Source organism: Staphylococcus pseudintermedius, from assembly GCF_001792775.2.
Lineage (GTDB): Bacteria > Bacillota > Bacilli > Staphylococcales > Staphylococcaceae > Staphylococcus > Staphylococcus pseudintermedius.
The window spans coordinates 57,672-173,014 of sequence record NZ_MLGE02000005.1 but is presented as its reverse complement, the minus strand read 5'-3'; the positions used below and the strand labels follow the sequence as shown (position 1 = coordinate 173,014).

Sequence of the window (115,343 nt, the reverse complement as noted above, 5' to 3'; positions counted from 1 at the left end):
AATTATTCACGAAGAACTGGCTTTACGTGAGCGATTAAATGAACACAATCATACCGAGACATTAGATAGAATATATCGTTCTTTGGGTATATTGAAGTATAGTCGTTTAATTTCGGTGGAAGAAGCGTCCCACCGTTTAAGTGATATTAAGTTGGGCGTCGATTTAGGCATTTTAGATATGGAAGATTTTCGATTTAATGAATTAATGGTCGCGATACAGTCACCATTTTTGATAGATGAGACAGATGAACAATCTATTGAAGCAAAACGAGCAGAGATTTTAAGAACATATATATAAATAGGAGGTTGGCATATGTTATTTGGAAGATTAACAGAACGTGCGCAACGTGTACTCGCGCATGCACAAGAAGAAGCAATTCGTTTAAACCATTCGAATATTGGGACGGAACATTTATTACTCGGGTTAATGAAAGAACCTGAAGGCATTGCTGCAAAAGTATTAGAAAGCTTTGACATTACAGAAGATAAAGTGATCGAAGAGGTTGAAAAACTCATTGGCCATGGTCAAGAGCAAATGGGTGCTTTACACTATACACCACGTGCCAAAAAAGTAATCGAACTTTCTATGGACGAAGCACGTAAGTTACAACACAACTTCGTCGGTACTGAACACATCTTGTTAGGTTTAATCCGCGAAAATGAAGGTGTTGCCGCACGTGTATTTGCAAACCTAGACCTCAATATTACAAAAGCACGTGCACAAGTGGTGAAAGCGTTAGGTAGCCCAGAAATGTCTAATAAAAATGCACAATCTGCAAAATCAAATAACACACCGACATTAGATGGCCTAGCGCGTGATTTAACAGTGATTGCTAGAGATGGTACTTTAGATCCAGTTGTAGGTCGTAATTCAGAAATTACACGTGTGATTGAAGTGTTGAGTCGTCGCACAAAAAATAATCCTGTGTTGATTGGTGAACCTGGTGTTGGTAAAACAGCGATTGCTGAAGGTTTGGCGCAAGCAATTGTCAACAACGAAGTACCAGAAACGTTGAAAGGTAAACGTGTCATGTCATTAGATATGGGGACTGTTGTGGCTGGTACAAAATATCGTGGTGAATTTGAAGAACGTTTGAAAAAAGTTATGGAAGAAATTCATCATGCGGGCAATGTGATTCTGTTCATTGACGAAATGCATACGCTCATTGGTGCAGGTGGTGCAGAAGGTGCGATTGATGCGTCTAATATTTTAAAACCAGCGCTTGCACGTGGTGAATTACAATGTATCGGTGCGACAACTTTAGATGAATACCGTAAGCATATTGAAAAAGATGCTGCACTTGAGCGTCGTTTCCAACCTGTTCAAGTCAATGAACCAAGCGTGGCAGATACAATTGCAATCTTAAAAGGTTTACGAGATCGTTACGAAGCGCACCATAGAATTAATATTTCAGATGAAGCGGTGGAAGCGGCAGCAAAATTAAGTGATCGATACGTACAAGACCGTTTCTTACCAGATAAAGCGATTGACTTGATTGATGAAGCTAGTTCAAAAGTGCGCTTGAAAAGCCATACAACACCAACGAACTTAAAAGAAATTGAACAACAAATCGAGCAAGTGAAAAAAGAAAAAGATGCAGCAGTGCACGCACAAGAATTCGAAAATGCTGCAAACTTACGTGACAAACAAACAAAACTTGAAAAACAATATGAAGAAGCAAAAAACGAATGGCAAAATCATCAAGGGGGCCAACATACAACACTAGTTGCTGAAGATATTGCTGAAGTGATCGCAGGTTGGACAGGTATCCCATTAACACGCTTGAATGAAACGGAGTCAGAACGTTTACTGAATTTAGAAGACACATTGCATGAGCGAGTAATCGGACAAAATGATGCGGTAATCGCTATTTCTAAAGCAGTACGCCGTGCGCGTGCAGGCTTGAAAGATCCGAAACGTCCAATCGGAAGCTTCATCTTCTTAGGGCCAACAGGTGTCGGTAAAACCGAACTTGCACGTGCATTAGCTGAAGCGATGTTTGGTGAAGAAGATGCGATGATTCGTGTTGATATGAGTGAGTTCATGGAGAAACATGCGGTGAGTCGTCTTGTTGGGGCGCCTCCTGGATATGTTGGTCACGATGATGGCGGTCAATTGACTGAAAAAGTACGTCGCAAACCTTATTCTGTTATCTTGTTTGATGAGATTGAAAAAGCACACCCAGATGTCTTTAACATTCTTTTACAAGTATTAGATGATGGGCATTTGACTGATACAAAAGGCCGTCGTGTGGATTTTAGAAATACAGTGATTATTATGACATCCAATGTCGGCGCGCAAGAACTTCAAGACCAACGTTTTGCAGGTTTCGGTGGTAGTTCAGAAGGTCAAGACTATGAAACAATTCGCAAAACGATGATGAAAGAACTGAAAAGTGCATTCCGTCCTGAGTTCTTGAACCGTGTGGATGACACGATTGTTTTCCATAAATTAAATAAAGACGAATTGAAAGAAATCGTTACAATGATGGTCGGCAAATTGACGAGTCGTCTTTCTGAACAAAACATTAATGTACGTGTGACAGAAGCGGCGAAAGACAAGATTGCTGAAGAAGGCTACGACCCAGAGTATGGTGCACGTCCATTGATTCGTGCGATCCAAAAAACGGTTGAAGATAACTTGAGTGAATTGATTTTAGAAGGTAAAGAGTTAGAAGGTAAAAATGTGACTGTAGACTATGATGGAGAAACATTCCAATATGATATTCATGAACGTGAAACGAATGAAGATAAGGAAGTCACAGAATCATAAGTTACTCGATTAAAGCAGTGAAGGCATTCTCTTTTTTGAGATGTCTCCGCTGCTTTTTTTGTGTGAAATTTGCAATGTTGCAAAGTCGACTGTGTTCTTAATAAGAGTCAGTTGATGATGTTTGGCGTGAGGTGTGAATTAATCGAAACCTTATTGATTTTTAACAGATAAAAGTAATATTAATAAAAGGAATAAAATCAATATCTAATGCTTTCTTTACGTTGAACAGTCGAGAGATGTCTTTTTTCTAAACAAAGTAAATTACTTATTACACAATTCTTAATTAATGATTAATATTCTAATATAAGGGTTATAATACATTGCCTTTAGAATGGAGTGGTAGTATTATAAAAATGTAAAGATAATGAAACGAGGCGTTATAATATGTTTTTTAAAGAGAATAAAAAACTATTTATTGTTTTAGGCGCTTTGATTATTGGATTGTTATACAGTTTCCTTTTTGTTTTTTAAAATTTGAAAAGGGGTGGTTACAATGTTAGCCAACGAATTACAAATCAAAAAATTGAACACTGAAGACTTTTTATCAAGCGAACAAATGAACTGGACAATAACACTTTGTTGTTGCCCTTGCTGCTGTTGTTGTTAAAGTATATGTTTTAAAGGAATTGAAGTTAACCATAGCTTCAATTCCTTTTTTGAAAATGAGAGGAGAGCACATCATGAAAACAAACATCGATTACGTTTTTAAAGATAAAAGTATATACATAAAAAGTGACGAGCAGATTTTTGAATTAAGTGGTATCTCTCAAGAGTCTTTTATTAAAATATGGAATGAAATCCAAGAAGGTCATTTGCATTGTGAGGAACAAGATGTGGTGAAGAAAAAAATAATTGAATTCCTCAAAACAATTCATGCATTTGAAGATGTCGCCAATACAGCATCCTTTTTGCAGATGATTGGATTAAAAATGGAGCATAAAGCGTTTGAAAATCATGTCATAGGTATATGTGGAGACGATGATTTAGTCGAACTGTATATTCGAAAATCACCTTCTCAAAATGTAGTGAATTTAAATGAAGAAGTAACGGATGATTATGATATCGGATTAATCATACTGAGAAAATTTAATAGAAAAAGAATTACAAAATGTAATGAAATGATGTTTAACAATGGCGTACCATATAATAGTGTCATTTTTGATAATGTTTCTTTCGAGGTCACTTATACGATACCCAAAGAAACGAGTTGTTTGAATTGTAAGCGGTTACGAGAAACTGAAAATAATGTATATGGCGAAGTTTTTTCGCTATTCAATGATTCATCTCACGAAAGTAAAGAATACGTACCAGAAGAAATCATTCAACTGGCATTGAGTTTTGCGGCAGTACAAATGTTAAAAGAAGCAATGCAAATGAATGACTTGAGTGTTGAAAATGAACTGATCCAAACAGTGTACGCTTATTCTTTATTAAATGAAGGATGGCGCACGCACAATTTATTCAAACACCCCAACTGTGAATTGTGCTTCCCAGAATCAGTGAATACACAAGTTTTTGAGGTGAGATTATGACAGTGAAATTAAAGGCCCAAAACTTTGTGGACGAAAAATACGGTATTATTAAAAATATATATGATTTGCCGACATATTATGGACTACCTAAAGTTTATGTGAAAATGGCCTTTGGGGGTCAGTATAATACTGCAGGATTTAATGCGAGTGGTGCCGGTATTACAGAAGCACAGGCTGTAAATTCGGCTGTAGGAGAGTACATCGAACGCTATTCTTGTTTGCATCCTCATCGTGTCATGAAAGTAAGTAAAGGGGTAGTAAAAATCAATCCACAAAAAATCAATGCGTCTGCAAGTGCGAACCTTGATGATTACCAGTGGATTCATGGTTATGACTTGATTCAAAAAAGAACCGTCGCACTCCCTGTAGATGCAGTGTATCTCACTTATAGAAGTAATAAGAAGCAAAGTTGGATGACGACAGCAACTGGCGCTGCGTGTGGACCGAATCTCAAAGCATGTTTTTGGAAAGGTATTGCAGAAATATTTGAAAGAGATGCTTTCCAGTATATTTGGAGAAGACAAATTGCTTGTGAGCAAATTCGTATCAATGATAACAGAGAATTAAGAAGTTATTTTAATCGTTATATCAAATCTGAAAATATTCAATTTAAGTTATATAAAATGGATATGGATTGGGATGTGCCCGCTGTTTTTGGAGTGGCTATTCTTCCCAACAAAGGGTGTGTTGTCGCCGCGAGTGTGAGACCTACATGGATTGAGGCGTGTAAAAAAACTTTACTAGAATTAGCACAAAGTATTGTTGGGTATGCGGCAATTATTTTTAAAGTTGATGAAAATATTGAGGTTCATAGTTATGATGAAGTGAAAGAATATCAGGACCATTCTCTTTTATATTTCAATGATCGTATGTCGCAACATTTGTCGTTTCTTGATGGCCATCAGCACATTTTTCGGATTCCTGAAAACGAGATACAACCAGATGACGATGAGGCGGTAGCTTTATTTATAGAAAAAATAAAGTCTATTGATAAGCAGGTGTATTTTGTAGATGTGACTTCTGAAGAGATAAAACATACGGATTGGAAAGTAGGGAAAACGATTATCCCTGGAATGCTTGATATAGAGCCACATTTTATTAAACATCTAGAAAGTAGCCGCCTTAATGAAGTCGATAGGAATCTAATTAAAATGAAGAAAAGGCAGCCTAATGAGTTAAAAAATAGTCAACCGATTGTCCCACATCCTTTCCCATAACATTTTAAAGGAGTATGCCATGGAACATTTCAAATCTATAATGATCAGTAATGATTATGCGACTCGATTAAGTTCAAAATGTGTATTGAGTCAAACATATCATCAAAATACAAAGCATAGCAAAAGATATTTAATGAGCAATATGTATCAATCTAGAGTTTTATTAAATAGTCCGAATTTTCTTAAAGCGACACAAAGTCCGGAACGCTATTTTCCAACACAACAACATTTCAAATTGAATGCACATTCATCTGGTTTGCTAACAGAATACCTAGATAAGAGAAGATCTCAAGTTCATAGTCCGGATAAAGATGCTTTTATCGATTTAAATGTCCTTTCAGATTTGTTTTGGGCAGCTTATGGAAAGAATAGTCAAAATAAACGGGTTGTCCCTTCAGCGGGCGCTTTATATCCGTTAGAAATATATGGCATTGTTTTTAATGATTACGAAAATTTTAAAAAAGGACTCTACCATTACAATCCTTCGACGCATACTCTCAGTCTGTTAGACAATGGCGCGCATGTTTTTGATATCTCCCAATATATTATGAGATATCAAAACATGGAACATCCTTCTATTATATTTTTTATTACAGCTGTTTTTTCAAGGGCTACTTTTAAGTATGACGACAGGGCATACAGATATATTTTGCTAGAAGCAGGCGCTGTGGCTCAAAATATTTCACTTATGGCAACCCATTACAATTTAGTGAGTACCTCTATAGGGGGGACTGACGACTTTAAAGTAGAAGAAATGTTAAAAATTGATGGTAATCATGAAAGTATCGTTGACTGTGTATTTATAACTAAAGATAGAGAGGCGGTTTTATGATGAAGGAAATGATATATTTTAAAAGAGAAACGCCATTACAAGAAATTTCATTATTCCTTAGACCCTATGAAAAAATGAACAGTGACTTTGCGCATGTACTCGAGCACATTTTAACGGCAAGAGTAAAGGATGACGGTTTTCATATTTTAGGTGCACATGCGACAGAAGATTACATCAAAATCACTTTGAAAGATGACTTTGATATTGAGCTTTTTAAACCCGCTCCATATTTATATGAATTTAATCAGCAAGAATTCAACAGAGCTTTGAGTGAAATTAAACAAGAGCGTGCACTTGAAAACAAGGAAATCAAAAATATTATGAACAAGATGAGAGGTCTGAAACAAGATGCAATAGTGAATCAAGATTTAGAATATTATAACGGACTACTTCAAAACACGCTGGATACTTTCTCGTTCATCTTCATCAATAATGACATATGTAATGAAGTGGCTCATCATGTTTTTTTTAAAGATGAAGTGATAGAAAAGGTGACACAACCGATGACAGCGAAAAGTGGAACGCTATCACACAACAAAGTCGAGTTTTTCTTCAAGTATATTAATATCTCAGTTCATTCTATCCAAGAAGCATCAACTATTTTTTACATTCAAAAATTAATCGGATTCATCAATAAGAAAATGGCGAACTTAAGAAGCGAAGGGATATATTATAGTATTGCATTTCCTATGTACAGTAGAAAGCAGATTGAATTGTTTCTACTTATTTCCTTTACAGAAGACGTGAAACGGGATTTTAATTTAGACATTGAAAAAATGTTAGATGCATACGATATTCATGAATCAATAGATATCAATAACGGAGAACAGGCTTATACGTATAAAGAAAATCTTTCAGTGATTTATCTTTCCCCTAAATTTTTAATGAATTCTATCCCTCCAGTTAATGAAGAAGCTATTCGGATTACGCAACAAATGATTCAAAAGATAATCCGTTAAGGAGTTTGAATAATATGGGCAATATATTTGAAATTAATGATGTGAGTAAAACTTTTGGTAAAAACAAAGTGCTGGATGCTGTTGACTTGTCGGTCAATCAAGGTGAAATTGTAGGTCTTTTAGGGTTGAATGGCCAGGGAAAATCCACACTGATTAAAATAGTGCTAGGTCTACTCAAACAAAATTCAGGTAAGGTGATAAAAAATATCGATTTCAAACAACAATGTGGTGTTGTGTTACAAGAAGTGGCAATGCCTGAAAAAATGAAAGTGAAAGAATGGTTAGAGCTTTTAAAAAGTTACTCAGAGCATCAACAAGATACAGATGACATACTAAAAGAAGTCGATTTAGTGAAGGAAAAAAATCAATATTGCACGCGCTTATCAGGGGGACAAAAAAGAAGACTACAATATGCAGCAGCTCTAGTGAATTGCCCTCAGTTTTTAGTGCTTGATGAACCAACGACAGGCATGGACGTTGCTTCTAAAGAGTTATTTTGGGAACACGTTCGCTCGAAAGTCGAAGAAGAAAAGATGAGTGTGTTGTTGATTAGTCACGATTTAGAAGAAATAGCCGCCTTCGCTACAAGAATCGTGATTCTCCATAAAGGTAAAATAGTGTTGAATGAGCAGGTAGAAGTTTTATTCAATACCTTTGACCATAAAGGTGACAAGTTGAAGAAAATTTTTAAGGAGAAAGTTTTATATGAAAAAGGCTAAATCATTTCTATACTTAACTCAACTCAATACGCGAAGAATATTTAGGGATTTTAAGTATGTTTTATTAATTATCGCATTGCCAATGTTTTTCTATGTTATATATTCTGAGATTTTTCCACAAAATGCAGCAGTCAATGGTATCAGTTGGAAGGAATACTCACTCATTTCTCTGATCTGCTTTGGTATAATGGGAAACGCGATTAATTTACTTGGAACAAAGGTAGCAAATGAAAAAAATGATAACTGGTATGCATATCTTAAAGTGTCTGTCATTAATCCGAATGCCTATATGATGAGTTACTTATTCTCATACTTTCTTATATCTTTCATCTTTTCCGTCGCAATGATTTTGTTAGGTTATTTTTATAATGACATTCATATCGCCTTCTATAAACTGGTAGAAATCGTGATATTGTTGAATGTTTTCAGTTTTGCATTTTTATTTTTAGCTTTAATCATTGGCCAACTCGGTTCAGCCGCGCAGCCGATAGGTACCATTGTTTATTTGCTTTTGTCTTTTTTAGGGGGGCTATGGATTCCTATCGATGCGATGCCGAAACATATGCAAGCTTTTGCTGAGATATTACCTTCATATCGATACGGGCATATTGGATGGAGCATTTTAAGTGAAGGGTGTATCCATATTGAGGACGTTTTATATTTAATAGGTTATGCGATACTTTTCTTCATCATCTTTTTAGTGCTATCGAAGGTGAATGGCAAAAATAAATAAACTATTTTATTCAATGGCACAAGTCATGCGATTGACTGCAATGGACCTACGCTGTATTTAAAATAGAAACAAAAAAGGGACGGTTACAAATGGGGTATAGCCTTTGCTATGTCAGTTGTAATCGTCTTTTGTCTTTGTCTTTAGTGCGTCAAGTGCGTTGTAGTTTATTTTACTGATGATAGAGCTGGTTATTTGAGCTTTCTATTTCCTGTTTTGTGTTGTACAGGCTACATTTTTAAGTATTTGCTGTATATTATTTATAATTGGATAGTGTGTTTCGATGAGAACGGATATTTAAAGCGTTTAAATGATAAAGGGCAACATTTGTCAGAAACATTTTTCAAGTATAAAATAGATATGTTATATGACGAGATGGAGGTGTCTGAGTGGCAAAAACAAAAACAATTTTTGAATGTACGGCCTGTGGTTATCAATCGCCTAAATGGATGGGGAAATGTCCAAATTGTGGTGCTTGGAATTCAATGGAGGAATCTTTTGAACAAAAAACTGCGAGTCCTAAACACGGTGTACGGGCGCAAAAAACAAGTTCAGCAAAAATACAAAAGCTCGATGACATTAAACAAGAGCTTGCGCCACGTATCCAAACGAATAGTGGTGAATTAAACCGTGTGCTCGGTGGCGGTATTGTAGAAGGGTCACTCGTGCTGATTGGTGGCGATCCAGGAATAGGGAAGTCCACATTGTTACTTCAAATGTGCGCGGCTTTATCTAAAGAGAAAAGGGTGCTCTATATTACTGGTGAGGAATCACTCAATCAAACTAAAATTAGAGCGGATCGTTTGGATGAAGATGCGAGTCAACTTAACGTGTTTGCGGAAACGGACTTAATGGTTATTCATGAAGCGGTGAAAAAGGTCGAACCTGATTTAATTGTAGTGGACTCTATTCAGACGATCTACCATCCCGAAATCAGTTCGGCGCCTGGCTCTGTATCTCAAGTTCGTGAAAGTACACAAAGCTTGATGCACATCGCAAAACAAATGAATGTTGCGACGTTTATTGTAGGCCATGTGACGAAAGAAGGCCAAATCGCGGGGCCGCGTTTACTTGAACATATGGTGGATACGGTGCTTTATTTTGAAGGTGATGAACATCATGCGTATCGTATTTTAAGAGCGGTGAAAAACCGTTTTGGCTCTACGAATGAAATGGGTATTTTTGAAATGAAACAGTCAGGTTTAAAAAGCGTGCTTAACCCGTCAGAAATGTTTTTAGAAGAACGGACGACCAATGTTGCAGGTTCGACAATTGTCGCAACGATGGAAGGGACACGACCATTGTTAATTGAAGTACAAGCGCTTGTCACACCGACGACGTTCAATAATCCGAGACGTATGGCGACAGGTATTGACCATAATCGCCTCAGTTTGTTAATGGCGGTGTTAGAGAAAAAAGAAGGTTATTTATTACAACAACAAGACGCTTACATTAAGGTGGCTGGGGGCGTCAAACTCTCTGAACCTGCTGTCGACTTAGGTATCGTCATTGCGACAGCTTCTAGTTTTAAAGACCAAGCAGTAGACGGCCTCGATTGTTATATTGGCGAGGTTGGATTGACTGGTGAGGTCCGCCGTGTTTCGCGCATTGAGCAACGTGTGCAAGAAGCAGCAAAATTGGGCTTTAAACGTGTGATTATCCCTAAAAACAATATTGGCGGATGGCACTTCCCAGAAGGTATTGAAGTGATTGGCGTGACTTCTGTCAATGAAGCATTGAAATACGCATTAAAAAATTAGAAAGGAGGGATGATAGAGGTGGATTTTATTAAATTATTAGTGATTGTGTCTTATATTATTATTGGTAGTGTGTTAGGCATACTCTTAATCCCTGCTGTCATGATTGATTTTAATGTCAGTCATCCTCCAATGATGGAGAATAGTTATGTGACGTCGATCATGGGTGTTGCTATCATGTTTTTATTGTTTGGTTGGTTTATCCCCCGTATTGCGTATGCGATGAAAGATTTAGAGCAATTTGTGTTGGGGTATAGTGCTATTGAAATTATCTTCGCAACGATTGGTTTGTTTATGGGGCTACTCATATCTGTCATGATTTCCTTTATTCTTGAGTTTATTGGGACGGATTTGATTAACCGTATCGTCCCTATCCTACTTACATTAAGTTTAAGTTATCTCGGTTTTCAATTTGGTCTGAAAAAACGTGATGAAATGCTGTTGTTTTTACCAGAAAATATGGCGCGTTCGATGGCGATTAATGCCCGCAATGCTGTGCCGAAAATTATTGATACGAGTGCGATTATTGATGGCCGTATTTTAAAAATTATGGAAGCGGGATTTATTGATGGCGAAATTCTCATTCCTCAAGGTGTCATTAATGAGTTGCAAGTCGTCGCGGATGCGAATGATAGTATTAAGCGTGATAAAGGGCGCCGTGGTTTAGAAATTTTAAGTGCGATTCATCTGTCGAAACACCCGACACGTATTATTCACCCGCAACGTACACACCAAGACATTGACGACTTAATTGTAAGGTTAGCGCAACATTATCGCGCGCACGTGATTACAACGGATTATAACTTGAACAAAGTATGCAGCATCCAAGGAATCAAAGTGTTAAATGTCAATGACCTATCTGATGCGATTCGACCTGAGGTGCATCAAGGCGATCGTTTTGACTTGATGATTACAAAAGTTGGGAAAGAGCCTGGCCAAGGTGTCGGTTATTTAGATGACGGCACAATGGTGGTCGTGGATGATGCAAAGCAATACGTGAATGAAACCATTACACTTGAAGTAATCAGTATGTTACAAACTGCATCAGGGCGAATTATTTTTGCGAAGAAGGTGGAAGCATAAATGTCAAATTATCACGTCATTATACCAGCAGCAGGCAAAGGCAGTCGTATGGGACGTCCGTATAATAAACTGTTCATTGAAGTTGCGGGGCGCCGTGTGTTAGAGCATACGCTTTCCGTTTTTCAATCCGATGTACAGTGTGAAGGCATTCATTTGGCGATACACGAGAGAGATCGGGATCAACTTGAGGTATTAACAGGACCATTTTCAAAAGTAAAAAGTTTAGTCGTTGGCGGTGAGACACGTCAAGATAGTATTCATCAAGTGCTGCAAAACGTTGAGTTCACGAATGATGACATTGTCCTTGTGCATGATGGGGCACGCCCGTTTGTCACGCATGACACGATTCATGAGGTAACGGCTGCCATTCGAACATATGGGGCGGCGATTGTCGGTGTGAAGGCAAAAGATACGATTAAACGCGTGTCCGACCAATTTGTGACGGAAACATTGGATCGTGCGACTTTATGGCAAGTGCAGACGCCTCAAGGTGCGACATTTGAACTGCTTGCTTCAGCCTATGACCATGCAAAAACGCAACAAATGATGGGGACGGACGACGCCTCGTTAATTGAAGCTTACGGTCAACGCATTTATATGGTTGAAGGGGATTATGATAATATTAAATTAACGACTGAAGAAGATTTAACATATGCAGAAGCAATTTTAGAAAAAAGGAGTCGACATCATCATGTTTAGAGTTGGATTAGGATACGATGTGCACGCATTTGATGCGACACGCCCTTTAATTATTGGCGGGATTGAAGTGCCACATACGCATGGTTTGAAAGGGCATAGTGATGCAGATGTCTTGTTACATGCGATTACAGATGCGATGTTAGGGGCATGTGCATTAGGTGATATAGGTAAGCTATTTCCAGATACGGATCCACAATTTAAAGATGCAGATTCGAAAAAATTATTAACAGAAGCGTACGCAGAAGTTCAAAAAGAAGGTTATGTCATTAATAATATTGATGCAACGATTATTGCGGAAAAACCGAAATTCCGACCTTATATCGATGAGATGCGCGCAATCATTGCAGGTCTTTTTGCTGTCGATATTAAGCGTGTGAATGTGAAAGCGACGACGAGCGAAAAGTTAGGTTTTACAGGGCGTCAAGAAGGGATTGCCGCTCAAGCGATTGTGTCATTAACGGCAACAACTTAACCTAAGCTGTGATATGCATAAATGGGGATGACATGCTATAATATAACAATTGAACAATGAAACAGGAGTGAACGAAATGAGTAACCGAGTGAGAGTAAGATATGCACCAAGTCCAACAGGCTATTTGCATATTGGGAACGCACGTACGGCATTATTTAACTATTTATTCGCGAAACATTACGATGGTGATTTTGTCATTCGTATTGAAGATACAGATTCTAAACGTAACTTAGCGGACGGTGAATCATCACAGTTCGATAATTTGAAGTGGCTAGGTTTGGATTGGGACGAATCTGTAGACAAAGATAAAGGCTATGGACCTTATCGCCAATCAGAACGTGGTGAAATTTACCAACCTTTAGTCGAGCAGTTATTAGCAGAAGATAAAGCGTATAAATGTTATATGACTGAAGAAGAATTAGAGGCAGAACGTCAAGAACAAATCGCACGTGGTGAAATGCCGCGTTACGGTGGGAAACATGCACACTTGACTGAAGAAGAACGTCAGCAGTTTGAAGCAGAAGGACGCAAGCCAGCAATCCGTTTCCGTGTGCCGCAAAATAAAACATATACGTTTGATGATATGGTGAAAGGGCCTGTCACATTTGAATCTGACAACTTCGGCGACTGGGTCATCGTGAAAAAAGACGGTGTACCAACATATAACTTTGCAGTAGCCGTGGACGATCACTACATGGAAATTTCTGACGTCATTCGTGGTGACGACCACATTTCTAACACACCTAAACAATTAATGATTTACGAAACATTTGGTTGGGAACCACCACGCTTTGCGCATATGACTTTAATCGTTAATGAACAACGTAAAAAATTAAGTAAACGTGACGGTCAAATTTTACAATTTATTGAGCAATATCGCGATTTAGGCTATTTACCAGAAGCGTTATTTAACTTTATCGCATTGTTAGGGTGGTCTCCAGAAGGTGAAGAAGAGATTTTCTCTAAAGACGAATTCATCAAAATCTTCACTGAAAAGCGTTTATCAAAATCACCAGCATTTTTCGATAAACAAAAATTAGAGTGGATTAACAACCAATATATGAAAGAAAAAGATGCGGAAACAGTATTTGAAATGACATTGCCGCATATGATCAAAGCAGGCTTATTACCAGAGTCACCATCAGAAGCGGAGTTAGATTGGGGTCGCAAGTTAGTTGCGCTTTATCAAGAACAAATGAGCTATGCGGGTGAAATTGTACCGTTATCTGAGTTGTTCTTCCGCGATGAAAAAGAGTTGGACGAAGCATCGCAAGAAGTATTGAACGGTGAACAAGTGCCACAATTGATGACAGCATTATACGGTAAGTTAGAAGCTTTAGAAAACTTTGAAGCGGCTGAGATTAAAAAAATCATCAAAGAAGTCCAAAAAGAAACAGGCATTAAAGGAAAGCAATTATTTATGCCAATCCGTGTTGCAGTAACAGGCCAAATGCATGGACCTGAATTACCGAACACAATGGAAGTATTAGGACAAGATAAAGTGCTTCGTCGTATTCAAAGTTTATTATAAAAAAGGGTATGTTCGATTTTCGTACTTGATATCACTTTGAAAATCGACTACTATTAAAGTGGATTTGAATAGAATAAAGGACAAGTAAGCAAACAGCGTGTGAATCAGAGAGTGTACGGTTGGTGAGAGTGCACCACAAAATTTGTTGAATGCACCTTTAGGATGAGAATTGAATAACCAATTGAGTGAGTATATGGATGCAAAGTTTAAGCTTTGAACATGTACTAATTAAGAGTGGAACCGTGCACATATCGCACCTCTGACATATGACATGTTAGAGGTGCTTTTTTCAATTCTGATCACACTTTTTAAGGAGGACAATGAAGCCAAGGAGTGGGTTGTCCGTGAAAGTCGTTTTTCAGTTAGTTTACAAGAATAAGTATTGTCATGCTGTTTGAAGGAGGGGTTAAAGTGTTCCGACGTATGATGGATGATGTCAAAATGGTATTTGAACAAGATCCAGCAGCACGCTCAACGATAGAAGTGATTACAACTTATGCGGGTTTACATGCGGTTTGGAGTCATTTGATTGCACACCGCTTATATCAAAAGAAACGTTATGTACTTGCAAGAGCGATTTCTCAAGCTTCACGATTTTTTACAGGTATTGAAATTCATCCAGGTGCTAAAATTGGGCGCCGTTTATTTATTGACCATGGTATGGGGGTGGTCATCGGCGAAACATGTACTATTGGTGACAATGTGACGATATATCAAGGTGTGACGTTAGGTGGAACTGGTAAAGAAAAAGGGAAGCGTCATCCCGACATTGGTGATAACGTCCTTATCGCAGCAGGTTCTAAAGTGTTAGGTAATATTAAGGTGCATTCAAATGTTAATATCGGTGCTAATTCGGTCGTGCTTCAAGATGTTCCAAGTTATTCTACGGTGGTAGGTATTCCAGGACGTATTGTGAAGCAAGATGGTAGACGTATCGGTAAGACATTCGATCATCTTAACTTGCCAGATCCAATTTATGAGCAACTCAAACAACTAGAACGACAACTTGAACAAACTAAAAATGGAGAGATTAAAGATGATTACATTATATAATACATTAACACGTCAAAAAGAAGTGTTTCAGCCTATCGAACCAGGAAAAGTGAAAATGTATGTGTGTGGCCCAACTGTGTACAATTACATCCATATTGGGAACGCACGTCCAGCGATTAACTATGACGTGGTCCGTCGTTATTTTGAATATAAAGGTTATGAAGTGAATTACGTCTCAAACTTTACTGACGTTGATGATAAATTGATTAAACGTTCACAAGAGTTGGGCGAAACAGTTCCAGAGATTGCGGAACGTTACATTCAAGCCTTTTATGAAGATACAGAGGCCCTGAATGTTAAAAAAGCGACGTCGAATCCGCGCGTGATGGATCATATGGATGACATTATTAAATTTATTAAAAAGTTAGTTGATGAAGGTTATGCATATGAAAGTGGTGGCGACGTTTATTTCAGAACGCGTCAATTTGAAGATTATGGTAAGTTGAGCCATCAGTCGATTGATGATCTGAAAGTCGGTGCACGTATCGAGCAAGGCGAAAACAAAGAAGATGCACTCGACTTCACACTATGGAAAAAAGCGAAACCAGGTGAAATTAGTTGGGAGAGTCCATTCGGTGAAGGCCGTCCGGGGTGGCATATTGAATGTTCAGTAATGGCCTTTGAAAAGCTCGGCCCTACGATTGATATTCATGCTGGGGGAAGCGATTTGCAATTCCCACATCACGAAAACGAGATTGCACAGTCAGAAGCGCATAACCATGAGACGTTTGCGAACTACTGGATGCACAACGGTTTTATTAATATTGATAATGAAAAAATGAGTAAGTCTTTAGGAAACTTCATTTTAGTCCATGACATTATTAAAGAAGTGGACCCAGATGTATTACGCTTTTTCATGATTAGTGTTCATTATCGAAGTCCAATCAACTACAATTTAGAACTTGTTGAAGCAGCGAGAAGTGGTTTGGAACGTATTCGCAATAGTTATCAAGCATTGACGGAACGTGAAACTGTGGCGACGGACTTAACAAATGACGCAACGATGTTAACACAAATTGATGCGATTTTGACGCAGTTTGAGACAGTGATGGACGATGACTTCAACACAGCAAATGCGATTACAGCTTGGTACGATTTAGTGAAGCTCGCGAATAAATATTTATTAGAAGACAATACTTCAACACAAGTGATTCAACGTTTTAAAGAAGTGTTCGCGATCTTTAGTGATGTGCTAGGTGTGCCGTTAACTTCAAACCATGTAGAAGGGTTACTCGACGAAGAGATTGAACGGCTGATTGAAGAACGTAACGCTGCACGTCAAGCAAAAGATTATGCACGTGCTGACGAAATACGTGATCAATTGAAAGCCCAAAACATCATTTTAGAAGATACGCCACAAGGTGTGAGATATAAACGTGGATAAGCCGACAAATGCCAAACTACTCAACCCACTGTCGCTCGCTTATGTCGGGGATGCGGTGCTTGATCAATATGTCCGTACGTATATTATTTTAAAGCTTCAAAGTAAACCGAATCGTCTGCATCAAGAGGCTAAACGATTTGTATCAGCTAAAAGCCAGGCAGTGACGCTAGAACATTTAATCGCGCAAGATTGGTTCAATGAAGAGGAACTTGCGGTTGTGAAGCGTGGACGAAATGCGAAAAGTTATACGAAAGCGAAGAACACAGATGTCCAGACCTATCGAAAAAGTTCTGGTTTAGAAGCGATCATTGGCTTTTTATATTTAGAGCATCAAGAAGAACGATTAGAAGCATTGTTAAAAGTGATTGTTGAAAATGTTGAAGAAAGGCGTTGAAATCCATGGACTCGGAAATTATTGTGGGGCGTCATGCAGTGAGAGAAGCAGTCATATCAGGACATACGATTAATAAAATCTTAATTCAAGAAGGGATTAAGAAGCAACAAATTGAAGAAATTTTAAAAGTTGCGAAATCATCAAAACTCGTTGTCCAAACGGTCCCAAAATCAAAATTAGATCAACTTGCGAATGCACCCCATCAAGGTGTTGCGGCATTCGTTGCACCATATGAATATGCAGACTTGAATCAATTTTTAGCAGAACAAGCGCAAAAAGAAGGCTTGTCCACCGTGTTGATTTTAGATGGGTTAGAAGATCCACACAACTTAGGTTCTATTTTACGAACGGCTGATGCGACAGGTGTGGATGGGATTATTATTCCTAAACGTCGTTCGGTTAGCTTGACGCAAACAGTAGCGAAAGCGTCAACAGGTGCAATTCAGCATGTGCCTGTGATTCGTGTGACAAACTTGTCGCAAACGATGGATGTGTTGAAAGACAAAGGGTATTGGATTGCAGGTGCAGAAGCGAGCAATGCGACAGATTATCGTCAAATGCAAGCCGATATGCCTTTAGCGATTGTCATCGGCAGTGAAGGTCAAGGGATGAGTCGTCGTGTGAAAGAGAAATGTGACTTTTACATTAAAATTCCAATGGTTGGCCATGTGAACAGTTTAAATGCATCGGTCGCAGCGAGTTTGATGATGTATGAAGTGTTTCGTAAACGTCAACCTATCGGCGGTGACAAGTAAATGATGAAGGACTATTACGTAATCATAGATGGTTATAACATGATTGGTCAGTCCCAAAAATTGAGTCGTGTCGCTAAAGAAAGTTTAGAAGAAGCGAGAGAACAATTGCTCATCGAAATTTCCAACTATAGTGCAGTGACAAAAGGTAAAATTGTGTGTGTGTTTGATGCTTATGATCGTGGCACACCACAGTCTGAATATGAGTATCACGGGGTGCATGTCGTATTTACAAAAGAGCACGAAACAGCAGATAGTTTTATCGAACGCTATGTCTATAATATTTATAATAAGCATACGACCCATATTACGGTAGTGACGAGTGATATGAGTGAACAACATGCCATTTTTGGAACAGGTGCTTATCGTTTATCCTCAAGAGAAATGTGGCGCCATTTAAAAGAGAACAAAGAGAGTGTGACCAAATCGATGGACGAATTTGGTGAAATGAAGCCGCGTACACGTATTCAGCTATCAGAAGAGTTGTTATCTGAATTTGAAAAAATAAGACGGGGCAAGTCTCGAGATTAATCGTTTTGCAAGTTGTAGAGAGACACCTTTGACAGATATGATAAGACATCATTGGTCGAAGGTGAGGAAAAGTTTCATGGCACAAATCCCTAATCCAAACGATATTGTTTCAGAAACCATACAACGTGCGCAACAGCAACAACCCGAAGCAATTGAAAAGTTGGTTCACCATATTGAGCGTATCGCGCGAAAAAGTTTTGGTGATTTTAGTGTAGCCCAAGCAGATTGTGATGATTTAGTACAAGACGTTGTTCTCGCAATTTATCAAAAAATACAAAGCGAGCAGTTTTATTTTGGTGTTCCATTCGAACATTACATTAAGCGGACCATTTATCGGCGTAAACTTGACTATCGACGCAAAAAACTGACCCATCAGCGCATTTTTGAAGATTACGTCGATGGCTATGCAATCAGTTATCGAACACAGTTGGCCGAGCAGCAACGCCATAGTCACGAATATCTTCATTATATTCAAGACACGTTACAACAGTTACTTCAACAGTTGAGTGCATTTGAAATGCGCGTGCTAGATTACCTTATTGCAGAATGGCGACCTGCAGAAATTGCACGTGAACTGAATGTTTCAGATAAGAAAGTTTATAATGCGCTGTATCGAATTCGTCAAAAATTGAAAAGTCTCCTCACATAAGAAAGTGGTTTGACAATTGAATGTAAACTTATGTATAGTAAACTGGTATTATAGAAGCAAGGTGAGAAATGTTGAAAAAAGTGCCGTTAAATTGTGAGAAATGTGGCAACCGAAACTATCACGTACCGAAATCACCGAACGTGACGGAGCGATTAATACTGAAAAAGTTTTGTGTGAAATGTAATACGCATACACTTCATAAAGAATCCAAATAATTGGAGGGGAATTGATTATGCCGAAAAAAGAAAGTTTCTTCCAAGGCGTTAAATCCGAAATGGAAAAAACAAGTTGGCCAACAGGGCCCGAGCTTGTTAAGTATACAACAATTGTAGTTATGACTGTATTGTTCTTCTTGTTGTTTTTCTGGGGTTTAGATATCGGAATTGGTCAGTTAATTGAAATGATAAAATAGGAACGAGGAGTTGTCAGCATGTCTGAAGAGCTAGGTGCAAAACGTTGGTATGCAGTACATACCTACTCTGGTTACGAAAACAAAGTTAAAAAGAATTTAGAAAAACGTGTCGAATCAATGAATATGACAGAGCAAATCTTTAGAGTCGTCATTCCAGAAGAGGAAGAAACACAAGTTAAAGATGGTAAAGCGAAAAAACAAATGAAGAAAACATTTCCGGGTTATGTTTTAGTTGAACTTGTGATGACTGACGAATCTTGGTACGTCGTTAGAAATACACCTGGTGTGACAGGTTTCGTAGGATCAGCAGGTGCAGGGTCAAAACCGAATCCATTGTTACCAGATGAAGTCCGTTTCATCCTGAAACAAATGGGAATGAACGAAAAATCTATCGATGTTGAAGTTGAGTTAGGTGAACAAGTGCGCATTACGTCTGGACCGTTCGCAAGTCAAGTCGGTGAAATACACGAAATTGAAGCGGACAAGTTTAAATTGACGGTTCTCGTAGACATGTTCGGAAGAGAGACGCCTGTAGAAGTTGAATTCGATCAAATCGAAAAACTTTAATTGTAGTATAATATGTTACAAAAAATGTGTTGTATTAAGTTAACGCAAATGTTATAATAACGAGGTCGCGCATTCATAGCGCTACATTTCGTCACGAAATGTTAAGAGTGGGAGGGCAAAAATGAGCCCTGTGACCACATCACGATATCAAGGAGGTGCACATCGTGGCTAAAAAAGTAGAAAAAGTAGTTAAGTTACAAATTCCAGCAGGTAAAGCAAACCCAGCACCACCAGTTGGTCCTGCATTAGGTCAAGCCGGTGTGAACATTATGGCTTTCACAAAGGAATTTAACGCACGTACACAAGAACAAGTGGGTTTAATTATTCCAGTTGAAATTTATGTATATGAAGACCGTTCATTTACATTCATTACAAAAACACCACCTGCAGCAGTTTTACTTAAAAAAGCAGCAGGTATTGAAAAAGGTTCTGGTGAACCAAACAAAAACAAAGTTGCAACTGTAACTAAAGATCAAGTACGTGAAATTGCTAACACTAAAATGCCTGACTTAAACGCTGCTGACGAAGAAGCAGCTATGCGTATCGTTGAAGGTACTGCACGTAGTATGGGTATTGTTGTTGAGTAATAATCAACATATTGACAATTAACAAAATGATACGATAAATTTTCGAAAACGAACGCAGGTAGGCCTATGATTAATGACATATTTCATCATTCTGTGCGTATTGACGCAAAGGGCTATCTGCGCTCAACTTGCTATTAAGGCAAGTTAACGTGGGAGGACATTCCGATAAAACCACTAAAGGAGGACAAAAAATGGCTAAAAAAGGTAAAAAGTATCAAGAAGCTTTAAATAAAGTTGATCGCCAAGCACTTTACACTGTAGAAGAAGCAATTCGTTTAGCTCAAGAAACGTCTATCGCTAACTTCGATGCATCAGTAGAAGTTGCATTCCGTTTAGGTATCGATACACGTAAAAACGATCAACAAATCCGTGGTGCAGTAGTATTACCACACGGAACTGGTAAATCACAACGTGTATTAGTATTCGCTAAAGGTGATAAAATTGCTGAAGCAGAAGCAGCAGGTGCTGACTATGTAGGCGATGCTGAATACGTAAACAAAATCCAACAAGGTTGGTTCGACTTTGATGTTGTTGTTGCAACACCAGACATGATGGGTGAAGTTGGTAAATTAGGTCGTGTATTAGGACCTAAAGGTTTAATGCCAAACCCTAAAACTGGTACAGTAACAATGGACGTTAAAAAAGCTGTTGAAGAAATCAAAGCTGGTAAAGTTGAATACCGTGCTGAAAAAGCAGGTATCGTTCACGCTTCTATCGGTAAAGTTTCATTTGAAACTGAAAAATTAGTTGAAAACTTCAAAACTTTACAAGATGTGTTAACAAAAGCAAAACCATCTTCAGCTAAAGGTACTTACTTCAAATCTGTTGCAGTGACAACTACAATGGGTCCTGGTATCAAAGTAGATACTGCAACTTTCAAACTATAATTCAATGCGCACTTAATGATTGACACTTAGTTTAATCATTAAGTGCATCATAAAATATAAAAAAGGTTGACGAATGACGCGAAAACCTTTATATTAAATTCTGTTGAATATTTTACCTAAGACAGTAGGAGTTCATAAAGAACTTAAAACAACATCCTACCGAGGCTAAAATGGACTTGAACGTTAACGCATTCAAGCACTTTTTGCCGTGGGTAAAAAGTGTTTTTTTAATTTAAGTGTCCACTTAATTATAAAAGCACCCAAAACTTATCTATGGAGGTGTCAAAATGTCTGGAATCATTGAAGCGAAAAAACAACAAGTTGATGTGATTGCTGATCAACTTAAAGGTTCTGTTTCTACAGTAGTTGTTGACTACCGTGGTTTAACAGTAGCAGAAGTAACAGAATTACGTAAGCAATTACGTGAAGCAAATGTTCAGTACAAAGTGTACAAAAACACAATGTTACGTCGTGCAGCTGAAAAAGCTGGTATTGAAGGCTTAGACGAGTTCTTAACTGGTCCTACAGCAGTCGCATTCACAACTGAAGATGTGGTTGCACCAGCTAAAGTTATCGCTGGATTCGCTAAAGAACACGAAGCTTTAGAAATCAAATCAGGTATCATGGAAGGTAGTGTCATCACTGCTGACGAAGTGAAAACTGTTGGTTCATTACCATCACACGAAGGTCTTGTATCTATGCTTCTTTCTGTATTACAAGCACCAATGCGCAACTTCGCTTATGCGGTTAAAGCTGTTGGAGAAAGCAAAGAAGAGAACGCAGAATAATTAATCAATTAAAAAATTAATCAATTGGAGGAAAATAAACATGGCTAATCAAGAGCAAATCATTGAAGCAATTAAAGAAATGTCAGTTTTAGAATTAAACGACTTAGTAAAAGCAATTGAAGAAGAATTTGGTGTAACTGCAGCAGCACCAGTTGCAGTAGCAGGTGCAGCAGGCGGAGACGCAGCAGCAGAAAAAACTGAATTCGACGTTGAATTAACTTCAGCTGGATCATCAAAAATCAAAGTTGTTAAAGCAGTTAAAGAAGCAACTGGTTTAGGCTTAAAAGACGCTAAAGAATTAGTTGACGGTGCTCCAAGCATCATCAAAGAAGCTATGCCTAAAGAAGAAGCTGAAAAACTTAAAGCTCAATTAGAAGAAGTTGGCGCTTCAGTAGAATTAAAATAATTCATTGATAAGTGAAAAACCCGCTATTACGTAATAGCGGGTTTTTGAATATTAAACAATAAAGAGGTGCAACGCCTATGAGTCATTACTATGATGCACATCCCGATGCAGCAACAGACGAAAAAGAAATTACATACGCATATCAACAACATCAACTCCATCTCACTACAGATGCAGGCGTTTTTTCTCGAGATCAAGTCGACTTTGGCTCTGATCTGCTCGTTCATACATTTTTGAATGCACATCCTCCAGGTCAAAAGAAGACGATAGTGGATGTAGGGTGTGGTTATGGACCTATCGGATTAATGCTCGCTAAAGTCGCGCCACACGATCATATTACCATGTTAGACGTCAATCATCGTGCATTAGGTTTGGCAGAGAAAAATGCACAGCGCAACCAACTATCGAATGTGACAATCCAAGAAAGTGATGGCTTATCACAGGTTGCTAACGAGACACAGCATTATGTTGTCACAAACCCGCCTATTCGTGCAGGGAAGAAAGTGGTCCATCAAATTTTCGTTGATGCGCATCGTGTTCTTGAAGCAAATGGTGAATTGTACGTCGTGATTCAAAAGAAACAAGGCATGCCATCCGCGAAGAAAAAAATGGAAGTTGTTTTTGGCAATGTCGAATCAATTAAAAATAGTAAGGGCTATCATATTTTAAAAAGCGTTAAATCTTGATTTTAATGCTTGTTTATGGTATAGTCGTAAGATGAAATAATTATGTTCAATAAGTGTGTACTTTTACGGTTAAAGTTTCATTGTAACATTTCAAAATAAGACTTATAGAATAGAAAATGGTGTCATCGTTTTATGTGCTACCGTTTTCTTTTTGTCTTGTTACATGATGAGGGCTGAAAAGTGTTCGCACAATTTTTGAGGGGTGAATCTGTTTGGCAGGTCAATTTGTCCAATATGGAAGACATCGTAAACGTAGAAACTACGCAAGAATTTCGGAAGTTTTAGAGTTACCAAACTTAATTGAAATTCAAACGAAATCGTATGATTGGTTCTTAAAAGAAGGTTTATTAGAAATGTTCCGTGATATTTCTCCTATTGAAGACTTCACGGGTAATCTTTCATTAGAATTTGTTGATTATAGATTAGGTGAACCGAAGTATGATTTAGAAGAATCAAAAAACCGTGATGCTACTTATGCGGCGCCATTACGTGTGAAAGTTCGTTTAATCATTAAAGAAACAGGCGAAGTGAAAGATCAAGAAGTATTTATGGGTGATTTCCCATTGATGACAGAAACGGGTACTTTTGTGATTAACGGGGCAGAACGTGTTATCGTATCACAATTAGTTCGTTCACCATCTGTATACTTCAATGAAAAGTTAGATAAAAATGGACGCGTGAATTATGATGCGACAGTGATTCCTAACCGTGGTGCTTGGTTGGAATACGAAACAGATGCAAAAGATGTCGTTTATGTGCGTATCGACAGAACGAGAAAGTTACCATTAACAGTATTATTACGTGCGTTAGGTTATTCAACAGACCAAGAAATCATTGAATTAATTGGGGATAACGAATATTTACGTAATACATTAGAAAAAGATAGCACAGAAAATACAGAACAAGCGTTACTTGAAATTTATGAACGTTTACGTCCGGGTGAACCACCAACTGTAGAAAACGCAAAAAGCTTATTATATTCACGTTTCTTTGACCCTAAACGTTATGATTTAGCAAGCGTTGGACGTTATAAAGCAAACAAAAAATTACATTTAAAACACCGCCTATTCAATCAAAAATTAGCTGAACCTATCGTTAATACAGAAACAGGTGAAATTGTTGCCGAAGAGGGCACTGTTTTAGATCGTCGTAAATTAGATGAAATTATGGACGTTCTTGAAACAAACGCGAATGCACAAGTCTATGAGCTTCCAAATAGTATCATTGATGAGCCTGTAGAAATTCAGTCTATTAAAGTTTATGTACCAAATGATGATGAAGAACGTACAACAACAGTTATCGGTAATGCATTCCCAGATTCAGAAGTGAAATGTATTACACCGGCTGATATTGTGGCATCTATGTCATACTTCTTCAACTTATTACATGGTATTGGTTACACAGACGATATCGACCACCTTGGTAACCGTCGTCTACGTTCAGTAGGTGAGTTGTTACAAAACCAATTCCGTATCGGTTTATCAAGAATGGAACGTGTGGTACGTGAAAGAATGTCAATCCAAGATACAGATTCTATCACACCGCAACAATTAATTAATATTCGCCCAGTAATTGCGTCAATTAAAGAGTTCTTTGGTAGCTCTCAATTATCTCAATTCATGGACCAAGCGAACCCACTTGCTGAGTTGACACACAAACGTCGTCTATCAGCATTAGGACCTGGTGGTTTGACGCGTGAACGTGCACAAATGGAAGTACGTGACGTCCACTACTCTCACTATGGTCGTATGTGTCCAATCGAAACACCTGAGGGTCCAAACATTGGTTTAATCAACTCGTTATCAAGTTATGCACGTGTGAACGAATTTGGCTTTATCGAAACACCATATCGTAAAGTCGATATCGAAACAAACACGATCACTGACCAAATCGACTACTTAACTGCTGATGAAGAAGACAGTTACGTTGTCGCACAAGCGAACTCACGTCTTGATGAAAACGGTCGCTTTATTGATGATGAAATTGTGTGTCGCTTCCGTGGTAACAACACAACAATGGCTAAAGAAAAAATGGACTACATGGACGTATCACCGAAGCAAGTTGTATCTGCTGCGACAGCGTGTATCCCATTCTTAGAAAACGATGACTCTAACCGTGCGTTAATGGGTGCGAACATGCAACGTCAAGCGGTACCATTGTTAAACCCTGAATCTCCATTTGTAGGAACAGGTATGGAACACGTTGCTGCACGTGACTCAGGCGCTGCTGTGATTTCTAAATATCGCGGTCGTGTTGAACATGTGCAATCAAGCGAAATTTTAGTACGTCGTTTAGTTGAAGAAAACGGTCAAGAAGTCGATGGTACGTTAGATCGTTATCCATTAGCGAAATTCAAACGTTCAAACTCTGGTACATGTTATAACCAACGTCCAATCATTGCAAAAGGTGACATTGTAGAAAAAGGTGAAATCCTTGCTGATGGTCCTTCAATGGAACTTGGTGAAATGGCATTAGGTCGTAACGTTGTCGTTGGTTTCATGACTTGGGACGGTTACAACTACGAGGATGCCGTTATCATGAGCGAACGTTTAGTTAAAGACGATGTGTATACGTCTATTCATATTGAAGAGTATGAATCTGAAGCACGTGACACTAAACTTGGACCTGAAGAAATTACGCGTGATATTCCAAACGTATCTGAAAATGCACTGAAAAACTTAGATGATCGAGGTATCGTTTACGTTGGTGCAGAAGTTAAAGACGGCGACATTTTAGTAGGTAAAGTAACGCCTAAAGGTGTAACGGAATTAACTGCTGAAGAACGTTTATTACATGCCATCTTTGGTGAAAAAGCACGTGAAGTTCGTGATACATCATTACGTGTACCTCATGGCGCTGGCGGTATTGTACTTGATGTTAAAGTGTTCAATCGTGAAGAAGGCGATGATTCACTTTCACCAGGTGTCAACCAGCTCGTACGTGTGTACATTGTTCAAAAACGTAAAATTCATGTAGGGGACAAAATGTGTGGTCGTCACGGTAACAAAGGTGTCATCTCTAAAATTGTTCCTGAAGAAGACATGCCGTACTTACCAGACGGTCGTCCAATCGATATCATGTTGAACCCACTCGGTGTACCATCTCGTATGAACATCGGACAAGTTTTAGAGCTTCACTTAGGTATGGCGGCTAAAAACTTAGGAATCCATGTTGCATCACCAGTATTCGATGGTGCGAACGATGATGACGTATGGTCTACAATTGAAGAAGCAGGTATGGCACGTGATGGTAAAACTGTTCTTTACGATGGACGTACAGGTGAACCATTCGACAACCGTATCTCTGTAGGTGTGATGTACATGTTGAAACTTGCACACATGGTTGATGACAAGCTTCACGCACGTTCTACAGGACCTTACTCACTTGTTACACAACAACCGCTTGGTGGTAAAGCACAATTCGGTGGACAAAGATTTGGTGAGATGGAGGTATGGGCACTTGAAGCATACGGTGCGGCATACACATTACAAGAAATTCTCACATACAAATCAGACGACACAGTAGGCCGTGTGAAAACTTACGAAGCTATCGTTAAAGGTGAAAACATCTCAAGACCAAGTGTTCCAGAATCATTCCGTGTATTGATGAAAGAATTACAAAGTTTAGGTCTTGACGTTAAAGTGATGGACGAACAAGATAACGAAATTGAAATGCGTGACTTAGACGATGATGATATTCCAGATCGCAAAGTCAACATGCAACCGTCAAGTGTTCCAGAATCACAAAAAGAATTTAACGAACAATGATGAATTGTAGATAGATTAAGCGGAATAGAAACGCTTGATGAAGCTTGCGTTTGTATTCAAATATCACACTTTGAATGCAACAAGTGTGATGTGCGATTAATCGTTTCGGCAATGTGCTCGGAATCCAACGAGAGGGGTTGGGTTTCGATGCATGCCCGATACTGCAACATTTTTAAGATAAATTGTAAATCAATCAACTAGCACAGTTAATTTAAACTAAAGGAGGTAGGCTCCTTGATTGATGTAAATAAATTCCATTACATGAAAATAGGACTCGCTTCACCTGAAAAAATTCGTTCTTGGTCATATGGTGAGGTCAAAAAGCCAGAAACAATTAACTACCGTACGTTAAAACCAGAAAAAGATGGTCTTTTCTGTGAAAGAATTTTCGGACCAACAAAAGACTGGGAATGTAGTTGTGGGAAATATAAACGTGTACGCTATAAAGGTATGATTTGTGACCGTTGTGGTGTTGAAGTTACAAAATCAAAAGTACGTCGTGAACGTATGGGACACATTGAGTTAGCAGCACCTGTGTCTCACATTTGGTACTTCAAAGGGATTCCAAGCCGTATGGGTCTCTTATTAGACATGTCACCACGTGCATTAGAAGAAGTGATTTACTTTGCTTCATACGTTGTGGTTGATCCAGGCCCAACAGGTTTAGAGAAGAAAACATTACTTTCAGAAGCAGAATTCCGTGATTACTATGACAAATTCCCTGGTCAATTTACTGCCAAAATGGGTGCAGAAGGGATTAAAGACTTATTAGAAGAAATCAACTTAGATGAAGAGTTGAAAATGCTTCGTGATGAGTTAGAATCTGCGACTGGTCAACGTTTAACACGTGCCATTAAACGTTTAGAAGTTGTGGAATCATTCCGTAACTCTGGCAACAACCCAGCGTGGATGATTTTAGATGTACTACCAATTATTCCACCTGAGATCCGTCCAATGGTACAACTTGATGGTGGCCGTTTTGCGACAAGTGACTTAAATGATTTATATCGTCGTGTCATCAACCGTAACAACCGTTTAAAACGTTTATTAGATTTGGGTGCGCCTGGCATCATCGTACAAAACGAAAAACGTATGTTACAAGAAGCTGTTGACGCATTAATCGATAACGGTCGTCGTGGTCGTCCAGTAACAGGTCCAGGTAACCGTCCGCTTAAATCACTTTCACACATGTTGAAAGGTAAACAAGGTCGTTTCCGTCAAAACTTACTTGGTAAACGTGTAGACTATTCTGGTCGTTCAGTTATCGCGGTAGGACCAAACTTGAAAATGTATCAATGTGGTCTACCAAAAGAAATGGCATTAGAATTGTTCAAGCCGTTTGTCATGAAAGAACTTGTACAACGTGAAATTGCGACAAACATCAAAAACGCGAAAAGTAAAATTGAGCGTACAGAAGATGAAGTTTGGGATGTATTAGAAGATGTGATTATCGAACACCCAGTATTACTTAACCGTGCACCAACATTACACAGATTGGGTATCCAAGCGTTCGAGCCGACTTTAGTTGAAGGCCGTGCGATCCGATTACACCCACTTGTAACTACAGCTTATAACGCCGACTTTGATGGTGACCAAATGGCGGTTCACGTACCTTTATCAAAAGAAGCACAAGCTGAAGCACGTATGTTAATGCTTGCCGCTCAAAACATCTTGAACCCTAAAGATGGTAAACCAGTTGTGACACCGTCTCAGGACATGGTTTTAGGTAACTATTACTTAACATTAGAGCGTAAAGATGCAGTCAATACGGGTATGATGTTCAATGATACAAATGAAGTGATTAAAGCTTATGCGAATGGGCACGTTCACTTGCATACGCGTATCGGTGTTCAAGCGTCATCATTCAACAACCCAACATTTACCGAAGAGCAAAATCGCAAAATCTTAACAACTTCTGTAGGTAAAGTGATCTTTAACGAAATTATTCCAGATTCATTTGCATACATTAACGAACCAACAGCGACGAACTTAGAAAAGAGTACACCTGATAAATATTTCGTTGATGCATCTGAACTTGGAGAAGGTGGCTTAGCTGAATACTTTGAAAACACTGAACTCGTGCCACCATTCAACAAAAAATTCTTAGGAAACATTATCGCAGAAGTGTTCAATCGCTTCAGCATTACAGATACGTCTATGATGCTTGACTTAATGAAAGACTTAGGTTTCAAATATTCTTCAAAAGCAGGTATTACAGTTGGTGTAGCTGACATCGTGGTATTACCTGATAAACAAGAGATTTTAGACGAGTCTGAGAAATTAGTTGAACGCGTCCAAAAACAATTTAACCGTGGTTTATTAACAGAAGAAGAACGTTACAATGCGGTTATTGAAATTTGGACAAATGCGAAAGATAGAATCCAAGCGAAATTGATGAAGTCTCTTGATAAGACGAACCCAATCTTCATGATGAGTGACTCTGGTGCCCGTGGTAACGCCTCTAACTTTACGCAACTTGCTGGTATGCGTGGTTTAATGGCCGCGCCATCAGGTAAAATTATCGAACTTCCAATCACATCATCATTCCGTGAAGGTTTAACGGTGTTAGAGTACTTTATCTCTACTCACGGTGCGCGTAAAGGTCTTGCCGATACAGCACTTAAGACTGCCGACTCAGGTTACTTAACACGTCGTCTCGTTGACGTTGCTCAAGACGTTATCGTACGTGAAGAAGACTGTGGTACGGATCGTGGTTTACTCGTTTCAGATATCAAAGAAGGTACAGAAATGATCGAACCATTTATCGAACGTATTGAAGGTCGTTATTCTAAAGAAACAGTACGTCATCCAGAGACAGACGAAATCATCATTCGTCCGGATGAATTGATTACACCTGAAATTGCGAAAGAGATTACGGATGCAGGTATTGAAGAAATGTACATCCGCTCTGCATTTACATGTAACACACGTCACGGTGTATGTGAAAAATGTTACGGTAAAAACTTAGCAACTGGTGAAAAAGTAGAAGTCGGTGAAGCAGTCGGAACTATCGCTGCACAATCAATCGGTGAACCAGGTACACAGTTAACAATGCGTACGTTCCATACAGGTGGGGTAGCCGGAAGCGATATCACGCAAGGTTTACCTCGTATCCAAGAGATTTTCGAAGCACGTAACCCTAAAGGTCAAGCAGTGATTACTGAAATTGAAGGTGTCATTGATAACATCACAGTAGGTAAAGACAGACAACAAGAAATCGTTGTTAAAGGTGCTAACGAAACACGTTCTTACCTTGCATCAGGAACATCACGTCTGAAAGTCGAAATCGGTCAATCAGTTGCACGTGGTGAAGTCTTAACGGAAGGTTCAATCGAGCCGAAAAACTTCCTGTCTATCGCTGGTTTAACAGCAACAGAAGAGTACTTACTTAAAGAGGTACAAAAAGTTTACCGTATGCAAGGTGTAGAAATCGACGACAAACACGTTGAGGTTATGGTACGTCAAATGTTACGTAAAGTGCGTATCATTGAAGCTGGTGACACGAAATTATTACCAGGTTCACTTGTTGACATCCACAACTTCACAGATGCAAACCGTGAAGCGTTTAAAGAGCGTAAACGTCCAGCAACTGCCAAACCAGTATTGCTTGGTATTACAAAAGCGTCTCTTGAAACAGAAAGCTTCTTATCTGCAGCATCATTCCAAGAAACAACACGTGTCTTAACTGACGCAGCGATTAAAGGTAAACGTGATGATCTTCTCGGTCTTAAAGAGAACGTTATTATCGGTAAGCTAATCCCTGCAGGTACAGGTATGAAACGTTACAGTAAAGTTGATATTGAAAAGGATGAAGTGACACAGCCAGGTCTTGAAAATCAAGTGACTGTGGAATAACTTTTCATTTCCAGTGAGTTGAACAGAAGTCATCAATATCGGTGACTTCTTGTTCGAACTGACTGTGAAAATCTTCAACAAAATCACAGAATATTTTCGAATAACTGTTGACGAACGATTTGCTAAAATGATAATATAGTAAAGGTTGATGCAAGCAGTACTTTGGAGGATATGTAAATGTCTAATGAAAAAGTCACACGCTTTGACAAACAAGCCTACGTGGTTGGTCTTAAGGAGACGTTAAAAGCGCTTCGTAATCAACGCGTAAACAAACTGATTATCGGCGAAGATGTGAATGTGCATTTGCTCGCGCGCGTGTTAAGCTTTGCCAATCAAAATATGATACCTATCGAATTCTTCTCAAGTCGACAAGCACTTGGAGAATATGTTGGTATAAATGTAAAGGCGACAGTCGTTGCTTTGCTCAAGTGAGATTAGTAAGTATGATGCTTACTAAATTTTATTTAACCCAAAAATGAACCACCTGGATGTGTGGGATTAAGAAATGAAGAGAGGAGGAAACTTGAATGCCTACTATTAACCAATTAGTACGTAAACCAAGACAAAGCAAAACTAAAAAATCTGATTCACCAGCTTTAAATAGAGGTTTTAACAGTCAAAAGAAACAATTCACTAAATTGAATTCTCCACAAAAACGTGGCGTATGTACACGTGTGGGTACAATGACTCCTAAAAAACCAAACTCAGCGTTACGTAAATATGCGCGTGTGCGTTTATCAAACAACATCGAAATCAACGCATACATCCCTGGTATCGGACACAACTTACAAGAACACAGTGTTGTACTTGTACGTGGTGGACGTGTAAAAGACTTACCTGGTGTGCGTTACCATATCGTTCGTGGTGCATTAGATACGTCAGGTGTTGACGGTCGTATGCAAAGCCGTTCATTATACGGTACTAAAAAACCTAAAAAATAAGATTAAAAGATTGTAAAAATCTCATTTAATCATGATGAAAGAAATCAAATATACTATAATAGGAAGGGAGGACTTGTATTATGCCTCGTAAAGGATCAGTACCTAAAAGAGATGTGTTACCAGATCCAATTCACAACTCTAAGTTAGTAACAAAATTAATCAACAAGATTATGTTAGATGGTAAGCGTGGAACTGCTCAACGTATTCTTTACTCAGCATTCGACTTAGTTCAAGAACGTTCTGGTCGTGATGCAATGGAAGTTTTCGATGAAGCAATCAACAATATTATGCCAGTACTTGAAGTTAAAGCTCGCCGTGTAGGTGGTTCAAACTACCAAGTACCTGTAGAAGTTCGTCCAGAGCGTCGTACTACTTTAGGTTTACGTTGGTTAGTAAACTATGCGCGTCTTCGTGGTGAAAAAACTATGGAAGAGCGTTTAGCTAACGAAATCTTAGACGCAGCTAACAACACTGGTGGTGCAGTTAAGAAACGTGAGGACACTCACAAAATGGCTGAAGCGAACAAAGCATTCGCTCACTACCGCTGGTAAGATATTTGCGAATTCCCTGAGCAATTTCTGTATAGTGCCATCAACCTGCTTTTTAGCCGTTGATTGAACAGTTCTATACATGCTTAGGGTAAAGCTATATCTAATCATATAATCCTATATTCTGGAAGGAGAAAGAATACCCATGGGAAGAGATTTTTCTTTAAAGAACACTCGTAATATCGGTATCATGGCGCACATCGATGCTGGTAAAACGACGACGACTGAACGTATTCTTTATTACACTGGACGTATCCACAAAATTGGTGAAACACATGAGGGTGCTTCACAAATGGACTGGATGGAACAAGAGCAAGACCGTGGTATTACGATCACTTCAGCGGCTACAACTGCTGAATGGAAAAATCACCGTGTAAACATCATCGACACACCTGGGCACGTAGACTTCACTGTAGAAGTTGAACGTTCATTGCGTGTACTTGATGGTGCGGTAACAGTTCTTGACGCGCAATCAGGTGTAGAACCTCAAACTGAAACAGTTTGGCGTCAAGCAACAACTTACGGTGTACCTCGTATCGTATTTGTAAACAAAATGGACAAAATCGGTGCTAACTTCGATTACGCTGTAAGCACTTTACATGACCGTTTACAAGCCAATGCTGCACCAATTCAATTACCAATCGGTGCTGAAGATGAATTCTCAGCTATCATTGACTTAGTAACAATGAAATGTTTCAAATACACGAACGATTTAGGAACTGAAATTGAAGAAACTGAAATTCCTGAAGACTATCGTGAGCGCGCTGAAGAAGCACGTGAAGCATTGATTGAAGCTGTTGCTGAAACAAATGAAAGCTTAATGGAAAAAATCTTTGAAGAACAAGAAATCACTGTTGATGAGCTTAAAGACGCAATCCGTCAAGCAACAACAGATGTTGAGTTCTACCCAGTACTTTGTGGTACAGCATTCAAAAACAAAGGTGTTCAATTAATGTTAGACGCAGTAATTGACTACCTTCCATCACCTTTAGACGTTAAACCAATCGTTGGTCATCGTGCGGATGATCCTGATGAAGAAGTTATCGCTAAAGCGGACGACGATGCAGAATTCGCTGCATTAGCATTTAAGGTTATGACTGACCCTTACGTTGGTAAATTAACTTTCTTCCGTGTTTACTCTGGTACTTTAACTTCAGGTTCATACGTTAAAAACTCAACTAAAGGTAAACGTGAACGTGTAGGTCGTATTTTACAAATGCACGCCAACTCACGTGAAGAAATCAGCACTGTATATTCTGGTGATATCGCAGCAGCTGTAGGTCTTAAAGACACTGGTACAGGTGATACACTTTGTGGAGAGAAAAATGACATCATCCTTGAGTCAATGGAATTCCCAGAGCCAGTTATTCACTTATCAGTTGAACCTAAATCAAAAGCAGACCAAGATAAAATGACTCAAGCGCTTGTGAAACTTCAAGAAGAAGACCCTACTTTCAAAGCGCACACAGATGAAGAAACTGGTCAAGTTATCATTGGTGGTATGGGTGAACTTCACCTTGACATCATTGTTGACCGTATGAAGAAAGAATTTAATGTAGAAGCAAACGTGGGTGCACCAATGGTATCTTACCGTGAAACATTCAAATCTTCTGCAGCCGTTCAAGGTAAATTCTCTCGTCAATCTGGTGGTCGTGGTCAATATGGTGACGTTCACATTGAATTCACACCAAATGAAACAGGCGCAGGTTTCGAATTCGAAAACGCTATCGTTGGTGGTGTTGTTCCTCGTGAATACATCCCATCAGTTGAACAAGGTCTTAAAGACGCAATGGAAAATGGTGTATTAGCTGGTTATCCATTAATCGATGTTAAAGCTAAATTATTTGATGGTTCATACCATGATGTCGATTCATCTGAAATGGCCTTCAAAATTGCTGCATCTTTAGCACTTAAAGAAGCTGCTAAAAAATGTGATCCAGTTATCTTAGAACCGATGATGAAAGTCACTATCGAAATGCCTGAAGAATACATGGGTGACATCATGGGTGACGTTACTGCTCGTCGTGGACGTGTAGATGGTATGGAACCACGTGGTAACGCACAAGTTGTTAACGCTTATGTACCACTTTCAGAAATGTTCGGTTACGCAACTTCATTACGTTCTAACACGCAAGGTCGCGGTACTTACACTATGTACTTCGATCACTATGCAGAAGTACCTAAATCAATTTCTGAAGAGATCATTAAAAAGAACAAAGGTGAATAATTCATCATCTTAGTTTGACACGTCGCCCTTGAGGGTAACTCAAATAGCGACTGGTTTTTAAATTGATTTTTTCCAAGAAATGATTTATAAAGGAAATAACATTATCTATCTCATGTTGGTGAGTAACTTTCATGAGAGATATTAAAATAATAATTCTTAATCAAAGAGGAGAGATTTCATAATGGCAAAAGAAAAATTCGATCGCTCAAAAGAACATGCCAATATTGGTACTATCGGTCACGTTGACCATGGTAAAACAACTTTAACAGCTGCAATCGCAACTGTATTAGCAAAACATGGTGACTCAGTTGCACAATCATACGACATGATTGACAACGCTCCAGAAGAAAAAGAACGTGGTATCACAATCAATACTTCACACATCGAGTACCAAACTGACAAACGTCACTATGCACACGTTGACTGCCCAGGACACGCTGACTATGTTAAAAACATGATCACTGGTGCTGCACAAATGGACGGTGGTATCTTAGTAGTATCTGCTGCTGATGGTCCAATGCCACAAACTCGTGAGCACATTCTTTTATCACGTAACGTTGGTGTACCAGCATTAGTTGTATTCTTAAACAAAGTTGACATGGTAGACGACGAAGAATTATTAGAATTAGTAGAAATGGAAGTACGTGACTTATTATCTGAATACGACTTCCCAGGTGATGACGTACCTGTAATCGCTGGTTCAGCATTAAAAGCTTTAGAAGGCGATGCACAATACGAAGAAAAAATCTTAGAATTAATGGAAGCTGTAGACACTTACATTCCAACTCCAGACCGTGACTCAGACAAACCATTCATGATGCCTGTTGAGGACGTATTCTCAATCACAGGTCGTGGTACAGTTGCTACTGGTCGTGTTGAACGTGGTCAAATCAAAGTTGGTGACGAAGTAGAAATCATCGGTTTAACTGAAGAATCTTCTAAAACAACTGTTACTGGTGTAGAAATGTTCCGTAAGTTATTAGACTACGCTGAAGCTGGTGACAACATTGGTGCTTTATTACGTGGTGTTGCACGTGAAGACATCAACCGTGGTCAAGTATTAGCTGCTCCTGGTTCAATCACACCACACACAAAATTTAAAGCGGAAGTTTACGTATTATCAAAAGACGAAGGTGGTCGTCATACACCATTCTTCTCTAACTACCGCCCACAATTCTATTTCCGTACTACTGACGTAACTGGTGTTGTAAACTTACCAGAAGGTACTGAAATGGTAATGCCTGGCGATAACGTTGAAATGGAAGTTGAATTAATTTCTCCAATCGCTATCGAAGACGGTACTCGTTTCTCAATTCGTGAAGGTGGACGTACTGTAGGATCAGGCGTTGTAACTAACATCGAACAATAATCTATCACAAATATAGATAAAAAAGAGTTGGCCTCGGCCAGCTCTTTTTTTATAGCCTGTAAAGTTGAAAAGGGGGATATTTGCGTCCATTTTTAGACACTGCTTTAAAACTTTACTCAACTTCTCTAATTTCTTCATTAATATCCTCATAATCAATTTCAGCCTCTGTGAAAGAACGATAATTGACTGGAAAATGTTGTGTCAGCGTCTCAAAATCTTGAATTTCGACGTTAGCTGCTTCAATGTGAAAATCTAATACATGTCCACCGAATGTTCGTGCATCATCGGCAAAGTGAATATGAAAGCCACCAGCGCCAATGCCATGAAACAGTTCGGGTGTATAAAAGCCAATGAGTGTGCCTGAAATATTGGATCGTGTATACTCGGGTTGTTGCTGAGCGGATTCAATTAAGCGACGGTATGGAGGGGTCTGTCCCGGTATCATTCTCACATGCATATGTTGAAATGTTCCAGTGATTTTGACTGCTGAAAAGGCATTTTGACTACGCATTTTGGTGCGGACCTGTGATAATGCATGTTGTGCGGATTGATTGGTCGTTTTAAACGTATGATGTGCTCGGAATCGTGTGATCGTCGCGAAAGGCGTCAGTTCTTCTCCAGTGAGTTGCGTGAATTCGTTTTGCGCATTGGCGTGAAATGCTTGGCCGTCTATAAAAATGACTTCACCATCCGATCCAGCTAACGTGCCTAAACCCGCATCACCTTGTTTGAGGATGTCTTGAATTGTTGCAGTGCCTTCTAATAATCCTGCCATGAGTGTACCCAGTGTCCCATGTTGATAGAGTATATCTCCCATCGTAACATTCCTTTCAGTGTGAAATTTTATAGAGAAAAGGAAACGGAGCCGGGACATCAAGTTTTCCCAGCCCCATTTCAACGAATTATAGATTGATTATTTATTAATGATTTTAAAACTGTTGGAAAATGAGTGCGAATGGGATACAAAATTGATACTATGGCTTTCTTGATTTGATAAACTTGGGCTCAGTTTCGCTGTATTTGATATCAAACTGCCCAGTACACTAAGACTCCTGAGGGAATGCGTGCAAACTGCTGACAGTTATCTCTTCTCTTTAATAGTGGTTACTGTTTATCGCAGTAGCTGTATGACTTCTCAATGTCTACACTTTTAAGAAGTCGAATCAGCCATGCGGAGGCAGTGCGACGAAATATTTGATGTAAATGAGATTTCTGTACTGCTCCCAAAATCCAATAACACCTCAACCCATATAACAGTTTAATCAAGCGTTAGTGCGTTGAAGGACCAACCCCTCGGAACGCGAAGCCGTGAAGGCAATCAAAAATATAAATCATAGAGAGAGGGAAAGTTAAACGAAATGATTGCAGCAATAGCATCAAAACTTTTTGTATCCTATCTTCGTCATGTTCTTTTCAGTTCATCTTTGAATATCCCTTCAAGTTCTAAAATCTTCATAAATGTGCTCACGGCGTATTTCATCGCATCTTCGTCAATATCAAAATGCGGACTGTGATGTGGCCAATCCGTGCCTTTTTGAGCGCTACCACAACCAGTTAAGAAAAATGCGCCAGGTCTTGCTTTTAAATAAAATGAAAAGTCTTCACCAACCATCATTAAATCGGACTCTTGGTATCGGAAGTTCAACGCATGAGCAGCATTTTTAACGATTTCTGCTGATGCTTCGTGGTTGTAAACAGGTAAATAGCCTTTAATGTAGTCAAATGTATAAGTGATGTCGTTAGCGAGCGCGAGTCCTTGGAGTAACAAATCCATCTTGTGATAAATATGGGCTTGGACATCTGTTTCGAAAGTGCGCACGGTGCCACGACAAGTCGCTGTATCAGGAATCACATTATCTGCTTCACCGGCTTCAATTTTACCGAAAGAAATTACGGCTTGTTTGACAGGATCTAATGTACGAGAAACGATTTTTTGTGCGCTTAAAATAAACTCTGCAAGGATGACAATCGGATCAATCGTTTCGTGTGGTTTAGCCCCGTGACCGCCTTTACCGTGAATAGTGATGTTAAATTCGTCAGGTTGTGCCATCATCGGACCTGGTCGTGTGTGAATCGTCCCAGTCGGATAACCGCTCCATAAATGATTGCCATATATTTTATCGACACCCATCAAGGCGTTATCTGCAATCATTTCTTGCGCACCGCCAGGCATCACTTCTTCACCATATTGAAAAATTAAGACGACTGTTCCTTTTAATTGAGTTTGATGCGCATGTAGTAATTCAGCGACGGTCAATAAAATCGTCGTATGGCCGTCATGACCACACGCATGCATGACACCTGGAACTTGAGAACGATAAGGCACCTCTTTTAAATCTTCAATCGGGAGTGCATCAAAATCCGCACGTAATGCAATTGTTGAACCTGATTCATCCCCTGTGATTCGTGCAATAATACCGTTGCGTCCTACTTTTTCCTCAATTTCAAAATTTAATTGTTGAAGTCGTTGCAAAATATAGGCATGTGTTTTTGTTTCTTGAAATGACAATTCAGGATTTTGATGCAGATAGCGCCGTGTTTGAACCATCTCCTGTTCTTTGTCATAAGCCAATTGGAACCAATCCGTCACGCTTGTTCTCTCCTTCAATTTGATTATGGCATTTATTATACACCTGCTTTTAAGTTTGTTCAAAATGCGTTATGATTAAGGAGATTTAAAAGTGAAAGGGGAAATTCAGGTGGTACAACAATTAAACGACTTTCTTGATGAAAATTTGAATCATTTAAAAGAAAATGGACTGTATAATGAAATTGATACAGTTGAAGGTGCAAATGGGCCAGAAATTCAAATTAACGGCAAGAAATATATCAATTTGTCATCAAACAACTATTTAGGCTTAGCGACAAATGAAGATTTAAAAACTGCTGCTAAAAACGCGATTGATTCACATGGTGTCGGTGCTGGTGCGGTACGTTCAATCAACGGGACATTAGACTTACATGATGAGTTAGAATCAACGTTAGCGGAGTTCAAAGGGACAGAAGCAGCTGTCGCATATCAATCAGGCTTTAACTGTAACATGGCAGCTATTTCAGCCGTGATGAATAAAAATGATGCGATCTTATCTGATGAATTGAACCATGCATCAATTATTGATGGGTGTCGTTTATCAAAAGCGAAAATTATTCGTGTGAACCATTCAGATATGGATGATTTACGTCAAAAAGCGAAAGAAGCTGTTGAATCGGGACAATACAACAAAGTGATGTACATTACTGACGGTGTCTTCAGTATGGACGGCGACGTTGCAAAATTACCTGAAATCGTCGAAATTTGTGAACAATATGGCATTATGGTGTATGTAGACGATGCACACGGTTCAGGTGTGATGGGTAAAGGTGCAGGAACGGTGAAACATTTTGGCTTGCAAGATAAAGTCGACTTCCAAATCGGTACATTATCAAAAGCGATTGGTGTTGTTGGCGGTTATGTTGCGGGTTCACAAAAATTGATTGATTGGTTAAAAGCGCAATCACGTCCATTCTTATTCTCAACTTCATTAGCGCCTGGAGATACAAAGGCGATTACTGAAGCAGTTAAAAAGTTAATGGCTTCAACAGAATTGCATGACCGTTTATGGGAAAATGCGAATTACTTAAAAGAGGGCTTATCACGCCTAGGCTTTGATACAGGTCAATCTGAAACACCGATTACACCTGTGATTATTGGGGATGAAAAGAAAACACAACAATTCAGTAAACGTTTGATGGAAGAAGGCATTTACGTGAAATCGATTGTGATCCCAACAGTTCCGCGTGGTACGGGTCGTGTACGTAACATGCCAACTGCTGCACATACAACAGAAATGTTAGATCAAGCATTAGAAGTGTATGCGCGTGTCGGTAAAGAACTCGGCATTATCGAATAGCATAAGTAAGTAGAGGGAGTGCATCTGAGGGTGGGCTGCCTCTTTTTATTTTTATTTGAAGTTTTACGGGTTCTACTGTATTTTAATGTATATGATACGTGTACAAGAAAGCGCTTAAGTGATATAATCTGAGTGTATATGACATGGAATGATTGTACATAGAATACATATGTCCACATGAGAGAAACAGATTGGAGATGGAAGATGATGAAAAGAATTATGATTACCGGTGCGTTAGGGCAAATTGGAACGGAATTGGTTGCGAGATGTCGTGAAATCTACGGCAATGAAAATGTGTTAGCGACAGATATTCGTGAACCGGAAGCGAATTCTATTGTGGCAGCGGGACCATTTGAAATTCTTGATGTCACAGATGCAGACAAAATGGTTCAATTAGTGGAATCATTTAAACCAGACACGTTGATGCACATGGCGGCATTGTTATCAGCGACGTGTGAGCAAAACCCGTTACTCGCATGGAACTTAAACATGGGTGGTTTAGTGAACGCATTAGAAGCAGCACGTGAATACAACTTACAATTTTTTACACCAAGTTCAATCGGTGCGTTTGGACCAGACACACCTAAGAAAAATACAGCACAAGTGACCATTCAACGTCCAAATACAATGTACGGCGTCAACAAAGTATCAGGAGAATTGTTATGTGACTATTACTTTACTAAGTTTGGTGTGGATACTCGTAGCGTGCGATTCCCAGGGCTCATTTCATACGTTAAAGAGCCGGGTGGTGGCACGACGGATTATGCGGTTGATATTTATTTCCAAGCCGTGAGAGAAGGTAAATATACGAGCTATATTCAAAAAGACACGTATATGGATATGATGTTTATGGATGATGCGATTGATGCGATTATTCAATTAATGGAAGCAGATGGTGGCAAACTCATCCATCGCAATGCCTATAACTTGAGTGCGATGAGTCTTGAACCTGAAATGATTAAGGAAGCGATTCAAGCACATATTCCAGACTTTAAATTAACGTATGATGTTGATCCAGTCCGTCAAGATATCGCGGAAAGTTGGCCAGATAGTATCGATACGAGTTGTGCACGTGGCGAATGGGGCTTTAATCCACAGTATGACTTGGAGAAAATGACAGTCCGTATGCTTGAAGGTATTCGTGAAAAAGAAAGTCATAAAGCATAAACGAAGAGACGTAGATAAAGAATAAGTTGATAGGGTTCAGCTTTGATAAAAGGTTTTCAACACCATACAAGATAGATACGGGTAAGGATATAAAGAGAGGCGCAGATTTTTTCTCATTCCAATAAAAAGTTGTTGAAAATGAAAAACTAGGACATGATGCACTTCGCTGTTGTTCTAGTTTTTGTTAATAACAGAATTGTAAGTATCACATAGTTTTTGCACTTAAATATAGAAGACAAATAATATATGGGAAATTAAAAAGAGATATAGGTTTAATTCTGAGACAACTATGTGAAAGAAAAGGTGTAGAAATAATAGAAGCTGAAGCATGTAAAGATCATATACACATGCTGGTGAGTATCCCACCAAAACTAAGTGTTTCTCAATTAGTAGGATATTTAAAAGGTAAAAGTAGTTTAATGATTTTTGATAGACATGTACATTTGAAATATAGATATGGGGATAGAAAATTTTAGTGCAAAGGATTTTATGTAGATACGGTTGTAAGAAATAAAAAGGTAATAGAAGAACACATTCGAAATCAATTACAAGAGGATATCGTAGCAGAAAAACGCACAATGATGGAATATATAGATTCATTTACAGGGGAAGAGAACAAAAGGTTGAGAAAAAAATAGAACCCTTTTAAGGGGTGCTGAGAAAGTAGTACAGTTGGCTGCTCTTCTCAGTGCCCTTACAAGGGATGGTCAGTAACAGAGGATTTCAGCCGAAGAACAAACCACCCGTTCACACAGAGGGTTTGATTCAGCCAGAAGAATTGTAAACATTGTAGAAAGCAATATCTTCTGATGGTCATAAAAAGTTACTCTATGGACTCAACTTTATTTTGAGAAGGGGTTTGAAGTTTAAAGTTCCCATATATTGAAAGATAGATGAAAAAAGCACCGATACTTAGAAAAATAAACATATAGATGCCCATGCCTATAGAGGAGAGGTAAACACCTAAAATAATCCCTAATCGTGCAATGAGTTCTGACAAATTAAAACCCAATGCATTAAAAGCAGAATATGTGCCTCTTTTATTTTCTGGAATGATTTTGAAGCGCTGCTCATCTAAAATTGGGGAATAAATGATTTCTCCAATGGTAGCTATGAACATCAATAAAATGAGTGAATAAAACTCGTTTAAATAGGTTATACTCGCATAGCCGATGACGTAAAATATGAGACCAAGTATTAATGATTTTTTGACTGAGAGTTTTAAAATAATTTTTGTCACGAAATATGTACATGTAATCACAACAATTGTATTCACAATCATAAGAAGAGAATACAATTTAACGACGTCTATATTAAAAAAAGCAACCGAAATAGTATTAAATTCTGCTTTTAAACGAATAGCAATATACGAAGACGCAGATAGTTCGCCCATCATCATAATGCTAAACCCTAAGGTCATCACCATAAAACGCCGATCTTTGAATACCTGTTCATAACTTTTTAAAACATTGAAAGGGTGCATTGAAAGTGATCGTTTTTCAGTCACATGGGTCTCTTTTGGGAGCCATCTTAATAAAGAAAGAAATACAAGTATAAAAATCAAAAATGCAATAAAGAAAAGTGTCGATTTGTTATTATGATAAAGTATTCCCCCCATTAAAGCACCAAATGCTAATGCAAGATTCGTCAACCAATAATCAATTTTATAAATGTACCTTTCAACATCAGCTGTGATTGCATCCATAATAATGGTATCCATTGCGGGATATTGAACTCCCCACACAATATTATAAATCGCATAACAAATGCTAAAGAATATAATATATGAAGAGCCATTTAATATCATTATGCCCATCAAAAGCAGCATGATGGCCATGACGAATTGATAGATTAAGACAGCTTTCTTTTTAGGAAAAGTCTCTATCAAATAGCCGCCAATCAGAGACACTGGAAAATTGGCAACCACAAGTAATGTGAGAAAGATGCCAGCAAATTTGGGATTCGCCATATCACTTAAATATAGAGCGATAAAAGGTAAAAAAGCACTCGTGATGAGTTCTTGAAAAAAGTTACTTATCAATCTTACTTTTAAAGTTACACTTAAATTTCTCCAAATCATAATTCTCACCTTATAGATTGTTTATAGTCTTCTATGAAATAGTATCACACCTTAAAAAGACTGACAATTTCCAATTGTGAGAATTAAGAGAACACTTTATAGTTTGTTTAGAAAATCAATGGAGGAGTTTTAAGAGAAAAACATGAATATATTAAATGCATCTAATGTTTTTAAAAGTTATTTGGATGAGCTTCTATTCGATAATATAAAATTAACAATTAACACAGGTGATATTACAGTATTGATTGGTCGCAATGGAGAAGGACAAACAACATTATTAAAAATTTTATCAGGTATAGAAAGTCCTACAACAGGTGATGTTAGTTGGAAGAAAGGGTTAGAAATTAGCTATTTAGAACAATCGCCTCATTATGAAGATAACAAAACGATTTATCAGTGTTTAAAGTCGGTTTTTACTGAGTTAAATGCCATATCAGATAAATTAAGAAAGTTAGAGTTAAAAATGAGTGAACCTACAGAAGATATTGATATTGTAATTTCCTATTATGGAGAATTACAATATTACTTTGAGGAAAGAGGTGGTGATGAAATAGATTCTCAAATCAGAAAAGTTGTACACGGATGAAATATAGAATATTTACTTGAAATGAATTGGGGTGACTTATCAGGGGGTGAACGTACAAAAATTGGCATCGCTCAATCATTGATTAAACCAACTGGACTGCTACTTTTAGATGAACCTACTAATCACTTAGATATAGAATCAAAGAAACGATAGAAGATGCGTTATTAGATTTTGAAGGGACCATTATTGCTGTCTCACATGATGTACATTTTATAAACAAGTTATTTAATGTAACATGTTTATTGAAAAATAAGAAATTAAAAAAGATTTGAAGGGAATTATACTTATATCAATAAAAAAGGAGAATTATAAGTGTCATTGTATAAAAAGAATTAAAATCCACATTAATTATTTTAATTTTCGGAATACTCATTGAATTATAGGTCAGTCATTGCTATAATGGTTAATATTATATTTTACATATGGGAGGAATAATCATGTCAGAAAAAATCGAATTAAAAGTGAGCCAAACATTAAAAGAAAAGCCTGATTTGAATCAACTCACTTTTGGTGAAGTCTTTACCGATTACATGTTAAGTTTTGAATACTCAACAGCAGAAGGATGGCACGATTTAAAGATTATTCCTTATGGTCCAATTGAACTGTCACCAGCTGCACAAAGTCTCCATTACGGACAAGCTGTTTTTGAAGGATTAAAAGCATATAAGCATGATGGCGAAGTTGTCTTGTTTAGACCTGAGGAAAACTTTAAACGAATTAATCAATCATTAGAACGCTTAAAAATGCCGGAAATTGATGAGGCGTTATTATTAGAAGGATTAAAACAACTCGTCGATATCGATCGTGATTGGGTGCCGAGTGGAGAAGGTCAATCGCTCTATATTCGACCATTTGTTTTCGCTACACAAGGCGCTCTTGGGGTGCATCCTTCACATGAGTATCGCTTATTAATCATTTTATCGCCATCTGGTTCATATTATGGCGGAGATTCATTACGTCCAACGAAAATTTACGTAGAAGATGAGTATGTACGTGCAGTACGTGGCGGTGTCGGATTTGCAAAAGTAGCTGGCAACTATGCAGCAAGCTTACTCGCCCAAGCCAACGCAAATCAACTCGGCTTTGACCAAGTGTTATGGTTAGATGGTGTGGAGCAAAAATATGTGGAAGAAGTGGGAAGCATGAACATCTTCTTCGTCATTGATGGGAAAGTGGTCACACCGTCATTAAATGGTAGTATTTTACCTGGTATTACGCGTAAAACAGTATTAGAATTAGCTGCATCATTAGGCTATGAAACTGAAGAACGCCGTATTTCTATTGATGAATTGTATGAATTACATCAAAGCGGTGCCTTGACAGAAGTATTTGGTACAGGTACGGCCGCTGTTATCTCGCCAGTGGGTACGTTGCAATATAGAGAAGAAGAAATCGTGATTAATAATAATGAAACAGGTCCAATTACGCAAAAACTATATGATCATTATACAGGCATTCAAAGTGGACAATTAGAGGATCCACACGGTTGGCGCGTTGTGGTTCCGCATTATGAAAGATAATAACAATGAAAAGCTAGGAATCCTGATATGACGGGGTTTCTAGTTTTTTAAGCATTTTATCAATACAGTTCATGACTGTTTTACCCGAGTCCAATTCAGAACTCGACTTAAAACCTAAACGCTATTAAAATGATTGAAGATGGTTTGCGCATTGATATGTGGTGCTTTCTGCAATCATAAAAATCATCTTAACATCAATGTTCTATACACGTTTGAAATCATCCGTTATTAAGTTTTAAGGATAATCATTGGATGAAGGTAAAATAAAAATACAGCTACTTTGTATTTCTGTTCTTCAACCTTCTCTTTATAAGTGATAAAACTCTAGTGAAATCGACATAATGTGAGCTATACGCGCATGATTTTTTTAATTACGAGTAGTGGAGGAAAGCATTGCGCTCTTTTTATATTCAAAACAGGACACATGATTCCCCGTCTGACTGAAATAGGAAAGAGCCTAAATTTTTTAAAGGTGATTTTAGTGTATTTAAATAGTAAGCATACCTTTATCTATGCCATTCAATGACATTTTCTAAATACTTTTAAGCAATATAAAGCCGAGATGCTTCGTGATGGATGGCGAAACATCTCGGTTATATACGGGTATGTTATTTATTCTTGTTTTGTTACTAGTAAAGGTATTGTGAGTATATTTATGGGTTAATCCTATAACCACAGTCTATGAGAGTCAATACGACTATTAAACTTTCTATGACTTACTATACGCTTTTACTGGATAGTGATCAGAGTAGTCATTGTAGACATAAAGGTATGGGAATTTATAAACATCCCAAGTTGGTGATTTTTCAGCTACAGCTTCATTAATGAGTTGGCCTGGTTGGCGATGGTCTTTATCTACAAAAATATAGTCTAAATACTCTGGCGCACTATTAGGATAATTGTATTTGGCAATTGAGTTAGATTGAGGATCCCATGTGCTTGAATGACCTGTATAAGTTACATCGCTGACATTTAAGTTTTTCAACATGTCTTGGAATTCACCATTTCCAGCATTTTTATTTACATTCATATCACCACCGATGTAAACTACTTCATCTTTAGGGATATTTTTACTTTTTACAAAATTGCTAATTTCTTTCATTTGTTCAGCTCTAATTGCTCTATCTTGACCTACTGAGCAGCGTGTATCCTCAGATTGTGTGTGTGTACCGATAACGTGAACGAATTTTCCATTTTTTTCAATTTTAGTATAGACAAAGCCTTTATTACTATCATTATCAAAGCCGCATCCGTGCTGGAAGATATGTTGAATTCGCTCTCTAATAGGGTATTTACTTACGATAGCAACACCACCATTTTCAAAAGTCGTACTTGAATAATGACCTTCAGTGCGGTCCCATCCTGAAGTGGAACGGCCAAGTACCGCAGTTTGATAAGGATAAGAAGATTTTAGATTATTGAACAGTTGATTTGCTGAAGCAGGATAGAATGCTTCATTGAAAATTACGACATCATTATCTTGTATATATTTAGATTTTGAAATTAAATCTGCACGCTTACTTTGCCCCCAGTTAGGATAAAGGAAACCAGAAAGCATATAAACATTGTGCGTCGCTAATTTTAATTCCGCTTGATTTTCGTCTGAAGCAGCATGGCTAACGCCAGTATTCATGATACCTAAAAGCATTGTAGTGGCTAATAATAGTGATGTTAATCGTTTTTTTTGTTTTAATTTTTTCATGTTCATCACTCCTTCTATTTTATTTTACATCATATATAAAATAAAAAAATTAAATGATTCTTAACTGTTTATGAAAAATTGAATAAATGTTGAGATGTTATTTGCATTAATAGATAGATTTTGTAACATAAGAAATAGTAGAATGTGATGGAATGATTCAAGAGAGTCTTTTTGGAAAGTCAATGCGTTATTTTTTCACTTTTAGTTTGATACAAAGACATAAATGGAGGCAAAAAAATGATTTCACCGAAGTGGATTTTATTTGATAAAGATGGAACGCTGATACATTTTGATGATAGTTGGACAAAAATAGGGATACAATTAGTTAATGATATCTGTGACCATTTTAAGCTTGAAGATCGTCTAGCAGTATATCAGGCAATCGGGATTAAAGATGAACGGTTCGAAGTGAATAGTGTCATGAATGGGGGGACGTTGAAAGATTTAATTGCAGTTCTTCAACAGTTTACGAATGAAAATATTACTGATTGGGTCGCACAACGTAGTCAAACTTTAATCAGTCAACGTGTACCTGAAATCAACCTTTATGAAGGTGTAGCATCGTTAATGCAACGTTTAAAGGCACAAGGTTACGCGTTAGGCATCGTAACTAGTGATAATCATACAGGCGTGACGCAATTTTTGGAAGAAACGCAATTAACGGATGTATTTGATATGGTCATCTCAACGAATGATGGACAGTATGAAAAGCCGGATATTCGTTTACTTCAGCCATTATGGAATCGCGGTGTGCGTGGAGAAGATGTAATAATGGTGGGCGACACAGATAATGATATGTTGACCGGTAAAAATATGAAAAGTGCGCTGAATGTAGGCGTCCGTACAGGATTAGGACAAGAGGCGAAGTTTGAAGCGGCAGATGTCGTCATTGACCACGTCGGTTTATTGGAAAACGTTTTGCCCAAAGCAAAATAAATCAAGCCAATAAAATTGCGTGTTGCTTTCATTTCGTATGTAGTGAGGTGGACATTCAAAACAGATTCGTAAAGAAAACAGGCTGGAAAATCTTCCAGCCTGTTCATTTTACAATCTGAGTGTTTGAATAAATAAAAGAAAGACGATATCTTCAAAAGTTATTTCCTCCTTCTTACATATTTGATTTAGAAATGTTTAAAATGATAAAGGGGCAAGCATTAATAAAGAGCTGTAGAATAGCGACTACAAAGCGAGGTGAGATTCCTGAGGGCCAAAACAAAGGCTTAACGCGATTTCTGATGTTTAATAGTGACTGATGTTTAACGCAGTAGCTGTCTAATCTCTCAAGCACTTTGCATTTGAGAAGTCTAGTTCGCCTTGCGGGGGCAGTACGTCGATTTCTTTATTACACATGAGGTTTTTGTACTGCCCTAAAACCCAATTCGGCCTCCATCTCATGTACGCTTCAATTAAGTCGATTTTAGTTGAAGTGAACCAACTAGGAACGCGAGCCGCAATATGTCGGCCACAAAGACCCGTTGATTAAAACATTTATGAACGTTGATCGACTTGTCTATAGGTATGGATTACATGACCGATTTTTTTCAATACCACATCGACCGATTCAGGGTGACTCAATAAATCATATTCATTAATATTTACACGAACAACAGGACAAGCATTAAATTGGTTAATCCAATTCTCATAACGTTGGAACAGCATTTCCCAATATTCAGGATTTGTTTCGATTTCCATTTGACGCCCACGTGCTTGGATGCGTTCAAGAACTGCTTCATAATCTGACTCGAGGTAAATGAGGACGTCAGGTTTAGGGAAATAGGGTGTTAACACCATTGCTTCAAAAAGGTTGGAGTATGTTTTAAAATCTTCAGGCGTCATCGTACCTTGTTCTACATGCATCTTTGCAAAGATATCGACATCTTCATAAATTGAACGGTCTTGAACAAAGCCACCCCCATACTCAAACATACGTTTTTGCTCTTTAAAGCGTTCTGCTAAAAAGTACATCTGTAAATGAAAGCTCCAACGTTTGAAATCATGATAAAATTTATCTAAATAGGGATTATGTTCTACATTTTCATAAGATGTTCTAAAATTAAGTTTTTCTGCTATTGCGCGGGTTAAAGATGATTTGCCAACGCCGACAGTACCGGCAATGGTAATAATCGCGTTTGAGGGTATATTATATTGATTCATGATTATGGCCTCCAATGAGTTCATTAATTTGGTTAAATACATATGTATAATCTGCTTCATTTTGGACAAAGTCAAGGTCGGTCGTATCCACCCATAACACTGCATGTCCTTCGCTTTTTAAAGAATGGTAGTAATTTGCATAATCTTCTTTTAATTTCAATAGATAACTATCTTGAATATTGGCTTCAAAACTACGATCACGTTTAGCGATACGTTGTTTGAGTACACTTAAATCTGCATCTAAAATGACCGTAAAATCTGGTGAGATGAGATCTTCTGTTAAAATATCGTAAATTCTTGAAAATTTATCGTATTCTGCATCATTTAACGTATTACGTGCAAAGATTTTATTTTTATAAATATGATAGTCACTGACTATACCATCTGTGTGTTCTGCAAGGTCTTGATAATCTTTGTAACGGTGGCATAAAAAGAACATCTCAGTTTGAAAACTCCATTTCGAAATATCACTATAAAAATCTGACAAATAGGGGTTTTCACCGACAATTTCTTTCGCTTCATAAAAGTGATAAGATTGACTCAACTGGTGTGCTAATGAAGATTTGCCAACGCCTATAGGACCTTCAATTGCGATAAACGGTTTTTTCATATATTTCGCTCCAGTATTATTTTATTTATTCAGTATTATAAATTTTAACATAAGTGAGGCTATTTCTGTATGACAAGTCATCAATATTATATGTCAATTGCGCTAGAAGAGGCGAGAAAAGCTGCTAAAAAAGGGGAAGTGCCAATTGGTGCTGTCGTTGTTAAAAATGGAAAAATTATAGCACGTGCTCACAATTTACGAGAAACTGATCAAAGCCCAACCGCCCACGCGGAACATCTGGCTATGGAGCGAGCAGCCGCACAACTAGGGACGTGGCGTTTAGAAGGGTGCACGTTGTATGTCACATTAGAGCCGTGTGTGATGTGTGCGGGCACGATTGTAATGAGTCGTGTCGATACAGTTGTTTTTGGGGCGATGGATCCAAAAGGGGGATGTGTGGGGAGTTTGATGAATCTCGTTCAAGATAGTCGAATGAATCACCGTGCGTCTGTTGTGTCAGGAGTGTTGGCTTATTCATGTGGAGAAATATTACGCCAATTTTTTAGAGCATTACGCTTGTATAAAAAACGACAAAAGAATTAAGTTATTGTTTTACCATTTCAAAGTGTGATTTCTCTATATGAGCGAATGGTAAGAAGCGTGATAGGAATTCATTTTACGGTACTTCCTTATGTAACTTTGTTAAAATGAGATTATATTTAAAACGAGTAAAGGAAGAACGAAAAGTAGAGAGAGGGATAAAGATGGTGAAACTGATAGCAACAGATATGGATGGGACATTGTTGAATGCAGCTCATGAAGTATCAAAAGAAAATGTTGAGGCGATTCAATATGCGCAGTCTCAAGGAGTGACAGTGGTCATTGCGACTGGACGTGCATTTTATGAAGCAAACGATCCAATTATTCCGACAGGGTTAAAAGTACCATATATTTGTTTGAACGGTGCAGAAGTGCGAGATGAAAGTTTTGACATTGTACATACGTCCAGTTTGAATCACGGTTTGTACCAACGCATTCGACAAACATTAAACAATGAGAATATGTACTATCAAGTGTATACGAACTTTGGTATTTATACAGAAGACCCCGAAAAAGATTTAGCCATATATTTAGATATTGCGAAACACTCAGGTCAAAAAGGCGATGTAGAGAAAATCAGAAAGCATATTCAACATCGCATCGATCTTGGAACATTAAAAGTCGTTGATAATTATGACAAAATCGAATCTGTACCTGGTGAACTTATCATGAAAGTTTTGGCGTACGACAAAGATTTAGCTAAAATTGAGCGTGTGAAAAAACAATTATCAGAAAGTAGCAACTTAGCAGTTTCCTCATCGTCACTCGGTAACATTGAAATTACACATATTGATGCACAAAAAGGGCTAGCCTTACAAGCCATTGCTGAACAACTCGGTATCGATATGGCGGATACGATGGCAGTTGGCGATAACTTAAATGATAAATCGATGTTAGAACGTGCTGGTGTTGCCGTCGCAATGGAAAATGCCTTGCCAGAATTGAAAGATATTGCAACATTTGTGACAGATTCGAATGAAAACAGCGGTGTTGCCAAAGCCATCTATCGTGCATTAGGGAAAGAAGAGTAAAGTTTTAAAAATAAGTAAATACGATTTATGAAGCCATTAAAATTCATTTGCTGTGAATAATTAATGGCTTTTATGTGTTTGACAAAGGTATACGACTATAAAGTTGCTTGAATCCTAATATAATTTTAAACTAAATAAAATAATTATTTACTTTAGTGGATAATGTAGTATAGTGTCAATGTAAGCGCTTATTAATTCTATTTTAAGAGGTGGAAAATATGAAATTAAAAAGTCCAACATTTCATGGTGTCAAAATACATTGGGAGTATGGAAGAACGTTTTTTACTTACAGTTATTCTATAGTTCAAACAGGTAGATTTACACACTCGGCAACGGCTAATTCAACTTTTTCTGGTTGGAAAAGACCAGGTGTTAAAGCAGTGGCAAAACAATATGTTGGATGGAGATCGGCTGTAGCTTATTGGAATTGTAGATAAGCACAATAGGTGAGAATAAATGAAAAATATACAATTAGTAGGAAAGATACGGTATCTCATCTTTGCATTAGTTGCTATACAAGCCATCATTATTCTGATGATGACAACTTTTCGTTTGGATGAATGGTATGATGAAAAATGGGACGAGGTACAAAATTCGGCTAATCAGCATCAGTTTTATTTAAACCGTATCACCATCGAGCAAAAAGAAGATGTCATGGATGTATTAAAACAGTTTCCTGAACTATTGATTTTGACATCGACGGTTGATGAAGAGACAAATCATGAATTGATTGGTTTAACAGGTAAAGCGGAACAATTTCCAGAAATTCAACTGTATGATCATACAATCATGTCACAACAGGATATAGTAAAATTATTAAATAGTAAAAATGAAAAAGCAACGATTGGAGATTTTAATGGTTCTATTCATAACATTAAAGAATTCAATACGCCATATTTTGCTAAAAGGCATTCTATTGTCGATTTGCAGTCTTATATTCATACGACAAAAAGTATTAATGGCTCATACACAGTTTATGGTTCAGAACAACAATTCAAACAGTTGATCAAAGCTTTGTCTGTAGTGACGCATCAATCTGAAACGGCTTTGACCACGATTAATGGCGGCGTTGCTAAAATGGACAATACAGTCACTGTTGTATTGTCATGTTTATTAATCATGACGATGTTAGCAGTGTTTATATTATTTATTGCTGTTACAGTTGCGAACCTTAAAAATTTAGGGCATTTAACGCTTTTAGGGTGGTCAAAATGGGCAGTTGCGAATAAAGTGTTGCGTCAATTTGTGGTGTTTTCAATCCTGATTATTCCTGTTTTTGCAGTTATTTTATGGTATGTGAGTGGCTGGCATTCGATAACATTAAAAGTTCTGTCTTATTTCTTTTTAGGTGGCGTCATCAATTTAACACTCACACTCTTCATGACTGGCATAGCGGTGTTGACTGTGTTCTCAATGAAACCGGTAGATGCAATTAAAGGGAAAGTGCCTCACCGTACACTCTATGGCATGGGCGCATTAGGTTATGTACTTCTAAGTATTTTACTCGTATTCGGTAGTGTCCGTTTAGATGAACCAATCAAAGAGGTCGTACAAAATTTTCGGATTGCGAAACAATGGGAAAATGTTTCTAATTACTATACATTAAAAGATATGCAAACAGGGGAAGATCTTTCGACCATAGCTGGAAAATCTAATGCGCTAGATCGCGATATTTATCATTGGTATCAATCTATCGTGAAAGATGCTAACGTATTCATTGCGCATTCTGAATATTTTGATAAAGACTTGCTTGAATATTATCGAGAGCAAGCGATTTATGAAAATGTGCCAGAAAAAGCATTTTGGTATATGACATTTTCACCTAATTATTTAAAGAATATTCACCTCAATGTAGCACAGCAATATATCGATAATGCTGAGAGTGGTACAAAAGTGTTTTTAATTCCTGATAGTTATACGAAACAGCAGAAAGAAAAATTTGAACAATGGATTAAAGAAAGTGAGTCAACTGAACGAAATGAAAATGATATTCCGACTGCATATAATCAGGAAAATCGTTTTAAATTTATAACTTACCATTTTCAACAAAAAATATTTAGTTGGAACAATACCCCGAATGACGAAGTGATGGTAAAAGATCCGATTATTTATATCATTACACCAGAAAATATGAATGACTTGCAATCAGAAAGTTTGAGAAGTAATGATTTGAATAGTTATATCAAGTTTAAGGATCGAAAGACAGCAGAAAACTATACTACGAAAAGCTACTTGGAACAATATCATTTGGCAGACAATGAACTGAAATTTGTCCCTATTCAAGTCTTTATTGATGGACTTCAAAAAGACTTAGCAGAAACCATCGTTTGGTTTGGTAGTTTTATCGTTGGTGCATTATTGCTATCCATTCTTTTACTCATATCATTGGCTTATGTGTATCGATTAACACATTATGAACGTCTTTATATTTCAAAATTTTTAGGCTTCAGTTTCTTTAAAATGTACAGCCTTCCGATGATTTTGATTTTAAGTATTTGGGCGATTGATATGCTTGTCGTTTTATTCTGGCCGTCAAAATCAGGGATTGTTTCTATTACAATTTACGGTGCGATTCAGTTACTCATTTTTTACCTATATATGTCGCGTAATGATATTAAACAATTACTTCTTACAATTAAGGAGAAATCATAATGAAAGCAATTGAAATCAATCATATAACGAAGAAATTTGGAAGTAGAACAATTATCCGTGATTTTTCACTTGATATACATCAAGGAGAATTTGTTGCAATTGTTGGGAAATCGGGTTGTGGGAAGTCGACATTGCTCAATATGATAGGGCTTCTAGAGACGATAGAAATGGGTGAAGTCAAAATTTACAACCAGGCGATTCCTAAGATTAACTCAGCTACAGCGACAAAATTGAGAAGACATACGATTAACTATTTATTTCAATCCTATGCGCTCATTTCTGATATGACTGTAAAAGACAACTTATTACTTGCGTTGGAGTATGTCAAAATCAGCAAGAAAGAGAAGCTAGACAAAATTCAGCAAGTGTTACAGAAACTTGAAATTGATACATTATTGAATGACAAAATCAATACTTTATCGGGTGGCGAGCAACAACGTGTAGCGGTAGCAAGAACAATTTTAAAACCAGGTGACATCATTTTAGCAGATGAGCCGACTGGTGCGCTTGATCCAAAACTCGCTGACATCGCTTTTGAGTTCATACGAGAGTTGCGGGATACTGATAATAAGACCATTGTACTTGTCACACATAATATTGAGCAGGCTAAACAAGCTGACCGTTTAATAGATCTTAATGCATTGAATGAGAAAGTGAGTTAGTCGTGAATAAACTGATTTTCCGTATTCAACAATAGAAGCAAGTTTATTGTACTGATTCAAAAAGGAAAAGACTGGGACATTAGCTTTCCCAGTCTTTGTCATGGTTTTATGGTTCATTAATGACTAAAAAATAATTAAATTTTTTTAGTCCATCCCGTTATTTTCGATATTTCAATTTCGCAAATGCATCATGTTGATGAATTGATTCTTCATTACGACATTCAATATCAAAGCCTTCTAACCAAGAGACTTCGACTAAATCTGCCGCAATTAAACGAATTAAATCTTCCACAAAACGCGGATTCTCATAAGCACGTTCTGTCACGCGCTTTTCATCCGGACGTTTTAAAATTGGATACAACATAGAGCTTGCATTGGCTTCCATTGCATCTAAAATAACTTCCTTATAATCTTCTGGAAGTGTTGCCGTTTTATCGAGATACACTTTCACTGTAATGATGCCACGTTGGTTATGTGCAGAATACTCACTGATTTCCTTTGAACAAGGGCATAGCGTGGTAACAGCTGCTTCAATGGTGATTTCTTTACGAGACACTACATCATTTTCTAGCGCGAAACCATAAGTCACATCAGCGTGACCTACTGCTTTTATTTGTGTAACCGGGCTATAGCGATTAAAGAACCACTTACCACTAACATCCACACCGGCACTATGTTGCTTCATGCGACTTTTCAACTGATTTAATAATTGTGTTAATGCGTCAAATTCCAGACGAATCCCGTTGTCATATTCTGCTTCTACAGATTCTAAAATCCGGCTCATATTAATGCCTTTTTCGTCTTTATTCAAGCTTGTTGAAAAGCTAAAGTTCCCAGCGGTTTGATATTGATCAATCCATACAGGGTACACGAGATTTTTAATTCCTACTTCTTCTATTTCAAACAAAAAATTCTTGTGTGTACTTTGAAGGTCGGTCATTTCATCTTTTGTTGTTGGTTTTGTTCCTTTGACAGGATCTACTGAACCAAAATGTTTCCAACGACCTTCACGTGTCGATAAATCGAATTCAGTCATGTATCTTCCTCCACTAAAATGTCACATGCATGTGCAATACGTTATTTATTTAAATGAATAAGTCCAAAATGTTTCGGTTGTTAAAAAGTTTGCAGCATCTTTTGGCGCACCAGAAACGTCACCTTGTGGGTTGGCAAGTTGCTCCAAGAAAGGTCCCGTTTGTGAACGATGTGCTTCGAATGCGGCATATTTACGGTCTTGATAAGCTGAAATGTCATTGACGATATCAGGTTCGCCCAACTGTTCAACGGCATCATTACTAAATGCGACTAATTGAAGTTTTGGACGACGCGCAACATCCATACGACCAACAGTTCTCACGACCGCTTCTGCTGTTGCTTCATGATCAGGATGGACGGCATAACCGGGATAAAATGAAATGATCGTGGAAGGTTGTGTTTCATCGATAAGTGATTGCACCATCGCATCCATTTCTTCCGCGGGTTCAAATTCCACAGTTTTATCACGTAAGCCCATTTTACGTAAATCTGTAATACCGATTGCTTTCATGGCGTCGTCGAGTTCACGTTCGCGAATGTCTGGCAGTGATTCACGTGTAGCGAAAGGCGGGTTCCCAAGATTACGTCCCATTTGTCCGAGTGTCAGACATGCATAAGTTACGGGCACACCTTCATCGATATAACGTGCAAGCGTACCTGCTGAAGAAAATGTCTCATCGTCCGGGTGTGGGAAGATGACAAGGATATGGTGTTCAGTTGTCATAATCATCAATACTCCTTTCTATGCTTTAAAAGGCTTGTGGCTCATTTCAAGTGCTGCCGCAAGTTGTCCTTCATAATTGAATCCTGCCAATAAAAACATCCCATCTTCAGTCACTTCATAATGCGTTAAACCTTGAACATATACCCAGCTATGTTCGCCAAGCTTCAGTCCTACACGGTAAGGATCTTTATGTCCCCCTTTAAGTTGTGCATGTTGGTAAGTGACTTGGATATTTCTTAAAAAAGTACCTGCGTTGAACACACGTTGATCAAAGTGATTGGCATAAGCGCCATTTGTCGTTTCAACGTGCAGATAGACAGGTTGATTTGCGTATTCGTCGAGTAGTGCTTGTACGGCTTCTTCTGTAATCGGTTGCAAAAGATTCACTGCCTTCCTGATTATGATTATCTATCTATTTTACTAAAAATAACTCAAAATTAATATAGCTCTGCTCAGTTTAATCTTATAGACGGCGAAAATCATGCGTCGAATAAGTCGTGTGCGTTCTTTTCGCTAACAGTTGTTCATAACTCGACGTAAAATGGGCTAAGCGTTCTTCATTTTGTAGTAAATGATAACTCAATAAATCAATAATAAAGTGATTGGCGAGTTGAGAATTAATAAAGTAAGCATCATGTGTTTGATTGCGATCAGCGGTCATAATGATGCGATGGCAATGTTGTTCCAGTGCAGGTGTCCGAAAATGAGAAATGGCTATCACAGTCGCCCCGTTTTCACGACCATGACTTAAACTATCCATAATTTCCTTCGTTGCGCCACTATTCGTAAAAGCGACAATCGTAGTATTGCCATGACACATGTGCCCAATGACTGTCATTAAATGCGCATCCGTAATAGCGAGCGTGTTGAAGCCCATTCTCGACGTGCGAAAGTACAATTCTTGCGCGCTTAATCCAGAACTACCAATACCGATAAAAATGATTTTATCACTCTGTTCAATCGTGTTGACGAGGTACATCAAATCATCTTCAATGAGAAATTCACCCGTGTGATCCATGATGGCGCGATAATGTTGATGCAAAATTTGAATGGAAGGACTATTGTGAATCGGTTCCGTTTGCAGTTCGTGTTGGATGGCGAAACGAAACGATTGGAAGCTATCATAATTTAATTTATGTGCAAAGCGTGTAATACTAGAAGGTGACACACCAATCGCATCCGCTAACTGATTAATTGCACCTAAGTCCGTATGATCATCTACCGACAAAATGAATTGAGCGATTTGCTGGTCGACTTTTGTGAAATGATGTTGATTTTGTTGAATACGATTTTCAATTTTCATCGTCATCCTCCTTTTAAACTCAGTATATTTGAAAATAATTTCCAAAACAACGTATTTTGTTGACGGAAATTTTCTTAGTGATATATTGAGAGTGAACAGGGAAGAAGAGGGGGACAAGATTGAATACATTATTTGATAAAGCGCAGCAATTTGGGAAGTCCTTTATGTTACCGATTGCGATTTTACCGGCAGCAGGATTATTACTCGGTATTGGAGGCGCACTGAGTAATCCGAACACTATCGAAGCGTATCCATTTTTAAATATTCCATTGTTGCAACATTTGTTTATATTAATGCGGACGGCTGGCAGTATTGTGTTTCAAAACTTGTCAGTATTGTTTGCGATAGGTGTTGCAGTCGGTTTGGCACGAGCAGATAAGGGTACTGCTGGGTTAGCTGCGATGTTGGGCTTTTTAATTATGAACGCAACGATGAGCGGCCTTTTAACGATTACAGAACAGGTGGAGGCGCCTGACCAACTCGCTAAGGCTGGGCAAGGGATGGTTTTAGGTATTCAAACTGTAGAGACAGGTGTGTTTGGGGGGATCATTGTGGGTATCATAACGGCAATGCTCCATAATCAATACTACAAAATCACATTACCGCAGTTTTTAGGCTTCTTTGGGGGCTCGCGCTTTATTCCAATTGTGACAGCTTTTGCATCTATTGTATTAGGTTTAGTGATGTTCTTTATTTGGCCGTTATTTCAACATGCGATTATGGGAGCAGGTCAAATTGTGAAGCAAACAGGCGTCATTGGTACGTTCCTATATGGTTTCATATTGAGAATGCTAGGGCCTTTCGGATTGCATCACATTTTTTATCTTCCATTTTGGCAAACCGCGCTCGGAGGTTCACTCGAATTGAATGGCAAACTGATTCAAGGGACGCAAAATATCTTTTTTGCACAATTAGGTGACCCTGCAACGGCACATTATTATGAAGGCGTTTCGCGTTATATGTCAGGGCGTTTTATTACAATGATGTTTGGACTGCTAGGTGCGGCACTCGCGATATATCATACAGCAAAACCTGAGCGCAAAAAAGTGGTCGGTGGTTTAATGTTATCTGCAGCTTTAACGTCTTTTTTAACAGGTATTACGGAGCCGTTAGAGTTTAGCTTTTTATTTGTTGCCCCATTACTTTACGTTGTTCATGCATTATTAGATGGTTTAGCGTTTATGATGGCAGATATTTTTAACATTACGGTTGGGCAGACGTTTAGCGGTGGTTTTATAGATTTTATCTTGTTTGGTGTTTTACAAGGCCAAGCGAAAACGAATTATTTATGGATTATTCCAATCGGTCTCGTCTGGTTCGCACTTTACTATGTGATTTTTAGAATGTTAATTCAAATGTTTAACTTTAAAACACCGGGGCGTGAAGATGAGACAACGCAACAAAGCGTACAAACAAATGAACGTGCGACAACCATTATTCAAGGTTTAGGTGGACATGAAAATATCGAAATAGTCGATTGCTGTGCGACACGCCTGAGAGTCACGTTAAAAGATACACAAAAAGTAAATGAAAGCTTGATTCAAGGTACTGAACCTAAAGGAATCATTACGAAAGGAAACGGCGTCCAAATTGTCTATGGACCTCACGTTTCGACCATTAAAAATGAAGTAGAAGAACAATTAGAAGGGAGTCATTAGATGAATTTAACACAAGGATTAATCGTATCTTGCCAAGCGTTACCAGATGAGCCACTCCATTCATCATTCATTATGGGGAAAATGGCGTTAGCTGCAAAGCAAGGGGGCGCTGTTGGGATTAGAGCGAATACGAAAGCAGATATTTTAGCGATTAAAAAAGAGGTGGATTTGCCAGTCATCGGTATTGTGAAGCGAGACTATGACAACTCTTCCGTATTTATTACTGCGACACAAAAAGAAGTAGATGAACTTATTGAAAGCGGATGTGAAGTGATTGCGATGGATGCGACATTACGTGAACGTCCTGCTGAAGATTTAGAAACTTTAGTACAATATATCCGTAAAGCAGCGCCGGATGTTGAAATTATGGCAGACATTGCGACGGTAGAAGAAGCGCAAAATGCAGAACGTCTCGGCTTTGATTATATTGGTACGACGTTACATGGCTATACAGAGCAAACGACAGGTCAAGTGTTATACGCCAATGATTTTGCGTTTTTAAAAGACGTGCTAGCGAATGTATCGCAAAAAGTTATCGCTGAAGGGAATGTGATTACGCCTGAAATGTTAAAAACAGTCATGGATTTAGGTGTGTATGCTGCAGTTGTTGGTGGTGCCATTACGAGACCACGTGATATTACGAAACGTTTCGTGAAAATGATTGAGGAGGAATAAGCATAATGAAGATCATTAATTTAGGTCGTGAAGCGAATGCATCATTTTACGTTGCGAGCGAATTATTTAAACAAATGTTATATCAAAAAGACAGTCGTTTAGGATTAGCGACGGGTGGCACAATGGTTAAAGTGTATGACTATTTAGTGGAATTACTTCAAAAAAACCAACTCGACGTGTCTCAAGTGGAAACATTTAATCTAGATGAGTATGTCGGCTTAGCGTCAGATCATGAGGAAAGCTATTGCCAATATATGAAACATGTTTTATTTGGCGCGTATCCTCATTTTACTGCTGAAAATATTCACGTGCCAAATGGTGAAGCATCAGATATTGAAGCGGAATCTCAACGTTATGAAGCGCTATTAGAAGAAGGCGGTCCGTTAGATATTCAAATTTTAGGCATCGGTCAAAACGGTCATATTGGTTTTAATGAACCAGGGACACCGTTTGAAAGTTTAACGCATTGTGTCGATTTAACTGAAAGCACAATTAAAGCGAATAGTCGTTATTTTGATTCGATTGATGATGTACCAAAACAAGCCATTTCAATGGGATTAAGTTCTATTATGAAAGCGAAACGTATCATTTTGTTAGCGTTTGGTGAGCAAAAACGTGAAGCGATTCGTCATTTAATGAGCCAAGAAGTGACTACGGATGTGCCAGCGACGATTTTACATCGTCATCCCCATGTAGAAGTGTATGTAGATGATGCAGCAATGCCTGAAATTGACAATTAAGTCGCGTTGAACTATAAATCCGACATGTTTAATCTCTTTTCTAAAGGGTATAGCACGAGTTGTAAGAGACAAAACATGACGGAGGATTGATGAAATCATGGAATTACAATTAGCCATTGATTTATTAAATAAAGAAGATGCAGCAGAACTTGCGAAAAAAGTAACGGACTATGTCGATATTGTTGAAATCGGAACACCTATCGTCATTAATGAAGGCTTACCAGCTGTGCAGCATTTAAAAGAGAACGTGAAAGATGAAGATGTCAAAGTATTAGCTGACTTAAAAATTATGGACGCGGCAGACTATGAAGTGAGCCAAGCAGTGAAATTTGGCGCGGATGTTGTCACAATTTTAGGTGTGGCTGAAGATGCATCCATCAAAAATGCGGTGGAAGAAGCACACAAACATGGTAAAGAATTACTTGTCGACTTAATTGCTGTTCAAGATTTAGAAAAACGTGCGAAAGAAATTGACGCATTAGGTGCAGACTATATCGCCGTGCATATCGGTTATGACTTACAAGCTGAAGGGCAATCACCTTTAGAAAGCTTAAGAAAAGTAAAGTCGGTCATCAAAAATGCAAAAATTGCTGTCGCTGGTGGAATTAAACCAGAAACAGTTAAAGAAGTTGCGGATGAAGGCCCGGATTTAATTATCGTCGGTGGCGGTATCGCAAATGCTGACGATCCACGTGAAGCGGCTAAACAAATCCGAGAAGCGATTGAAGGTAAATAACATGGCCATTCAACAACAGCTTGAACGGATTCGCCGTGAGATTGCACAGACGTTATCACAAGTGGATGACCAAGCGATAGCGCAATTCGAACAAGTTGTATCTGATGCAGAAGCGGTATTCGTGACAGGTAAGGGCCGTTCAGGATTCGTCGCGAATGGTTTTGCGATGCGTTTGAATCAACTTGGTAAAAAGGCGCACGTCGTTGGAGAAGCGACGACACCGTCCATTCAAAAAGGGGATGTGCTCATTGTCATTTCGGGCTCAGGTTCGACAACACATTTAAAACTGTTAGCCGATAAAGCGCATGAAGTCGGCGCGACGATTGCATTGGTTACGACAGCAACGGATTCTAAAATCGGTGAATTGGCAAACGTGACACTCATCCTACCAGCTGGCACGAAATATCAGGCTGAAGGTTCTGAACAACCACTCGGCAGCTTGTTTGAACAAAGTGCACAGTTGATGTTAGATGGTGTCGTGTTAGACTTCATGACCGCATGGGATGTCGATGAGACAACGATGCAAAATAATCATGCGAATTTAGAATAGTACAATTGTAAAAATCGTATGATATGTAAAAAAGAGCTAGTTTCTACAATACGGTTGTAGGAACTAGCTTTTTTAACAGCTCATCTTAGTATGTTTCTTTAAAATTTTTGAACTTAAAAAATCGTTATAACTAGGATTTTTCTTTCTTTTTCTTAAAATAAAAGTACAAATTAACCAAAACCAATGGGAGTAAGCAAAGTGTAAGGATAATCACATGCATATCAATTCCTCCTTTTTTTCATAGTACCTAAAAAAAATAAAAAAGTAAATTAAATATACTGAATTGTTTATACTTAATCGGACAACTGCTTTGAGGGGAGTATTGTTAAATAAAGAAAGCAGATAATTTTATTATGTATAGAACAAGAGAAGTATTTATCCTGTTATTTAAAATTCAAATAGTATGTTTACTTGAAATAGAAGTGGAGATAGGGAACAGTTCTGTTCAACGTACATCAGATTCTGTTAATAGAACTGCCTAATAATTAAATAGAAAACATGTATTAGCAACGGATGACACCATTTGTTAGATTAAAGTAAAGGCAATGATGAAGGAGGTAATAGGATGGAGTATTCACCAAAACAAGGGGTTAGAAGTCACGGTTTGCCACACGATCCATTTAAGAGTAGTACAGTCCCGCGTCCGATTGGTTGGATTTCAACGGTTTCAAAAGATGGCAAAGATAATTTGGCACCTTATAGTCAGTATCAAAACTTAACTTGGGATCCACCCATGGTCATGTTTGCAGCGAATCAATCAGTACTCGGCAAGCATGAACGTAAAGATACAGTAAAGAATGCAGAAGAGACAGGTTGGTTTGTTTGGAATATGGCCACGTATGATTTGCGAGAAGCGGTGAACTTGTCGTCTAAGGCATTACCACCTGAAGAAGACGAGTTTGAGTTTGCAGGTGTCACGAAAGAAGCATGTATTGAAGCACCCGGATATCGTGTTAAAGAATCACCGGTCCATTTTGAATGCGAGTACGTACAAACTATTCGTATTCCAACGGGAGATCCTGTGTCTACAGTGGACATTGTTATCGGTCGTGTCGCGCAAGTTCACATCGATGACAAAGTGATTATGGAGAATGGGAAGTTAGATATTAAGTCTATTCGCCCGATTGCACGTCTCGGTTATTATGATTACACAGTAGTGGATCAAATTTTTGAAATGAAAGCGCCAGCCGCAACAAAAGAAGAACTCGCAGGACTCGAAGGACGTAATTTCGATAATACAACTGAATAAGCGTGCCTCCGATACCATTAAGTGATGTCGTTGCATGCTTACAGGTACATTTAAACAAAATAATGAAAAATCTTAGGAATGTTTAAGTTTTATTCTAAAGTTTCATAGGAGGACAGCAATGTTTTGAGTTGAATTGAAATGTAGCCATTGTAACAAAAAAGTTAACAAAGGACGATGAAGTTATGATTAAAACCAAAGTATCTGAACTTCAAGGTATCACAAACTTAAAATCTTGGGCGACATTGGAAAAGGTATATTGTCAGCGTTGTTATAACTCGAAAGAAAGCGTGTAGCAGAAAAGTATGCTATTCAGTTTCTGTGGTGAAAAAAGCACTAAAATTTTTACATTGAAGGAAGACTGGGAAAACGTATCATGTCCCGGTCTTTTTTGTATTTAAATATACAATCAACTCGCTTTACTTATAAATAAAAAAAGAATATATTGAGTTATGTATAAAAGCATGAGAAATGCATTGAGACTTTGCGATTGAAAGGATGATAGAGATGAAAATAGCCATCATTGGACCCGGTGCGGTAGGAACAGCAATCGCTTCGGCATTGGATACGCTAGATGTAACATTGTTAGGGAGACAAGATAAAGTCATGACATTTGAAGAGCGTGACACAGGAGAACGCAAAAGTATCCCTGTCAAAGCATTGTCATCTGTAACGACGACGTTCGATGTCGTGTTTATTGCGGTGAAGACCCATCAAATTGATACGATTTTACCACAACTGAAGACAATCACGCACGCGCAATCGAAAGTGATTTTAGCACAAAATGGTAGCGGCTTACTTCCCAAATTAGAGGGCTATGATGCGTATCAAGCGGTCGTATATATCAGCGGTGAAAAGCAAGAGGATAAAGTGAGACATGACAAAGATTACCGCATTCAGTTGAAGCAAGATGCGTTTACTGAACAATTGAAAGCGGTCATTTCAACGACAGCGCTCACGTTAGAACTTGAAGACAATATTGAGAAGGCGATTTGGTTTAAATTGATTTTCAACCTCGGCATGAACACTTTAACTGCATTGAGTCGAGACACAGCGCGTCTGTTAAAAGACGATAGTATGCTGGAATTATGTAAAAACTTGCTTAAAGAAGGTTTGCAAGTCGCTAACGCAGAAGGGATTACATACGAAGATTCATTTGTAGATGATGTCATTGCGGCGTATCGTATTTTCTCTGATGAAAGTGCGACGAGCATGTATTATGATACGATGAATGAGCGTGTGACAGAAGTTGAAGCGATTCAAGGTTATATTTATAGACAAGGTCAAAAGCATCAACTTCATATTCCGTACATTGAAACGACCTATACTTTGCTAGCGCATCAAAATGAAGTCAGACAGCGATAGAGTGACACAGGAAAATGTAGTAGTAGCAGTAAAATGGCCCCTATAGATGAGACACTAAAAAAGAGTCAGTCTATAGGGTTATTTTAATGTATAATTTTAGTAACTACTTCATTGACTAAGAGGTGTAAAGTGATGAGTAAACGTTTATTTACTGAAGATGAGATTGCAGATTTAAAATCCAACAAATACGTGCTTAATGTATCACCTAAAGCAATCACATATACAGAAGAATTTAGAGAACATTTTGTTGAAGAATATGAAAATGGAAAGACGCCTTCACAAATCTTTAAAGAGGCTGGGTTTAATACGAAAATCTTAGGAAGACGAATGAGTAACTTTAGAGAACGCGTACTTATGATGAAAGACCGACCTGAAGGATTACAAGACACGAGGAAAGAAAATTCTGGAAGACCTAGATTATCAGAAATGACACTAGAAGAAGAAAACAACTATTTAAAACATAAAATCCAACTTCAGAATCAACAAATAGAGGCGCTAAAAAAAACGAATTCTATCAATCGCCGTGCTTCAAAAGCTATGCGCAAGAAAAATTCGAACTCATAGATAGCTTGATTTCAAGAGACAATAACTTACTTAATATATCTTGGCTGTGTGAGATTGTCCAAGTTTCAAGATGAGGTTTTTATGCGTGGAAAAAGAGAAACGCTAAGCGCATTGAGCGTGAGAAAAAGGATGAAAAAGATTTTGAATTGATTCTAGCAGCGTTTAATAAGCGAGGGTACTCTAAAGGTTCAAGAAGTATTCATATGACCCTGTTACACCAAGGCGTTGTCATGAATCGAAAAAAGATTATTAGACTTATGAAAAAGTTTAATTTAGTATGCCCAATAAGAAAGTCAAATCTGCATAAACAAGCAATGAAGTATTCTAATGAACAACGTGTTAAAGATAATTTAGTTAACCGTCATTTCAAAATGGGTGGTCCAAAAACAATTCTTCTTACGGATATTACATATTTATATTATGGAAAAGGCAAAATCGCATACCTATCTACTATAAAAGATGCTTACACAAATCAGATACTTTCGTATGAATTAAGTGAGAGTCTGAAAGTAGACATTGTATTAAATACGGTTTCAAAACTCATGAAGAAACACCATATATCAAAAAATAAAAAATTAATTATCCACTCAGACCAAGGAATTCACTATACATGTACATCATTTCAAGAATTAGTTAGCGCAAGTGGTTTAAAACAATCGATGTCTAGAAAAAGGGAACTGTTGGGATAATGCACCTCAAGAATCGTTTTTTGGTCATATGAAAGATGAAATCAAAAGCATCAAAGGCATTCATGTTTTTCAAGATCTGGTTCGACTAATAGATGATTATATCGATTACTACAACATTGATAGGTTTCAAATAGGGCTGGCAAAGTTATCTCCAAATCAATTTGAGACGTACATTAAAACGGGAGATTATCCATTGATTCAATATCAAAATCCCCCGGCGGTCCCAATATCTCACTATCGAAGTTAAACTCAGCCTCAAATTTAGTGTGATATTGAATAATGAGTTTATTCATTTCTACGGATAATACAATTGAATCAATGTCACACACACTTTCATCAAACATTAGAAAGACATAGAAGTCATAAATAAGGTCATTAGAGTTATCCTTCAACACAAACTTCAGGGCATCATGTAAGTAACTTTCAGATAAACATATCAATCTAAGGGAATTATATGACTCATAGTAATCCCAAAGATTTGTATCATTCAAACCATTAAAATCTCGAATCATCCAGTTAGGTACCCTTCTATTCTCATGTGCCATACAAAACTCACTAAAACTCATAATTTCCATAGTTATAATTTTAAAGCAAAAGTCCATACTCTTAGTTTTGAGTATAGGCTCACATTGCCTTAACTCCTCCTATGTCAATCATAGTGGGAGTTAATTATTAAGTTAATTACCTTCTTTTAAAGTGTCCTTGACATGTGGGGCACTTTAACTTGAACAACTTGTTTTTATTGTAAGTTTATCAATTAACGAGTTCTAGTGGAATCTCAATTGTATTGTACCATTCAAACAATTTTTGATTTTTAAAATTAAAGCTAATGTACTCTGGGACTTATATTTGAAAACATTTTGAATTTTTTAAAAAATATCTTTAATTTAATTGAAAAAAACAAATAAGCGGAGTAAAATAGAGATAGATTTAAATGGGAGGTGAGTGGAAATGAAAAAAGAAATTAACAGTTACAAAAGTACTAAAGAGAATACGATGAAAGATTTGGAATTCAAAAAACTAGTTAATGATTCTGAAAAATTAGCTAAAGTTAATGATTTATGGTACTTTGTTAAATCACAATCAAATCGTTGGATTGTGGGCAGTGGGCATTAATTCAAATAAGCGGAGAGCTATCTCTCCGTTTAGTTTTTTAGGGGGAGAATTAATTATGTATGATAAAAGTGTCTCTATAAATCTAACCTCAAAGTGTAATGCTACTTGTGATCATTGTTGTTTTTCTTGTTCACCAAAATCTACAATTAAAATGGAAGATTTTTATATTAGAGAAACTGTATTAGAATTTGCTAAAGATTCTAATGTGGAGGTTATTTCTTTTACAGGTGGAGAAATATTTTTAAATTATGAATTCTTAGAAGAACTGCTGAAAATTACAAAAAACTATAATAAAAAAGTAACTCTTATTTCTAATGGTTTTTGGGGGAATAGCAGAAAGCTTTTGGAAAAATACTTTTCAGATTTTTACAAATATAATGTAGTAGCTTTAACCATAAGTTATGATGAATATCATTCACCATTTGTTAAACTCAAAAGTATAAAAAATATATTTGAATATAGAATGAAATACCCAGAAATACAAGTGTCACTTAATATGGCAGTCACAAAAGATAAAATGTCAGATAATATTTTAAGGGAGTTAGGGAGTTCAATATTGGGGGCGAAAATTACTAAATTTCCGATGATTTCTGTGGGTGCTGCCAAAGACAAAATATCAAAAGAAAATATACATAATTTTTACAATATAAATAAAGATAGAGAAGTGCTTTATTGTCCAGGCTTTGAAATAGTCTATCACCACGATGGAGAAATTTATCCTTGTTGCTCACCAGCTATTTTTGAAACTCCGATTACTCTTAGAGAAAATAAAAACCAAACTTTAACAAGAACTGTAGAAAAGCTGAACTCTAATTTATTATTGTATATTATTAGAAAAGAAGGATTTAATTGGTTTTTAGATATACTAAGAGAAGAGAATATGTTACATCAATTTGATATCCCAACAGATTTCCCATCTGTTTGTAGCATATGTGGTAGCTTATTTAGCACTGAAGAAAAAATTAAATTTTTTAAACCATTTATGGAAGCCTACTATTATGAAACCATTGAAGTATGAAGATAAGGAATATGAGATATTAATACAGAACCATGTGTTTATAAAGGATAAAAAAACTAATTCTTATTATAGGAATAATATGAATTCTATTGACGAAAAAATGTTAAAAAAATTCAACAGTTATCCTGAAAAAGTAAATTGTTTTTTATTTTTTACATATATGTTACTTAGTGTTATTATAATTATAACAAATATTCTTTACACATTATATTTGCAAAAAAATATCATTATTATTTTTGAAAATGAAGTTACAGTGGTTTTGATTTTATATTTTTTGGTTAGTGTTTTCTTACATGAATTAGGGCATATTTATTCATTAAAATTCTTCGGTCGTAAAATAGATAAATTTGGATTTAGGTTAAACTTTTATGTTTTTCCGTCCTTCTATGTTCAAATGAATGAGACATACATGTTATCTAAAATTGACAAAATAATTGTTCATTCATTCGGATTGTTTATTAATATTATATCGATTAATTTACTTCAATTAATGAATATATTAATAATTGATAGTTATGCTTTAACGGTTGCATATATGTTTTTTTCTTCAACATTATTATGGAATTTGGTCCCCATATTGAATTCAGATGGATACAAAATTATGATGGTTGCATTATCCTTAGATGAATTTAATAATTTCACTAAAAACCATTGGTTAATTTTAATTTTTCAAACTATTGGGGTAGTTATTGCTTTAAATACTATAATTCATTGGGTTTTTTATTGGATTAAAAATATTAGTATATAGGAGTTGTAAACATTGGAAATCGTTGATTATTCTTTGAAGGTTAAAGGGAAGGAATTAATTAATAATTGTAACTTAAAATTCTACTCTGGAGAAATTAACCATATTGTAGGGAAAAATGGAGTGGGAAAATCACAGTTAGCAAAAGACTTTATATTAAATAATAGTGGTAGTATTCCAAAGTCAATTAATAAAGGTGTTACTTTAATTTCAAGTTCATCTAATGTTCCTCATGATATAACAAAAGAATTTCTATTGAATTTATTGAAAGCAAGGTTTCCAGGTGCTCAAAAGACATTTTCTAAAATTAGTGAAATTCTTAACATTAATGACATTCCTTCTAAAGTGTTGATAAAAAATCTAAGTGATGGACAAAAGCAAAAGCTTAAATTTTTAAGTTTTTTATTAGAAGACAACTCACTTATTATACTAGATGAAATCACTAATGCTTTAGATAAGAAGACAGTTAATGAAATTTATATTTTCTTGAATGATTTTATAAAAGAACATCCATCTAAAACTGTAGTAAATATTACTCATGATTTATCAGATCTTAGTAGCTTACCAGGTAAATATTTTATATTTAAAAATCAAAAGATTGAAGAGTATAATTCTAAAGATCAATTAATTGATGATTATATAAATTTATAAAAGAGGTGTAAATTTTGAAGTTAGAGTTTAAAAAAAGTATTTCAAACAAAATTTTAATGACTTTAAGTATACTATTTGTATTTTCATTTTTATTAGGCTATTTTTTACCAGTAGGCATAGATAAAGTAACAAATTTGGATTACCCTAAATATTTTTTTAGCGCCTACACGGTTTTAACCGAATTCGGATTTTTACTATTCTCGTTTATTATTTCTTATTTTATAAACAAGGAATATTCAAATAAAAGTTTGTTGTTCTACAAACTCATAAAAGAAAATATATATTCCTTTTTCTATAAAAAAGCGTCCATATTATTTTTAGAATCTTTAGCGATTATAGTTGTAGGTATTACCATTATCTCTATGGTTTTTTCAGACTTCTCCCATTATTTTTTCTTAATAATTATGTTTTTACTTGTAGTTCTGCAATATATATTAGTAGTAGGTACTATAAGTATTGTTTCTCCAAATGTATTAATAAGTATTGGATTAAGTATTGTTTATTGGATTGCTTCTATCATTTTGGTAGCTATCAATAAAGAAATGTTTGGGTTTTTAGCACCATTTGAAGCTAGTAATTCGATGTATGTATCTGTAGAAAAAGTGCTTAATGGTGAGATTCCGACAATTAATCTCCATGATGTATTAACTATCGCACTATTTTTCACTTTTGTATTTATTGTTAATTTTATTGTATTGGGATTATCTAAAAAGAGATGGCTAAAACTAGGGTTATAAACTTTTGGTCTATAATTACATAATCTCAAAAAGCGATTTACTTCATGAGTGAAAGTACATCGCTTTTTTAAGTGCGCCCGGCATGGGTAACATCTTGACGGTGTAAGTTCGTTACAGGCTTGGTAGTAGGAACTGTTAGTGAAAGACAAAGGTGTCCATTGCGAAGTGGAATCTGAAGGAAGTCGGACGCAAACACTCGTACTGACGAACAGAAACATCATACTAAGGCTATGTAGAATGAATGAATCTGCTATACAAGATGAAGTCCGATACTACCCGAGTTCTATATAGTAAATGATGCGGTGACATGAGTGGAAAGAGGTTACACCTTACCCGGGGAGGTCTCATCAACGGTATCTCTACCGTAGTAACAACGAAGGATGAGAAGTCAGCAGAAGTCATAGTAGGGAAAATGTACCGAAGGACTGAACAATATTCAATACAAAGTAAAGATTGGAGGTTATAGATTTACGACGTACAGAATACGGTGTTAACCGGCAACTTATGGAAGGATAAGTAGTGGAACGAAAAAGAATACATAAGTGTGTACAGTAAATCTTAGGTGAAATGAAAGAAATGTATCGTAAGTCTCCATCACTGATGGAGCTTGTTGTAAGACCTGAAAATATAGAAAAGGCTATCAAAAAGGTTAAGAAAAATAAAGGCGCTCCTGGAATTGACGGCATGAAAGTCAGTGAACTCCATGCTCACTTTGCGCAGTACTTTTCACAGATAACGAAAAAACTGCTTGATGGTTCATATCAACCTCAAGCAGTTCGAAAAGTTCAAATTCCCAAACCAAACGGGAAAATGCGTGTGCTTGGTATTCCTGTCGCTAGAGACAGAGTCATACAACAAGCCATTAGACAAGTGATTGAACCAGGCATCGACCGAACATTCTCAAATCATAGCCATGGTTTCAGACCTCATCGTAGCACAGGAACAGCACTTAAGCAATGTGCTGACTACTACGAAGAAGGCTATAAAATAGCTGTGGATTGTGATTTGAAACAGTGCTTTGACATGTTGAATCATGATAAGCTCATGTATTTGTTCGAACGCCATGTTCAAGATAAGTCAATTTCCACATTTATCCGTAGAAGTTTACAAGTCGGTGCCATTGACCTATCTGGCGAAGTCACAGAAAGAAAGATAGGTGCACCACAAGGGGGCGTTATCTCTCCCTTACTATGTAATATCTATCTACATGAACTGGATAAAGAACTCGAAAAGCGCGGACATCGTTTTGTACGGTATGCCGATGACTTTGTCATCTTTGTACGCACAAAACGTGCAGGTGAACGCGTGATGACGAGTGTAACGAAATTCATTGAAAAGCAATTGAAGTTGGTTGTCAATGAAGAGAAAAGTAAAGTAGGAGCAGTCACACGTTTAAAGTTCTTGAGTTGTCTAATAACCAAGGTCAATGGGGTTTGTCGTTTCAGACCGACTATGGAAGCAAAAAGAAATTTAATACGCACCTTAAGGAAAATAACGAAACGAAATAGACCCGGTACCTTTAAAGACATTATCATTGAAATTAACCAAGTGACGCGAGGTTGGATAAATGACTTTGGTAGAGGTTTTATCAGAGGATTTATTGAAACCACGCAATCTTGGTTGAACCGCCGGCTTAGACAACTCATTCTTAAACGGTGGAAAAGAGTTAGAACTAAATATAAGATGTTGCGTCAATATGGGCTTGACCATAGAAGTGCAATGAAAATCGCACAGTCTCGCAAAAAAATATTGGCGATTATCGAATACGCACGAGGTTCATCGTGCACTTACAACAAAATAACTCTAAAAGTGGGGATTAATACCGTTAGCCCAGCTTGCAGAGTTGGCTTACGCAAGATATTGAACCGCCGAGTACGGAACCGTACGCTCGGTGGTGTGAGAGGACGAATAGTCAATTAATGACTAATCTCCTACTCGATTTTGCCGAGTATGCTTGTTATCTTGATGGAATAAGTTTGTTACAGTACTAGTAGTAAGAACATCGATACTTTATGATTCGTCATATGTTCTTGCTGAAAAATATAAAGTTCTTTTTTGTTCGTCAACAGTGTCAATAGCGGTTTGAAAATGTCGGTTTTTAGCGGTTTAAGAACGATGACATATATTTAAACTTTTTTACTTTTATAGACTTTAAGTCGTTAGGAAGCCTCTGTAATTTTAAATATTTTTGAATGATGAATGAGTTTATCAATAATGGTTGCTGACGCTATTTTGTTCCTAAATTAATCTCCCCAACTAGAAAAGGGGATATTCGTCGTTATGATCGTGGATTTCATTTCATATCTTAGTGACATCAATTGATAGAAGAGGTCTGCCTGTTCTTTTGAAATGGGTGTATAGCCTATCTCATCAATAATAAGTAGTTCAATTCTGTTTAATTGTTTTAAAGTTTTATTGGTTAGTCCTTTCTCCTCTGAAGTGGTTAAGAGTTCAATTAATTCTTTAAAAGTATAGAATCGAGTTTTGATATTTTGTTTACAGACTTCTATGCCTAGCGATATTGCTAGATGGGTCTTATCGGTACCCCTATTGCCTAAGAACCATATATTATATAAACGTAAAGAAAGATATTGAATTGATAACGTTTGCCAAATTTATCACGCATGACCATATCTTCTTTCCAGTCTACTTGAGCAGCTATACCGGGGTGTGTTTCTACCCGTATAATTGCTTTTTAAATTCCTTTTCTTTCTTATTCTTACAATATTCTCTCAGAATCGTATACTTGCCTTCATATCCTTTTTTAGAAATCTATTTATTAATCGCCATAGCCATACAACCTAACTCTAATTTTTCGTCTATGAGCGTTTTATAAGGTTCTAATTTTGTTGCTCTCGTTTTCCTTGCTTTTTTTCTAACTCATTTTCTTTTCCAGCTTCGTAATATTTTTTAACTGTTCTGGGGTCGCAATGATAATGTCTACCCAGTTCAGCATCATTTGGTTTTATTCTTTTAATTGTAAAATAACACTCTTTCGTATATATCATGTCTCAATTAAACAACCTCTGTTCAAATATTGAGTTAAGACATGATTATATAATTTAGAAAATAAAAAATGTAGGAAAATGGTGTGGGGAAATCAATGTTATTCAACTTTATACAACATCCGGAACAGTATGATATTGTGGGAGAGTATGACATTCATTTACCTGAAAAGACGTCAGTGGTCGATCAAAAATATGTGTATCAAGATGATCACAATCAATGGTTTCAAACTTTGCCACAACCTCAAAAGGAGAAGTTTCTACATTTACTTTATCAATTAGGAGTCGAAAAGAAAAAATTCACGGCACGACAAACGGAAGGCTGGAGTGATGGTGAAAAGAAAAAAGTGTTGATTGCCCATTCGCTAATTCAGCAAAGTAGTTTGTTGATGTGGGATGAAGTGACTAATTACTTAGACTTTTATGTTGTGGACCAACTGATTGACATGTTGGCCAATGCGCGACCGACCATGATTGGGATTGATCATAATGCACATTTTGTAGAAACAATCGCTTCTAAAACCATTCAATTGGTACGTGATGAAGAATAGGGAGATAGGCCTCTATTCTTTTTGAAAACAGGGGGATATCTATGAGAATGGAACATTACTATTTTTTCTGCTTTGCTATGAAAATTGAAAACAGTTATATTGAACCATAAAATCAAGTCAGATGATACAGGATTAAAATTTTTGATAATTTTCGTTCTCTTCATAATCAAATGTTTGACCATCATTGATTCACAATATTCGATATTCAATTGCTAAAATGGGGGAGACTCCTGAGGGATCAGACGCAGCCGAAAATCCAATTCGGCTTCTTACAAATGTGTACTTCAATCCTGCCGAATTTAGTTGAGGCAAGTCCCCTAGGAAAGCAAGCCCAGGATGGCAATTGTAAAATTTAAAAAATGGATATCAATGGGGAGGGCTTGATTGAAATATATCAATTCAGATGACCGAAAAGTTTTATATCCGATTTCGAGCAAATGACTTAATATATTCAAATTTTATCATGTTGGAATCATGAAAAAGCATAAAAAACTTGTTATAATCAATTTATAAAATAAAGTAAGCGCATTTGTTGGTACAATATGAGTACGTGAACGTCTTTTTTGATCAACAAATGTTGCGACACTGGCGTTCACGATATAGAAAGAAGGTAAAACATGCCAAAACTTATTTTATGTAGACACGGACAAAGCGTCTGGAATGCTGAAAACTTATTTACAGGATGGGCAGACGTCGATTTATCCGAACAAGGTCACAACGAAGCCATCACATCAGGAAAAAAATTGAAAGAACAAGACATTCATATTGATATTGCATTTACCTCGTTATTAAAGCGTGCGATTAAGACCACGTTTCATTTATTAAATGAGTCTGATCAACTCTACGTACCCGTTGTTAAATCGTGGCGTTTAAATGAACGTCATTACGGTGGTTTACAAGGATTAAATAAAGATGAAGCACGTCAGCAATTTGGTGAAGAACAAGTCCATATTTGGAGACGTTCTTACGATACACCTCCGCCAGCACAAGATGAAGCACAACGCGAGCGCTATTTAAAAGATCGCAAATACGAATTATTAGATAGACGCGTGATGCCTGAATCTGAAAGTTTGAAAGATACTTTGGTGCGTGTCATCCCATATTGGAACGACCAAATTTCTCAAGAATTATTAGCTGATAAAACAGTACTTGTAGCGGCCCATGGAAACTCATTACGTGCTTTGATTAAATATTTAGAAGGCGTATCAGATGAAGATATCGTCGGCTATGAAATTAAAACAGGTGCGCCACTGATTTACGAATTGACAGATGATTTAAAAGTTATTGACAAATATTATTTATAACAACTGTATTATTTTAAGGCTGGGCATTTCACGATGACCCGGCCTTTTCACATGGAAATGCATCAATATGGATGAGTTGGCATCACATTAAATTTTGCATGATGACCACATATGAAAGATGGAGGGACAAAATGAAATCCACATATGTGGAAAGTGCACGCTATGTTAAAATAAAGAAAAATTGTAAAAGTAGTGTGATGAAGTTTGGAATTGTTAAAGCGACTTGAAACATATGCCGTAGAAAGACCGGAACATATTGCGATTAGGATGGACGATGTGACGCTCACCTATGAAACGTTGTGGCGAGATGTGCAAAAGGAAAGTGAAGCATTGCCCACGAATATATCGCATCAAAATGTAATGTTGACGCATACCCAAACGTTGGACTTTATCGTAGCTTATTTAGCGGCCCTCGTACGTCAAGGTGTGCCGTGTGTGCTCGGACCGCAATGGTCAACGGAACAACGGGATGCGCTCATTAAGTTACACCGTATGCCTTATGTATGGGGAGATGAAGGATTGACATCTACTTCACACGAACCCGCACATAAAGCGCCAATGATTCCGCAATGCTTACATATTGGGTTTACGTCAGGTACGACAGGTTTACCGAAAGGGTTTATGAGGGATTTACCGTCATGGATTGCTTCATTTGAAGTGAATGATACGTTGCTCGATGCCTCTACACAGACGTATATGGCACTCGGTCCGTATGCTCATTCGTTAACGTTGTATGTGCTGATTTATGCGTTATGGAATGGCAAAACGTTTATCGGGCAAGATCGCTATGATATGGCAAAAAGTTTGGTATATGTTGCAGAACTTCAACAAACGTGTGCATTGTTTATCGTACCTACAATGGTGTACGATGGAATCCATTTAGGAGAACAGTCACAGTGGATACGTCACATTTTTATTTCTGGAGACAAATTGCCCGCCAGTCGTCACACACAACTCAAAAAGATATTTCCTGAAAGCGCGATTGATGAGTTTTTCGGCACGTCGGAAGCGAGCTTTATTAGTGTCAATCGTAATCAAACTGCACCACTCGATTCTGTGGGGCGTCTATTTCCAAATGTGACAGTGACATTACGTGAACGAGATGATGCCGGAATAGGACAATTGTTTGTGAAAAGCCCGATGACATTTTCAGGTTATCTCGGTGAGGCCTCCGTTAATGAATGGATAGCGACAGGTGATTACGCTCGTATCGAGAATGATGTGCTGTATTTAAAAGGGCGTGTACAAGACCGCTTGATTATTGGTGGGAAGAATGTGTATCCTGCTGTGATTGAACAACACCTCAAGCAAAGGCCCGAAATTGTAGATGTGGTCATTGTACGACTTCCACATGATAAGCTAGGTGAGTTAGCGATTGCCCTTTATACGGGTCCGGAACAGTTGGACATTCAAGCGGTACGGCACTGGTTGTCATCACGTGTATCGAGATATGAAATACCGTCAAAATTTATTTACGTCGCAACATTACCATATACTGAGAGTGGGAAAGTTTCGAGAAAAATGGCACAAACTTGCTATGAAAGGGGTGATTATCAATGACGAAAGCAGTCATTGTTGCAGCAAAACGGACACCAATTGGCGTGTATGGCGGTCAACTTCAAAAATGGGAGCCGGAGCATCTACTGAAACCGTTATTCGAACATTTTGAAGCGACTTTATCTTGTTCACTCAATGATTTAGATGACGTCATTCTCGGTAATATTGTCGGTAAAGGGGGCAATATTGCGCGAAAAAGTTTGCTCGAGGCAGGGATAGATGTGTCTGTTCCAGGTCTCACGGTTGATCGTCAATGCGGTTCGGGCCTTGAAGCAATTCATTTGGCGAGTCGACTCGTTGAAAGCGGTGCAGGAGACTTTTATATTGCAGGGGGTGTCGAAAGTACGAGTCGTGCACCTTGGAAAATGGAAAAGCCGACATCACTGTATCCAACGACACCTCCGACATTTTATGAGCGTGCGCCATTTGCGCCAGTAGGTCAAGATCCGACTATGATTGAAGCGGCAGACAACGTGGCAAAACAGTATGATGTGTCACGTGAAGACCAAGATCGTTTTGCGGTTCAAAGCCATCATCGTGCAAGTAAAGCGATTGCGACAGGTGCGATGTCAGCTGAAATATTGCCATTAATAGTGAAAGGTCAGCAAATGATACAAGATGAAAGTGTTAAGCCGCATCTTCAGTATGAGCGGATTGCACGGTTAAAGCCATTACATGAAGGTGGGACAGTGACAGTCGGTAATTGTTGTCTCAAACACGACGGCGCCTGTCTAGTTGTCGTCATGTCTGAACAAAAAGCACGCGAACTCGGTATGTCGGAAGGTCTGATGTTTATGGATTATGCGGTTGAAGGGGTGGATCCACATGTATTAGGCATCGGTCCTGTACCCGCAGTGCAGCGCATTTTAGAACGACAACAACGGACGATAGACCAAATTGATGCCGTAGAATTGAATGAAGCTTTTAGCGCGCAAGTGTTAGCGTCTGCACGTGCGTTGAACATTCAAGAGGCGCAATTGAATCGTTACGGTGGTGCGATTGCGATCGGTCATCCGTATAGTGCGAGTGGTGCGATGTTAGTGACCCGTCTGTTTTACATGAAAGATGCACAAAGTACCATTGCGACAATGGGCATTGGAGGGGGCATGGGCAATGCAGCACTTTTTGAACGTTGGCGACCGTGAAGTTAAAGCTTACTGTTTCGACAAAAGTGCAGTCCAGCGTTATCAACAATTTTTTAATATGCCACAGACGACCACCGTCCCTTTATTAATGACTGCACGCGTATGGCCACTTTTTTCGCTATTTCGACCATTTAAAGAAACAGCAATTCGACTCGTAGCTACAGAAATTGAAACACATTACCCTTTAAAAGTAGGCGAGCATTATCAAGTGACAATGGCCGTATTAAAAGTCCAACAAATCAAGTCATTTCAACGTTATCAAATGGCATTATCATTCGATCAAGGTGATACATGCCATTGTCGAATCATACAAACTTTTGTCAGTCGGAGGGTGTCATGATGTGTTTTTCAACAGAAGACGTGCAGCACTATTTAGCACTGGTGAATGACACGAATCCGATACATACGGATATTGTCCCAGGCCAACTCGTCGTCCAATATGTATGTGTCGAGGCTGGAGTTGAACCGATAGCGGTACGTTATAAAAATACTATTGGGGTTGATGAACAGGTCACTTGGCAGTGTGACAACATGCAAATTCAAGTGTCGGGAATAGATGAACAACTGAAAATCGTGATAGAAGTAAAAGCGTCCTAGGAGAGCAAGGGAATTGCCCAATCTCGAAAAAATAACCTTGATGTATCATAATGTGAACGAGATAACGGAGCTCAACAATATAATACATCAAGGTTTTAGCCATGTTTATTTAAATACGGAGTTTGAATCTGAGTGAGAAGGAAATTAAATTTCAGTCACTTCAACTTCAATTTGTTCAACACGATTTGATGCACCGTGATCGACAGGGCCAACATAATCGTTCATTTTCCAGCCGTTTTTAATGGCAGAAGCTACGAACGCTTTCGCATTAATCACGGCTTCTTTTGGTGTTTGACCATTCGCTAAGTTGGCTGTTGTCGCTGCCGCAAATGTACAGCCTGCCCCGTGGTTGTAACTTTGTTGGAACATGTCCGTTGTTAACTGGTAGAACTTGTTGCCATCATAGTATAAGTCGTATGATTTATCTTGATCTAACGCTTTACCACCTTTAATCACCACGTGTTGTGCCCCTTGCTCGTGGATGATTTTTGCTGCTTTTTTCATATCTTCAATAGATTTCAACGTGCCTAAACCAGATAATTGACCTGCTTCAAAAAGGTTCGGTGTCGCAACAGTTGCTTTCGGTAATAAATATTTAATCATCGCTTCAGTATTTCCCGGGTTAAGGACTTCATTTTCACCTTTACATACCATAACAGGGTCTACTACGAAATTTTTTGCGCCTGATTCTGTGTATGCTTCTCCAGCACGTTGGATGATTTCTTCGCTACCGAGCATACCTGTTTTGACTGCATCAGGTCCTACGCTAATGACTGTTTCAAGTTGCTTGTTGAACACATCAAATGGGATAGGGCTCACATCATGTGACCAAGTTTCTTTATCCATTGTCACAATCGCTGCAAGTGCAACCATACCGTACGTGTCTAACTCTTGGAAAGTTTTTAAGTCGGCTTGCATCCCCGCACCTGCACTTGTGTCTGATCCTGCAATCGTTAATACTTTTTTCAAAGCCATCGTTCATTCACTCCTTCAATTGTACATCTATTACATCATACCATAATGAGTATGGTAACTGCTGTACGCTACAATATGCTTATGTTCCTCATTTTAGCATGCACATTGAACAGCTGCTATAAAAATGTTTATTGAATCATAGCGGTGAGCGAGGCGAAATTATGTTAAAATGTGGCTGAGGTGAAGAAGATGGATTGGTCAACAATATTTCATGAAATTAAAGAAAAGCATGATTTTAAAGCGATGCATGACTTTTTAGAAAAAGAATATACGACGCAAATTGTTTACCCCGAGCGTGAAAATATTTATCAAGCTTTTGACCTCACGCCATTCGAAAATGTCAAAGTGGTGATATTAGGACAAGATCCCTATCATGGTCCGAATCAAGCACACGGTTTAGCTTTTTCAGTACAACCAGGTGCGAAATTTCCACCTTCATTGCGCAATATGTATCAGGAACTCGCTGACGATATTGGCTGTCAACGGACGTCGCCACATTTACAAGATTGGGCGAGGGAAGGTGTGCTGCTATTGAATACGGTGCTTACAGTGCGTCAAGGCCAAGCACATTCACATAAAGATATTGGCTGGGAAACATTTACGAATGAAATTATCCAAGCGATATCTGATCATAAAAAAGGTGTCGTCTTTGTATTGTGGGGCAGACCGGCACAACAAAAAGAAAGATTGATTGATACATCACGGCACTATGTCATTAAATCACCACACCCGAGTCCATTATCGGCACATAGAGGTTTTTTTGGTTCCAAACCGTATTCCAAAACGAATGCCTATCTTGAAGCACAAGGTTTAGCGCCAATCCATTGGTGTGAACAAAAGGAGGAAGCGTATGAATAAAGACAAACTGATTCAACTGTTGGAACATGAATTGGTTCAAGCAGATGCCGCGACGACTGATGCTGCGTTTGAAAAACATATCTATGCCATTCATGCTTTAACGGCGCTGTATACGGGGCAAGAGACAAGCGCACCATCACGTTCATCTTCAACCGTCACACCGAAAAGACAAGTGTCGACACAAGTGACAGATGAAGAGATTCGGATGATGGGCGGTAAAGTATCATCTTCTAGCGCAACCGCACAAACGACATCTGATCAACGTATGGTCACGGATGATGAAATAGGAAATGGTGCTTCAATTTTTGATTTTTAATGATCACTTTGATGAGGAGGGAATATTGTGAAAGTATTTATTATTTTAGGTGCACTGAACGCTTTAATGGCAGTGGGTACAGGGGCTTTCGGTGCACATGCATTGGACGGAAAGTTATCAGAGCATTATATGTCGGTATGGGAAAAAGCGACAACATATCAAATGTATCATGGGTTAGGTCTTGTGCTTATTGGTATTATTGGTGGTGCACTTAACCTTAACGTCGGCTGGGCAGGTTGGCTCATGTTTTTAGGTATCGTGTTCTTTAGTGGTTCACTGTATATCTTATCTTTAACACAAGTGAGCGTGCTTGGTGCAATTACGCCAATTGGTGGCATTTTGTTTGTCATTAGCTGGCTCATGCTTGCCATTGCAGCATTTAAATTATAAGTTCATTCGAATCCAGTTGGAAAAGGCAGGCAAACGTCTGTCTTTTTTGTTGAATTGAACTTTATTAACACATTGTTTATACTGATGAAATCAAAAAGGAGGCTAGGAAAACTTAATTCCCAGCCTCTTCCAATGTTTTATATGAAAATAAATGATTTTGAAATCATGAGTGAGTTGCATTGGATGTGTTACAAAATGTTTAATGTTATTGATTTTATGAAATGTAAGTCGTTGGATTAATTTCTTTGTTGATCACACATGATTGCCAAAATGGATGAGACTCCTGAGGGGAGGCGTGCATACTGCTAGCAGTTACTTCTTTACTTTAAAAGTGGCTACCGTTTAACGCAGTAGCTGACTAGACTTCTCAATGCGCATGCTTTTGAGAAGTCTAGTCAGCCTTGCGGGGGCAGTACAACGAAATCTTTGTTACACATGAGATTTCTGTACTGCTCCCAAAATCCACAATGAATGGGTGCGCTGGGAATCAATAAACGGTGTTCCAAAAGCAGGATTTTCGACAGAACTCCCGCGATTTCGGCAAAATTTGGAAAGCAATTTTGCTCATCGCTCGGTTCTGCTCAAATCCTAAGCGCTTTTGTCACAACCTCCCTTCAGCCCCTCGGAAAGAGAATCCATGGCGGCAATCAAAAGTGTTCTTACATAATGTAAAATAAAATGTGTAAGTCTACCAAAATTTTCATACCAATGCTTTTAACATTTCACAATTAATTATTCCTCTATCATTTTTTCAACATCACGTTTTCTCGTATCCAAAATCAATTGTGTCAACTCATCTTTATCCATACGACGTAATTTAGGTAAACGAATAAAGAAGAACACCAATCCGAGAATCGTCCAACCACCTAACGCAATATAGGATGGCATAGATAACGACGCCGGTGAAAATGGCAACAATAGTAACAGTAAAAAGATAAAGGCAAAAATTGAGCCAATAATCGCAAACACTTTATAAACCGGTCCGTAAGTTTGACTGTTTTGATTAAAGCTAAACAATTTCGCTGCTGCAAGGCATGTTACAAGGTAAGCGATAGATACCCCTGTAGATGACATATCGACAATCCATGTTAACGCGGTACGACCTAACCATGGCGCAATCAATGTAATCGCAACTAAGAACATAATCGCAACGTATGGTGTTTTATATCTTTTGTGTAATTGACTAAATAATGACGGCATAATGCCTGAGCGCCCCATTGAGAATAACAAGCGGCTTGAACTTAACAAGAAACCGTTTAAGCCGGTGAAAATCCCCATAATAATCGCGATGCTCAATACCGCTAGACCAATCGTACCGAATGCTTCACGCGTTACCGAACCCGTCAACCATAAGTCGCTATTACCACCTGATAGCCAGCCTGTATATAAAATCATTAAGATATAGGTCAAACTCGCTGCAAGTAAACTATAAACGATTAATTTAAATGTTTTATTCGGTGAGAAATTAAATTCCTCTGCGGTTTGTGGGATATTATCGAAACCGACGTAGGCCCACGGTGCGACTGCGACAATCATAATAATCGCTTGGAACCATCCATAATGTGTACCATTATAAGGTTTTAAATGATCTAATGAATAGTTAGAACCAAAGAACGATCCGATAAAGAGTAATACGACGACAACGACCATTGCAACACAGAAATAATATTGCAATGAACCTGAAACGCTTGCCCCTTTAATCGCAATCAACATAAAAACGAGTAAAAGGATAGATGCAATTAAAATTTCAGTAATGTAGACATCCCAACCTGCAATCGTATAAAGTTTGCCAAATTCAATCACATCTGGCAGTAAAAATTTGATTAATAAACTGAACGCTGTCGCATTTAACGCGACGACACATATGTATCCAAACGTTAAAAACCATGCTGAGAAAAAGCTAACATAACGTCCAAACCCTAAAAAACTAAATGCAAAGCCACCACCTGACACTGGAAAGCGTTCGACTAATGCACCGTAACTTACCGCGATAACGATCATTAATAAGGCACCGATAAAAATACCGATTGATGCGGCAATAGGTCCGGATGATTGAATCCAGTCACCTGGTAAGATGAACGAACCCCAACCGATACATGAACCATAAGCAATGGCCCACACAAATTTTTCTGAAAGGTTTTGTTGGAGGTCACCACGATCAGGCTTTTGATTCTTTTTTTTCATTATTTTTCACCCCTGAATATTCTTATACCCCTGTTTTATTTTTTTATAACAACGAATTTCGACAGTTGGAAAATAAATGATAACCTAAAAATTGAAAAATTGCATTAAAAAAATGCGTTTTATAGATTGCGATTGACGCAAGTGCTTGTAAAATTCAGTTTGAAGACAGATTGTTTTAATTGTTGTATTTGTGTATAATAATCTGAAAACTAAAGGTGAGGGGTGAGTGGGGTGCAACATTTTAGACTCGCAGTGAATGACGACATTGATTTTGTTTACCCAACACTTAAGTATGCACCAGCGCTTTATAAAGTTATAAATCAAAATCGAGATCATCTCAAAACTTTTTTACCATGGGCAGAAACGATGACCTCTGTGGAAAAAGAAGCGGCATTTATGCAACAAACTTTAAGCTTAGTAGCAGAGGGGAAAGCGCTATTTTTCTTGATTTATAAACAAGATCAACTCATTGGGACAATTGATTTGCATGCTTGGAATGAAAAAACACGTAAGGCAGAAGTCGGTTACTGGCTTGCGAAAAGTGAAAATGGTCAAGGGATAACGACAGCTGCAGTACGCAAATTATGCGAAATTGCATTTACGGATTATCACCTCAATAAATTAGAATTGCGTGCGAATGTACGTAATATTGGTAGTAATCGTGTTGCAGAAAAAGTGGGATTTCGTTTCGTTGGTGTTAAACATGAAGATGACATCGATGAAGGGCAATATGTGAGTGTGAATCATTATGAATGTTTGAAACGCGATTTTAATCATGTGGGAGATGATACTTAATATATGTAAATATTACATCTTTTGTGAGACAATTCATAAAAAAACAATAAATTTCTAATATTTGTATCCCAAAATGATGCAAAACATGATACAGTAAGGGTAAGCAAAAGATATGACAGTAAACATATCATTTTGTGTTTTTCATTTTCAAAAAGTTCTCCAATAAAAGGGCCTCTTCACATTGATAGCGTAGCGACTATGAATGATTGAACAGGCCTGTTTAACGTGTGCGCTTATTTTGATGACATCGTTTTGACGCCGAAATATGTAACTTTTCGCCACACCCATTCGATGGGACCTTGTGTGAATTGACGTTGGTAGACATAACAAATCACAACTTGTACGAGGAAGAGGGCGAGCGCAAATAGATAAGTTTGATAAAGCGGTAATTGATTATAAAATCCAAGACCAAAACCTGCAAAAAAGAACATACAGACAAGCGTTTGAGATAGGTACACGGACAAACTCATTTTTCCAAGATAGCGGAACGGGTCGAGGAACTTTTGTGCTGTGTGATATTGCATCATATGGAAAAAGAGAAGCACGATACCGACAGATAATAACGGACCGCCCACTGTAAAACTGAACATCATATAGCCAGGGTTCGTGATAGCATATGCACCTAAGAATTTGATGAGCACCCCGATAATGATAAAAAGGCTGCCCCACTTTATCGCACGTGTCGGGTGTTCCTTGACCCAGGTGACGAAATGCCCTTTCATCGCTGCCATGCCTAACAATAAATAAGGGAAAATATCGAGCCAATCAAGCGTCAGTGTTGCTGCAATGTTGCTGAAATTATCTTGTGCATTATAAAGGAAGAAATCAATATAATGCACACTCGTTTGAGCTTGTAACACGTTGTTCAATTCTGCCTGAGACCCGCCACTGAACGGTAATTTCGCTTTTGTCATCCATCCCATGATAAGAAAGGGCAGACCCCAAATGACGACTTTGATTGCAAACAAAATGATCGCTGCATTTTTTAATCTTTTGACAGAGGATTTTGTGCACCACATCGCGCCAAAGCCCATCACCGCATATGTAAATAGAATATCTCCTGAATAAAAGAAAAACCCGTGGATTAACCCAAGTAACGCCAAAAAAATAAGCCGTCGTATCATCACGGGCTTAAATGCGATACCGCGTTGTTGTGTGCTGTGATATATGAGCATCAAACTGAATCCGAATAAGAATGAAAAAATCGGATAAAATGAACCAATAACAAGTAATGACACCACTCGAAACAAAAAGCCATTGACGCCTTGGAGTGCAACGTCTAAGCGGACATGCTCATAAGGAAAACTAAACACTAAAATATTCATGAGTAAAATACCAAACAAACTCATCCCACGCAACGCATCTAACTCAATGATACGTTGCTTTTTGGGGGTGGAAGCCATGATGCATAACCTCACTTTTCTTCTTTATTAAAAATTCGACAAAGCTTTGTATCATGTAGGTCAGTTGGATTGTATCACATGTGTGTCATGTCCGACAGTGAAACTATCTGCCCGTTTTAATAATGTTAGCATACAAAATTTGCGCCATATCGTCAGGAGATTCTTGACAACCTTGCATGAGCCAACTGTAAATAAGCGCAAGTTCACCGCCAATCGTATAGTTGATAAAATATTTGGATTGTTGCAATTGAGGCAGTTGATTTAATAACTTTTCATAAGCGTCACGCGTAAATTTTAAATATTGATGAATAGCTTTTAATTGCGGTTGTGTCACGATAATAGTCGTGAAAAAGGTTTGGTGGCGTTTCATATATTTAAACAGTAGACGAAATGTTTGGATGACACGCGCTTTTGCCTCTTCTAACGGGTAAGACTCAAACACTTTTGATGTATACAAAATAAGCTTTTCATACTTTGCCATATGATATGTCGTCAAAACATCAAACAATTGATATTTATCTTCAAATTGAGCGTAAAACGTTGAACGATGTACACCGCTCTCTGCACAAATCTGTTTAATGGTAATCTCATCAAAGGATTCCGTCTTTAATAATTCAATCATTGCCTTCACAATGCGTCGTCTTGCTTTTGATTTTGTTTTTCCCATATTATCACCATCATTATTATATTATAAATTTCAATCCGACACATTTGTCAAGATTGTCTGTATTTTTCAAAAGTGAATTATCTTATAATACAGAAGTTAAATTGATTGAGAAAAGGAGTAGTAAACATGAAGAAATTAATCATGATAAATATTGTTACGATTATCGTGTTAATTATCGGGGGGATTGTAGGATTTTATTTCTACAATCAATCCGTGAACTATATTAAAACAGATAACGCACAAGTGGACGGGGACCAAATTAAAATTGCCAGCCCAGTGTCAGGAAAAATGAGTAGCTTAGATGTTCGTGAAGGCGACACATTGAAAAAAGGGGATACTGTCGCGAAAGTACAAGGTGCAAGACAAGGTGAAGCGCCACAAACGATGACGATTACGATGCCTAAAGCTGGGACAATCGCAAAATTAGATGGTCAAGAAGACGGTATCGCGCAAGCAGGTCAACCGATTGCTTATGCTTATGACCTTGACGACTTATATATCACAGCAAACATTGACGAAACAGAAGTAAAAGACGTTCAAAATGGTCAAGATGTGGATGTGACGATTGACGGTCAAGACGCAAAAGTAAAAGGTAAAGTTGATCAAATCGGTCATGCAACTGCCTCAAGTTTTTCATTAATGCCATCATCGAATAGTGACGGTAACTATACAAAGGTGACACAAGTGGTGCCTGTTAAAATCAAATTAAACAGCCAACCTTCTAACGGTGTTGTTCCAGGCATGAATGCTGAAGTAAGTATTCACAAAAATTAAGAGAGGGGGTCATCACATGTTTATGATGATTTACACCATAGTTGCTCTTATTGTGATTATCATACTGAACTGGACAATCATTCGAGGAAGAAAGAGACGATCACTTTCTCAACAACATCGTGACGTCACACCAGACACCACGCAACCTGAACGTGATGCACATCCGACGACACATACTTTTCGTTTAGATGAAGATGATCAGTATTCAGCAGCAACTTCGACACGTCAAAATCAAAGTGACGAGGATGTCTCTAGTAGTTTATTTACTAAAGGTGAGCACACACACCAAAATGAGACAGTAAATCAAAATAAAACTGCACCTCGGCCGGTCAACGAACAAGTAGCAGATGCGACACAAAATTATGTTTTTAAAAAAGGGGCCACACGTGGAAAAATTTTAACTGCGATGATTTTTGGGATGTTCATTTCTATTTTGAACCAAACCTTGTTAAACACAGCACTACCTCGAATCAACACAGATTTTAATATTTCTGCTTCAACAGGACAATGGTTGATGACAGGCTTTATGTTAGTGAACGGGATTTTGATTCCAATTAGTGCATTCTTATTTAACAAATATTCATATCGTCGCTTATTCTTAACTGCGATGTTGATATTTACGATAGGCTCACTCGTCTGTGGTTTCGCTTGGAGCTTTTCGATTATGATGGTCGGGCGTGTGCTTCAAGCGATGGGTGCAGGGGTGCTCATGCCATTAGGGACGAATGTATTTATGACAATCTTCCCACCTGAAAAACGTGGTATGGCCATGGGAACAATGGGGATTGCGATGATTTTAGCACCAGCCATTGGACCTACACTGTCAGGTTATATTATTGAAAACTATGACTGGCATACGATGTTCTTCGGTATGTTTATTGTCGGTATTATTTCACTCGCGCTCGCATTTGTTTGGTTCGGCATTTATCAAAAAACGACGAATCCAAAAGCAGATATTCCGGGTATCATTTTTAGTACAATTGGTTTCGGGGCATTGTTATACGGCTTTAGTGAAGCAGGTAACGATGGCTGGACGTCAACAAAAATTGTCATTATGTTTATAATCGGAATCAGCTTTACGGTGGCGTTTGTCGTTCGCGAAATGACAATGAAAGCGCCAATGTTGAGTTTTGAAGTACTTAAATATTCAGGATTTACATTAACTGCAGTGATTAATATGATTCTCACAATGAGTCTTTTCGGTGGTATGATTTTACTACCACTTTATTTACAAAGTTTAAGAGGCTTCTCAGCGCTAGACTCTGGGTTATTACTGTTACCAGGTGCATTAATTATGGGTGTGATGGGACCTATAGCTGGTAAATTACTTGATACAATTGGGATTAAGCCGATTACGATTATCGGTTTAGCCATTACAACATATGGCACGTGGGAACTGACACAATTAACGATGGATACACCTTATCGTAGTATTTTAATGATTTATATTATCCGTTCGTTCGGTATGAGTTTTGTAATGATGCCGATTATGACAGCAGGAATGAACGCATTGCCGTCACGTTTAATCTCTCATGGTAATGCCTTAGTCAATACGATGAGACAATTAGCCGGCTCAATTGGTACGGCAATCTTAGTGACAGTGATGACGCAACAAACCGAATCACATTTGGCAACATTCCAACAAGATTTAGACCTTACAGATCCAACGATTCAAGATAGTTTGCAAGCCTTGGCCCAACAACTCGGTGGCCAAGAGCAAGCGATGGGGGCTATAATTAAATTCGTCAATCAGCTTGCTTCTGTTGATGGGGTCAACAGTGCTTTCTGGGTCGCGACGGCTTTAAGTGGTTTAGCACTCATTTTAAGTTTCTTCTTAAAGGGCAAATCACATTACATTTCAAACGAGTAGTCAATCAATATGTTTAAGAGATGGGTGTAAAAATTTTGATGTTATTGATGCAGTATTTTGTTAAACTTGCCCTCTCCGTACGATTTGTATTTTTGATTGCTTTCATGGCTTCTCTTTCCTAGGGGATGAAGGGAGGTTGTGACAAAAGCGCTTAGGATTTGAGCAGAACCGAGCGATGAGCAAAATTGCTTTCCAAATTTTGCCGAAATCGCGGGGATTCTGTCGAAAATCCTGCTTTTGGAACACCGTTTATTGATTCCCAGCGCACCCATTCATTGTAGATTTTGGGAGCAGTATAGAAATCTCATGTGTAACAAAGATTTCGTTGTACTGTACCCCGCAAGGCTGACTCGACTTCTCAAAAGCATGCGCCTTGAGAAGTCAGACAGCTACTGCTTTAAACGGTAGCCAATTTTAAAGTAAAGAAGTGACTGCTAGCAGTATGCACGCCTCCCCTCAGGAGTGTCAGCCTTCTGGGCAATCTTACACCTAATATAGCGAAACTGAGGGCAAGTTTTTGAAATCTGGCAAAACAATAGCATCTATTTTTATGACTTATTCACCTTCGATTTTTGACTATTATAAAATGTAAATGAATGATCATTTTATGCAGAGATAAATTGTTGAAAATTTATGTCTCATTCCTACTTGTATATGAAGTACGAGGGAGTGGGCGACAGAGGCATTGACGTCGGGTATATGAAACGAGGACTGGTGAGATTGAACTCAAATCTTGTCGGTCCTCTTTTTGTATGTCATAGCTAATAGCTGGCTGATGGCACAAACATAATCGAAAGGGACATGATTCAAAATGTTGGGTGAATGAGTAGCACCAATTATTAAGTCGTATTTTTTAAGCTTAAAAAAACCTACATAGACAAATGTCTATATAGATGTTAAACTATTTGAAGTTTAGGAGGTATATAGATGTCATATCAAGCACTTTCCAAAATATTAAAAATTTTAGCTGATCCGAGTCGGTTAGAAATACTCGATATTCTTTCTTGTGGGGAATTGTGTGCTTGCGATTTGTTGGCACACTTTGATTTTTCGCAACCTACGCTCAGTTATCATATGAAGGCTTTAGTCGATAACGAGTTGGTTTTTACAAGAAAAAGCGGTAATAAACGCCTGTATCGACTGAATCGCGCATTGTTAGAAGCGGTTAATGCAAACATCAACTTCATTCACACTGCTCACGAACGCTGTATATGTCACGATATCATATCGGGTGAATGTGGCGCATGACATTGTTAGCAATTGTTATTTTCCTGTTCACTTTAGTTTTTGTGATTTGGCAACCTAAAAATTTAGATATCGGTGTGACTGCATTAATCGGTGCATTTTTGGCGTTGGTTTCAGGTGTTGTTAGCTTTTCTGACGTAGTTGAAGTTACTGGAATTGTATGGAATGCGACGATGACATTTATCGCTATTATTTTGATTTCGCTCATATTAGATGAAATTGGATTTTTTGAATGGTCTGCAATACATATGGCCAAGGCAGCAAACGGTAATGGCTTGAAAATGTTTGTTTTTGTGATGTTATTGGGTGCAGTAGTGGCAGCATTTTTTGCGAATGATGGTGCGGCCCTTATATTGACACCGATTGTTTTAGCGATGGTCCGCCATTTAGGTTTTAATCAAAAGGCGGTTTTCCCGTTTGTGATTGCAAGTGGATTTATTGCTGATACGACATCGCTCCCGTTCATAGTAAGTAATTTAGTCAATATTGTTTCCGCGGATTACTTTGATATCGGCTTTATTCAATATTTGAGTCGTATGTTTATTCCTAATCTCTTCTCGTTAATGGCGAGCATTTTCATTTTATGGCTATATTTCAAAAAATCAATACCTCGAACATTCGACACTCAAAATTTAACATTACCCAAAGAGGCGATTAAAGACCACAAATTATTTAATGTGTCGTGGGCTGTTTTAGCATTACTACTCGTGGGTTATTTAGTGAGTGAATTTGTAAAAATCCCTGTATCTTTCATTGTGTCAAGTATTGCATTGATATTCATTTTGTTCGCACGCCAATCCAAAGTTATACGAATCAAACAGGTGATTAAAGGTGCACCATGGCATATCGTTCTTTTTTCTATTGGGATGTATTTGGTGGTTTTTGGTTTGAAAAATGCAGGGATTACAACGATTTTAGCGGATATATTGACGCATATTTCGAGTTATGGTTTATTCAGTAGCGTGATGGGTATGGGATTTATTGCAGCATTTCTGTCTTCTATGATGAACAATATGCCGACTGTTTTAATAGACGCTATTGCGATTGGCCAAGCTGATGTGGTAGGTGCAATTAAAGAAGGCATGATTTATGCGAATGTCATTGGTTCTGACTTAGGACCTAAAATGACGCCAATGGGTTCTTTAGCAACATTATTATGGTTACATGTATTAACTCAAAAAGGCGTCAAGATTTCATGGGGGACATACTTTAAAATCGGTATCATCACGACGATACCCGTATTATTTATTACACTTCTAGGTTTATACCTGACATTCATTCTATTTTAAGGAAGAGGGTTGAAGATGCATAAGAAAACCATTTATTTTATATGTACTGGAAACGCATGCCGCAGTCAAATGGCTGAGGGATGGGGCAAACACATATTAGGTGATGATTGGGATGTTTATTCTGCTGGGATTGAAACACATGGTGTGAATCCACAAGCAATCAAAGCAATGGAAGAGGTCGGTATCGATATCTCGTCTCATACTTCAGACTTGATTGATCCTCAAATCATCCAACAATCAGATTTAGTGGTCACGCTATGTAGTGATGCAGACCAAAATTGTCCGACGATACCATCACACGTTAAAAAAGAACATTGGGGCTTTGATGATCCAGCGGGAAAAGATTGGTCAGAATTTCAACGTGTGCGAGATGAAATTGGCGAGAAAATTAAGGTGTTTCATGCACATACAGAAAGCTAGAATCATGTTAACGTGATGCCTTTGAGGCCAATAGACAGGGCATAACATAACTATGAAGTGATATGAAGGCGCAATCAATAGATGACAAGAAAAGCAGGCGGGGGATGTTCCCGAACCTGCTTTTTCTATAGTTGAATAAAAGTATACGATGCGCTATGCATAGGGTTCCGGAAAGGTTCTACCGTTGTATTAAAACAGGCACCTCAACATGCTAGAATAATATTTGGTCAGCTCCATAGGGCTTTTTCGACAGTCTAATACGATACTACAAATTGCATAGTGTTTTCATGATATATGAATTAAAAATTAAACTTAGTATTTAACATTTTAATCAATTCTTCAGAAGCGCTAATTACATCAATAGTATCAACACCAATTTTTAATAAAGATGTATCATCATAAAAAATGATAAAAGGTTGAATCTGACTATTCTTGATATACATGCAGTAATTTAACACTTCTGTAATATCTATATCATATATACTAGAAATGATATATTTTTCATAATCGCAATGAATATTTTCATGCCAATTCTTTATATTAATATACCATCCAAGTCGAGTCACTTCTCTTTTACAATAAGGTGAGATAATTTTTGATAGGAATGAACTATTAATTTTTGACTTAAATGATAATCTCATTATTTCTGCAAGGTCTCTCTTTTGAATCGAGTTAATATCCCATCTTATTTTGTAATTATCTTCAACTTGAAAATAAGGACTTTCACTGTTTAAGTCGAATTGAATTACTAGATTTTTTAGTTTAATATCCATTATTAATCTCCAATTCTCTTCAAATTAGCATCATATGTGCCACTACGCGTTTTTTTATTGCCCAATTTCTTAATACTACTAGCTCCTTTCCAAGCTCCACCACTATGGTTATCGGCGTCGGGAGTTATATACATTGGGTTACCTCGTTTATTTCTTTTAAACACTTTTTTACCGTGGGAATAAGATTTTGTTGGCGAATAACCTAACTTTTTAGCAGCCTCAACAGCAACCTTTGGGCTTGTACGAATCATAGATGTTACAACATTTTTACCATACTTTTTTATAGCAAGTTTTATACTATGCTTAGCTAAATACCCAACTAAAACACCAACAACTGGCCAAACAGAAGCATTGACTTTATGTGTATCATATACAATCTTATCACCTGTGGTTTTGTCAATAAATTCAGCAGAGAAATCATTTTCGTTAACTAATCTAGTAAATTTGATATCAAAAGTTTTGTCAATATCGTTGCCGTATTTATCTTTCAAACTGGCATCGGCCGTAATAGCATCAGTGCCTTCATTATGTTCTAGTCTACTTTCAATTGTTAAATCTTTAGAATTGTAATTATTTTCAACTATATTAGAGTCGGATGTTGAGTACGAATTAACATGAACATGATTATCTTTTATTTGTATGTTTTCATTCTCTATATTCTTCTTAGTTAATACTTCTGCTGCATCAACGATACCTCCGTATATAAATGTTACAACAAATGCTAATATGCTAGCTAAAATTTTAAATTTCATGTTTAATTCTCCTTATACTTTAATGGGTATTTTTTAATTATATCTATAAAATTTTTAGCGGAATCAGTATTGGCAATTAAATAAGATGTAAAATAAGCAGCAGAAAAAGAAGATCCACTGTCTTTAACAATTTTATCTTCTCCATTTAAAGTATACACATCCGCACCAGGGGTTCTAAAATCAACATTTTTATTTGGAGAATAAAGGAAATTTTGTTTGTCCTTATCAATTGCTGCAATAGAATACACTTCTTTAAAACGAGCTGGAAAATCACTGTTGCTATTTAAATTATTCCCAGCTGCACTAACTAATATGATACCTTTGTCATTTGCCTCTTTAATGACTCTGTGTAAATCAGAAATGTAAAAATCAATGTGCTATTTTGTGTATTTGCTCTATTTTATTCAAAATGTTAATAAAAATAATAAAATACATTAAAGCAAGTTTTGCTAGCGCGCTTTTCTCTCATATATTATTATTACAAACTAATTAATTCTATTATTAATACGATAGAACTAATTAGTCGTAAAATCATGAGAATATGCAGTGCTGTGTCAGGTATCATAAGAAATAAGTGTAGATTCAATGTGTTTAATGTTTTTGATAAACATGCACATTTGAAACATAGGTATGGGAATAGAAAATTTTGGTGCATAGGTTTTTATGTAGATACGGTTGGAAGAAATAAAAAGGTAATAGAAGAATGTATTCGAAATCAACTACAAGAGGATATCGTAGTAGAACAGCTCACAATTATGGAATACATAGAACCATTTACAATTTACAGGGGATGATAATAAAAAGTTGAGGAAAAATAGAATACTTTTAAGGATCGCTGAGAAAGTAGTACAGTTGGCTGATTTTCTCAGAGCCCTTAAAAGTGATGGCCAGTAACAGATGCTTTTGGACTCAAATCAAAACCACCCGTTCACACGGGTGGTTTTGATTTAATCCAATTTTGCATTCATTTTCGCGTTACGATCGAGCATGCGTTCATAATAATGTTCATACCGTTCCCATTCGTGTGGGGTCATTGGATCCATATTTAAACTGCCACCTAAATCCTTAATCGCATAGAGTAGTTTAAACATGACATCTTGCACGGTGATTGGACGGCCAAGTAATTCTTCTAATGACGCCATACTAGATGGATGAATGTCTGGATAAGTAAACTTCGTCTTTTCACCTTTCAATGCGCGTTCATAAAAGGCACGCATCAGTTCTGCACGCTCACTTCCTGAACCTTCGACGCACAAGTAAATTTGAACGGCGATGCCACCACGAACACGGCGTTGTGAAATACCGGCAAATTTTTGATTGTTGATACTTAAATCAAACTTGCCTGGGCAATACGAATGCGTAATTTCATGTGTCGCTATCTCCGTAAAATCATCTTCAAACATTTGACTCATCAACAAATACATGACTGTAAATGCCTCATCAATAGTCACTTCAGTCTTCCCTTTGAACATTAAGGAAATATTTAAAATGCCTTGATCTAAGACGACACCGAGACCGCCTGAGTTACGCACAATCGCATTATAGCCACGTTCATCTGTTAAATATTGAATACCATCTTTCAAATAAGGCAAACGTGAATCGTGAATGCCTAAAATAATCGTATGTTGATGTACCCATGTCCGCACAACACTAGGAGATAAGTCCGCGCCGACACTTTCTGAAAAGGTGTCGTCAAAAGCGAAAGACTGCATGGGCTCTAAACCAGAAGAATGGTCCACATAGCGCCATGTGTGACCATTAAAATATTTATGTGCTAAATCCATTATTGTAAACTTTGAGCTGCTGTAATAATAGATAAGTTGTAAACGTCTTCTGTAGAGCTACCGCGTGATAAGTCATTCACAGGTGAGTTTAAACCTTGTAGGACAGGACCAATGGCATCATAACCGCCTAAACGTTGCGCAATTTTGTAACCAATGTTACCTGCTTCAAGACTTGGGAAAATAAATACGTTTGCGTCGCCTTGGATTTTTGCATCAGGTGCTTTTTTCTTAGCCACTTCTGGTACGATTGCAGCATCAAATTGGAATTCACCATCAATAATGACGTCTGATAAGTTTTCAGCGTCGATTTTTTCTTGTGCCAATTTTACAGCTTCAGCGACTTTTTCAGTGTCGTCTGATTTTGCAGAACCTTTTGTTGAGAAGCTTAACATCGCTACACGTGGGTCCATGCCGAAGCTTTGTGCAGTTTTCGCGCTTTCAACCGCAATTTCAGCTAAGTCTGATGCGGCTAATTCAGGGTTAATCGCACAGTCACCGAAAATAAATTGTTGATCTTCTTTAATCATGAAGAAAATACCTGATGTCTTAGAAACACCTGGTTTTGTTTTGATAATTTGAAGCGCTGGACGAACAGTGTCTGCTGTTGAGTGGGCTGCACCGCTCACTAAACCGTCAGCATGACCTGCATAAACAAGCATTGTACCGAAGTAGTTCACATCATTTAATAACGATTGTGCTTGTTCTTCAGTCGCTTTCCCTTTACGACGTTCTACAAATTGTTCAACGAGTGTTGCTTTTAGGTCGCTCGTATCAGGTTGGATGATATTTAAACCTTCAATATTTAAAGATTTTTCTGCAGCAAGTGCTTTAATTTTGTCAACATTCCCTAATACGATCGGCGCAACATAGTCAGAAGCTTGTAAATCAACAGCGGCTGTTAATACACGCTCATCTTCTCCTTCTGGTAATACGATACGCACATTTTTACCTGAAAGTTTGTCTTTAAGTACATCTAATAAACTAGACATAATGGTCCTCCTCTGCTTTCCTTCATCGATTTTCCACCTATTATTATACGGCATTTATAGTGAGATTTCCATGACACTAATTTGTAATCATTTAAATCGTTGTGTCTGAATCATTTATGATAAAATTTAGTTTGTATAGATAATATTAATTCAAAGGAGTGTTCTGAATGAGTCATGCAGCGGAGACTTTAGATGGTTGGTATAGTTTACATTTATTTTATGCGATAGATTGGGCATCTTGGCGTTTAGTGCCACAAGAAGATAGAGCAGACATGATTGCTGAGTTTCATCGTTTAATGGATCGGTTGAAACAGGCGCAATCAGAGGGACAAGGTGACCAAGTGTTATATAACGTAACAGGTCAAAAAGCAGACTTACTGTTATGGGTGTTACGTCCAGAAATGAAAGATTTAACTGAAATTGAAAACGAAATGAATAAGTTAGCTATTTCAGACCATTTCATTCCGACGTATTCATACGTATCTGTTGTAGAATTAAGTAACTATCTTGCAGGGGATTCCAATGAAGATCCATACGAAAACCCACATGTGAAAGCAAGATTGTACCCAGAACTACCAGAAAAAGAATACATCTGTTTCTATCCGATGAATAAACGTCGTAATGAGACATATAACTGGTACATGTTATCTATGGAAGAACGTAAAAAATTAATGTACGATCACGGGATGATTGGTCGTAAATATGCAGGTAAAATTAAGCAGTTCATTACTGGTTCAGTAGGTTTCGATGATTTTGAATGGGGCGTGACGCTATTTGCAGATGACGTGCTCCAATTCAAAAAAATCGTTTATGAAATGCGCTTTGATGAAACGACTGCACGTTACGGTGAATTTGGCAGCTTCTTCGTTGGTCACCGTTTAGATACAGCACGTTTTGATGCGTTAATGACAATTGAACATTAATGAAGGGAGGCAGTGTACGTCGATATAAGGGCGACACTGTCTTTTTTGATATGGAAGAAAAATCGATCATTTTCGCTGGATTAAATGGTCTTGTGAATTAATCGTTGCCTGGAATTTCCATTAGACTTAAGTATTATCAAAGCAATCATGGCGTTTGATTGTTTAATCCTTTCTATTACTATATTTTTTAAAAATTTCTATCACATTTTAGTAGTTTGGATTTAAATATGTTTGTATTGCTTTTAAAACTTTACTTTTTAGATTGTCTTGTAATGCATCTTTATAGTGATGTTGGCGAGCGTTTAAGTCTAAAGCACGTATTTGAATCGTATCTATCACGCCAGATACCAGTCCTTTTTTGGTTTTAAGTTCTATATCGGTTGGATAACGCAACTCACGATTTATGATAGGTACAACCCATACAAATTCAGTGCCGTCAATCATCATTTGGTTATTGATCACTAAACAAGGTCTTATGTTTTGTTTTTCACGACCGCGAGTTGGATTTAAATCAATGTAAATGATGTCAAATTGTTTAATACTCATATTTCACGACCCACACTTTCGCCGAACTCTACTTCTGATTCTTGATACTTACTACCATTTTGGAAGAAGTTTTTGATACTATATAGATACTTCTTTTTTAGTAATGAACAGCCCGCCATTTATTTTTTGTACTTCAACTGTATCGCCAATCTCAAAATCAACGGATTGAATCGTTTTTTTACTTTAACTCATAGCTTGACTATTTCCGTTTTTAAAATGCGTTCGGTCGATTTACTTACATCGTTAAATGTTTGAGTCATTTTTATCATCTCCATAAACATATTACAATAAAAGTACTTACTTATGTAAATACAAAAAGTGAAAGGTTTGAGGAAATGATTATGCTATAAGCGATACATCTATTTTGATAGGGGTGAGTGGCGTTATCATCTATCATAGCAATCTCAACGCAAATCGGTTATAATTTTTAAACTAAGTGGCAGAGTATAGGCCTTTCCAATTTGGATGCAGATAGAAATACATAAAAGTAGGTGACGGAGATGACGCGATACATACCCACAGATCGAGAGGTTACGAATCTGGTGACATTGGCAGGGCGTATTTTATTAGAATGTGGTGCTGAGGCGACGCGTGTGGAAGATACGATGACGCGAATTGCACAAAGTTACGGATATGAAGAGACACAAGGTTATGCGCTCAATATTTTTATTAATTTTTCATTATCCCCGGACCACGAAACACGTATGGTAAGGATTAAAAAGAACGACACGAATTTAAGGAATATTTATTTAGTGAATCACGTTTCGCGTCAAATTGCACGGCAGGCGATTGATTTTAAAGAAGCTTATGCAATGTTGAAACAATTAGAACATAAGCAGCAACGGTATGCATTGGGGCACAAAATGTTGTTTGCGGGACTGATCTCGATGGGCTTTTTATATTTACAAGGTGCCACATGGGTTGACCTACTTCCTGCAGTGCTTGCCGGCGCAATGGGCTATTTCGTGACAGAATGGATGAAAAGTAAAGAACTCACATTATTTATTCCCGACTTTTTAGGCGCCATTGTGATTGGGTTAATTGCGATACCGTTAAATCATTGGTTGGGTAGTCCTAATATCGGTGCCACCATTACTGCAGCGGTGATGCCGATTGTGCCGGGCGTCTTAATTACGACAGCCATTCAAGATTTATTCGGACGTCACATGCTGATGTTTACCGCCAAATTTTTAGAAGCGATTGTCACATCATTTGCGATTGGTGCAGGTGTAACGACAGCGTTTCTCATCTTGTAGGAGGTGGCAACCATGACGATAGTATTTATTTTCATATGTAGCTTTTTAACCTCTTTTTGTTTTGCATTTGTATATGATGCGCCGAAACGGTTGTTTTTACCGGCTGGTTTATGCGGCGGTTTCGGCTATTTAACATTTCATATCGCTTTTGAAATATTCAGCATCGATAGCATATACGCGAGTCTGTATGGTAGTTTCGTTCTCGGCATCATTTCGCATGTCATGGCGCGTCAATATAAATCGCCCGTGATTCTATTCATGGTGCCCGGTATTATTCCGCTAGTGCCAGGAAGTATATTTTTTAAAGCGACCCAACAATTATTGACATTGAACTTTAATGAAGCGAGTGACATCTTCGTTCGTGCTACATTGATTGCTGGCGCGATTGCGGTCGGATTGTTAATTTCGGATCAAGTGGCGAAGTCATTTATTCGTAAACCGATTGCGATATTGAAGTTGCCTGCTAAAAAATAGTGTAAAGATTTCAGGTTAGTGGCTGTATATCACTAGAAAAACGCCAGTATAGATGGAGGGAATGAAACTTCAACCTATACTGGCGTTAGTAATGTGTTAACTTTTGGGCTTCTCGATTAAAAATAAAGAAATAAATACAGTTAAAAGGGCAACGACCAAAGAAAACACTACGGTCTCAAAAAAATAATCAAATGTGGGCCTAAAATAGCGCGCTGTGCAATAGACTAAAAAATAGACTACCCCTATTTTAAGTGCATAAATGAGTTTCTCCATCCCATCACCTTCTTTATCACGCTGTCCAGTGGCACTGAGTACACATGAACTTGTGTGTTTTTTTCAATCAAACTTTGCTATCGTTGTTCTCTTTATCACAATACCCTATTTTTTAAATGATGGTCCATTTTTGAGTGAATATTTTCTGTATTGGATTGAATCATATTTAAATGGGGTGTTCAATAGAAATATGCCATCAAAGAAAGCGCTTAACTTACTCTAGATACACAATCGTCAAATATGCTATACTATTTAAAAAATTAATACAATTTGGGGTGTTCTATTGAAAACAAAGGGGGATGCATCATGAACAATCCAAACGAATCAAGATTGTTAACTTTTTTTACGGACAAAAAGAAGGATCCATCGTACACATTGGCTCAATCAATCGGACTCGTCCTCGGACCATTATTGTTTGCATTGATTTTACTTTTTGTTCGACCAGATGATTTAGCTTTCAAAGGGGTTTACGTCCTTGCGATTACAGCTTGGATTGCGATTTGGTGGATTACAGAAGCCATTCCAATTCCAGCGACAAGTTTATTGCCACTCGTGCTATTGCCGTTAGGACATGTCATGAACAGTGCAACCGTGTCCGCGCAATACGGGAATGATATCATTTATCTCTTCTTAGGTGGTTTTATACTAGCCATTGCGATGGAACGTTGGGACTTACATACACGTATTGCCCTCACGATTATTAGCAGTATTGGTACAAGTACAGGGCGCATTTTACTCGGTTTCATGGTCGCAACGGGTGGTTTATCGATGTTTGTATCGAACACAGCTGCGGTAATGATTATGATTCCGATTGGTTTGGCGATTATTAAAGAAGCCAATGCATTGAAAACAGAAGCGGATAGTGATGAAAGTATTCAAAAGTTTGAACGCTCACTTGTGCTCGGTATCGGTTATGCCGGCACTATTGGGGGCTTGGGTACGCTTATTGGAACGCCGCCTTTAATCATTTTAAAAGGGCAATACGCGACAAACTTTGGTGGCGAACTGAGCTTTGCGAAATGGATGATTGTCGGTGTACCAACAGTCATTTTACTGTTATTTTTAGCATGGCTGTACTTCAAATTTATCGCGTTCCGTCACGATATGAAGACATTGCCAGGCGGTCAAAAGGTCATCAAAGACAAATTGGACGCGTTAGGTAAAATCAAATATGAAGAAAAAGTCGTATTTCTCGTCTTTTTATTAGCGAGTTTTTTATGGATTTCACGTGAATTTTTATTATCTAAATGGGCTTTCACAGAACTCGTGGCAGATGGTACGATTGCGATGTTCGTGTCCATTTTACTATTTTTAATTCCAGCGAAACACCAACATCAACGCATTTTAGATTGGTCTGTCGCTAAAGAATTACCGTGGGGCGTACTCATTCTATTTGGTGGCGGTTTAGCCTTAGCTAAAGGGATTCAACAAAGTGGACTCGCGGCTTGGCTCGGTGAACAGTTGACATTGTTAAAAGGGGTCAGCCCGCTTATTATCGTCGTTGTCATTACCGTGTTCATCTTGTTCTTAACGGAAATCACATCTAATACAGCGACAGCTACGATGATTTTACCAATATTAGCGACACTTTCTGTAGCGATTGACGTGCACCCATTACTGTTAATGGCGCCTGCAGCGATGGCCGCTAACTGTGCATACATGTTGCCCGTAGGGACACCACCGAACGCAATTGTCTTTGGTACAGGTAAAATTCAAATTAAAGAAATGGCAGTCAAAGGTTTTATCATGAACTTAATTAGTATTGTCGTGATTATCGTCGTCGTGTACTTTATCATGCCGCTCGTGTTAGGTATTGATATTACTCATAGCATTCCAGTGAAAAAATAATACAAATGCATATTTCCATAGGCGTTGAACCATTGTCTGAGTTCATTGACAGATGACAGTGTTCAATGCCTATTTTTTACTGGTTGACAATTATACAGTCGAACTATACAATCAAACTATACAGTTGAACTATATAATGTGTGGTGAAATAAATGAAAAAAAGACCTCAACTTGTCCCGTTATCCGAAACAATGCATTACATTTTATTAGCATTACGACAACCCTTGCATGGCTATAGTGTGATGACTTATGTCCAAGAGTTAAGTTTAGGACATGTACAAATCGCTGCAGGCACATTGTACGGGGCATTAGAAAATTTAAGTAAACATGGCTATATTCAAATGATTAGCGATCCGAAAGAACGACGCAAAGTGTACCAAATCACAGCACGAGGCGAAGAAATTTTGAAACTTGAAACAGAACGCTTGCAACATTTAGTGTCACTTTATCAACAAGGAGGGTCTTTAGATGAAAGTACGTTATAAAAAGTGGAAATGTTTTTTTGATCCCCTCAAAGAAGAACGATGGCTTAATGATCAACTTCAACAAGGCTATCGTTTAACCAGAGTGTCATTTTTTGGCAATTATTATTTCGAAAAGACCAATGAATCGCATATCGTACGCTTAGATTATCAAGAAATTTATAGCCGCCAAAAAATGAATGATTATCTTGCTTTATACGAATCATTTGGTTGGGAGCACGTACATGGGTACCGCGGCGGTTGTACGAAACAATATTGGATGAAGGCAGGGGACGAGACAGAAGTGTTGTTTTCTGATCGAGAGTCTTTAAGCAATTATTACAAACGCTGGCTGAAATTTTTGGATGCTTTGCTTTTAGTATATTTCGCATTATTCGTGACGAACTTGACGCAAAATCATTACAGTAGAGACATTTTTTTAACGCCGGGTTTGTGGGACATGGAAGGTGCACAGTTTTGGCGTGCATACTTGTTTGAGTTCCCATTTGCGGTAATGCGCTTTTTAGGATACTACCTTTATTTCATTTTATTGATACCGCTATTTGTCGTGTATCATCAATTCAAAAAGAAATTGAAAGAGCTTATTGTATAAGGAAAACATTCATCTTTTCTATGTGTAAAATAGTAGGGCACATTGTTTTAATTTACAGTTGACCCCATAACGAAGAGGCTGATTGTGATGCATCAGCCTCTTTTTTGCCATGAGTATTAAGGGACAAGTGAAACGGTGAAGTCCTAATTTGCGTTTTTGTTAACCCAATCTGCAATTTCTTGGTTGAAAGGAAGGACGTTCCCTTCGTAGTCTTGTGTTCTTGTGATGATAATTCCTACAAATCGACCATCTTTTAAGAAAGCACCCGATCCTGATTGGCCTTCATGAGTGGGTAATGTTGTACGAAGGATAGGCTCGGTGTTTTGATAAAAACTTATTTCACCATCACTGCGATATTGCTTATAACCGCTAAATTTATACGGGTAACCATAAGAGTATGTTTCAAGGCCGACGAAACTGTCAAGCGTGTCATCTGTGAAACCTGTAACAGCTGTCTTGAATGGTTTAATATAGTAATGATAGTCTTTACTTTGGTCTTTCTCAGTCCCTTTCAATATGGCGATATCATATTTCGAGTTTGGAATGTAAGTGCTAATATTCATATAACCAAAAGGTGTTTTTAATCCTGACTCGCCTGGATAAATCGTCCCATTGTATGTTGTAGGATGATTCCCGCCACAATGTTTAGCGGTTAATGCAACAGTTGATGAAATCAGTATGGCAGTACAATGCGAGTGATCTGCAGACTCGTATTTGGCGGTATATTTACTGTGAGGATCTGCGACTGTATCAGGGACGATGACTTGTGTTCCTTTTTTGGCAAAAGCAGCGTCAACAGGGGAAAGGATAAAGCAAGCTAAGGACAATAAAAGTAGCAATTGTAATTTTTTCATTTTGTCACTCCTCTAATTGTTTTTATGGAATAATTATTCAGGAAGATATGAAATTATAAGGACAAAGTTGTAACGAAGTATAACAAGTTGAATTGTGTTGCACAGCACTCACCACTTTCGATATTGAAGTCATCACACCCGTCCAAGGGCGCTATTCATAGATGAGACGCTGAGACTTGAAGCTTAACGTTGAGAAATCATCCATCTACGATACAGGCCCGTTACTGTTTGTGTTAACCCAGTCTGCAACTTCTTGAGTGAAAGGAAGAAAGTTTCCTTCATAGTCTTGTGTTCTTGTAATGAGAAGTCCAACAAATTGACCATCTTTTTTGAAAACGCCGGATCCAGATTGTCCTTCAAAAGTAGGTAGTGATGTCAGAAAAAGTTTGTTATTTTTTTCGTAAAAATTCATTTTGCCATCGCTACGGTATTGTTTGTATCCGCCATACTTGGATGGATAACCATAGGAATAAACATCTTGGCCAATGAAGGAACTTAGTGTTTCATCTGAGAATGCTGTCACTGGCGTTTTGAACGGTTTAATATAGTATTTATAAGCATTAGTTTTGTCTTGTTCAGTCCCTTTTAATATTGCAATGTCATAGTCTGGGTTAGGAATATAGGTACTGATATTCATATAGCCAAAAGGTGTGCTCAACCCTGATTCACCTGGATAAATCGTCCCGTTATATGTCGTGGGGTGATCTCCGCCGCAATGTTTAGCAGTTAATACGACACTGGAAGAAATGAGAATGGCGGTACATTGTTTATGCGTGCCAGATTCGTATCTTGCAGTATATTTACTGTGAGGATCAGCAACTGTATCTGGTACAAGGACTTGTGTTCCTTTAGCATAAGTAGCATCAATAGGGAAGAAGAAAAAGCATACTAGTGACATTAATAGTATCGAGCATGATTTTTTCATGTTATCACTCCTTTAATATTTGATTATTTAATATATTAAAAGAATCACCTTAAAATTTTATGAAATAACAATCCTGTGGAGCTATAAAATGAAAAGCGTGCGATGGTGAATGACGCAATTTTTTTACATTTAAGTTATAACAAAAGTAAGAGGATAGGGTGATGTACCAGTCTCTTTGGCATGAATGATAAAGAATAGGAAGATTACACGATTACAGCAACCTTAATTTGCGTTTTTGTTAACCCATTCTGCAATTTCTTGAGTAAAAGGGAGTACATTTGCTTCGCCATCACTCCTTCTTCCAATGATAATGCCGACAAATTGTCCATCTTTCTTGAAAACGCCCGACCCCGATTGTCCTCCAAGAGCAGGCATATCCGTAACAAGAAGAGGAGGTTTAACATAAAATTTAATAATGCCATCACTTCGATATTGCCTAAAAACACCATCTCTGTAAGGGTAGCCATAAGAATATACTTCTTGACCAACAAAACCTCTTAATGCGTCATCAGAATAACCAGTAACTTGTGTAGTGAATGGTCTAATATAGTATTGATAGGCTTTACTTTGATCTCTTGAAATTCCTTTGATTACTGCAATATCTTGCGTTGGATGTGGAATGTAGTTCCTAATATTCATATAACCAAAAGGCATAAGTGGTCCTGATGCGCCTGGATATATCGTGCCAGCGGGTGATAAGCGTTGAGTTCCTCCACAATGTTTAGCAGTCACTGCGGCAGTTGAAGAAATGAGAATGGCTGTACAAACACGACGAGTACCAGACTCGTATTTGGCGGTATATTTACTGTGAGGATCTGCAACTGTATCAGAGACGACTTCTTGTGTACCTTTTTTGGCAAAAGCAGTATCGACAGGTAAAAGGACAAAGCAAGCTAAGGACAATAAAAGTAGCAATTGTAATTTTTTCATGTTGTGACTCCTTTAATGATATCTTTTGATGAAATAATAATTCAGTGAAGTTATGAAATAATAAGGACAAAGTTACAGCTGTGTGTAAATATGTTAAATAGCAATGTACGGTGCGTATTACATGTTGTATTAAAGTCGTGACATCATTCAATAGTTGAAAATTAACTGTGAGCCTCTTTGATGTGAAAATAAAGACAGTGAACTTGTCTACAGTAAAGCTTAATTTGCGTTTTTGTTAACCCATTCTGCAATTCCTTTTGTAAAAGGGAGGATATTTCCTTCGTAGTTTTGTGTTCTAGTGATAAGAATTCCGGTTAATTCACCATTTTTTAAAAACACACCTGATCCCGATTGTCCCTCATGAGTAGGCAAAGTCGTACGAAGAAGAGCGGGATTTTTTTGATGAAAAGTAACTTGACCGTCGCTACGGTATTGCTTATAACCGCTGAATTTGTAAGGATACCCATAAGAGTATGCCTCTCGGTTTACGAAACCATCGAATTCGGCATCTGTGAAACCGCTAACTTTTGTACTGAAATTTTTAATATAGTATTGGTAAGCTCGACTTTGGTCTTGTTTAGTCCCTTTCAATATTGCGATGTCATAGTCTGGGTTAGGAATATAGGTACTGATATTCATATAGCCGAATGGCGTACTTAACCCAGACTCTCCTGGATAAATTGTCCCATTAAAAGATTTGCGATTATTTCCACCACAATGTTTAGCAGTTAATGCGACAGTTGACGAAATGAGTATAGCAGTACAATGTTGATGTGTACCAGATTCATATTTTGCAGTATATCTACTGTGGGGGTCTTTGACTGTATCTGAGACAACGACTTGTGTTCCTTTCTGGGCAAAAGCAGTATTGACAGGCAAAAAGATAAAGCATACGAGAGACAGTAATGTTATTAATCGTAATTTCTTCATATTATCACTCCTTTAATTAGATATGATTGAATATATAAATAATCTTATGAAGTTATGAAATAAAAAGAGTGGTGTTAGGATGAATAACCCGAACTTTTTATTGTAGTTAAGTCATAACAAAAATAAGAGGTTGGAAATCATGCACGAGCTTTTATTTTTTAGTATGCGTAATCAAAGAGATAGAGAAATTGATGAAGAAGCAAGTTCTTAATTCGCGTTTGCGTTAATCCAATCTGCAATTTCTTGAGTAAAAGGGAGTACAATCCCTTTGCGGTCAGTAGTACTTTCAATAACTATTCCAATAAATTCACCATTTTTTGTGAAAACCCCAGACCCAGATTGACCTACAACAGTTGGTAAATCTGTTTGAATAGATTTAAAGCGCTCAACATATCTCGTAATTGAACCGTCACTCCGGTATTGATAAAAATCGCTTCCTTTGTAAGGATAGCCATAAGAGTATATTTCTTTACCGCTGAATTTCTGAAATTGATCATCTGTATAACCTGTCACTGACGTTTTGAATTTTCTAATGTAATATTTGTAGAACTTATCCTGATCTCTTTCGGTTCCTTTTAGTAGTGCTATATCATACTTTTTAAATAGATCTTGATTCGGATGTGGAATGTATTCACTAATATTCATATAGCCAAAAGGCGTTTTTGTTCCCGAAGCGCCAGGATATATTGTACCGACATATTTTTGTCGTTCAGTCCCTGCACAATGTCTCGCGGTTAATGCCGCTGTGGATGAAATTAAAATCGCTGTACAAACGTGTCCATCCTTCATTTTGAATTTTGCAGCATATTTACTATGAGAGTCTTTAACCGTATCTGGAACCATGTCTTGGTGGGGCTTAGAAACTGCATCTGAGTTCATTCCAGTTTCTTTGCCATAAACAGCATCTACAGGCGTAATAAGGTAGGCTAAAGGCAATGAGAGAAGTAACTGTAACTTTTTCATTTTATACACCTATTTTATATTATATTAAAGATATTAACACGAATAAAATATTATGTTTATTTTATGTTATATCATTTTTCCTCAAGACTTAATTTAAAAACACAAAATCACAGGTGGATGATAATGTACGTAATGCTGAGCGTGATATTCAAAAATAGTCTGAAAGATAAGTTTAGGCATTTGAATAATTGTTTTCCGGAAAAATTGAGCGGGGAGACGACTGAATAAAAAGTATTCATAAAATGATGACGGGATATCACCAAATGCACATTAAACTTATCCACTACATAATTAAGAGGCTGGACATCGAGTTCCAACCTCTTCGTGCTGAGAGTTCCAGCAACTTAAAGAAAAAACAGCGTGTTATTTCGCATTTTTATTAATCCAATTTGCAATATCTTCGGTAAAAGGGAGTGTATTGGCTTTGTTATCCTTTGTTCTTGTGATGATAATGCCTATAAAACTGCCATCTTTTTTGAAGACCCCCGACCCTGATTGCCCGTCATAACCAGGCATGTCCGTAAGAAGGTAAGGTTTTGGACTTTTTAAATGTTTATAAATATTGCCATCGCTACGGTATTGTACTTTTATGGGAGCTGGCTTCCTGTTAGGGTAACCATAGGAGTATACTTCATCACCAACGAAACCGCTCAACTCATCATCGGTATAACCTCGAACTGTTGTTGTGAATTTTTTAATGTAGTATTTGTAGAATCTATCTTGATCTCTTTCGGTTCCTTTTATGATTGCAATATCATACTTTGGATTTGGATGTGGCGTGTAGGTGCTAATATTCATATAACCAAATGGCCTTTTGTTTCCATTAAGCCCTGGATATATTCTACCGCTTCTTTTGGCAGGTTTAGCCCCTACACAATGTTTGGCGGTGAGTGCGGCAGTTGATGAAATTAGGATGGCTGAACAAAAGCGGGTTGAAGTCACTTGGTAATATGCACTATATTTACTGTGAGCGTCTACCGCTATGTTTGGAGCAGACGTTTGTTTACCTTTAGTAATGCATCAAAAAGCGTACAATGACAGATAGATGAGAACGTATTGAACATCGATGTGTGGCAAGCACGACCTACTTGAAGCATAAATTTATGGCAATTGACTAATGAGGTTTGCGGGAAAAGGGTGTGTATTTTAACAAGTCGTAGTGCTATTTGAATATTTCTACCTTGAAAAATTGAGAAAAAAGAGTAAAATGAATAGAGTTAAAAAATTGAGAGGTGGGACGTCGAGGTGAAAAATAAATTTTTGGTTTGCGATGATTGCCAAGCGGTGAATCTCAAAACGTTGACACAAAAACTAAAAAAGCTAGACCCAGACGCTGAGATTGAAGTAGGTTGCCAATCATATTGTGGACCAGGTCGACGTAAAACATTTGCGTTTGTTAATAACCGGCCACTTGCTGCAACGACTGAAGAAGAGTTGATGGAAAAAGTTCAGAAGCAGCTTCAAAAGCCACGCGATCCTGAAGAAGAAGAGCGTTTGAGAAAGCGTAATGAAGAGCGAAAGCGTCGGAAAGAAGAGCAAGACCGTAAATTAAAAGAGAAATTGGCAAATCGTAAAGCATAAGCCCAATTACTTATTCAATATATTCATAGGCAAAGAGACGCCCCTTTAATTTTGAAAAGGCACGTCTCTTTTTTTATGCGTAAGGCTCGTTTAATCATCAAAAAATGAACAGACTGGATATAAAATTGGAGCTAAGGGAAAAAGAATCTATAATGAAGAAATTGAAAAAAATTCAAATTGAGTTAAAAAGCGCATGAAATATCCACAATCATTAATAATGAAAAGCAAAATGCAATGAAAAGTAAAGTAGCGACAATTTTCTATACAGGTGTTGTGGAACTATGTATCAACATTCAATGCTACACGACTTGAAAGCACTTGCAATCTGAAGCATTTTACGCGCTGTTTAGGACTTGATTTATGATATAATAAAAAGTATTCTAGCAAGCAATAAGGAGCGAAATGTGGAATGTATGAAGTAAGAATTGCTACACCAGATGATGTAATAGGTATCCGCGATGTTGCGACAAAAGCGTGGTACAATACGTACTTAAATATTTATGCAGCTTCAACTGTGAATGAACTCCTCGCAGCTTCATATAACGAAGAGCATTTGCGTAAACGATTAGAAGAACAATTATTCATGGTTGCGATTGAAGGGCAAGAAGTGGTCGGTTTTGCGAATTTTATTCAAGGTAGTGAGCTGTATTTGTCTGCGCATTACGTACGCCCACATTCTCAAAATAAAGGGTACGGTCGCTTACTTTTAGAACAAGGCCTCGCACATTATGAAGGTCAATATGATGCGGTCTATTTAGAAGTCGATACAAAAAATGAAAAAGGTGTCGCATTTTATGAACAAGAAGGCTTTGAAATCATTCGTACATACGAACATGTGATGTACGGTGAAACGATGAATCTCGCACTCATGAAAAAGCCATTAAGTTAAATGCGAACAAGGAGGGTTTTGATTGACAGAAACAGCTTATGTTACACGTAAGTTATCAGAAGAGAAAGTGTTCAAAGATCCCATTCATCGCTATATTCACGTTCAAGATCAGCTGATTTGGGATTTAATCAAAACAAAAGAATTTCAACGGTTGCGTCGGATTAAACAGCTCGGGACATTGAATTTAGCTTTTCACACTGCTGAACATAGTCGTTTCGGTCATTCCCTCGGTGTGTACGAAATTGTCCGTCGCATGATTGATGAGACGTTTAAAGGTCGCCCAGAGTGGGATAATGCCGATCGTCCACTCGCGATGTGTGCGGCGTTATTGCATGATTTAGGACACGGCCCGTTTTCACATAGTTTCGAAAAGATTTTTAATACTGATCACGAAGCCTATACCCAAGCGATTATTATGGGCGATACGGAAGTGAATGTGGTATTGCGCCGTGTGAGTGAAACATTTCCGGCTGAAGTGGCAGAAGTGATAAATAAAACACATCACAATTCATTGGTCGTGTCGATGATTTCGTCACAAATTGATGCGGACCGTATGGATTATTTACAACGAGATGCATATTTTACAGGGGTGTCTTATGGTACGTTTGATATGGAACGGATATTGCGGCTGATGCGCCCTTCTGCAGATGAAGTGTTGATTAAAGAGAGTGGGATGCATGCGGTTGAAAACTTTATTATGAGCCGTTATCAAATGTATTGGCAAATTTATTTCCATCCGGTGAGCCGTGGTGGTGAAGTTGTCTTGAATCATTGTTTTAAACGTGCGAAATATTTGTACGAACAAGGTTATGAATTTAATATTCCACCGCGTGATTTTGTGCCGTTTTTCGAAAATCGTGCGACTGTTGAAGAATACGTCCAATTAGATGAAGCGGATGTGACGTATTATTTGAAACGTTGGATTGATGAAGACGACCCGATTTTAAGTGATTTGGCACGCCGCTTTATTCATCGCGATTTATTTAAATTTTTACCGTTTGATGGCTCAATTATTACGATTACGGAGCTTCGTGATTTATTTGAACAAGCAGGCATTGATCCGGATTACTATTTTGTGAGTGATTCATTTTCCGATTTACCTTACGATTACGATCGCCCAGGTTCCAATCGACAACCGATCCACTTACTACAAAATAATGGTGGCATCCGTGAAATTAGTAGTCAATCGTTAATTATTTCAAGTATTACGGGGATTAAACGTGAAGATTATAAATTGTATTACCCGAAAGAACTGATTATGAAAATTGAAGACCCAGAGCTTAAAGGGAAAATCATTAACTTATTAAATGAACTGAATTAACCGTTTGAGTGCTGAATACATGTACAACTTGAACGATACATTTTAACAAGTATGAAAAGATTTGGAGGTATTATGAGATGGTTGAGAAAAAAGGGTTTAACTTTAATATTATCAAGAACGATCCACTCGATGGTCATAAAGGGACAAATATTGGTTCGATCAGTCTCGATAATATTGCGCCCGTTTTTATCGATATCGAAGCGCAAGAGGCCTTTATAGACATTGGTGCTATGCATGCACGTGCAGCAGTAGAACGTGGTGTGAAATGGATTAGTGATAAAGAGACTGTCGATGTAGAAGGGGCAAAAGCGTACTGGCTATGTTGGGTGACAACAGAGCGCGGTGAACAAGGTCCTTACTATGCTGGGGTGACTGCGGCGTATTTATTAGTGAATAAAACGATTCGTCGTGGCTATAAAAGTATGCCAGAACATGTCAATATGATGGATAAATCTATGAAACATAAAGTCATTGTGGATCATATTGGTGCAGAAAATCGTCAAATATTAGCAGATTTTCTTAAAACGCACAATCCTGACATGTGGGCTAATGCGTCAGAAGCGTTACACCAAGCGTTTGAAGATACGAAATAAGGTGAGACTTCATTGTAGTTTACGTCGTACCGGCCGAAAGGTGACTTGATTTCTAAATAACTTACGCAGAGTGATTTTAGAAGGGGGTCACCTCGTGCATTTTTGTCATGATTTCGTCTCAAATCACGCGACAAATGTGAAATTTTATACGTTCAGTACATGTGAGATGTGATATAATGGCAAGTATTATTTGATGAAGTAAGGTGAAAATGACCATGGAGCATAACGTCAAAATTGATATCCATCAAATTGTGAAAAGAGATGCGGAAAAAGAACATTTTTCACACCAAACAACGGGCCAATGGTTGAAAAAAGGTGAGGATTGGATTCGTTACCAAGAGCAAATTGAAGACGCGACTGTCAATGTGACGGTTAAACTGACAGATGAGAGTGTCAAATTGATTCGTAAAGGCGATATCCATATGAACATGCATTTTATCGAAGGGCAAGATACGACCACTTTTTACGAATTGCCTCATGGAAAAATGGTGTTGACGGTGCATACGATGAGCATCCTTCATTTTGTGACATCGGATGGCGGTAAATTAAAAGTGCATTATGCATTATTCCAAGGTGATGAAAAAATGGGCACCTATCAATACGAAATGAAATATAAGGAGATATAAGATGAATATTATTGATCAAGTGAAACAGACATTGATTCAAGAAATCGAAAAAAGTATTCAACAAGCGAATATTGTTGAGTCGATTCCTGAAATTAAAATCGAAATTCCAAAAGATACGAAAAATGGAGACTATGCGACCAATATTGCGATGGTGTTGACGAAACTCGCGAAACGTAACCCGAGAGAAATCGCGCAACTGATTGTGGACCATTTAGATACTGAAGCGGCACATGTTAAAAAAATCGATATTGCGGGACCAGGATTTATTAACTTTTACCTTGATTCAAGTTATTTAAATGCGGTCATCGATCAAGCTTTAGAGCTAGATACGCAATTTGGTCGTGTAGCAGAATCGAAAAATAAAAAAATATTAGTGGAATATGTCTCAGCGAACCCGACTGGCGACTTACATATCGGACATGCCCGTAACGCCGCAGTAGGGGACACGTTATGCAATATTTTAGATGCAGCAGGTTATGACGTCACAAGAGAATATTACATTAACGATGCAGGCAACCAAATTACGAACTTAGCAAAATCGATCGAAGCACGTTACTTACAGCATTTAGGTCAAAAAGCAGAAATGCCAGCAGACGGGTATCACGGTCAAGACATTAAAAATATCGGTGCGGATTTAGCTAAAAAACAGCCGAACTTAATGGATTTATCGGATGACGAACGTCTGAAAACATTTAGACAACTCGGTGTAGATTATGAGATGGCAAAATTAAAACAAGACCTTGCTGATTTCAACATTCATTTCGATAATTGGTTTAGTGAAACATCTTTATATGAAAAAGGTGAGATTAAAGCTGTTTTAGAACGTATGAAAGAAAATGGTTACACGTATGAACAAGACGGTGCGACGTGGTTACGTACGACAGATTTCAAAGATGACAAAGACCGTGTGTTAATTAAAAAAGATGGCACGTACACATACTTTTTACCAGATATTGCGTACCACTACGATAAGTTCCAACGTGGTAACGACAATTTGATCAATTTATTCGGTGCGGATCATCACGGCTATATTAACCGTCTGAGAGCGTCACTCGAAACGTTTGGTGTGGATAGCGATCGTCTAGAAATTCAAATTATGCAAATGGTACGTTTAATGCAAGATGGCGAAGAAGTGAAGATGAGTAAACGTACAGGTAACGCGATTACATTAAGAGAAATTATGGATGAAGTCGGTATTGATGCGGCGCGTTACTTCTTGACGATGCGCAGTGCGGATACACATTTCGATTTTGATATGGCACTTGCGAAGGAACAGTCTCAAGACAACCCGGTTTATTATGCACAATATGCACATGCGCGTATTTGTTCGATTTTACGTCAAGCAGAAGCACAGGGGTATCAAGTCGAAAAAGGTGCCGATTATCAAACAATTACTAACGATAAGGCCATTGAATTGTTGAAGAAAGTCGCGGAATTCGAGCCGATGATTGAAGGCGCAGCAGAAGCCAGAGCACCGCATCGTGTGACGAATTATATTCAAGACTTAGCCGCACACTTCCACAAGTTTTACAATGCAGAAAAAGTATTAACAGAAGATCAAGCGAAAACAAAAGCACATTTGGCATTAATTGATGCTGTACGTATTACGTTACGCAATGCATTACAATTAGTCGGTGTCACTGCACCAGAACAAATGTAAATTACAAAAGGCAACCTCAGTATCGCGCTGAAGTTGCCTTTTTTAATGATAAGGTTTCGTAAATCGAATGATAAACATACTCAGTTCGAACAATAATATCAAAGGAAAGGACAGTAAAATATTTAACAGCACATCAGGCGGTGCAATCAAGCTGGCCAAGACCAAGCACCCAAAATACACATACTTACGATAAGGCCGTAACATGGTCGCATCAATCAGCTCGAATTTGGCTAAACCGATAAACAAAATCGGCAATTGAAAAATAATGCCAAAGAAGAGTAGCCATCGCAGTAGTTCGGTTAAATATTGTTTAAATCCAATCACTGGATCAATCGACATTAATTGTGACAAATTGAATGAAAACTGAATGATAAGTGGAAAAATGAGCCAGTATGCCAGTGCGATACCTATCAAAAACAGCAGCACGGAAATGAGGCTATATTTATAAACGAATTGGCGCTCAATGTCTTTTAAACCTGGCGCGATAAATGCCCACAATTGATAAAAAATCACGGGAGAAACGATACACAATGTACAAAATAAGATAATCATAATGTAAATCTGTATCATTTCGGTAAAACTAAAGGCATGTAACTGGACGCCATTTTGAGCTATAGCGTGTATGAATGGCTGGATCCACCAATGTGATGAAATGTAGACTACAATGAGTATGAGGCCAAACGTCATGCCTATTTTGATTAACCGTGCTCTCAGTTCGTTAAAATGATTGAGTAACGATAACTCATCTGTGTTCTTGTTTTGTAGATTTTGTACTGGGTGTGTCTAATGATTCGTCATCTTCTGTAATATGTTCTGTGGCAGATTTAAATTCGCGTAACGTTGAACCGATTGCACGACCAAATTGAGGTAACTTTTTCGGTCCAAACAAAATGAGCGCAATGACACTAATGATAATGAGGCCTGTTGGACTTGCCATACCTAAAACAAACGTACCTTCTAGCATAAAAATCCTTCTTCTCTTAAAATTTTTCTAATCACCTTTAGCGATACAAGTCATCATATGAATCCATGATATAATAAAGTCCTATCAATTGTAAAAATTATTTGCCATTATAAAACCTTGTATGTATGTCACCCTCTACAACGAAGCCCTTGATATATGAAGAATAATGTTCTAAAAGTCGTATATAGTGATAAACGGTTTTTCTCAATTGATAATCATTTTCAATTAATTATATTCCGATGCGCAAATACTGTCAATACAGTTTTTTAATGTATTTTATTAGAAAGTTTATTAAATATAAATTTCTGTTGTTATCGCTTTCATAAGAGGATGGATCATTAAAATTTTATGATGCTTTTGCTGCGCTAATTTTGTTTAACTTGCACTCCTCATGATTTGTGGTATTTGATTGCCTTCTTGGCTCTTTGTTTAAGTTCCCCATCATGATGCAGTCGATGAAAGTGTCTATTTAGGTAGTTTTCAAAAATTTACATAAAAAATTAATTTAAGGCGCCAAAAATCAACAAAAAATGATAAGATAAACAAAATAAGATGAAAAATGGGAGTGGAAGGATGAAATTAAAAGGGTTCGCACTTGTGATCGTCATGGTTGTCTTCATGCTCGCGGGTTGTCACTTCAATGCAAATCAGTCGAAGGAGACGGGCAAATCTTCTGATAAAGGTCCGGAACGTATCATCTCATTAATGCCAAGTAATACAGAGATTTTATATGAGCTCGGACTAGGTGATAAGGTCGTAGGTGTTTCTACGGTAGATGATTATCCAAAAGGCGTGAAAGAGAAGCAGCAATTTGACG

Annotated in this window: 113 protein-coding genes, 8 pseudogenes and 1 other annotated feature (2 of these 122 cut by a window edge); of the genes and pseudogenes, 91 read left to right on the top strand and 30 right to left on the bottom strand. The window is 37.7% G+C overall.

Going from position 1 to position 115,343, the window contains the following annotated elements:
* The 34 genes from BJK46_RS05970 to tuf all read left to right on the top strand — a co-directional run.
* Window positions 1–298, top strand: the end of a protein-coding gene (locus BJK46_RS05970) for a protein arginine kinase (RefSeq protein WP_015728601.1). It extends 707 nt beyond the left edge of the window; the window shows 298 of its 1,005 coding nt (coding positions 708–1,005); the start codon falls outside the window, past its left edge; its stop codon occupies window positions 296–298.
* Window positions 299–313: 15 nt separating this feature from the next.
* Entirely contained in the window at window positions 314–2,773 is a 2,460-nt protein-coding gene (locus BJK46_RS05965; RefSeq protein ID WP_014614776.1) for an ATP-dependent Clp protease ATP-binding subunit, read from the top strand.
* A 680-nt stretch (window positions 2,774–3,453) separates the two neighbouring features.
* Complete coding sequence (locus BJK46_RS05960; protein WP_103263675.1) at window positions 3,454–4,305, top strand: hypothetical protein; 852 nt, start codon at window positions 3,454–3,456, stop codon at window positions 4,303–4,305.
* Window positions 4,302–5,522 (top strand): YcaO-like family protein, encoded by a 1,221-nt coding sequence (locus BJK46_RS05955; protein ID WP_014614774.1) that lies wholly within the window; start codon window positions 4,302–4,304, stop codon window positions 5,520–5,522. The genes BJK46_RS05960 and BJK46_RS05955 overlap by 4 nt, the downstream gene beginning before the upstream one ends.
* Before the next feature lie 19 nt (window positions 5,523–5,541).
* Complete coding sequence (locus BJK46_RS05950) at window positions 5,542–6,354, top strand: SagB family peptide dehydrogenase (RefSeq protein ID WP_037543946.1); 813 nt, start codon at window positions 5,542–5,544, stop codon at window positions 6,352–6,354.
* On the top strand, window positions 6,354–7,313 hold the full coding sequence (locus BJK46_RS05945) for a hypothetical protein (RefSeq protein ID WP_099986825.1): 960 nt from the start codon (window positions 6,354–6,356) through the stop codon (window positions 7,311–7,313). Before BJK46_RS05950 ends, BJK46_RS05945 begins: the two co-directional genes overlap by 1 nt.
* 14 nt (window positions 7,314–7,327) lie before the next feature.
* Entirely contained in the window at window positions 7,328–8,032 is a 705-nt protein-coding gene (locus BJK46_RS05940) for an ABC transporter ATP-binding protein (protein ID WP_014614771.1), read from the top strand.
* The gene (locus BJK46_RS05935; RefSeq protein ID WP_103263674.1) at window positions 8,019–8,765 is read left to right on the top strand and encodes an ABC transporter permease; all 747 of its coding nucleotides are present in this window, start codon (window positions 8,019–8,021) and stop codon (window positions 8,763–8,765) included. Before BJK46_RS05940 ends, BJK46_RS05935 begins: the two co-directional genes overlap by 14 nt.
* 386 nt (window positions 8,766–9,151) lie before the next feature.
* Window positions 9,152–10,522: a DNA repair protein RadA gene (gene radA / locus BJK46_RS05930; protein WP_014614769.1), complete on the top strand. Its 1,371-nt coding sequence runs from the start codon at window positions 9,152–9,154 to the stop codon at window positions 10,520–10,522.
* 18 nt (window positions 10,523–10,540) lie between these two features.
* Window positions 10,541–11,602 (top strand): PIN/TRAM domain-containing protein, encoded by a 1,062-nt coding sequence (locus BJK46_RS05925; RefSeq protein WP_014614768.1) that lies wholly within the window; start codon window positions 10,541–10,543, stop codon window positions 11,600–11,602.
* Window positions 11,603–12,301 carry a 2-C-methyl-D-erythritol 4-phosphate cytidylyltransferase gene (ispD, locus tag BJK46_RS05920; protein ID WP_014614767.1) on the top strand — a complete coding sequence of 233 codons (699 nt, stop codon included), beginning with the start codon at window positions 11,603–11,605 and terminating at the stop codon, window positions 12,299–12,301.
* The gene (ispF, locus tag BJK46_RS05915; protein WP_014614766.1) at window positions 12,294–12,773 is read left to right on the top strand and encodes a 2-C-methyl-D-erythritol 2,4-cyclodiphosphate synthase; all 480 of its coding nucleotides are present in this window, start codon (window positions 12,294–12,296) and stop codon (window positions 12,771–12,773) included. Before ispD ends, ispF begins: the two co-directional genes overlap by 8 nt.
* 76 nt (window positions 12,774–12,849) lie before the next feature.
* Entirely contained in the window at window positions 12,850–14,304 is a 1,455-nt protein-coding gene (gltX, locus tag BJK46_RS05910; RefSeq protein WP_037543943.1) for a glutamate--tRNA ligase, read from the top strand.
* Window positions 14,305–14,691: 387 nt separating this feature from the next.
* A complete protein-coding gene (gene cysE / locus BJK46_RS05905; RefSeq protein ID WP_172425792.1) occupies window positions 14,692–15,357 on the top strand; it encodes a serine O-acetyltransferase in 666 nt (221 codons plus the stop codon).
* A complete protein-coding gene (cysS, locus tag BJK46_RS05900) occupies window positions 15,341–16,741 on the top strand; it encodes a cysteine--tRNA ligase (protein WP_014614763.1) in 1,401 nt (466 codons plus the stop codon). The genes cysE and cysS overlap by 17 nt, the downstream gene beginning before the upstream one ends.
* Window positions 16,734–17,135 (top strand): Mini-ribonuclease 3, encoded by a 402-nt coding sequence (locus BJK46_RS05895; protein ID WP_014614762.1) that lies wholly within the window; start codon window positions 16,734–16,736, stop codon window positions 17,133–17,135. The genes cysS and BJK46_RS05895 overlap by 8 nt, the downstream gene beginning before the upstream one ends.
* 5 nt (window positions 17,136–17,140) lie before the next feature.
* Window positions 17,141–17,890, top strand: a complete 750-nt coding sequence (gene rlmB, locus BJK46_RS05890) for a 23S rRNA (guanosine(2251)-2'-O)-methyltransferase RlmB (RefSeq protein ID WP_014614761.1) — start codon at window positions 17,141–17,143, stop codon at window positions 17,888–17,890.
* Window positions 17,891–17,893: 3 nt separating this feature from the next.
* Complete coding sequence (locus tag BJK46_RS05885) at window positions 17,894–18,418, top strand: NYN domain-containing protein (RefSeq protein ID WP_031253855.1); 525 nt, start codon at window positions 17,894–17,896, stop codon at window positions 18,416–18,418.
* A 76-nt stretch (window positions 18,419–18,494) separates the two neighbouring features.
* Window positions 18,495–19,067: an RNA polymerase sigma factor gene (locus tag BJK46_RS05880; protein WP_014614759.1), complete on the top strand. Its 573-nt coding sequence runs from the start codon at window positions 18,495–18,497 to the stop codon at window positions 19,065–19,067.
* Between the two features lie 71 nt (window positions 19,068–19,138).
* Complete coding sequence (rpmG, locus tag BJK46_RS05875) at window positions 19,139–19,282, top strand: 50S ribosomal protein L33 (RefSeq protein ID WP_075773636.1); 144 nt, start codon at window positions 19,139–19,141, stop codon at window positions 19,280–19,282.
* Window positions 19,283–19,299: 17 nt separating this feature from the next.
* Window positions 19,300–19,479 (top strand): preprotein translocase subunit SecE, encoded by a 180-nt coding sequence (gene secE / locus BJK46_RS05870; protein WP_014614757.1) that lies wholly within the window; start codon window positions 19,300–19,302, stop codon window positions 19,477–19,479.
* 18 nt (window positions 19,480–19,497) lie between these two features.
* Window positions 19,498–20,046, top strand: a complete 549-nt coding sequence (gene nusG / locus BJK46_RS05865; RefSeq protein ID WP_014614756.1) for a transcription termination/antitermination protein NusG — start codon at window positions 19,498–19,500, stop codon at window positions 20,044–20,046.
* A gap of 164 nt (window positions 20,047–20,210) precedes the next feature.
* The gene (gene rplK, locus BJK46_RS05860) at window positions 20,211–20,633 is read left to right on the top strand and encodes a 50S ribosomal protein L11 (protein WP_014614755.1); all 423 of its coding nucleotides are present in this window, start codon (window positions 20,211–20,213) and stop codon (window positions 20,631–20,633) included.
* A 191-nt stretch (window positions 20,634–20,824) separates the two neighbouring features.
* Window positions 20,825–21,520 carry a 50S ribosomal protein L1 gene (rplA, locus tag BJK46_RS05855; protein WP_014614754.1) on the top strand — a complete coding sequence of 232 codons (696 nt, stop codon included), beginning with the start codon at window positions 20,825–20,827 and terminating at the stop codon, window positions 21,518–21,520.
* 97 nt (window positions 21,521–21,617) lie between these two features.
* Window positions 21,618–21,758, top strand: a sequence feature (ribosomal protein L10 leader region).
* A 49-nt stretch (window positions 21,759–21,807) separates the two neighbouring features.
* The gene (rplJ, locus tag BJK46_RS05850) at window positions 21,808–22,308 is read left to right on the top strand and encodes a 50S ribosomal protein L10 (RefSeq protein WP_014614753.1); all 501 of its coding nucleotides are present in this window, start codon (window positions 21,808–21,810) and stop codon (window positions 22,306–22,308) included.
* 40 nt (window positions 22,309–22,348) lie between these two features.
* Window positions 22,349–22,714 (top strand): 50S ribosomal protein L7/L12, encoded by a 366-nt coding sequence (gene rplL / locus BJK46_RS05845; protein WP_014614752.1) that lies wholly within the window; start codon window positions 22,349–22,351, stop codon window positions 22,712–22,714.
* Window positions 22,715–22,791: 77 nt separating this feature from the next.
* Window positions 22,792–23,400 carry a class I SAM-dependent methyltransferase gene (locus tag BJK46_RS05840; protein ID WP_099994885.1) on the top strand — a complete coding sequence of 203 codons (609 nt, stop codon included), beginning with the start codon at window positions 22,792–22,794 and terminating at the stop codon, window positions 23,398–23,400.
* A gap of 212 nt (window positions 23,401–23,612) precedes the next feature.
* Window positions 23,613–27,167: a DNA-directed RNA polymerase subunit beta gene (gene rpoB, locus BJK46_RS05835; protein WP_014614750.1), complete on the top strand. Its 3,555-nt coding sequence runs from the start codon at window positions 23,613–23,615 to the stop codon at window positions 27,165–27,167.
* A 234-nt stretch (window positions 27,168–27,401) separates the two neighbouring features.
* A complete protein-coding gene (rpoC, locus tag BJK46_RS05830) occupies window positions 27,402–31,022 on the top strand; it encodes a DNA-directed RNA polymerase subunit beta' (RefSeq protein ID WP_014614749.1) in 3,621 nt (1,206 codons plus the stop codon).
* Window positions 31,023–31,199: 177 nt separating this feature from the next.
* Window positions 31,200–31,454 carry a ribosomal L7Ae/L30e/S12e/Gadd45 family protein gene (locus BJK46_RS05825; protein ID WP_014614748.1) on the top strand — a complete coding sequence of 85 codons (255 nt, stop codon included), beginning with the start codon at window positions 31,200–31,202 and terminating at the stop codon, window positions 31,452–31,454.
* Window positions 31,455–31,549: 95 nt separating this feature from the next.
* The gene (gene rpsL / locus BJK46_RS05820; RefSeq protein WP_014614747.1) at window positions 31,550–31,963 is read left to right on the top strand and encodes a 30S ribosomal protein S12; all 414 of its coding nucleotides are present in this window, start codon (window positions 31,550–31,552) and stop codon (window positions 31,961–31,963) included.
* Window positions 31,964–32,043: 80 nt separating this feature from the next.
* Window positions 32,044–32,514, top strand: coding sequence for a 30S ribosomal protein S7 (gene rpsG / locus BJK46_RS05815; protein ID WP_014614746.1), 471 nt, complete (start codon window positions 32,044–32,046; stop codon window positions 32,512–32,514).
* Between the two features lie 142 nt (window positions 32,515–32,656).
* Window positions 32,657–34,738: an elongation factor G gene (gene fusA / locus BJK46_RS05810; RefSeq protein WP_014614745.1), complete on the top strand. Its 2,082-nt coding sequence runs from the start codon at window positions 32,657–32,659 to the stop codon at window positions 34,736–34,738.
* A 181-nt stretch (window positions 34,739–34,919) separates the two neighbouring features.
* On the top strand, window positions 34,920–36,107 hold the full coding sequence (tuf, locus tag BJK46_RS05805) for an elongation factor Tu (RefSeq protein ID WP_014614744.1): 1,188 nt from the start codon (window positions 34,920–34,922) through the stop codon (window positions 36,105–36,107).
* A 112-nt stretch (window positions 36,108–36,219) separates the two neighbouring features.
* Here the strand turns inward: tuf and budA are convergent, their stop codons facing one another.
* Window positions 36,220–36,924 (bottom strand): acetolactate decarboxylase, encoded by a 705-nt coding sequence (gene budA, locus BJK46_RS05800; protein WP_103263673.1) that lies wholly within the window; start codon window positions 36,922–36,924, stop codon window positions 36,220–36,222.
* 585 nt (window positions 36,925–37,509) lie between these two features.
* Entirely contained in the window at window positions 37,510–38,697 is a 1,188-nt protein-coding gene (locus tag BJK46_RS05795) for an amidohydrolase (RefSeq protein WP_014614742.1), read from the bottom strand.
* Between the two features lie 109 nt (window positions 38,698–38,806).
* On the opposite strand from BJK46_RS05795, the gene BJK46_RS05790 reads away from it, so the two are divergent.
* The 3 genes and pseudogenes from BJK46_RS05790 to tnpA form a co-directional block, all read left to right on the top strand.
* On the top strand, window positions 38,807–39,997 hold the full coding sequence (locus BJK46_RS05790; protein WP_103263676.1) for a glycine C-acetyltransferase: 1,191 nt from the start codon (window positions 38,807–38,809) through the stop codon (window positions 39,995–39,997).
* Between the two features lie 207 nt (window positions 39,998–40,204).
* On the top strand, window positions 40,205–41,164 hold the full coding sequence (locus tag BJK46_RS05785) for an NAD-dependent epimerase/dehydratase family protein (protein WP_014614740.1): 960 nt from the start codon (window positions 40,205–40,207) through the stop codon (window positions 41,162–41,164).
* Between the two features lie 194 nt (window positions 41,165–41,358).
* Window positions 41,359–41,802: pseudogene (tnpA, locus tag BJK46_RS05780) on the top strand (IS200/IS605 family transposase); the annotation flags it as partial.
* 185 nt (window positions 41,803–41,987) lie between these two features.
* Here the strand turns inward: tnpA and BJK46_RS05775 are convergent.
* Complete coding sequence (locus BJK46_RS05775) at window positions 41,988–43,244, bottom strand: MDR family MFS transporter (protein WP_112424782.1); 1,257 nt, start codon at window positions 43,242–43,244, stop codon at window positions 41,988–41,990.
* A gap of 142 nt (window positions 43,245–43,386) precedes the next feature.
* On the opposite strand from BJK46_RS05775, the gene BJK46_RS12425 reads away from it, so the two are divergent.
* The 3 genes from BJK46_RS12425 to BJK46_RS05765 all read left to right on the top strand — a co-directional run bounded on the left by BJK46_RS12425 (window position 43,387) and on the right by BJK46_RS05765 (window position 45,350).
* Window positions 43,387–43,830, top strand: coding sequence for an ATP-binding cassette domain-containing protein (locus BJK46_RS12425; protein ID WP_232331212.1), 444 nt, complete (start codon window positions 43,387–43,389; stop codon window positions 43,828–43,830).
* 21 nt (window positions 43,831–43,851) lie between these two features.
* Window positions 43,852–43,983: an ATP-binding cassette domain-containing protein gene (locus BJK46_RS12650; RefSeq protein ID WP_081248075.1), complete on the top strand. Its 132-nt coding sequence runs from the start codon at window positions 43,852–43,854 to the stop codon at window positions 43,981–43,983.
* Window positions 43,984–44,267: 284 nt separating this feature from the next.
* Window positions 44,268–45,350, top strand: a complete 1,083-nt coding sequence (locus BJK46_RS05765) for a branched-chain amino acid aminotransferase (RefSeq protein WP_015728618.1) — start codon at window positions 44,268–44,270, stop codon at window positions 45,348–45,350.
* A gap of 709 nt (window positions 45,351–46,059) precedes the next feature.
* Here the strand turns inward: BJK46_RS05765 and sph are convergent.
* Window positions 46,060–47,052 carry a sphingomyelin phosphodiesterase gene (sph, locus tag BJK46_RS05760; protein ID WP_014614737.1) on the bottom strand — a complete coding sequence of 331 codons (993 nt, stop codon included), beginning with the start codon at window positions 47,050–47,052 and terminating at the stop codon, window positions 46,060–46,062.
* Between the two features lie 237 nt (window positions 47,053–47,289).
* On the opposite strand from sph, the gene BJK46_RS05755 reads away from it, so the two are divergent.
* Window positions 47,290–47,988 (top strand): HAD family hydrolase, encoded by a 699-nt coding sequence (locus BJK46_RS05755; RefSeq protein WP_103263610.1) that lies wholly within the window; start codon window positions 47,290–47,292, stop codon window positions 47,986–47,988.
* A gap of 552 nt (window positions 47,989–48,540) precedes the next feature.
* Here BJK46_RS05755 and BJK46_RS05750 read toward each other — a convergent pair.
* Both BJK46_RS05750 and BJK46_RS05745 read right to left on the bottom strand, forming a co-directional pair.
* The gene (locus tag BJK46_RS05750) at window positions 48,541–49,206 is read right to left on the bottom strand and encodes a deoxynucleoside kinase (RefSeq protein WP_014614735.1); all 666 of its coding nucleotides are present in this window, start codon (window positions 49,204–49,206) and stop codon (window positions 48,541–48,543) included.
* Window positions 49,193–49,816 (bottom strand): deoxynucleoside kinase, encoded by a 624-nt coding sequence (locus BJK46_RS05745; RefSeq protein WP_014614734.1) that lies wholly within the window; start codon window positions 49,814–49,816, stop codon window positions 49,193–49,195. The genes BJK46_RS05750 and BJK46_RS05745 overlap by 14 nt, the downstream gene beginning before the upstream one ends.
* A gap of 69 nt (window positions 49,817–49,885) precedes the next feature.
* On the opposite strand from BJK46_RS05745, the gene tadA reads away from it, so the two are divergent.
* The 5 genes from tadA (at window position 49,886) to BJK46_RS05720 (ending at window position 54,701) form a co-directional block, all read left to right on the top strand.
* The gene (gene tadA, locus BJK46_RS05740) at window positions 49,886–50,359 is read left to right on the top strand and encodes a tRNA adenosine(34) deaminase TadA (protein ID WP_014614733.1); all 474 of its coding nucleotides are present in this window, start codon (window positions 49,886–49,888) and stop codon (window positions 50,357–50,359) included.
* Between the two features lie 161 nt (window positions 50,360–50,520).
* On the top strand, window positions 50,521–51,387 hold the full coding sequence (locus tag BJK46_RS05735; protein ID WP_014614732.1) for a Cof-type HAD-IIB family hydrolase: 867 nt from the start codon (window positions 50,521–50,523) through the stop codon (window positions 51,385–51,387).
* Window positions 51,388–51,605: 218 nt separating this feature from the next.
* Window positions 51,606–51,824 (top strand): hypothetical protein, encoded by a 219-nt coding sequence (locus BJK46_RS05730; RefSeq protein WP_049773686.1) that lies wholly within the window; start codon window positions 51,606–51,608, stop codon window positions 51,822–51,824.
* Between the two features lie 19 nt (window positions 51,825–51,843).
* Entirely contained in the window at window positions 51,844–54,039 is a 2,196-nt protein-coding gene (locus tag BJK46_RS05725) for an amino acid ABC transporter permease (protein ID WP_065354610.1), read from the top strand.
* Window positions 54,039–54,701, top strand: coding sequence for an ATP-binding cassette domain-containing protein (locus BJK46_RS05720; RefSeq protein WP_065354609.1), 663 nt, complete (start codon window positions 54,039–54,041; stop codon window positions 54,699–54,701). The genes BJK46_RS05725 and BJK46_RS05720 overlap by 1 nt, the downstream gene beginning before the upstream one ends.
* Window positions 54,702–54,858: 157 nt before the next feature.
* Here the strand turns inward: BJK46_RS05720 and folE2 are convergent, their stop codons facing one another.
* From folE2 to BJK46_RS05700, 4 genes are all read right to left on the bottom strand, one after another.
* Window positions 54,859–55,737: a GTP cyclohydrolase FolE2 gene (gene folE2, locus BJK46_RS05715; protein ID WP_014614729.1), complete on the bottom strand. Its 879-nt coding sequence runs from the start codon at window positions 55,735–55,737 to the stop codon at window positions 54,859–54,861.
* A gap of 45 nt (window positions 55,738–55,782) precedes the next feature.
* The gene (gene bshB2, locus BJK46_RS05710; protein ID WP_041613367.1) at window positions 55,783–56,460 is read right to left on the bottom strand and encodes a bacillithiol biosynthesis deacetylase BshB2; all 678 of its coding nucleotides are present in this window, start codon (window positions 56,458–56,460) and stop codon (window positions 55,783–55,785) included.
* Window positions 56,461–56,478: 18 nt separating this feature from the next.
* Window positions 56,479–56,838, bottom strand: coding sequence for a YojF family protein (locus BJK46_RS05705; RefSeq protein ID WP_014614727.1), 360 nt, complete (start codon window positions 56,836–56,838; stop codon window positions 56,479–56,481).
* An 85-nt stretch (window positions 56,839–56,923) separates the two neighbouring features.
* On the bottom strand, window positions 56,924–57,763 hold the full coding sequence (locus BJK46_RS05700; RefSeq protein ID WP_063278639.1) for a MurR/RpiR family transcriptional regulator: 840 nt from the start codon (window positions 57,761–57,763) through the stop codon (window positions 56,924–56,926).
* A 119-nt stretch (window positions 57,764–57,882) separates the two neighbouring features.
* On the opposite strand from BJK46_RS05700, the gene BJK46_RS05695 reads away from it, so the two are divergent.
* From BJK46_RS05695 to ltrA, 16 genes and pseudogenes are all read left to right on the top strand, one after another.
* A complete protein-coding gene (locus tag BJK46_RS05695) occupies window positions 57,883–59,421 on the top strand; it encodes a PTS transporter subunit EIIC (protein ID WP_063278638.1) in 1,539 nt (512 codons plus the stop codon).
* Window positions 59,422–60,096: an N-acetylmannosamine-6-phosphate 2-epimerase gene (locus BJK46_RS05690; RefSeq protein WP_014614724.1), complete on the top strand. Its 675-nt coding sequence runs from the start codon at window positions 59,422–59,424 to the stop codon at window positions 60,094–60,096. It begins immediately after the preceding gene.
* Window positions 60,097–60,101: 5 nt separating this feature from the next.
* Window positions 60,102–60,836, top strand: a complete 735-nt coding sequence (gene nagB, locus BJK46_RS05685; protein WP_014614723.1) for a glucosamine-6-phosphate deaminase — start codon at window positions 60,102–60,104, stop codon at window positions 60,834–60,836.
* A gap of 97 nt (window positions 60,837–60,933) precedes the next feature.
* Complete coding sequence (gene hxlA / locus BJK46_RS05680; RefSeq protein ID WP_014614722.1) at window positions 60,934–61,572, top strand: 3-hexulose-6-phosphate synthase; 639 nt, start codon at window positions 60,934–60,936, stop codon at window positions 61,570–61,572.
* 1 nt (window position 61,573) lies between these two features.
* On the top strand, window positions 61,574–62,122 hold the full coding sequence (gene hxlB, locus BJK46_RS05675; RefSeq protein WP_063278637.1) for a 6-phospho-3-hexuloisomerase: 549 nt from the start codon (window positions 61,574–61,576) through the stop codon (window positions 62,120–62,122).
* A 565-nt stretch (window positions 62,123–62,687) separates the two neighbouring features.
* On the top strand, window positions 62,688–63,371 hold the full coding sequence (locus BJK46_RS05670) for a flavin reductase family protein (RefSeq protein ID WP_014614720.1): 684 nt from the start codon (window positions 62,688–62,690) through the stop codon (window positions 63,369–63,371).
* 504 nt (window positions 63,372–63,875) lie between these two features.
* Window positions 63,876–64,733: an oxidoreductase gene (locus BJK46_RS05665; RefSeq protein WP_015728640.1), complete on the top strand. Its 858-nt coding sequence runs from the start codon at window positions 63,876–63,878 to the stop codon at window positions 64,731–64,733.
* Between the two features lie 132 nt (window positions 64,734–64,865).
* Complete coding sequence (locus BJK46_RS05660) at window positions 64,866–65,297, top strand: HTH domain-containing protein (RefSeq protein ID WP_041613294.1); 432 nt, start codon at window positions 64,866–64,868, stop codon at window positions 65,295–65,297.
* An 86-nt stretch (window positions 65,298–65,383) separates the two neighbouring features.
* Window positions 65,384–65,986 (top strand): annotated as a pseudogene (locus tag BJK46_RS05655) (IS3 family transposase); the annotation flags it as partial.
* A gap of 22 nt (window positions 65,987–66,008) precedes the next feature.
* Window positions 66,009–66,233: pseudogene (locus BJK46_RS12645) on the top strand (IS3 family transposase); the annotation flags it as partial.
* 704 nt (window positions 66,234–66,937) lie between these two features.
* The gene (locus BJK46_RS05645) at window positions 66,938–67,102 is read left to right on the top strand and encodes an epipeptide YydF family RiPP (RefSeq protein ID WP_014614717.1); all 165 of its coding nucleotides are present in this window, start codon (window positions 66,938–66,940) and stop codon (window positions 67,100–67,102) included.
* Window positions 67,103–67,157: 55 nt separating this feature from the next.
* Entirely contained in the window at window positions 67,158–68,120 is a 963-nt protein-coding gene (locus tag BJK46_RS05640; protein WP_014614716.1) for a YydG family radical SAM peptide epimerase, read from the top strand.
* Window positions 68,101–68,868, top strand: a complete 768-nt coding sequence (locus tag BJK46_RS05635; protein WP_014614715.1) for a zinc metalloprotease — start codon at window positions 68,101–68,103, stop codon at window positions 68,866–68,868. The genes BJK46_RS05640 and BJK46_RS05635 overlap by 20 nt, the downstream gene beginning before the upstream one ends.
* Window positions 68,869–68,880: 12 nt before the next feature.
* On the top strand, window positions 68,881–69,516 hold the full coding sequence (locus tag BJK46_RS05630; protein ID WP_014614714.1) for an ATP-binding cassette domain-containing protein: 636 nt from the start codon (window positions 68,881–68,883) through the stop codon (window positions 69,514–69,516).
* A gap of 14 nt (window positions 69,517–69,530) precedes the next feature.
* A complete protein-coding gene (locus BJK46_RS05625; RefSeq protein WP_014614713.1) occupies window positions 69,531–70,253 on the top strand; it encodes a peptide ABC transporter permease in 723 nt (240 codons plus the stop codon).
* A 576-nt stretch (window positions 70,254–70,829) separates the two neighbouring features.
* A pseudogene (ltrA, locus tag BJK46_RS05620) lies at window positions 70,830–72,060 on the top strand (group II intron reverse transcriptase/maturase).
* A gap of 436 nt (window positions 72,061–72,496) precedes the next feature.
* Here the strand turns inward: ltrA and BJK46_RS05615 are convergent.
* Entirely contained in the window at window positions 72,497–72,820 is a 324-nt protein-coding gene (locus BJK46_RS05615; protein ID WP_257784254.1) for an ATP-binding protein, read from the bottom strand.
* Between the two features lie 524 nt (window positions 72,821–73,344).
* On the opposite strand from BJK46_RS05615, the gene BJK46_RS05610 reads away from it, so the two are divergent.
* The 6 genes from BJK46_RS05610 to BJK46_RS05585 all read left to right on the top strand — a co-directional run bounded on the left by BJK46_RS05610 (window position 73,345) and on the right by BJK46_RS05585 (window position 78,412).
* Entirely contained in the window at window positions 73,345–73,809 is a 465-nt protein-coding gene (locus BJK46_RS05610; RefSeq protein ID WP_225549901.1) for an ATP-binding cassette domain-containing protein, read from the top strand.
* A 617-nt stretch (window positions 73,810–74,426) separates the two neighbouring features.
* Entirely contained in the window at window positions 74,427–75,113 is a 687-nt protein-coding gene (locus tag BJK46_RS05605) for a 2,3-diphosphoglycerate-dependent phosphoglycerate mutase (protein WP_014614710.1), read from the top strand.
* Between the two features lie 210 nt (window positions 75,114–75,323).
* Window positions 75,324–76,673 carry an AMP-binding protein gene (locus tag BJK46_RS05600; protein ID WP_101457671.1) on the top strand — a complete coding sequence of 450 codons (1,350 nt, stop codon included), beginning with the start codon at window positions 75,324–75,326 and terminating at the stop codon, window positions 76,671–76,673.
* The gene (locus tag BJK46_RS05595; protein WP_065520696.1) at window positions 76,670–77,815 is read left to right on the top strand and encodes a thiolase family protein; all 1,146 of its coding nucleotides are present in this window, start codon (window positions 76,670–76,672) and stop codon (window positions 77,813–77,815) included. The genes BJK46_RS05600 and BJK46_RS05595 overlap by 4 nt, the downstream gene beginning before the upstream one ends.
* A complete protein-coding gene (locus BJK46_RS05590; RefSeq protein WP_063284861.1) occupies window positions 77,784–78,155 on the top strand; it encodes a hypothetical protein in 372 nt (123 codons plus the stop codon). The genes BJK46_RS05595 and BJK46_RS05590 overlap by 32 nt, the downstream gene beginning before the upstream one ends.
* Entirely contained in the window at window positions 78,155–78,412 is a 258-nt protein-coding gene (locus tag BJK46_RS05585) for a hypothetical protein (RefSeq protein WP_103263697.1), read from the top strand. Before BJK46_RS05590 ends, BJK46_RS05585 begins: the two co-directional genes overlap by 1 nt.
* Before the next feature lie 144 nt (window positions 78,413–78,556).
* Here BJK46_RS05585 and thiD read toward each other — a convergent pair whose 3' ends face one another.
* A complete protein-coding gene (gene thiD / locus BJK46_RS05580) occupies window positions 78,557–79,387 on the bottom strand; it encodes a bifunctional hydroxymethylpyrimidine kinase/phosphomethylpyrimidine kinase (protein WP_014614705.1) in 831 nt (276 codons plus the stop codon).
* Between the two features lie 180 nt (window positions 79,388–79,567).
* Between thiD and BJK46_RS05575 the strand changes: the two genes are divergently transcribed.
* Genes BJK46_RS05575 through BJK46_RS05565 form a run of 3 tightly spaced genes read left to right on the top strand, consistent with a single transcriptional unit; the run spans window position 79,568 to window position 80,951 of the window.
* A complete protein-coding gene (locus tag BJK46_RS05575) occupies window positions 79,568–80,245 on the top strand; it encodes a uracil-DNA glycosylase (protein WP_284730556.1) in 678 nt (225 codons plus the stop codon).
* The gene (locus BJK46_RS05570; RefSeq protein WP_015728648.1) at window positions 80,238–80,561 is read left to right on the top strand and encodes a DUF5327 family protein; all 324 of its coding nucleotides are present in this window, start codon (window positions 80,238–80,240) and stop codon (window positions 80,559–80,561) included. Before BJK46_RS05575 ends, BJK46_RS05570 begins: the two co-directional genes overlap by 8 nt.
* A gap of 27 nt (window positions 80,562–80,588) precedes the next feature.
* The gene (locus BJK46_RS05565; protein ID WP_014614702.1) at window positions 80,589–80,951 is read left to right on the top strand and encodes a DUF423 domain-containing protein; all 363 of its coding nucleotides are present in this window, start codon (window positions 80,589–80,591) and stop codon (window positions 80,949–80,951) included.
* A 732-nt stretch (window positions 80,952–81,683) separates the two neighbouring features.
* On the opposite strand, the gene BJK46_RS05560 is transcribed toward BJK46_RS05565, so the two are convergent.
* On the bottom strand, window positions 81,684–83,135 hold the full coding sequence (locus BJK46_RS05560; RefSeq protein WP_103263698.1) for an APC family permease: 1,452 nt from the start codon (window positions 83,133–83,135) through the stop codon (window positions 81,684–81,686).
* A gap of 231 nt (window positions 83,136–83,366) precedes the next feature.
* Between BJK46_RS05560 and BJK46_RS05555 the strand changes: the two genes are divergently transcribed.
* Window positions 83,367–83,930 carry a GNAT family N-acetyltransferase gene (locus BJK46_RS05555; RefSeq protein WP_070407641.1) on the top strand — a complete coding sequence of 188 codons (564 nt, stop codon included), beginning with the start codon at window positions 83,367–83,369 and terminating at the stop codon, window positions 83,928–83,930.
* 233 nt (window positions 83,931–84,163) lie between these two features.
* Here BJK46_RS05555 and BJK46_RS05550 read toward each other — a convergent pair whose 3' ends face one another.
* Both BJK46_RS05550 and BJK46_RS05545 read right to left on the bottom strand, forming a co-directional pair.
* A complete protein-coding gene (locus BJK46_RS05550; protein ID WP_101431451.1) occupies window positions 84,164–85,333 on the bottom strand; it encodes a DUF418 domain-containing protein in 1,170 nt (389 codons plus the stop codon).
* Between the two features lie 103 nt (window positions 85,334–85,436).
* Window positions 85,437–86,000 carry a TetR/AcrR family transcriptional regulator gene (locus BJK46_RS05545; RefSeq protein WP_014614699.1) on the bottom strand — a complete coding sequence of 188 codons (564 nt, stop codon included), beginning with the start codon at window positions 85,998–86,000 and terminating at the stop codon, window positions 85,437–85,439.
* A 126-nt stretch (window positions 86,001–86,126) separates the two neighbouring features.
* On the opposite strand from BJK46_RS05545, the gene BJK46_RS05540 reads away from it, so the two are divergent.
* The 5 genes from BJK46_RS05540 to arsC all read left to right on the top strand — a co-directional run bounded on the left by BJK46_RS05540 (window position 86,127) and on the right by arsC (window position 91,598).
* Window positions 86,127–86,774 (top strand): HlyD family efflux transporter periplasmic adaptor subunit, encoded by a 648-nt coding sequence (locus BJK46_RS05540; protein WP_014614698.1) that lies wholly within the window; start codon window positions 86,127–86,129, stop codon window positions 86,772–86,774.
* Window positions 86,775–86,790: 16 nt separating this feature from the next.
* On the top strand, window positions 86,791–88,644 hold the full coding sequence (locus BJK46_RS05535) for a DHA2 family efflux MFS transporter permease subunit (protein WP_014614697.1): 1,854 nt from the start codon (window positions 86,791–86,793) through the stop codon (window positions 88,642–88,644).
* A gap of 927 nt (window positions 88,645–89,571) precedes the next feature.
* Window positions 89,572–89,892 carry an ArsR/SmtB family transcription factor gene (locus BJK46_RS05530; RefSeq protein ID WP_014614696.1) on the top strand — a complete coding sequence of 107 codons (321 nt, stop codon included), beginning with the start codon at window positions 89,572–89,574 and terminating at the stop codon, window positions 89,890–89,892.
* Entirely contained in the window at window positions 89,889–91,178 is a 1,290-nt protein-coding gene (gene arsB, locus BJK46_RS05525) for an arsenite efflux transporter membrane subunit ArsB (RefSeq protein ID WP_014614695.1), read from the top strand. The genes BJK46_RS05530 and arsB overlap by 4 nt, the downstream gene beginning before the upstream one ends.
* Window positions 91,179–91,193: 15 nt before the next feature.
* Window positions 91,194–91,598 (top strand): arsenate reductase (thioredoxin), encoded by a 405-nt coding sequence (gene arsC / locus BJK46_RS05520; RefSeq protein WP_014614694.1) that lies wholly within the window; start codon window positions 91,194–91,196, stop codon window positions 91,596–91,598.
* A gap of 299 nt (window positions 91,599–91,897) precedes the next feature.
* Here the strand turns inward: arsC and BJK46_RS05515 are convergent, their stop codons facing one another.
* Genes BJK46_RS05515 through BJK46_RS05505 form a run of 3 tightly spaced genes read right to left on the bottom strand, consistent with a single transcriptional unit; the run spans window position 91,898 to window position 93,464 of the window.
* A complete protein-coding gene (locus BJK46_RS05515) occupies window positions 91,898–92,371 on the bottom strand; it encodes a hypothetical protein (RefSeq protein WP_014614693.1) in 474 nt (157 codons plus the stop codon).
* A 2-nt stretch (window positions 92,372–92,373) separates the two neighbouring features.
* Window positions 92,374–93,123, bottom strand: a complete 750-nt coding sequence (locus BJK46_RS05510) for an SAR2788 family putative toxin (protein WP_014614692.1) — start codon at window positions 93,121–93,123, stop codon at window positions 92,374–92,376.
* Between the two features lie 2 nt (window positions 93,124–93,125).
* On the bottom strand, window positions 93,126–93,464 hold the full coding sequence (locus BJK46_RS05505) for a S8 family serine peptidase (RefSeq protein WP_257976450.1): 339 nt from the start codon (window positions 93,462–93,464) through the stop codon (window positions 93,126–93,128).
* A gap of 255 nt (window positions 93,465–93,719) precedes the next feature.
* On the opposite strand from BJK46_RS05505, the pseudogene BJK46_RS12420 reads away from it, so the two are divergent.
* Window positions 93,720–93,917, top strand: a pseudogene (locus BJK46_RS12420) (IS200/IS605 family transposase); the annotation flags it as partial.
* 153 nt (window positions 93,918–94,070) lie between these two features.
* Here BJK46_RS12420 and BJK46_RS05495 read toward each other — a convergent pair.
* A complete protein-coding gene (locus tag BJK46_RS05495) occupies window positions 94,071–94,907 on the bottom strand; it encodes a lipoate--protein ligase family protein (RefSeq protein WP_014614689.1) in 837 nt (278 codons plus the stop codon).
* On the bottom strand, window positions 94,907–95,896 hold the full coding sequence (gene pta / locus BJK46_RS05490; RefSeq protein ID WP_014614688.1) for a phosphate acetyltransferase: 990 nt from the start codon (window positions 95,894–95,896) through the stop codon (window positions 94,907–94,909). Before pta ends, BJK46_RS05495 begins: the two co-directional genes overlap by 1 nt.
* 167 nt (window positions 95,897–96,063) lie before the next feature.
* On the opposite strand from pta, the gene hemQ reads away from it, so the two are divergent.
* Entirely contained in the window at window positions 96,064–96,819 is a 756-nt protein-coding gene (gene hemQ / locus BJK46_RS05485) for a hydrogen peroxide-dependent heme synthase (protein ID WP_014614687.1), read from the top strand.
* A 207-nt stretch (window positions 96,820–97,026) separates the two neighbouring features.
* Here hemQ and BJK46_RS05480 read toward each other — a convergent pair whose 3' ends face one another.
* Window positions 97,027–97,365: a type II toxin-antitoxin system PemK/MazF family toxin gene (locus BJK46_RS05480; protein ID WP_014614686.1), complete on the bottom strand. Its 339-nt coding sequence runs from the start codon at window positions 97,363–97,365 to the stop codon at window positions 97,027–97,029.
* Window positions 97,362–97,625, bottom strand: a pseudogene (locus BJK46_RS12640) (AbrB/MazE/SpoVT family DNA-binding domain-containing protein). Before BJK46_RS12640 ends, BJK46_RS05480 begins: the two are co-directional and overlap by 4 nt.
* A gap of 240 nt (window positions 97,626–97,865) precedes the next feature.
* Between BJK46_RS12640 and BJK46_RS05470 the strand changes: the two are divergent.
* The 5 genes from BJK46_RS05470 (at window position 97,866) to BJK46_RS05450 (ending at window position 102,290) form a co-directional block, all read left to right on the top strand.
* Window positions 97,866–98,621, top strand: a complete 756-nt coding sequence (locus BJK46_RS05470; RefSeq protein WP_014614684.1) for a threonine/serine exporter family protein — start codon at window positions 97,866–97,868, stop codon at window positions 98,619–98,621.
* 12 nt (window positions 98,622–98,633) lie between these two features.
* Window positions 98,634–99,095: a threonine/serine exporter family protein gene (locus BJK46_RS05465; protein ID WP_014614683.1), complete on the top strand. Its 462-nt coding sequence runs from the start codon at window positions 98,634–98,636 to the stop codon at window positions 99,093–99,095.
* Between the two features lie 579 nt (window positions 99,096–99,674).
* Complete coding sequence (locus BJK46_RS05460) at window positions 99,675–101,216, top strand: SLC13 family permease (protein ID WP_014614682.1); 1,542 nt, start codon at window positions 99,675–99,677, stop codon at window positions 101,214–101,216.
* 152 nt (window positions 101,217–101,368) lie between these two features.
* Complete coding sequence (locus BJK46_RS05455) at window positions 101,369–101,701, top strand: PadR family transcriptional regulator (RefSeq protein ID WP_014614681.1); 333 nt, start codon at window positions 101,369–101,371, stop codon at window positions 101,699–101,701.
* A complete protein-coding gene (locus BJK46_RS05450; RefSeq protein ID WP_014614680.1) occupies window positions 101,685–102,290 on the top strand; it encodes a DUF2812 domain-containing protein in 606 nt (201 codons plus the stop codon). The genes BJK46_RS05455 and BJK46_RS05450 overlap by 17 nt, the downstream gene beginning before the upstream one ends.
* Window positions 102,291–102,433: 143 nt before the next feature.
* Here the strand turns inward: BJK46_RS05450 and BJK46_RS05445 are convergent, their stop codons facing one another.
* The 6 genes and pseudogenes from BJK46_RS05445 to BJK46_RS05420 form a co-directional block, all read right to left on the bottom strand.
* On the bottom strand, window positions 102,434–103,144 hold the full coding sequence (locus tag BJK46_RS05445; protein ID WP_014614679.1) for a trypsin-like serine peptidase: 711 nt from the start codon (window positions 103,142–103,144) through the stop codon (window positions 102,434–102,436).
* Between the two features lie 205 nt (window positions 103,145–103,349).
* The gene (locus BJK46_RS05440; RefSeq protein WP_070407803.1) at window positions 103,350–104,069 is read right to left on the bottom strand and encodes a trypsin-like serine peptidase; all 720 of its coding nucleotides are present in this window, start codon (window positions 104,067–104,069) and stop codon (window positions 103,350–103,352) included.
* 222 nt (window positions 104,070–104,291) lie between these two features.
* Window positions 104,292–104,999 carry a trypsin-like serine peptidase gene (locus BJK46_RS05435; RefSeq protein ID WP_037543866.1) on the bottom strand — a complete coding sequence of 236 codons (708 nt, stop codon included), beginning with the start codon at window positions 104,997–104,999 and terminating at the stop codon, window positions 104,292–104,294.
* A gap of 219 nt (window positions 105,000–105,218) precedes the next feature.
* Window positions 105,219–105,929, bottom strand: coding sequence for a trypsin-like serine peptidase (locus BJK46_RS05430; protein ID WP_014614677.1), 711 nt, complete (start codon window positions 105,927–105,929; stop codon window positions 105,219–105,221).
* Window positions 105,930–106,136: 207 nt separating this feature from the next.
* Window positions 106,137–106,892 carry a trypsin-like serine peptidase gene (locus BJK46_RS05425; RefSeq protein WP_103263699.1) on the bottom strand — a complete coding sequence of 252 codons (756 nt, stop codon included), beginning with the start codon at window positions 106,890–106,892 and terminating at the stop codon, window positions 106,137–106,139.
* Window positions 106,893–107,255: 363 nt separating this feature from the next.
* Window positions 107,256–107,867, bottom strand: a pseudogene (locus BJK46_RS05420) (trypsin-like serine peptidase); the annotation flags it as partial.
* Between the two features lie 270 nt (window positions 107,868–108,137).
* On the opposite strand from BJK46_RS05420, the gene BJK46_RS05415 reads away from it, so the two are divergent.
* From BJK46_RS05415 to argS, 6 genes are all read left to right on the top strand, one after another.
* On the top strand, window positions 108,138–108,473 hold the full coding sequence (locus BJK46_RS05415; protein ID WP_014614671.1) for a YuzB family protein: 336 nt from the start codon (window positions 108,138–108,140) through the stop codon (window positions 108,471–108,473).
* A gap of 409 nt (window positions 108,474–108,882) precedes the next feature.
* Entirely contained in the window at window positions 108,883–109,362 is a 480-nt protein-coding gene (locus tag BJK46_RS05410; RefSeq protein ID WP_014614670.1) for a GNAT family N-acetyltransferase, read from the top strand.
* Between the two features lie 22 nt (window positions 109,363–109,384).
* Window positions 109,385–110,683, top strand: coding sequence for an HD domain-containing protein (locus tag BJK46_RS05405; protein WP_015728676.1), 1,299 nt, complete (start codon window positions 109,385–109,387; stop codon window positions 110,681–110,683).
* Between the two features lie 77 nt (window positions 110,684–110,760).
* On the top strand, window positions 110,761–111,276 hold the full coding sequence (locus tag BJK46_RS05400) for a YwhD family protein (protein WP_103263700.1): 516 nt from the start codon (window positions 110,761–110,763) through the stop codon (window positions 111,274–111,276).
* Between the two features lie 215 nt (window positions 111,277–111,491).
* On the top strand, window positions 111,492–111,902 hold the full coding sequence (locus tag BJK46_RS05395; RefSeq protein WP_014614667.1) for a YwiB family protein: 411 nt from the start codon (window positions 111,492–111,494) through the stop codon (window positions 111,900–111,902).
* Window position 111,903: 1 nt separating this feature from the next.
* On the top strand, window positions 111,904–113,562 hold the full coding sequence (gene argS, locus BJK46_RS05390) for an arginine--tRNA ligase (protein ID WP_063278860.1): 1,659 nt from the start codon (window positions 111,904–111,906) through the stop codon (window positions 113,560–113,562).
* A 42-nt stretch (window positions 113,563–113,604) separates the two neighbouring features.
* On the opposite strand, the pseudogene tatC reads toward argS, so the two are convergent.
* Together tatC and BJK46_RS05380 are read right to left on the bottom strand one after the other, a co-directional pair.
* Window positions 113,605–114,288, bottom strand: a pseudogene (gene tatC, locus BJK46_RS05385) (twin-arginine translocase subunit TatC); the annotation flags it as partial.
* Between the two features lie 16 nt (window positions 114,289–114,304).
* A complete protein-coding gene (locus BJK46_RS05380; RefSeq protein WP_103263701.1) occupies window positions 114,305–114,526 on the bottom strand; it encodes a twin-arginine translocase TatA/TatE family subunit in 222 nt (73 codons plus the stop codon).
* A gap of 573 nt (window positions 114,527–115,099) precedes the next feature.
* Between BJK46_RS05380 and BJK46_RS05375 the strand changes: the two genes are divergently transcribed.
* On the top strand, window positions 115,100–115,343 hold the start of the coding sequence (locus BJK46_RS05375) for an ABC transporter substrate-binding protein (protein WP_063278862.1). The gene runs 638 nt beyond the window's last position; the window shows 244 of its 882 coding nt (coding positions 1–244); the start codon lies at window positions 115,100–115,102; the stop codon falls past the right edge of the window.

Coding starts and splice junctions, on each gene's coding strand:
- BJK46_RS05965 (WP_014614776.1), top strand. CDS start 314: ATGTTATTTGGAAGATTAACAGAACGTGCGCAACGTGTACTCGCGCAT.
- BJK46_RS05960 (WP_103263675.1), top strand. CDS start 3,454: ATGAAAACAAACATCGATTACGTTTTTAAAGATAAAAGTATATACATA.
- BJK46_RS05955 (WP_014614774.1), top strand. CDS start 4,302: ATGACAGTGAAATTAAAGGCCCAAAACTTTGTGGACGAAAAATACGGT.
- BJK46_RS05950 (WP_037543946.1), top strand. CDS start 5,542: ATGGAACATTTCAAATCTATAATGATCAGTAATGATTATGCGACTCGA.
- BJK46_RS05945 (WP_099986825.1), top strand. CDS start 6,354: ATGAAGGAAATGATATATTTTAAAAGAGAAACGCCATTACAAGAAATT.
- BJK46_RS05940 (WP_014614771.1), top strand. CDS start 7,328: ATGGGCAATATATTTGAAATTAATGATGTGAGTAAAACTTTTGGTAAA.
- BJK46_RS05935 (WP_103263674.1), top strand. CDS start 8,019: ATGAAAAAGGCTAAATCATTTCTATACTTAACTCAACTCAATACGCGA.
- ispD (WP_014614767.1), top strand. CDS start 11,603: ATGTCAAATTATCACGTCATTATACCAGCAGCAGGCAAAGGCAGTCGT.
- ispF (WP_014614766.1), top strand. CDS start 12,294: ATGTTTAGAGTTGGATTAGGATACGATGTGCACGCATTTGATGCGACA.
- gltX (WP_037543943.1), top strand. CDS start 12,850: ATGAGTAACCGAGTGAGAGTAAGATATGCACCAAGTCCAACAGGCTAT.
- cysE (WP_172425792.1), top strand. CDS start 14,692: ATGCTGTTTGAAGGAGGGGTTAAAGTGTTCCGACGTATGATGGATGAT.
- cysS (WP_014614763.1), top strand. CDS start 15,341: ATGATTACATTATATAATACATTAACACGTCAAAAAGAAGTGTTTCAG.
- rlmB (WP_014614761.1), top strand. CDS start 17,141: ATGGACTCGGAAATTATTGTGGGGCGTCATGCAGTGAGAGAAGCAGTC.
- BJK46_RS05885 (WP_031253855.1), top strand. CDS start 17,894: ATGAAGGACTATTACGTAATCATAGATGGTTATAACATGATTGGTCAG.
- BJK46_RS05880 (WP_014614759.1), top strand. CDS start 18,495: ATGGCACAAATCCCTAATCCAAACGATATTGTTTCAGAAACCATACAA.
- secE (WP_014614757.1), top strand. CDS start 19,300: ATGCCGAAAAAAGAAAGTTTCTTCCAAGGCGTTAAATCCGAAATGGAA.
- nusG (WP_014614756.1), top strand. CDS start 19,498: ATGTCTGAAGAGCTAGGTGCAAAACGTTGGTATGCAGTACATACCTAC.
- rplA (WP_014614754.1), top strand. CDS start 20,825: ATGGCTAAAAAAGGTAAAAAGTATCAAGAAGCTTTAAATAAAGTTGAT.
- rplJ (WP_014614753.1), top strand. CDS start 21,808: ATGTCTGGAATCATTGAAGCGAAAAAACAACAAGTTGATGTGATTGCT.
- rplL (WP_014614752.1), top strand. CDS start 22,349: ATGGCTAATCAAGAGCAAATCATTGAAGCAATTAAAGAAATGTCAGTT.
- BJK46_RS05840 (WP_099994885.1), top strand. CDS start 22,792: ATGAGTCATTACTATGATGCACATCCCGATGCAGCAACAGACGAAAAA.
- BJK46_RS05825 (WP_014614748.1), top strand. CDS start 31,200: ATGTCTAATGAAAAAGTCACACGCTTTGACAAACAAGCCTACGTGGTT.
- rpsL (WP_014614747.1), top strand. CDS start 31,550: ATGCCTACTATTAACCAATTAGTACGTAAACCAAGACAAAGCAAAACT.
- rpsG (WP_014614746.1), top strand. CDS start 32,044: ATGCCTCGTAAAGGATCAGTACCTAAAAGAGATGTGTTACCAGATCCA.
- fusA (WP_014614745.1), top strand. CDS start 32,657: ATGGGAAGAGATTTTTCTTTAAAGAACACTCGTAATATCGGTATCATG.
- tuf (WP_014614744.1), top strand. CDS start 34,920: ATGGCAAAAGAAAAATTCGATCGCTCAAAAGAACATGCCAATATTGGT.
- budA (WP_103263673.1), bottom strand. CDS start 36,924: ATGGGAGATATACTCTATCAACATGGGACACTGGGTACACTCATGGCA.
- BJK46_RS05785 (WP_014614740.1), top strand. CDS start 40,205: ATGAAAAGAATTATGATTACCGGTGCGTTAGGGCAAATTGGAACGGAA.
- BJK46_RS05775 (WP_112424782.1), bottom strand. CDS start 43,244: ATGATTTGGAGAAATTTAAGTGTAACTTTAAAAGTAAGATTGATAAGT.
- BJK46_RS12425 (WP_232331212.1), top strand. CDS start 43,387: ATGAATATATTAAATGCATCTAATGTTTTTAAAAGTTATTTGGATGAG.
- BJK46_RS12650 (WP_081248075.1), top strand. CDS start 43,852: ATGAATTGGGGTGACTTATCAGGGGGTGAACGTACAAAAATTGGCATC.
- BJK46_RS05765 (WP_015728618.1), top strand. CDS start 44,268: ATGTCAGAAAAAATCGAATTAAAAGTGAGCCAAACATTAAAAGAAAAG.
- sph (WP_014614737.1), bottom strand. CDS start 47,052: ATGAAAAAATTAAAACAAAAAAAACGATTAACATCACTATTATTAGCC.
- BJK46_RS05755 (WP_103263610.1), top strand. CDS start 47,290: ATGATTTCACCGAAGTGGATTTTATTTGATAAAGATGGAACGCTGATA.
- BJK46_RS05750 (WP_014614735.1), bottom strand. CDS start 49,206: ATGAATCAATATAATATACCCTCAAACGCGATTATTACCATTGCCGGT.
- BJK46_RS05745 (WP_014614734.1), bottom strand. CDS start 49,816: ATGAAAAAACCGTTTATCGCAATTGAAGGTCCTATAGGCGTTGGCAAA.
- tadA (WP_014614733.1), top strand. CDS start 49,886: ATGACAAGTCATCAATATTATATGTCAATTGCGCTAGAAGAGGCGAGA.
- BJK46_RS05735 (WP_014614732.1), top strand. CDS start 50,521: ATGGTGAAACTGATAGCAACAGATATGGATGGGACATTGTTGAATGCA.
- BJK46_RS05730 (WP_049773686.1), top strand. CDS start 51,606: ATGAAATTAAAAAGTCCAACATTTCATGGTGTCAAAATACATTGGGAG.
- BJK46_RS05725 (WP_065354610.1), top strand. CDS start 51,844: ATGAAAAATATACAATTAGTAGGAAAGATACGGTATCTCATCTTTGCA.
- BJK46_RS05720 (WP_065354609.1), top strand. CDS start 54,039: ATGAAAGCAATTGAAATCAATCATATAACGAAGAAATTTGGAAGTAGA.
- folE2 (WP_014614729.1), bottom strand. CDS start 55,737: ATGACTGAATTCGATTTATCGACACGTGAAGGTCGTTGGAAACATTTT.
- bshB2 (WP_041613367.1), bottom strand. CDS start 56,460: ATGACAACTGAACACCATATCCTTGTCATCTTCCCACACCCGGACGAT.
- BJK46_RS05700 (WP_063278639.1), bottom strand. CDS start 57,763: ATGAAAATTGAAAATCGTATTCAACAAAATCAACATCATTTCACAAAA.
- BJK46_RS05690 (WP_014614724.1), top strand. CDS start 59,422: ATGAATTTAACACAAGGATTAATCGTATCTTGCCAAGCGTTACCAGAT.
- nagB (WP_014614723.1), top strand. CDS start 60,102: ATGAAGATCATTAATTTAGGTCGTGAAGCGAATGCATCATTTTACGTT.
- hxlA (WP_014614722.1), top strand. CDS start 60,934: ATGGAATTACAATTAGCCATTGATTTATTAAATAAAGAAGATGCAGCA.
- hxlB (WP_063278637.1), top strand. CDS start 61,574: ATGGCCATTCAACAACAGCTTGAACGGATTCGCCGTGAGATTGCACAG.
- BJK46_RS05670 (WP_014614720.1), top strand. CDS start 62,688: ATGGAGTATTCACCAAAACAAGGGGTTAGAAGTCACGGTTTGCCACAC.
- BJK46_RS05665 (WP_015728640.1), top strand. CDS start 63,876: ATGAAAATAGCCATCATTGGACCCGGTGCGGTAGGAACAGCAATCGCT.
- BJK46_RS05660 (WP_041613294.1), top strand. CDS start 64,866: ATGAGTAAACGTTTATTTACTGAAGATGAGATTGCAGATTTAAAATCC.
- BJK46_RS05645 (WP_014614717.1), top strand. CDS start 66,938: ATGAAAAAAGAAATTAACAGTTACAAAAGTACTAAAGAGAATACGATG.
- BJK46_RS05640 (WP_014614716.1), top strand. CDS start 67,158: ATGTATGATAAAAGTGTCTCTATAAATCTAACCTCAAAGTGTAATGCT.
- BJK46_RS05635 (WP_014614715.1), top strand. CDS start 68,101: ATGAAACCATTGAAGTATGAAGATAAGGAATATGAGATATTAATACAG.
- BJK46_RS05605 (WP_014614710.1), top strand. CDS start 74,427: ATGCCAAAACTTATTTTATGTAGACACGGACAAAGCGTCTGGAATGCT.
- BJK46_RS05595 (WP_065520696.1), top strand. CDS start 76,670: ATGACGAAAGCAGTCATTGTTGCAGCAAAACGGACACCAATTGGCGTG.
- BJK46_RS05590 (WP_063284861.1), top strand. CDS start 77,784: ATGCAGCACTTTTTGAACGTTGGCGACCGTGAAGTTAAAGCTTACTGT.
- BJK46_RS05585 (WP_103263697.1), top strand. CDS start 78,155: ATGTGTTTTTCAACAGAAGACGTGCAGCACTATTTAGCACTGGTGAAT.
- thiD (WP_014614705.1), bottom strand. CDS start 79,387: ATGGCTTTGAAAAAAGTATTAACGATTGCAGGATCAGACACAAGTGCA.
- BJK46_RS05570 (WP_015728648.1), top strand. CDS start 80,238: ATGAATAAAGACAAACTGATTCAACTGTTGGAACATGAATTGGTTCAA.
- BJK46_RS05560 (WP_103263698.1), bottom strand. CDS start 83,135: ATGAAAAAAAAGAATCAAAAGCCTGATCGTGGTGACCTCCAACAAAAC.
- BJK46_RS05550 (WP_101431451.1), bottom strand. CDS start 85,333: ATGGCTTCCACCCCCAAAAAGCAACGTATCATTGAGTTAGATGCGTTG.
- BJK46_RS05545 (WP_014614699.1), bottom strand. CDS start 86,000: ATGGGAAAAACAAAATCAAAAGCAAGACGACGCATTGTGAAGGCAATG.
- BJK46_RS05540 (WP_014614698.1), top strand. CDS start 86,127: ATGAAGAAATTAATCATGATAAATATTGTTACGATTATCGTGTTAATT.
- BJK46_RS05535 (WP_014614697.1), top strand. CDS start 86,791: ATGTTTATGATGATTTACACCATAGTTGCTCTTATTGTGATTATCATA.
- BJK46_RS05530 (WP_014614696.1), top strand. CDS start 89,572: ATGTCATATCAAGCACTTTCCAAAATATTAAAAATTTTAGCTGATCCG.
- arsB (WP_014614695.1), top strand. CDS start 89,889: ATGACATTGTTAGCAATTGTTATTTTCCTGTTCACTTTAGTTTTTGTG.
- arsC (WP_014614694.1), top strand. CDS start 91,194: ATGCATAAGAAAACCATTTATTTTATATGTACTGGAAACGCATGCCGC.
- BJK46_RS05515 (WP_014614693.1), bottom strand. CDS start 92,371: ATGGATATTAAACTAAAAAATCTAGTAATTCAATTCGACTTAAACAGT.
- BJK46_RS05510 (WP_014614692.1), bottom strand. CDS start 93,123: ATGAAATTTAAAATTTTAGCTAGCATATTAGCATTTGTTGTAACATTT.
- BJK46_RS05495 (WP_014614689.1), bottom strand. CDS start 94,907: ATGGATTTAGCACATAAATATTTTAATGGTCACACATGGCGCTATGTG.
- pta (WP_014614688.1), bottom strand. CDS start 95,896: ATGTCTAGTTTATTAGATGTACTTAAAGACAAACTTTCAGGTAAAAAT.
- hemQ (WP_014614687.1), top strand. CDS start 96,064: ATGAGTCATGCAGCGGAGACTTTAGATGGTTGGTATAGTTTACATTTA.
- BJK46_RS05480 (WP_014614686.1), bottom strand. CDS start 97,365: ATGAGTATTAAACAATTTGACATCATTTACATTGATTTAAATCCAACT.
- BJK46_RS05470 (WP_014614684.1), top strand. CDS start 97,866: ATGACGCGATACATACCCACAGATCGAGAGGTTACGAATCTGGTGACA.
- BJK46_RS05465 (WP_014614683.1), top strand. CDS start 98,634: ATGACGATAGTATTTATTTTCATATGTAGCTTTTTAACCTCTTTTTGT.
- BJK46_RS05460 (WP_014614682.1), top strand. CDS start 99,675: ATGAACAATCCAAACGAATCAAGATTGTTAACTTTTTTTACGGACAAA.
- BJK46_RS05455 (WP_014614681.1), top strand. CDS start 101,369: ATGAAAAAAAGACCTCAACTTGTCCCGTTATCCGAAACAATGCATTAC.
- BJK46_RS05450 (WP_014614680.1), top strand. CDS start 101,685: ATGAAAGTACGTTATAAAAAGTGGAAATGTTTTTTTGATCCCCTCAAA.
- BJK46_RS05445 (WP_014614679.1), bottom strand. CDS start 103,144: ATGAAAAAATTACAATTGCTACTTTTATTGTCCTTAGCTTGCTTTATC.
- BJK46_RS05440 (WP_070407803.1), bottom strand. CDS start 104,069: ATGAAAAAATCATGCTCGATACTATTAATGTCACTAGTATGCTTTTTC.
- BJK46_RS05435 (WP_037543866.1), bottom strand. CDS start 104,999: ATGAAAAAATTACAATTGCTACTTTTATTGTCCTTAGCTTGCTTTGTC.
- BJK46_RS05430 (WP_014614677.1), bottom strand. CDS start 105,929: ATGAAGAAATTACGATTAATAACATTACTGTCTCTCGTATGCTTTATC.
- BJK46_RS05425 (WP_103263699.1), bottom strand. CDS start 106,892: ATGAAAAAGTTACAGTTACTTCTCTCATTGCCTTTAGCCTACCTTATT.
- BJK46_RS05410 (WP_014614670.1), top strand. CDS start 108,883: ATGTATGAAGTAAGAATTGCTACACCAGATGATGTAATAGGTATCCGC.
- BJK46_RS05400 (WP_103263700.1), top strand. CDS start 110,761: ATGGTTGAGAAAAAAGGGTTTAACTTTAATATTATCAAGAACGATCCA.
- BJK46_RS05395 (WP_014614667.1), top strand. CDS start 111,492: ATGGAGCATAACGTCAAAATTGATATCCATCAAATTGTGAAAAGAGAT.
- argS (WP_063278860.1), top strand. CDS start 111,904: ATGAATATTATTGATCAAGTGAAACAGACATTGATTCAAGAAATCGAA.
- BJK46_RS05380 (WP_103263701.1), bottom strand. CDS start 114,526: ATGCTAGAAGGTACGTTTGTTTTAGGTATGGCAAGTCCAACAGGCCTC.